Genomic DNA, 112,778 nt, shown 5'->3' with positions numbered 1-112,778 from the left:
CCGCTGACCAGGTCGGGATGGCAGGATGGAATCATGTGCAGGCGGCGTTCCTCCGCCAGCCGGATCGCATGTTCGCGGCTCTCCTGGAACTCGCTGCCATGCTCGACCAGGTTCACGCCCAGGGCCCGCATGGCGGCATTCTTTTCCCGGCTGTTGCCATGCGGGACGACGATGGTGGCCTGCAAGCCCTGGCGGCGCGCCGCGAACCCGACCGACTGCCCATGGTTACCGCGCGTGGCCGAAATCACGCCGCCGATGTTCGGTGCGCGCTGTGCCAGCGCCTCCATGTAAACCAGGCCGCCGCGTACCTTGAAGGCACCGGTCGGCGTGTGGTTTTCATGCTTGACCCAGACTTCGGTTCCCAGCGCCTCGTTCAGCAGCGGCCAGCTGTACTGCGGCGTGGCCGGCATGGTGCGGTAGACGATTTGCGCTGCGGCTTCGAGCTGCTCGCGGGTGGGCAGGGATGGAGTCATGATGGCCTTTCTTGGTTGCATTGGGTTGCTTCGGCTTGAGCGTTGGACTATGCTAATCGACAAAACCAATACAGTACCAGTACACTTTTTTAAATAATCCTGACCACTGTCACGGCAAAATGACCAATACAGCCCGATATGCGAAGACAGCCGCCCTCAGTCTCGCCGCCGCACCGGTCCTCTCCAGGGAAGCCGGCGAATCGCTGGTGGACCAGATCGTCCGCTCCATACAGGCGCGCATCGACGACAAGCTGCTGCGCAGCGGCGCGCGCATGCCTTCGATACGGCAGTTTGCCGAGACCCACCGCGTATCGCGCTTCACGGTAGTGGAAGCCTATGACCGGCTGGTGGCGCAGGGCTTCCTCGAATCGCGGCGCGGCTCCGGCTTCTATGTGCGCGAGCGCTCGCCGATGATGGCTGCCGCAGGCCATGCCCATGCCGAGGAAGCGCCGCCGCAGCGCATCGACGTGGTCTGGCTGGTGCGCAACATGTTCCGCCAGTATCCGGCGCATCGCACGCCGGGCTCCGGCCTGCTGCCGAACGACTGGCTGGACGGCGAACTGATTGCCAACGGCCTGCGCGCGATCAGCCGCCAGAACCAGAGCCAGCTTCTCCAGTATGGCAATCCGCAGGGTTTCCTGCCGCTGCGCCAGCAATTGCAGCTCAAGCTGGCGGAACTGGAAATCGCCGCCACGCCGGACCAGATCGTGACCACCTCCGGCATCACGCAGGCGCTCGATATCGTGGCCCGGCATTTCGCTCGGCCCGGCGACACGATTTTCGTCGACGATCCGGCCTGGTTCCTGATGTTCGGTTCGTTTGCCACACTCGGCGCCAACGTGATCGGCATTCCGCGCCTGCCGGACGGACCTGACATCGCCAAGCTGGCTGAACTGGCGGCGCTGCACAAGCCGAAGTTCTACGTCATCAATTCGGTGCTGCACAATCCGACCTCGACCTCGCTGTCGGCGGCCAAGGCCTTCCAGATCCTAAAAATCGCCGAGCAGCATGATTTCACCATCGTCGAGGATGACATCTATTGCGACCTGCATCCTGGCAGCTCGGTGCAGCCGGCCACCCGCATCGCGTCGCTCGACCAGCTGAACCGCGTCATCTACCTCGGCGGCTTTTCCAAGACTCTGGCCGCCAATCTGCGGGTCGGCTTCATCGCCACCACCGAGGAGATGGCCAAGCGGCTGTCGGACCGCAAGATGCTGTCCACGCTCACCACCTCCGACATCGGTGAGCGCATCGTCTACAAGATCCTGTCCGAGGGCCACTACCGCAAGCATGTGGACCGCCTGCGCGGCAAGCTTGACGGCGTGCGCGACAAGATGGTCAAGCAGCTCGAGCGAGTCGGCCTGACGATCGACATCAGCACCCCGGCCGGCCTGTTCCTGTGGGCCGATACCGGGCGCGACACGAATGTCCTGACCGAGAAGGCGATGTCCGAAGGCATCCTGCTGGCACCGGGCAGCCTGTTTTCTCCGAGCCAGCTGCCTTCGACCCGCATGCGGGTGAATGTGGCTTCGATGGGCGACATGGAAGTGCTGAGGTTTCTGGAGCGGGAATTGGGAAGAGGTTAGGGAAATTTCACCTTGGCTCGGCTCGTTCCGCAGCCAACGCATTTTAGTACGAAGAGAACTCCCCTCTCCCGCAGGCGGGAGAGGGGTGGGGGTGAGGGGAATTGCCAAGACAATCGCACTTGCAACCGCCCTCATCCCCGGCCCTTCTCCCGCCTACGGGAGAAGGGGGTTACCGTAACGCAATTGACGATCTGCAATATCAGCCCTTGAAATCCCGCACCCAGTCCCCATTTCGCAAGAATTGTCAGACCGGCATGCACCTTTACGAAGGACTGCCGTCTGCCCTTTCCACTCCCCACATTGATTCTCGAGGTGAAAATGGCCGTAGCCGAAAAGCAAACCCTGGGTTTTCAGGCAGAAGTCAAGCAACTGCTGCAATTGATGATTCACTCCTTGTACTCCAACAAGGAAATCTTCCTGCGCGAACTGATCTCCAACGCCTCCGACGCGTCCGACAAGCTGCGCTTCGAAGCGATGAACAACAACGCGCTGTTCGAAGACGATCCCGAACTGAAGATCAAGGTCACCTTCGACAAGGCGGCGCGCACCATCACCATTTCCGACAACGGCATCGGCATGAGCCGCGATGACGCCATCGAGCACCTCGGCACCATCGCCAAGTCGGGCACCAAGGAATTCTTTTCCAAGCTCTCCGGCGACCAGCAGAAGGATGCGGCGCTGATCGGCCAGTTCGGCGTGGGCTTCTATTCCGCCTTCATCGTGGCCGACAAGATCACGGTCGACAGCCGCCGCGCCGGCCTGCCTGCGGACCAGGGCGTGCGCTGGGAATCCGGCGGCGAAGGCGACTTCAGCGTCGAGCAGATCGACAAGCCGGCACGCGGCACCGACATCACGCTGCACCTGCGCGAGGGCGAGGATGAATTCCTCTCGCTCTGGAAGCTGAAATCCGTCATCCGCAAGTACTCCGACCACATCTCGCTGCCCATCCTCATGCAGAAGGAGGAATGGGACGAGGAGAAGAAGGAAACCGTGGTGCGCGACGAGTTCGAGACGGTCAACCAGGCCAGTGCGCTCTGGACCCGCAGCAAGTCCGAAGTCACCAAGGAGCAGTACGAAGAGTTCTACAAGCATGTCTCGCATGATTTCGAGGCGCCGCTCGCCTACACCCACAACCGCGTCGAGGGCCGCAGCGAGTACACCCAGCTGCTCTACATTCCGGCGCGCGCGCCCTTCGACCTGTGGGACCGCAACAAGCGCGGCGGCATCAAGCTGTACGTCAAGCGCGTCTTCATCATGGACGACGCCGAGCAACTGATGCCGGTTTACCTGCGCTTCGTCAAGGGCGTGATCGACTCGGCCGACCTGCCGCTGAACGTATCCCGCGAGATCCTGCAGGAATCGCGCGACGTCAAGGTGATCCGCGAAGGCTCGACCAAGCGCGTGCTCGGCTTGCTGGAAGAACTGGCCAATGCCGAGGAGCAGGAACAGAAGGACAAGTACGCCACCTTCTGGACCGAGTTCGGCCAGGTGCTCAAGGAAGGCATCGGCGAAGACCAGGGCAACAAGGAGCGCATCGCCAAGCTGCTGCGCTTTGCGTCCACCCACAACGACAATGATGCGCAGACCGTGTCCTTCGCCGACTATATCGGCCGCATGAAGGAAGGCCAGGAAAAGATCTTCTACGTCACTGCCGACAACTTCGCGGCAGCGAAGAACAGCCCGCACCTGGAGATCTTCCGCAAGAAGGGCGTCGAAGTCCTGCTGCTGACCGACCGCGTCGACGAATGGATGCTGTCCTTCCTGCATGAAGTCGAGGGCAAGGAACTCGCCTCCGTGGCCAAGGGCGACCTCGATCTCGGCAAGCTGGAAGACGAAGCCGAGAAGAAGCAGCACGAGGAAACCGAGACCCAGTACAAGGAACTGGTCGAGAAGATGAAGACCGCCCTGTCGGACAAGGCCAAGGATGTGCGCGTGACCTTCCGCCTGACCGATTCACCGGCCTGCCTGGTGGCGGACGAGAACGAGCTGTCCGGCAACCTGCTGCGCATGCTGAAGGCGGCCGGCCAGAACGCGCCCGAGTCCAAGCCCATCCTGGAAATCAATCCGGACCATGCGCTGGTGCAGCGCCTGAAGTACGAGGAAGCCAAGTTCGACGACTGGTCGCATATCCTGTTCGACCAGGCGACCCTGGCCGAAGGCGGCAACCTGTCCGATCCTGCGGGCTTCGTCAAGCGTCTCAACGAGATGCTGCTGGGCATGGCGGCCAAGTAAGCATGGCGGCTAATCAAGCCGCTGCGCCACGGGGCGGCGCTGATGCTGCCTTGAGCAAGACAAATCGGCAATAAAAATTGAAAGGAGCGGCGCTGACGGCCCGCTCCTTTCGTTTATCCCCGCCGCCTTCAGCCAGCAGTGCCCGGCATGCGCTCCGCAAGTCCTATTGTTTCCATCACCAGCGCCGGGTCCACCACGCCTTCGCGCGAACGGATCACGCCTTTCGAGGTTCCGACCGCCGCCACCCTGCCGCCGGCGGTGAAGGTGTGCGTCATGTAAAAGTATTTCGCATCCCAATGCGTCACCGCCAGTTCCACCTCGAACGGCTCGAACAGCTTCAGGGGCTTCTTGTAGGTCATGGTGTGGTCGGCGATCATCGGCATCCATTTGCGCTTCAGCATCACTTTCGCCAGGCCCGAACGAATGAAAAGGTCCACACGGTTCGGGTCGCAGATGGTGAGATAGCGACCATTGTTCATGTGCAGGTTGATGTCGAGGTCGTTCGGCAGGGTGCGCAGGCAAAGGCGGCTTGAAAATTCCGCGGCATCGATGCGGGGCCTGAACAGCGACGCCAGCAGCACATACAGCATCCGGAACAGCAGATTCATGCGATTCTCCAGTCCGGGGCTTACCTGAGGTTCATGGTGATGGTGGCCGTGAAAACCCGCCTGCCCTCGGTATCGAAGGCATCCACCGGCACCTCGACATTGCCGGCATGGCTCCAGTCGACGCCCGAGCCGTCGGCCACCACCCGCATGTCGGTTTTCGCCTTGGCCAGGTATTGCACGTTCATGCCGACCGGTATCCATTCCCGCCCTTCGGCGATCGACACCGTGGTCATGGTGCCGGCGGCGAGTTCAGCCGCATTGCACAAGGCAATCGCATGCACCGTGCCGATATGGTTGTGCACTTCGCGCCGGTTGGCGAAGCGCACTTCCGCGAACCCGGGGCGCAGCGCGGTGAAATCCGGCGTGATCGTCGAGAAGTATGGCGCCACCTGGGTGACCGCCTTGCTGAATACCTCGTTGCCCATCTGCTGGTACAGGGCCAGGGTTGAATTCATCTGCTGCTCCTTTGCTTGGAATGGGATCGCGACAGGAAATCAGGATTTGCCGCTGCCGCGCAGTCGCGGTATGGTTGGGGTGTGTCGGATTGCCGGAATACCGTTCTAGAATCATATTCTAGAATAATATTCTAGTCAATCCGGAATTTCATTCGTCTCGCAGAACCGGAAATGACCGTCGAAAAGAAAAGCAGAAAGCAGGAAATCCTCGATGCCGCCCTCGCCTGTTTCACCGAGCAAGGCATTGAGGCCACTACCATCGACATGATCCGTGAGCGTTCGGGGGCCAGCATCGGCAGCATGTACCATCACTTCGGCAACAAGGAAAGCATCGCCGCGGCGCTGTATGTGGCGGCGCTGACGGAGCATCATGCCTACCAGCGCGACCTGTTGAACGCTGCGACCACCGCGGAACAAGGCGTCAGGTCCATCGCCCACGCCTATGCCGACTGGGTATCCGCCAATCCGGACAAGGCTCGCTTCGTGCTCTACGGGCGCGGTGTGCTTGCACGCGGCGGCATGGCCGATGAACTGCGCGAGCAGACCCGCTCGCATTTCGAATCGGTAATGGGATGGTTCCAGCCGCACGTCGATGCCGGCCGCATCAGGAAATTGCCGATGGAACTCTACGGCTCGCTGATGACCGGTCCGGCGCACGACTATGCTCGCCTGTGGCTGTCGGGCAGGGCGAAAACCGACATCAAGGCTTATCGGGAGGTGTTCGCGGATGCCGCCTGGGCGGCCATGAAACCGGCATGATCGGTTAGGGCGAGAGTCAGCGACCGACGCGGCTAGCACCGTCCGGCTGGCCGGTCCCGGTTTGCAGCGCCGCCAGCAGTTCGCTGCCGCTGAACCGCCTCCCGTTTCCCTGCTCGGCTTCGCGGATCAGCGCCGCGATGCGGGCATTCAGCGGCGCAGTCCGGCCGTGGGCCTGCGCCAGGTGCGCCACTGCGCCGTTGAGGTAATCGACCTCGGTGCGTCTCCCGGCCTGCAGGTCTTCCCACATCGAGGAGCGTGCCTGCGGATCGATGTCGAGCATGGCGCCCGCCACCCGGAGGAACAGGAAGTCGGGCAGCCGCAGCAGCACGGGCAACAGGCCGGGCGCCACCCGCGCCACCTTTGCCGGCCTGATGCCCGCGGCCTTCAGGACCGCAAGCGCCTCGCCGATCAGCAATGCAAGACAGCGCCGATACGCATGCTGCGACAGTTCCGCCTTCAGTGGCAAGCCGGACAGCGCATTAATTGGATTGTTCAGATTCAGCAGCAGCTTGCCCCACTGTACCGGGGTGAAATCGTCGCGTTCGAGCAGGGGCAGGCCTGCGTTGCGGAATAAATCCAGCCATGGCGCCAGCCTCGGCGAGGCTTCCACCATCAGTTCGCCTTCGGTGCCTCGATGGAAACGATTGCCCGGCATCTGCACGACATTGAACGGCACCATGCCGGCCAGCACACTTCGCCCCGGCAAGGCCGCGCGCAGCACATCGGTATTGCCGACGCCGTTTTGCAGGCTGATCACCAAGGCATCGGAACGGGCATGCGCGCATATCGCCGCTGCGGCGGCGACGGTATCGGCGCTCTTGACGGTGACCAGGATCAGGCTGGCATCCTTCAGCGCATCTGCGCCTTCGCTATAGGGAATGCGGCCTGCATCGACCTCCAGGTCGGCGCCGCGCAGGTCGGTCAGCCGCACGCCTTCGCTGGCGATACGCGCATGCATGCGCGGGCGCCCGATCAGCACCGCATCGGCGCCGGCTGCCAGCAGGGAGACGCCGACATAGACGCCGATCGAGCCGGCGCCGAAGATCGCGATCTTCATCCGCGCAATGATCGCGCTGCGATCAGTATGCAATATGCATGCGGCGGTACAGGATGGCCAGCACGAACAGCGGGCCGATCAGCAGGAAGCGCAAGTCGTCGAAGAAGGATGGCTTCTTGCCCTCGATCTTGTGACCGATGAATTGCCCGATCCAGGAAACCACGAATACCGCCAGCGAGATGCTCAGCACGTGCGCCTGCGGCAGCAGCGACAGCATCCACAGCATGAAGCCGGACATCAACACCATGCCGAGCGCGAACGATACAGACAGGCGGAGATAGTAGATGAGGGAAATGATGGTGATGGCCAGCGCCGCCAGCGGGTGCAGGCTCCAGAGCAGGCCAAGGAAGGAAAAGATGATGGCCGGGATGCAGATCACATGAATCAGTTCGTTGGCGGGATTGCGATGGCTCTCACCGTACTTGTCCAGCAAGGCATCGACCTGCCGCTGCGCAATTGTTTCCATGACGGTCTCCTTGAATAGGTTGGTCAGGCGATTTTTTCAATCGCTCTTTACCATCATCTTAGGATCTCGCTGCGACATCTGCTTGAACGCAATCGTCATCTTTTGCAGTTCCGACGGCATGACGCCGAAGGTACTGCGGAAACTGCGGCTCATGTGCGCCAGGTCGGCGAAGCCGGCCTCATGGGCGGCGGCCGTCACGCTGGCGCCCCGGGCCACGGCCGCCACACCGGACAGCAGGCGCATCCACAGCAGGTAGCGCGACAGCGACATGCCCGTCTGCTGGCGGAACAGGTGGGTAAAGCGGCTCTCGGACAGATGCACTTGCCCGGCAAGGATGGCCCCGCTCGGCTCGCTGCCGGGATGGGCGGCGAGCCATTCCAGCGCGCCGGCGATGCGGGCATCGTAGGCCGGCGGCGAGTAGGCCTGCGGCACCGCGCAATCTAGCCACTGCGCGGCGGCCCGCTCGGCGCCTTCCACATCCAGCAGGCCGCGGCGCGCCGAGTCGAGCGCATGTCGAATCGAAGCGAAATGCGGCAACGCATGATATTGGGCAGGCAGCACGGTGGCTATCGCCTGCTGGCGCAGCGGCATCTCGACGAACAGGTGCGCCAGCATCGCGCCGCCGCAGTCGATCTGGTGCGCGTCATTGGGCGCAAACACCGCGGCTCTGGTTTCCAGCCAAGGCTGATCCGAGCCCCTGCGCGCGCGGAACGGTCCATCGAGCCCCAGGGTCAGCTGCACCGCGAAATGCGCATGCGGCGAGGAATCGATGCCGGGCCCGACGATGAGCGCCCTGCCGTGCCAGAGGAACATGCAGGCGCTGCCGCCGGTTTCAGCGGCCGCCGGCGACATCGATGAACGAGCCTGTGGTGTAGGAAGCCTGATCGGACAGCAGCCACAGGACGGCATTGGCTACTTCGATCGCGTCGCCGCCGCGCTTCATCGGCACGGCTTCCTTGACGCGGTCGACACGGCCCGGCTCGCCGCCGCTGGCATGGATTTCGGTGTAGATGACGCCGGGCCGCACCGCGTTGACACGTATGCCTTCGGCCGCCACTTCCTTGGCCAGGCCGATGGTCATCGCATCGATGGCGGCCTTGGATGCGGCGTAATCGACATACTCGTTCGGCGCGCCCAGCTTGGCGGCGATGGACGACAGGTTGACGATCGAGCCGCCGCGTCCGCCGCGCGCGGTCGACATGCGCCGCACCGCCTCGCGGGCGCACAGAAAGCTGCCGGTGACATTGGTGGCGAAGACGCGGGCCAGCCGACCCGCGTCCATGTCTTCCACGCGCATCTGGTGTTCGAGAATGCCGGCATTGTTGACCAGCGCGTCGATGTCGCCGAGCGACTGGTCGACCGCGCCGAACAGCCGCACGACATCCTCCTGCGACGACACATCGGCCTGCACCGCGATCGCCTCGCCGCCGGCATTGAGGATGGCCTGCACGACTTCATCTGCGGCTGCGCGATTGCCGAGATAGCTGATGCACACCGCATACCCCTGGGTGGCAGCAAGTTGGGCGGTCGCGGCGCCGATGCCGCGGCTGCCGCCGGTGATGAGGATGACCTTTCTGGACATGTTTTTCTCCCGCTGGTGGTCTTTCCGATAACGACATATTAAACCAGCGTCCGGATCGACGCCGCCCCGCCACGGTCCAGAAAGCCAGCGGCTACAATGGAGCATGCCCGTTACCCCGATCCCGCAGAGCGCCCTGCTGGCCGGTTTTCCGCCGGTCCTCGACCAATCCACGCGCATCGTGATTCTCGGCAGCTTTCCCGGCGCCGCCTCGCTGACCGCGCAGCAATACTATGCGCATCCGCGCAACCAGTTCTGGCGCCTGCTTTCGGCGGTGCTGAACGATCCGTTCGCCGGCCTGCCCTACGAACAAAGGCTCAGGCAGCTGCTCGGCCACGGCATCGGCCTGTGGGACGTGATCGCGCTGTGCGAGCGCGAAGGCAGCCTGGATGCCGATATCCGGCAGGCCCAGGCCAATGACTTCGCGGTGCTGCGCCATGAAGCGCCTGCGCTGCGTCGGGTTTGCTTCAATGGCAAGACTTCCGGAAAGTACGCGCCCTACTTCGCCGATGCAGGCTTTGAAACACTGGTGTTGCCTTCGTCTTCCCCGGCCAACGCCCAGCTTTCCTTTGAAGAAAAACTGGCGCAATGGAAGAACATCATTCTGTAGAATGACAGAAACATTTTTTCTCGTCCGTCCTGCCGACGGACGGCAGATTGCCACATCGCCATGCTCATCAAACGCAATTCCATGGAAGCGCAAGCCAACCGCAAGGCCGGCCCAGGCAAGTCGGGCAAGCCAGAGGTGGCCCCCAAGGCGCCGCGCAAGCCCAAGTTCGCTCCTATTACCCTTTCGGAACAGGACGGCGTGGTTTTCTTGCATTTCGGTACCGAATGGATACAAGGGGCGATGCGCAAGCGCAAGCCGGACTGGATCGAACTGGAATACGCGCAGCAGATGATGTCCTGGATGCTGTTCATCGAACAGCCCTCCCACGTCGCCCAGCTCGGCCTCGGCACCGGCGCGCTGACCAAATTCTGCTACCGGCAGTTTCCCGACGCCCGCGTGACGGCGGTCGAACTCAATCCTGCCGTCATCACCGTCTGCCACTCGATGTTCAAGCTGCCGCAGGAAGACGAGCGGCTGTCGATACGCGAGATGGATGCGATGGATTTCGTCACCGACCCGGCCAACCACGGCACGCTCGATGCGCTCCAGGTCGATCTCTACGACGCCACCGTGAAGGGGCCGGTGCTCGACACGCCGGAGTTTTATGAAGCCTGCGCCGCCTGCCTGAAGCCGCACGGCATCATGACCGTCAACCTGTTCGGCGACCATCCCAGCTACAACAAGAATTACAAGGCCATGCGCTATGCCTTCGCCGACACGCTGTGCCTGGCGCCGGTCCATGAAGGCAATGTGGTGGTCGTGGCGTTCAAGACCAGGCCCGAGCTCGACTTCAAGTCCTTGCACGAACGCGCCGCGCAGATCAAGGCCGCCACCAAGCTGCCCACGAAATCCTGGGTCACCGGCATGCAGACCTGGCATCAGCTGCGCCTGGACAAGCTGGAAAAACAAGGAAAGCCATGAACGCGAGACTCGAGCAATCCGGCAGCCCTGCTGCGAAGCCCGCAGCGCGGAGCATCGACCTGCAGCAGATATTCAGCTGGCTGCTCGCCGACGGCATCGTGACCAAGGCTGATGCGAAAGCGCTCTTCCACCAGGCGCAAGCCCTGCTCCGGAATGCCACTGTCACCATGCATCCGCTGACCGCCGTCGCGCAGTGCAAGCTGCAGTCGGCTGCGCCGCCGCACCGGCTGCTGACGCTGGACTGGCTGAGCGAGTGGATGGCCGGCAAGGTGAAGCTGCCGTTCTTCCGCATCGATCCGCTGAAGATCGATTTCACCAAGGTGGCTGATGTGATGTCGGCCACCTACGCGAGCCGCTTCAACATCCTGCCCGTGGAACTGACGCCCACCGACGTGGTGATCGCCACCGCCGAGCCGCTGGCCGTGGAATGGGAAGCCGAGATCGCCAAGATCACCCGGCGCAGCGTGCGACTGGTGGTCGCCAACCCGCTCGACATCGCCCAGTACACCGCGCAGTTCTTCACGCTGGCCAAGTCCATCAAGGGTGCCAACAAGTTCGGTAACCAGGATGTGTCCTTGCGCAGCAATTTCGAGCAGCTGGTCGAACTTGGGAAAACCAACAAGACGCTCGATGCGAATGACCAGCACATCGTCAATATCGTCGACTGGCTGTGGCAGTATGCATTCGAGCAGCGTGCCTCCGACATCCACCTCGAACCGAAGCGCGACCTCGGCGTGATCCGCTTCCGCATCGACGGCGTGCTGCACCAGGTCTACCAGGTACCGATCGCGGTGATGATCGCAATGACCGCGCGCGTCAAGCTGCTTGGCCGCATGGACGTGATCGAGAAGCGCCGGCCGCAGGATGGCCGCATCAAGACGCGGACCGCCGGTGGCCAGGAAATCGAATTGCGGCTGTCCACGCTGCCGACCGCCTTCGGCGAGAAGCTGGTGATGCGCATCTTCGATCCCGATGTGGTGGTCAAGACGCTGCCCGAGCTTGGCTTCCCGCCGGACGATGCCAAGCGCTGGGATGCGCTGACGGCGCGTCCGCATGGCATCATTCTCGTCACCGGCCCCACCGGATCGGGCAAGACCACGACGCTGTACACGACCCTCAAGGCACTGGCCACTTCCGAGGTCAATGTCTGCACCGTCGAAGATCCGATCGAGATGGTGGAAGGCAGCTTCAACCAGATGCAGGTCCAGCACGGCATCGACCTTTCCTTCGCCGACGGCGTGCGCGCGCTGATGCGGCAGGATCCGGACATCATCATGGTGGGCGAGATCCGCGACCTGGAAACGGCCGAGATGGCGATACAGGCGGCGCTGACCGGGCACCTCGTGCTGTCGACCCTGCATACCAATGACGCGCCGTCGGCCGTGATGCGCCTGCTCGAACTTGGCGTGCCCTACTACCTGCTGGAGGCGACCCTGGTGGGCATCATGGCCCAGCGCCTGGTGCGCACGCTTTGCCCGGACTGCAAGAAGCCGGATGGAGAATTGAACGACGATGTCTGGGCCGGCCTGGCGGAAGGATGGACGTTGCCCAAGCCAACGACCGTGTATCGCCCGGTCGGCTGTCCGGAATGCCGGCAAACCGGATACCGCGGACGCACCGGCCTGTACGAACTTCTCACGATCACCCAGCCCTTCTCGAAGCTGATCAGGGAAGAGACCGACATCCATGCGCTGCGCCGGCAGAGCATCAATGACGGCATGATGCCGCTGCGAATCGCCGGCGCGCTGAAGATCAGCGAAGGCGTAACGACTGCGGATGAAGTGCTGAAGGTCACGTCCGCGTTGACCTGAACAGGCTCATGGCATTGCCATGTGCTACGGCATCTTTAGAATCAAGTAAGAACAAAATTAAAACTTGTATTAACGTAGTATGTACTGCGCGGCACAACAACATGCAGTCCGACATTACTTGGCGGCCGATGAATAATTTTTCCACTGCCGGCCTACCAATTTCGGCGAATGTTGCTATAATGCGGGCCTCGTTGGGTCGTTAGCTCAGTTGGTAGAGCAGCGGACTTTTAATCCGTTGGTCGCAGGTTCGAGTCCCGCACGGCCTACCAGAATACGAAGGGTCTAAGTGAAAGCTTAGACCCTTTTCTGTTTGCGCAAGCTATTTGCACGCATTGTTTGCGCGCATTACATGCATCTACCGCTTGCACATCGCTCTCCGGCGAAACCTCACGAATCATCCGCCTCCATCGCGTACATGGCTCCAGGCAAGCTTACGGACCAGCCCGCTCAAAGCCTGTCCGCTTCTTTTCAGAATGTTCGGAAAATTTCAGAAATACCAGGTGTACGCAACAAGCGCGGCGCCGCCGACCGCGGCATGAAGAAGATACAGGAAGACCTGGCGGACACGCGACGATGACGACGCTGCCTTGGCCTCGCTTGCAGACACATTCGTGCCGGCTTCCTCTTCCGGAACATGCTGTTCGACGGGAATGGCCGCTGCCTGAGGCTGAGGCGCGGCGGCGCGTGGTGTAATCGGAACCGCCCTTCTCGGCATTGCCTCGGCCCGCCGCTCTTCCGCCACGGGTGCGGGAGCAGGCCGGTGCCTGGTCGATGTGGAGGCAGCATCCTGGCGTTGCTCGACGCTGATGCGGCCGGTCGTCAGCATCAGATGCAGTTCCTGTATGGTGGGCTTGCGCTGATGGACACGCTCCCACGCGCGAATGAGATTGACATGGCCCTCGCCCATCAGTGCATCGTGCAAGGCGTCGCCCATCTCACGCCCCCTGGCGACGGCCTGCTCGAGCTGCTTGTCGTGCATGCTCTCCGCCATCTCGATCAACAGCCGCATGCGCGCATGATCGCGGCACTCGCGCAAGTCTTCCTCAAGATCGTGAAATTCAATCTGCGCATCAATCTGTACCGGCGGGTCGAAAATGAACTTCGCGTCGAAGCCCCTGAGTTCGAATAGCGCCCGCACCGGAAAATCGAGCTGCAATGCTTCGCTGCTGTCGATCTGGCCGGCGCGCAGGCTTACCGGCTCCAGGAACAGGCGCGACCGGCAATAGCCGCGGAAGAACGAGGCAAACGGCTCAATATCGGCTTTCTTCAGCGAGAGCGGCTTGCTCCAGCTGTCGGCTTCGCTTGTTTCGTCAAGAGGAATCAGTGCGGATCGGATGCGCGGAATGCGCAGGACCTTGTCGATCCAGTAGTAGCGGAGGCGTTCGGCATCGCCGAGGAAGCTCCTCTGCCCGGAGTCGGCCGCAAGTGCCGCTTCGGTATTGTTGGACATACCGTCATTGCGAGACAGGCTTCGTGGCGCAGTACCTGCGCCCGTGCCGGCGAGCTTCTTTCTTTGCTCGACCGCTTCCTGGTGAATGCGATTCTGACGCTCGGTTTCCCAGTGCAGCGGATTGTCGACGACGTCCAAGGCATGCATTTCAGCCTCCGTTCGAGCCGGCGCAGAAACGCAAGGCCGGGAGAGACCATGCACAAGCACGCGTATGCACCGCCGCCTTCTTCCCGCGTATCGCGGAAAGAAGCGGCAACGACATTCGTACGCAGCGCTTGCAGATGGTCACGCCATTTGCCTCGTCAAACCAGGGCTTCCGGCGCCTGCGAAGCCATGATGATGGACGCATGCACGGGAGCGCCTGTCGCGCCGGCCTTGTCGCGCAGCAGCGTGGAGAGGATGGCGGTATCGTTAAAGCGGAAGCGCGAAAGCATGACATTGCAGCTTGCCATCTTCAGCACCTGCGCATTGCTCATGCCTGCGATCAGGTCGGCGATCTCGCCGCTGATGCCAAGCCTGAAAATGGCTTCGGCGCGATCGTCACGAATCATCTGCTGAGCGATCATAAGGTAGCTGAGATTAACATCGCGAATCTCGGACAGGTAATCATTGGCCATGTGAATCGTCCTTATCTTAATAAGCGAAAACTTCTTGCAATACTTCGAGGGTCTTAGCCATGGTGTCATCGCCGATCACACCCAGCTTCCTTATCAACCGCGCCTTTTCCAGCGTACAGATCTGATCAAGCAGGATCATTCCCTGCTTGCCCATGAACATGACGGGAATCCTGAATGGCGCCGGCATATCGTGGGTGCTCATCGGCGCCACGATCAGCGTGCTCAGGTATTCATCCATTTCTTCCGGGGATACGATGACGCACGGCCAGCGCTGCTGCGTCACACTTCCGACCGGCTTTTCGAAATCAACCAGCCAAACATCGGCGCGCTTTACCATGAAAATCCAGCATCTGCGTCATTCGTAATCAGCGGCCAGGCGATTGCCTGCTCCGCCGCGCTCGCCGCGATCTTCTGGCATGCCTCTGCCCATCCCTCGCGCGCTTTTTTCTTCGGCTTGCGAATTACGATCGTATCGTTTTCCACGTCGATATCCACTTCGCCGATATCAAGACCGGTCTGCAACAAGAACGGCTTGGGAATTAATATCCCTTGCGAATTACCCATCTTGCGTATTGCAGTCTTCATAGAAATTCCTTTAACAGAATGTACGAACATAGTACAACAAACTTCCCTTGCGGCAAATGTTTATTTAAACAATGTTCGAACTTTTCATTGGGAAATGCTACTTAGTATTTACCGATGTACATACTATGTACGAACGGCGCAACACTGGAGATGCAAGTCTTAACAAACCGCTTAAACTTCAATGATGAATTAAACAAGGGATTTAATAAGACGGCCCTTGGCGTTACGGAAAACGAGGGCCAGGAGGAGGAACGAGGACGAAGCGCAGGATCACCGCTCCGGTATGGAGCAATGATGTGATTACTTTGTTCCAACTATCAATACTTATAGAAATTATTTGGCTTGGCGTACGAAGGGCAGCCATTCTTGCCCCACATGCCGTTGCACAGTTTCCATTTACACTGTTCACGCCTGAAAATATTCGGTGCCGCTTCACATTGGGCAAGCATGACCTTGTGATTATTCGACGAAGACGGCGCATTCGACGACTGGCCGCCGCCCTGATTTTTCTGGGCGACGCGCGTCGCAGGGCGTTCCTCATTAGCACGGCGCGGCGCGCTGCCCTTCTTCTTAAGCTCATCGTCGGCCTGGCGGCGGATGCGTTCGATTTCCTGATCTTTCGCATTCTTTGCAACGGCTGTGCGTTTGGCAGGCGCGCTCGGGCCGGATGCCCGGGTATTGGCTTCCTTCACCTGCACATCTGCCGCCCCCGATCCTGCCGCTCGACCTGCAGTGGCCGAAGGAGCTGCGGGAGTCACAGCGGCAACAGGCGGAGTCTTCGCCTTCTCGGGTGCCGGAGCGGCAGCCGACGGCTGGTTTGACTGCCCCGCAGCCGCATCGTCTTCCTCGCCGCCGGCACCGGATGAGATCCCCGCTGATGACAATGACGTGGCCGGCGCGGAGGCAATCACCTCCTCGTCTTCCGCAGGCGGCTTGCCGTCATAGGGCAGTTCGCCGGGACGGATGCCCCGCACACCCTGCGTGCCTGAACTGCCAGACGCACCCAGCGAACCATCGCGCCGGATCAATTGTTCGTACGGCGGCAAGTCGGGCTTGGCGGATGCAATGCCGGGTACCGGCGAGTACGCCGCCGACTGCTGGTCGGAAGAATCGGCCCACCACGCGCCGGTCAACCCGGCCGCAGCGCCGAGCGTGAAAATCAGTGCCATATGGATTGCACGAAAACCCTTGCGCCGCCGGCTGACCACGGGCTCGCTGTACGGCGCGTATCGTGCCGCATACTCGCGCTGGAATTCCTCATAAGCCGGATTCGGGGGCAAGGGGCCGGAAGAGTATGCCGAGGCATCGAAGGCCCCGCTGGCGTGGCGCTGTTCCTGGGCGGGATGGGGATGCGACGGACCGCCCTCCTTCGAAGGATAGGCCGCACCGGCATGCGTCGATCCTGCCTGCGGCGCGCCGCGTCCAGGCGCAGAGGGATCCGGTGGGGGCATCGATGAAGAATGGCCGGTCAAGTAACGTGTCCTCCGAAGCAATGCAATAGTCGCCGTTGCAGGCAACGAAGCGGCAAAAACGTTCGCGCTCTTCCTGCTCATCGGGCCGTTGCGGTTCCCGTATGGCATGGAGGCCGCGCGGGGGTCGGTTGTATATGGCGAGGCGTTGCGGACAGCGCGCGAACGCTCGCACCGCACGCAAACCTGGACGGAATTTTCCGTTCCGCAATATGGGCACCGCATGTTAAACCAGCCTGATGAAACGGTTACTTATGTCAGGAAAGACAACGCGGCACTTCAGTGGTTCAACAGGATAGAGGAGAGGTATGAGATTTGCCACATGCCAAAGATGGAATCAATCGCACGCTTGAGTTGGCTCATATGCATCCCTATCCGAAGACACGGCGCCACGGCTGACTTCTATGACTGGCTGTGCGGGCAAGGTGCGGGATGCATCCATGGCGTAGCCATGGATGACGAACATGCGATGGCAGTTTGACCGAAGAGAAAGGAGACGAATCCACTTCGGGACGGCTTGAGCTTGCATCAGAGATTGACTTCGTGCACCACTTTCCAGGTTGCGCCTTCCTTCGTCCAGTACTGGCGCTTGCGCAAGGTGCTTCTGTTTTTTCCCACCAATGTTTCCTGGGTAAACGTACTCACGATCATGTCATCCCGGCCGGGATAGAAGAAGTGCGTCATGTCGCGCAGCGTAAGCTTCAATGCCTTGACCTTGCCGAGCGATTGCTGGTGTTTGCCGAGCCAGGCATCGAGATCCTCGCCGCGATCCGACTTGAACTGGCGGGAATAATTCTGGGCGATGCGCAGCGGGTTCAGGCTTTCGATGTCCTGGCGCCAGCCGTCGAGGATGCGCGCCGCGACGGCACGGTCATTCTCCCATTTGGTCTTGTTGACGAAATCGATGCTCTCGCTGATCACGACCGGCGTCTTGCCGATCTCGACAGAGCTGGACAGCCTGTACAGGTCGGGATTGGTGAGCACGACACAGCCGTCGGAAGATAATGGCGGCCGGCTGAAACTGTCCGACGGCGTGCCGTGCAGCCAGATGCCCGAACCGCTGCGGCCGTTGAGCTTGTCCCACTCATTCGGATAATTGATGGGCAGCGCGCCCGATCCGTAGAAGTCCGGCAGGCGCGTACCTGAGAGACGGCTGGTGATGTAATAGATGCCGACCGGGGTTTTCTGATCGCCCTCCCTGAGCTTGTTCACGCCATACTTGCCCTGGCTGATGTAGTAGTCGGTGACCAGCTTCAGCTGCCCTGCCTGGTGGGCATACACGTAAAGCCGGGAGCGCTTGGCATCGACCAGCAGCACGTGTTTCTGGTCCTCGCGCAGCTGCAGCACCTGTCGCGGGATCAGATCCGGATCGGGACGCTCGCGCAGGGACTTCAGGCGCACCATCGCTTCTTCGCGCAGATTCTTGAGCTTGTCTTCGGGGCCGATCACGGCGCCCAGCGTCGAGACGGGCCGACTGTGCATCAGCAGCAGGTCGCCGCGGATCAGGTGGCCGAGGCGGAAATTGGGATAAGCTTCGACCAGCTGATCCGCCTTTTCCAGCGCCTTGCGCAGATGATTGGCGCCGAGTTCCCTGTAGACCTCGATGAGCAGGGCTTCGGGATCAGGCTTGGAAGCGACTGCCTGCATCGCTTCCCGGATCGCAGGACTCGACGCCGCTGCGGGGCCCGACAAGCCCAGTCCCGCCGCAAGCGAACACGACAGGCCGATGACTAGGCCGCGCCGGACAAGCGGCTTATGTGATTGAAAGCGAAACATCAGCCGCCCGTGACTTCCTGCTTGATCTTCCATTTCCCGGCTTGCTTGGTCAGCACCAGGGTCTTGCGGGTGTTGGCGGTAAGCCGATCCGACAGGTAAACCTGCCGGAACTTGACGGTGGCTGTGCTGCCGTTGACGCTGACCTGCGGCGATTCGATCTTCACATTGATGCGGCCCTTGCCGACGATGCGGTTGCGGCGTTCCTCTTCCCACGCCTTGCGGGCCTGCCCGTTCGGTACCTGGAAATCGCTGCCATAGGCATTCAGATATCCCTTGACGTCCTGCGCGCTCCAGGCCTTTGCCCAGTCCTGGACGGCTTCGATCACCTCGTCGCGCCCGGCGTTGCCTTCCGGCGCCGGCTTGGCCGCCGATTTGGCTTCCTTCGAGGCGTCCTGCTTGTCTTGCTTCTCCGGCTTCACGGGAGCGGGCCTGGCGGGTTCGGGCTTCGCGGCGGCGACCTGGTCCGCAGGCTTGGCTGCCGGGGCGGGAGCCGGGGCCGGGGCCGATGGCGCGGGAGCAGGAACCGCGGCAGGCGCAGGTTTCGGTGCGGAGGCCACGATCTGTTCGTGCGGCTTCGGCGGATTCGACGATGGCTTGACATTTCCGGCGACGCCGTTGACGCTGACCAGCGAACGCATCAGCGTGAGCTTGGACTTCGCCGCGCTGTTGCCGGAGTCCAGTTGCAAGGCCTTGTCATAAGCCTGGCTCGCAAGCTTCGCATGCACATCGCCGAGGTTTTCGTAGGCGGTGGCGTACGTCGGATTGGTGCGTATCGCGGAATCGAGCGCGCCGCGCGCCTTGTCGTACTGGCCGGTCGCCGCATAGAGAACGGCGAGGTTGTTGTACGGTTCGGGAAGGGTCGGATGGTCTTCCGTCAGCTTGGCAAAGACCGCGATCGCTTCGGCGGACTTGTTCTGCTCGGCCAGGATCACGCCCTTCAGGAAGCGCAGTTGCGCATCGCGGGGCGTCCGCGCAAGAGCGGCATCGATCTTGCTCAAGGCCTCGCCGTATTGGCCGGCGCGCATGAACCTGTTGATATCGGCTGCGTCGTCCGCGATGGCGGGGGCGGCGCATAACGCGGTCAGCAGTCCTGACAGAACGATGCTTTTACTGATGGCAGGACGCAAACGGATTTTGGACATGCGACGGGGCGAGAAAATCATGATTCGATGGGTGTTATTTTGAAGCAAAAACCGGGTGCGCGATACAAGAGTTCGCGTATCCGGCCGCATTGCGAATGCCGCTACAACAGCCGGATGGTCAATGAACTGCGGCTTTGCCAGAGAGGCAACGCAGCGTCGGCGCCGGAGCGCCATCCCTGCAGCACCGCAGCAATTCTAACCGCAGTGCCCGCATTACGCCATTTTGCCGGACCTTGCCGCTTGTTCCTGGCAGGGTGAACCCCGCCAGGAAGACGAACTCGGCGCGCTTACCGGCCCGGTTCGCGCTGTTCGAGCTGATAGCTCATGCGCAGGCTTGCGGGGACAAGCATGGCGCCGTGTTCAGCGGAATCGGTGCTCACCGCGACCGGAGCCTGGGTGCCTTCGACGCTGACAGGCGCAGTGCCGCCATCCTGGATGAACCATGCCGAGGCGGCCACGCCGACGGCAAAGGCGACGCCGCTCATAAGCGCAACGACAGGACGGCGGATGAATAATCCTTCCCGGGCCGGAACCGGCGCTTCGGCGAGCACCGCCTCGGCACGCTGCCTCCAGTCGCCCAGCTTGGCGACATCGGCATTCAGGCGCTCGAGCAGCGCTTTCGTGGTCGCGTGCGCGGCTTCGCGCTCCCGGTCGCAGGCGCGGCGCCGCTCTTCCGCCGCGTTCGCGCCGCTTTCGGCTTCCGCCCTGCGGCTGCGGGCAGCGTCCAGCGCACGCTGTTCGGCAGCCGCCTGCAGTTCTTCGGCCGTCAGCGCTTCCGCTTCGGCCTTCATGCGCTGCATGGCAAGTTCCGCCGCTTCGCGTTCCGCGAGCGCGCGCTGTTGCGCATGTTCCAGCGCGATGGCTTCGGACTCCATCTTTTCCCGGATCGCGTCCAGCGCGGCCTGCTCGGCCTTGGCGCGTGCGCTTTCAATGCGCGCCAGTGCGATCGCTTCGCGTGCCTTCGCTTCCGCGGCATCGGCCGCTTCGCTGTTGCGGCGCGCCTGCTCGGCCGACGCTTCAAGAAATTGCTTTTCCGCCGCAAGCCGCGCTTCGATGGCAAGGCGGTCATTGCGCGCGCGCTCTTCGCGCGCACGGGTCACCGTCGCCTGCTCGTCGGCACAGCGCGCAGCGGCCAGGGCATCGGCATGCGCACGGCTTTCGGATTCCATCCTGGCGTCGATCGCGGCCAGCGCCTGCTGCTCGGCGGCAGTGCGTTCCTGTTCCAGCTTGAGTTTGTCCCGCAGCGCCGCCAGCGTCTTTTCCTCGGCCGCGGCACGCTGGCGCGAAGCGCTTGCCAGCGCCACCGCCTCGCGCGCGCGCGCAATGGCAAGCTCGGCGGTTCGGCGCTGCAGTTCGGCCTGTTCAGCCGTTCTGTCGAACAGTTGCTTCTCGGCCGCGCATTTCGCTTCGCCGGCTTCGCGCATTTCGCGCTCGGCGTCGGCGCGCTGCCGCTGGATAAGCACCATGTCATGCTCGGCTGCGGCACGCTGCTGCGCATGCTGCACCGCCGCCTGTTCCGCCGCAACCTTTTCCTGCAGCCCTTCCAGCACGCGGCGCTCAGCGTCGGCGCGTTGCTGTTCGGCCTTGGCGAGGGCAATGGCCTGCTCCGCCCTGGCTCGCGACAATTCGGCGGCACGGCGCTGCGCTTGGGCATGCTCCGCCGCCTTTTCCAGCGAAACCTTTTCCGCCGCAGCCTGCTCCTGCCTCGCCTCGCGAGCGGAACGCTCGGCCGCCTCGCGGTCGGCCAGCATGCTGGCCAGCTCGCGCTCGGAGCGGGCGCGCGCCTCGCTTTCATCCCGCAGTGCCTGCTCCGCCGCCAGCTTTTCGCGGATGGCCGCAAGCGCCGCCTGTTCAGCAGCGATCCGCTGTTTTTCGACCCGGGCCAGCTCCATCGCTTCGCGCACTTTCCCCAGCGCCGCCTGCGCCGCCTTGCGCTCGAGTTCGGCGCGTTCGGCGGCCTGCTGCGCCGCATGCCGTTCGGCGGCGAGCCGGACCTCGACCGCCTGGCGCGCCGAATGTTCGGCCTGCTCGCGCAGGCGCACGGCTGCGGCCCGCTCTTCCTCGGCGCGGGCCCGCATCACGGCTTCCTCGTGCGCCGCGCGTTCTGCGTCCAGGGTATTGCGCACGGCTTCCAGCGCCTGCTGTTCCGCTGCGGCGCGGGCTTGCTCGACACGTGCAAGTTCGCTTGCCTCATGCGCGCGCGCTTCCGCCGCCTCCGCGGCCGCGCGTTCCCGCACGGCTTTCAGGGCCGCCTGTTCAAGCTCGAGCTTTTCCGCGGCGGAACGCGCTTCCAGTGCCTCGCGCGCGTTGCCTTCCTGAAGCTGCCGCTCCTGCAGCAGCAGCGCCTGTTCGCGCTCTGCGCGCAAGCGCGCCTCGGTTTCTTCGCGCAGGGCTTCTTCCGCCCGGCGCCGTTCCTGTTCCGCCTGCAGTGCCTGCTGCTCAAGCTCGACTCGCTTGCGTTCGGCACCTGCTGCCTCGGTCGCCTCCTTGGCCTTGAGCAGCGCTGCCAGCGCCGCCTTGCGCTTGTAATCCACCGCCGCCCTGGCTTGTTCATTGGCATGATGCAGCGCAGTGGCTTCCGCAGCGGCTGCCGCCTGTGCGGCGCGGTCGAGTTCTTCCCTAGCAGTCAATTCGGCGGCGCGCTGCCGTTCGGCCTTGGTCCGCTGCTGTTCCTGAAGCAGCGACGCCTGCTCCGCCGCCAGCCGCAGCTGTGCCGCTTCCAGTGCCTGGCAGGCCGCCGCGGCCTTTTGCCGCTCGACTTCCGCCTTCTGCCGGAGAACCGTGAGCGCCTGCGCTTCATCAAGTGCGCGCCGGCGTTCCAGCTTGGCCATTTCAACCGCCTCGCGCGCTTGCTGCACCGCGGCTGCCGCTGCCTGGCGCTGGGCATCGGCGCTTTCGATTGCCTTGGCGAGAGCCAGCTTGCCAGCGGCAATCTCTTCTTCCCGAGCAGACCGGCAGGCCCGGTCGGTCTGCTCCTGCATGCGCAGCACGCTGGCATGCTGCCTTTCCGCCTCTGCCCGGCCCTGCGCCGCGACCGCGGCATCTTCTTCGGCGCGAATTCTTGCCTGCAGGGCTTCGACTGCCTGCTGTTCGGCCTCGGCGCGGCGGCGTTCGGCCTTCGCATGCTCCGTGGCTTCCTGCGCCTTGCGAGCCGCCATGTCGGCCGCCTGACGCTGCATTTCGGCGTGTTCGGCCGCGCGCACGCAGGCCTGCTGTTCCGCCGCCGCCTTGTCTGCGGCCATCTTCGCCGCTGCGCGTTCCAGTTCAAGCCGGCGCTCGGACAGTGCGCGGGCGCGCTGCTCTTCCTCGCCGCGCGCTTTGGCGGCTTCTTCCATCGCCTGCTCCAGGCGCACCCTTTGATTGGCTTCCTCGGCGGCGCGCGCCTCGGCGTCGGCACGCCGGCGCGCCTGCAGGTCGGCCTGGTGTTCCGCTTCGACGCGGCTCAATGCCAGCTGCTGCAATTCCCGCTCGGCACGGATGCGCGATTCGGTGGCGGCAAGAATGCTCGCTTCGGCGTCGCGCCGTGCCAGCGCAGCCGAGGCGGCGCTGGATTCGGCCTGTTCGCGCCGCATCGCGGCATCGCGCATTTCCGACTCCGCCTGCAGTCGGGCCTGCAGGGCTTCCGCCGCCTTGCGTTCGAATTCGATGCGCGCCTGCGCGGCGGCTTCGTTTTCCCGCTCCACCAGCGTGCGGGCGCGGGCTTCTTCACGTGCCCGCACCTCGGCAGGGGCCCGGCTGAGCGCGGCCTGCAATGCCATCGATTCGGCCAGTTCGCGCTGGCGTGCGGTATCGAGCGCTTCGCTGCGCGCCTGGGCCAGCTGCTCGGCCGCCTGGCGGGCTTCCTTTTCACGGCGTTCCTGCTCCCGTGCGAGCGCGGTGATGCGGGCATCGGCACGCGCACGCGCCTCGGCTTCCTGGCGCGCCGCTTCGGTGGCGGCAATGCGTTGCGCCGCCTGCCAGCGGGCGAGCTCGGTTTCCTGCGCCAGTTCTTCCGCCGCCGCCGCGGTGCGGGCGGCAATCTCGGTCTGGGTGGCGACATGTTCGGCGGCGCGTTCGCGGGCGGCCTGTTCGGCGCGGGCGCGTTCATCGGCAACGCGGGCGGCTTCAGTCTCGGTTTCGGCGCGGGCGCGCAGCTCTTCGGTCTCGCGCTGGATGGCGGCCGCGCGCGCCTCGCCGGCTTCGCGCGCCTGCTGTTCGGCCTCAAGGCGGGCTCGGCTGGCCTGGATGGCTTCCTCCGCCGCCCGCGCATTGCGGTAAGCCTCGGCGGCCGCTGCGGCATCGAGCCGGGCCTTTTCTTCCGCGAGGGCGCGGACACGGGCTTCGGCGCTGGCACGGTTTTCCGCGGCGACGGTGGCGCGCGCCTCGGCTTCGACGCGGGCAATCGCTTCGCGGATCGCTTTCAAATCGATGCCCGCCGCGTCTTTCGCTGCGGACATGCCGGGCGTCGCTGCACCGACTGCCTTGCCTGCTTCAGCCATCTCGGCGGAGTCAGCCCGGTCGGCCTCTTCCAGCCCGGCTCCTGCGGACTCCATCAGCCTGTTGCGCCATGCCTGTTTGTCATCCATTGATCTGCTCCCGCACGATGGGCGATTCCGGCGGGTTGTTGTAGTGTGCTGGCCGGAATTTCATACCATGCATTATCCCCGGGCAGGAAAAAAAGCAGCCGCCGAACAGGCGGCGAAATGACGGCTATTTCCCCAATATGTGGGACGGACAGGAAGCGCAAACCGTATTACATTAGCCGTCTCCGACTGCATGGAAAGTGTATTTCCATGCAACATTTTCGAAGCATCAACACCGCAATCCAGCGGAAAAGGCCAGCGCCCATGCAGACCGATGACAGGAATTCCCCTCCCACCGCCGAAGCCGGCGATCTCACTACCGTGGCGATGGGAAGCCTGCTGGCCGACATGAACCATGACATCCGCACCTCGATGAACGGCATCGTCGGCATGCTGGAACTGCTGCTGGAGACCGATCTCACCGATGCCCAGCATGAATATGCGCGCGTTGCCCAGAACAGTGTCGACACGCTGCTGGAAGTCATTGAACGCATCGTCGACCTGTCGCTGCTCGAATCGAACCAGTTCAGCCTGACGCGCACCCCCTTCGATCTGCTTTCGGTATTGCAGGCCGCCTGCGAAGACAAGCGACCGGCGGCGGCGGAGAAAGGCTTGCGGCTGACGGTGCACTATCCGCAGAGCGCCTTGCTGGTGGGTGATCCTGCGCGCCTGCGCCAGGTCGTCGGCATCCTGGTCAACACCGCCATCCGCGTCGCCGACCACGGCGATATCGCGGTACGCCATGAACTGGACCTGGGCGACAGAGCCGGCAAGCTGCGCATGGCCGTGCATGCCAGCGGCCCGTCCGAGGCCGGGGCACAATTGACGGCGGCGCTCAATCAACCGTTGCGCACCTGCATGGCGGCGCTCAAGATGCATGGCAAGAATGCCGTCGAACTGGCCCTCTGCGTGCGTCTGGCGCGGCTGATGGGCGGCAGCATCAGCGTCGAGAGCGCGCCTCGCCTCGGGGCCAGCTTCCGCCTGCTGCTCGATATTCCGCATGCTGCCGGCGCAATTGCCGGGATGCGCATCCTCCTGCTGGATGAACACGCCGGGCGCTGGGATGCGACGCTGGCGCCGCTGGCCGAAGCCGGCGCGCGGATAGAACATGCCGGCAGCTTCGCGGCCGGCATGCAGGCCCTGAGTCAGGCCGCGGCGCAAGGCGCTCCCTATGCACTGCTGCTGCTTGCACCGGCGGTGCAAGGCATCGATGCCGATACGCTGCGCACCGCGGTGCACGGCGAGCCCGGCTATGCGAGGCTTGGCATCGGCGTGCTCATGAATGCCGATGCCCCGGAGAAGGATCGCATCCGCGCTTCCGGCTTCGGCGCGGTCATCACGGAAGAGACGACGGCCGAGCAACTCATGCATGCAGCGCTCAGGCTCGCCGGCCTGATCACCGAACACGGCGGCGCATTGCAGGCATCGACGGGGACGCCCCCCATGGATTCCGCTTCCGCCGCGACCATGTTCGAAGGACAGCGCGTGCTGGTGGCCGATGACAATCCGGTCAACCAGCAGGTGGCGATCCGCATGCTGGAAAAGATCGGCTGCCGCACCGACGTGGCCCGCAACGGCCAGGAAGCGGTCGACATGCAGCGTGATGGAGCCTACGACCTGATTCTGATGGATTGCGACATGCCGCTGCTCGACGGTTACCAGGCGACCAGCCTGATCCGCCGGCTCGACGGACCGGTCAAGCATGTGCCCGTCATCGCGCTCACTGCCTGCACGACGCAGGACGAGCGCGACAGGTGCGCGGCGGCCGGCATGAACGATTTCCTGTCCAAGCCGATCCGGCCGCAAACGCTGAAAGACATGCTGACGCGCTGGATGCCGCGGGCCGAGGTGGCCGAAACCCACTCTGCCGCAGTGGATGACGAACTGGACATGGTCAGGGAAATGTTCGGCACCGACTTTGCCGAACTCGCGGCGCTTTATCGCAATGACAGCCCGCCGCGCATTGCCGCGATGCGCGCCGCCCATGCTGCCGGCGACCATGCGCTGCTCGCCAAGGTATCGCATGCACTGAGCGGCAGCAGCGCATCGATCGGCGCGACCGCGCTTTCGCTGCTGTGCCGCGAACTGGAGAACGCCGCCAAGGCCGGCGCCCTCGGCGACTTTGCCGCGCGGCTGGGAGGGATAGAAGCGGAGTACCGGCGCGTCAGCGCGAAAATCCAGTCGCTGCTGGGCTGAGTGCCATGCCGGACAACGACATCAAGATCATCATTGCCGACGACGACAGCACGACTTGCAGCGTATTGCGGCTGCTCCTGCGCGAACAGGGTTTCAGCGTGATCGGCGAAGCCCGTGACGGCGAGAAGGCGGTCCATTTCTGCCTTCTGCATCAACCGGATATCGCCTTTCTCGACATCGACATGCCGAAGCTGTCCGGGCACGATGCCGCGAGAAAAATCAAGGAAAGCGCGCCGGATGTGGGCATCATCATGGTCAGCGCCCTGCCCACGCTGGAGAATGTCCAGAAATCGCTGGAAGCCGGGGCGGCGGCTTTCGTCGTCAAGCCGTTCAATGCGACAAAGGTGATGGATGCCATCGGCCAGTGCGTGCGGCGCAAGAAGGATGGAAGACAGAACGAAGACCGCCGAAGCCAGTCGTGATTGAAGCAACGGAGCCTGCGACATGGACAAAAAACCCTTTGATATCGCCGTGGCCGTCAGGCGCATCCGGACCGCCGTCGATCCGTGGCCGAAGGCGGCGCTGTTTCAGCTGGCCGAGGAGGGATACACATCGGCTTTCGAGCAGCTGGTCGCCTGCATCATTTCCATCCGCACCTTCGATGAAGTGACCTTGCCCGTATCGCGCAAGCTCTTCGAGCGCGCCCGTACGCCGGCCGGCATGTGCGAACTGGCGCTTGAGGAACTGGATGCCCTGATCGGCGCAAGCACCTTCCATGAACGCAAGGCAGGCCAGATCCTGGCCATCGCCCGCCGCGTGAGGGATGAGTACGGCGGCACCCTTCCCTGCGACCGGGAAGTGCTGATGTCGTTTGCCGGCGTGGGGCCCAAGTGCGCCAATCTCGTGCTCGGCATCGCTTGCGGAGAACCCTTCATCAGCGTGGACGTGCACGTGCATCGCGTGACCGGGCGCTGGGGTTATGTGAAGGCTTCGTCGCCCGAGAAATCCCTGCTCGCCCTCGAAGCCCAGCTGCCGCGCCGCTACTGGATCGAAATCAACCGCCTGCTCGTGCCGTTCGGCAAACACATCTGCACCGGCAGCCGTCCCCGCTGCTCGACCTGCCCGGTGCTGGACATGTGCAGGCAGGTCGGCGTGGAGGAAAGTCGCTAGAGCGGATTGCGAATGGGTGCACGGTCGCCTCGGCCTGCCTTGGGTGCATGGCAGCGTTGTTCGTCGCTTGTGTGGCCCGCCACACGGCGCTCCTCTCGCCTTGCCCTGCATCCCAAGACAAACCGATTCCTCCCTACACCCATCCGCAATCCGCTCTAGAGCGCGCTCCTTATCACCATCAGGCCCGCGCGCAGCCCCGGCCGCACGTCCGGATTGGGAAAGACCACATACTCCGGTTCGCTTCCGACCCGATAGATGACATCGCCATCCTCGGCAATCAGCTCGCCGGGCTGCATCTCGGTGAAATTGGGCGCCATGCGATCGATGGCCATGCGGAACGCCGGACTCTGCTTGACCAGCTGCTGCTTCACGCGAAATATGGCCGGCGGCGGCGCGGAAGGCGGAGCGCCGGTCGCCAGGAAAGCGTCGAGCATGGCGGATGCGGCGGCGAAGCGCTCGAGGTCGTTGCCGCCGATGCTGCCGACCTGCCCCAGTTCCACCGTTGCTGCCACCGCGCCAAAACGCCCGGCGGTCCAGGCACTGTAGGTGCCGGCGGATGCCGGGTTCAATATCGCCGCCTCCAAGCCGGCTGCGCCGAGACAGCCGAGCAAGGCAAGCTTGCCGGGCTGGGCAATGTCGTCCGGCACAACGGCGAAAGCCGGATAGCGGGATGGTCGGATCGCGGTATGCAGGTCGAGATGCCACTTCTCTCCCGCTGGGCCGCCCTTGAAGAACGCCGCTGTCGCGCGCATGATGTCATCGGCGCGCAGGGCTTCGGCGGTTTGCGCCAGGTCGCCCCGCTGATCGCGGAACATGCGGTTGAGATCGGCATCAATGAAACGCCGGCCGGCGGCGATCGCGGCCGTGTTGCCCACCACTAGCATCAGGTCGAGGTCTGTCGCAAGCGACGACCGCTGCGGCGCCTGCGCCAGACCGTGCAGGATGCGTCCGACGATTTCGACCGGCGTCGTCTCGTCGCCATGAATTCCGACCGACAGCAGCAGCCTCATGCGCTTTGGTTCGGCGGACGGACGGCTCAGGCGCAGCATGCCATGCGCCGGACGCTCGACTGACAAGCCGGCGGAGGTGAAGGCCGCCGCCATGTCCGAGAACTCTCCCGCGGCAAGCGCCTTCACCGCCGCCCCGCCCTGCCTGTCATGCTCTTCGCCAGCTTGATTCGCCTGCTTATCCATGGTGACCCGGTTCATGCGTCAAAACTCATACAGGCCGGGAAGACCGAGGATGCCGGCAAGCTCTTCCAGAGCCGTCTGCACTTCGACCGCCAGCGCGGGATCGGCAAGGTCGGCCGGGCTGAGGCGGTCGCGGTAATGCCTGCCGACCCAGGCCGCCAGGCGGGCATGAAGCGCTTCCGTCATCACCACTCCCTGATGCATTGCCGCCGCCTCCTGGTCCCTCAGCGCCACCCGCAGGCGCAGGCAGGCGGGTCCGCCCCCGTTGCGCATGCTCTGTCGCAGGTCGAAGCTGATCAGTTCGTCGATCGGGCCGCCGCTGGCCGCCAGCCGCTGCAGGTAACGCGCCACGGCGGGATTCTCCTGGCATTCCTGCGGCACCACCAGCGCCATGCGGCCATCGGCCTTGCTCAGCAACTGGCTGTTGAACAGGTAGCTCGATACAGCGTCGGCAACCGGCACGTCGGCCGCGTCGACGCGTACCGCATGCAATTCCGCCCCCAACACTTCCATTGCGCGTTGCAGGCGGTGCAGCGTTCCCTGCTCATCGAGGAATGCGCGCTGGTGATAGAACAGGACATCGGCATTGCCGACCGCGATCACGTCGTTATGGAAGACGCCCTGGTCGATGGTGTCCGGCGCCTGCTGCACGAAGACGGTACGTTCCCCGGCCAGACCGTGCAGACGCGCCACGGCCTGGCTCGCCTCCAGCGTCTGGCGTGCAGGGTAATGCCGCGGCGCGGGCGCATCCGGATCGAACTCGACGCGGCCGTAGACGAACATCTCCACGCCGGGGCTGTCGTGGCTGGCGCACAGGCGGGTATGGTTGGCCGCGCCTTCATCGCCGAAGGCGGGTGTCGAAGGCAGCGCATCATGCACCGCGAAATGCCGCTTGTCGCCGAATATTGCGCGCAGGGTCCTGGCGGTCTGCGCCTGTTCATAGGAACGGTGCAGCTTGTTGTTCAGGTTGGCGACGGTGAAATGCGCGCGGCCGTCCGCGGTGTCGGCGGACGGACTCACGGTGGCGGCATTGGCCGTCCACATCGGAGAGGCGGAATAGGCGCTGGCCAGGATGACCGGAGCTTCCCGGTATGCCCGTGCGATCACCTCGGCATCGCTGCCGGTAAAACCGATGCTCCGCAGCAGCCGGAAATTCGGCCGGGCATGCGGCGGCAGCATCGCCTGCGCGAAGCCGCGCGCCGCCAGCGCACGCATCTTGGCCAACCCCTGCAGCGCCGCCTCCTTCGGATTGGAAGCACTCTTGACATTGCTGAAAGAGGCGACATTGCCGAATGACAGCCCGGCGTAGTTATGCGACGGACCGACCAGCCCGTCGAAATTGAATTCGGATGCTTTGCTCATGGTGATCCTTGCTTGCGCATTGCAGTTGTGCTTGCAGTTGTCCTTGTCCTTGCAGTTGCCCGTGCGGTTGCCCCTCAAAACAGCAGGCCGGGCGAAAGCTGCGCTGGCAATTCAAGCCGGCTGTTTTCGATCGATGCGACCGGATAGGCGCAATAGTCGGCGGCGTAATACGCGCTCGGCCGGTGATTGCCGGAGCTGCCGACGCCGCCGAAGGGCGCGGTGCTGGCGGCCCCGGTGGTCGGACGGTTCCAGTTGACGATGCCGGCTCGCATGCGTGCCTGGAAACGCGGCCACAGCGCCGCGTTTTCGCTGAGCAGCCCGGCGGCGAGGCCGTACTGCGTCGCATTGGCCGTGCATATCGCGTCGTCGAAATCTCGCACCCGGATCACCTGCAGCATGGGTCCGAACCATTCCTCGTCCGGGACGTTCGCGGCAGCGGTCACGTCTACGATGCCGGGGCTGAGAAAGCCGGTTCCCTGCCGCAGCGAGCGCATCGCAAGCAGGCTGGTGCCGCCGCGTGCGATCAGGTCCGACTGCGCCTGCAGCAGGCGTTCGGCGATGCGCGCGGACACCACCGGCCCCATGAAGGGCGCGGGCACCGTATCGTAGCGGCCCACCGCGATCTTGCCGCTCACTTCGACCAGCCGCTCGATCAGGGCCTGGCCGCGCGGCGAATCTTCCACGATCAGGCGACGGGCGCAGGTGCAGCGCTGGCCGGCACTGACGAATGCGGAAAAGACTGCATGATGAACCGCTGCATCGATCTGTTCGACATCCCAGGCGATCAGCGGATTGTTGCCGCCCATCTCCAGCGCCAGCATCTTCCCCGGCTGCCCTGCGTACTGGCGATGCAGCAATGCGCCAGTCTGGTAGCTGCCTGTAAAGAGAATGCCGTCGAGCGCCGCATGCCGTGCAAGCGCCGCGCCGGTCTCGCGGCCGCCGTTGACGAGGTTCAGCACACCTTGGGGCAAGCCTGCCTCGCTCCACAGCTGCACGGTCAGCAAGGCGGTCTGCGGCGCATGCTCGCTGGGCTTAAGCACCACCGTGTTGCCGGCGATCAGCGCAGGCGCGATATGGCCGTTGGGCAGATGGCCGGGGAAATTGTAGGGGCCGAATACGCCGAACACGCCATGCGGCCGGTGCCGCAACACGGCAATGCCGTCGGGTGCCGCGGCGCGGCTCTCGCCGGTGCGCGCGCCGTAGGCCTGTGCCGATATCTCGATCTTGTTCGCCATGCTTGCGACTTCGGTGCGCGCCTCCCAGAGCGGCTTGCCGACTTCGCGGGAGATCAGGAGGGCCAGGGTTTCGGCATGCTGCTGCAGCAGGTCGCGGAAGCGCCGGCATACGGCGATGCGTTCCTCGGGCGGCAGCATCGACCACGGCTCGAAAGCAGCGCGCGCGGCCCCGCAGGCGGCATCGATTTCGCCGGGCGTGGCTTCGGCGCCGGTCCAGATCACCTCTCCGGTGGAGGGATCGGTCACCGTGAACGGCGCCCCGTCTCCGGCAATCCACTGCCCGTTCAGATAATGGCTATGCATGGTTCACCTTCTTGGGATTGAGCGCCATGGTGCGCACGGTATCGCCGTCGCCGACGGCAAGCGCTTCCTTTTGTGGCTCGGACAGGCCGATGCGGCCCTCTTCCGGCTGGATGTCCGCGACGGTCACTCGGAAGCCGGCCATGCGGGTACTCGCCAGCAGGAAGGGCTGTTGAGCCGCGTATGCCGCCCCGGCCTTGGCATCGACGACCGCAAGGCTGCTTTCCCGCAGGGCGCGCAATTCGATGACGCGCGCCTGCAGCACAGGGCCGGCATCGAAGATATCGACATAGCCCTCGTAGTGCATGCCTTCCTGCTCCAGCAGGTGGCGCGCCGGCGCGGTGGCGACGTGCACCCGGCCGATCACCTGCTGCGCTTCCTGCGGCAGGTAAGCGACGTACAGCGGATACTTGGGCATCAGCTCGGCGATGAACGATTTCTGGCCCAGGCTGCTCAGGTCGTCGGCGCGATTGAAATCCATCCGGAAAAAATGCTGGCCGAGACTGTCCCAGAACGGCGAGGTGCCGTCTTCGCGCTGGTAGCCGCGCATTTCCGCGATCAGCTTTTCCGGGAACAGGTGCGGGAACTGCGCGATGAACAGGAAGCGCGACTTCGACAGCAGCTTGCCGTTGCTGCCACTGCGGAAATCCGGATGCAGGAACAGCGAGCACAGTTCAGCGCAGCCGGTGAGGTCGTTCGACAGATACAGCGTATCCATGCGCGAAAAGACCTTGAGTTCGTTGCTGGAGTGGACCAGCGTGCCGATCCTGTAGTTGTAGAATGGCTCGTCGAGGCCGACGGCGCCCTTGATTCCGCAAACGCCGACCAGGCGCCGGGTTTCGGACTCTTCCATCACGAACACGTAATCGCGTTGCGCGGGTTCGATCTGATCAGCGAACGAGGCGCAGGCGATTTCGACCCGCCGGGCCAGCGTCTTGCGGTCCGGCTTGAGCGTGGTCATGCCGGGGCCGACCTGCGCCGCAAGCGCCAGCAGGCCATCCAGATCCTCTTCCCTGATGGTGCGCACGATGAGCATGGCCGGCCTCACAAGCTGACACACAGGATGGAATCGCCGTCGACCACGTCGAGGCGGCGCATGGCGTCGGCCGGCAGCATGACGCTTTCGGTCTCCGGGGGAAGACTGCAGCGGGCCATCACGGCGCGGAAGTGCTCATCGCGCAGTGTCGCCACCAGGCACGTCAGGCGGGCTCCGGCTTCCGGATCCTCGCCAGCGGACGCGCTGCACGCGACGGCGTCGGTGAACGAACGCAGCGCATTCTTGTGCGCCCGCAGCACCGGTGCGCCGTCGAAGATATCGATGTACTTGTCCGACACGAATCCTTCCTCCGACAGGATGCGGAACGGCAGTTCGCCGTCGGGATGCACCTGCTCCATCGCCGCCTGCGCGTCGGCGGGCAGCAGCGGCACGTAGACCGGATAGTGCGGCATCAGTTCGACGATCACGGTGCGGTTGCGCGCGCCTTCGATCATTCGCTCCGCCTCCAGAAAATCCATCCCGAAGAATTTCCGGCCCAAGGCTTCCCAGAACGGCGAGCGGCCATCCCCATCGATGACGCCCGACATGGAGGCGAAGAACCTGTCGCTGAAGCGCTGCGGCGCGGCGGCGGCGAACAGCAGACGCGCGCGCGACAGCAGGGCGGCCTCGGCGCCGGCGTTCCTCCGGTTGCGCAGGTGGAAGCTGGAAAGCTGCGAATGACCCGTGAGGTCCGAGCACAGCGTCAGCGCATGCACGTTGTGGCTGATGTCGAGGTCGCGCGAGACCTGGTTCAGCACATCGTTGCGGAATGCGAAGAAGGTGCCGTTGGCGCCGGCGGTTGCCGATATCAACGCGCTTCCGGCCAAGGAACCGTCCGGCGCTTCGAGCACGAAACAATAGGATTCGTCGGCGGGCAGTTGCGGTTGACGCGCGAACGAGGCGATCGACCGGTCCACCGTCTTTTCTATCGATTTGCGGGTGCGCGGCAGTGTGTGGACGCCGAATGTCGTTATTGCGGCGAGCGTTTCCAGTGCCAGGATATCTGATGTCTCTGCGGGCCTGACGACGAACATGGTGTTCTCCGGGGAGTGCCTTGTGGGACAGTGTAACTGTTCATGGTTGATGCGCGGATGCTGGTGTGGTTCCGTTTATTGCGCGGCGACATGTTGTTGTCTGTTGTTACCCCAATGCGTGGGTATTGTTGTTTTTTTATTGCCCCAAAGCGTAGGTAGTGCAAGCCTCTGCGCCTGCACAGGTGACCTTCGTTCGGAGCGTTGGTTTTTCATAGGTTTCTTTGTGGAGGCTTGCCGGGTCTGGCCCCGGCGGGCCACCTACTTTCTTTGCTTCGCCAAAGAAAGTAGGCAAAGAAAGGCGACCCCGCTACTGCTGCCCCTGCGGAGTTCCCAAAAGAACTGGCTGCAAAGCGGGAAGCGCAGAAACTCGCCTTCGGCTCAGACATCTGCGCTTCTTATCCGCTTTGCAGCCAGTTCTTTTGGCGTCAGCAGAAGGGGCACTAACAGCCTCTTTAAGCAACGCTGGCCAAGTTCGGGCAGCCCTCCCTCAAATCTCGAAACTGATCCCCTGCGCCAGCGGCAGCGCCTGGCTGTAGTTCACCGTGTTTGTCGCGCGGCGCATGTAGGCTTTCCATGCGTCCGAACCCGATTCGCGGCCGCCGCCGGTTTCCTTTTCGCCGCCGAAGGCGCCGCCTATCTCCGCGCCGCTGGGGCCGATGTTGACGTTGGCAATCCCGCAGTCGCTGCCGGAGGCCGACATGAACATTTCCGCTTCGCGGATATCGGTAGTGAATATGCTCGACGACAGTCCCTGCGGGACGGCGTTGTTCCAGGCGATTGCCTGTTCCAGCGACTGGTAGCGCGCAATGTAGAGGATGGGCGCGAAGGTTTCGTGATGCATCACGGCGGTCTGTTCAGGCATTTCGGCCAGCGCCGGCGCCACGTAATGGCCGCCTTTGCAGCCGGCCACCTGCGCGCGGCTGCCGCCATGTACCCTGCCACCTTCGGCACGCGCCTGTTCCAGCGCATCTTGCATCGCTGAATAGGCCGCTTCGTCGATCAGCGGCCCCACCAGCGTGCCCTGCTCCAGCGGATTGCCTACAGGCAGGGTTTCATAGATTTTCTTCAGGCGCGCCAGCAGGCTGTCGGCGACGCTGTCATGCACGAACAGCCTGCGCAGCGTGGTGCAGCGCTGTCCTGCCGTGCCGACCGCGGAAAATACGATGGCGCGCGTAGCAAGTTCCAGGTCGGCGCTGGGCGCGACGATCATGGCGTTGTTGCCGCCGAGTTCGAGCAGCGAACGGGCCATGCGGCGCGCGCAGCGTTCGGCCACCGCACGACCCATGCGGGTGCTGCCGGTGGCACTGACGAGCGGCACGCGCCTGTCGTCGACCAGGGCTTCGCCGGCCTCTCTTCCGCCGATGATCAAGGCCGACAGGCCCGGGGGCGCATCATTGCCGAAACGCGCCGCCGCCCGTTCGAACAGCGCCTGCACCGCGATGGCGGTGAGCGGCGTTTTTTCCGACGGCTTCCACACCACACTGTCGCCGCAGACGAAGGCCAGCGCCGCATTCCATGACCATACCGCGACCGGAAAATTGAATGCCGAAATGACGCCTGTCACGCCCAGCGGATGCCAGGTTTCCATCATCCTGTGGCCGGGGCGCTCGGACGCGATGGTGAGTCCATACAATTGCCTGGACAGGCCGACCGCGAAGTCGCAGATGTCGATCATTTCCTGCACCTCGCCAAGCCCTTCCTGCAGGATCTTGCCGGTTTCCAGGGTCACCAGCCTGCCGAGCGCTTCCTTGTGCATGCGCAGTTCCTCGCCGAACAGCCTGACCAGTTCTCCCCGGCGCGGTGCCGGTAGGTTTCTCCACTGCAGGAACGCGGCATGGGCCTGCCCGATCTTGTCTGTCGTTTCCTGCGCCGTATCGGCCCGCAGGCTGGCCAGGATGCCGCCGTCGATCGGGGATCTGCTGTTCAGGTCGCCGCCCGCGTGGGCTCGCAGATCGACGCCCAGTTGTCCGAGCACATCGCCGATTGCCTTGACTGTCTCCATCGCTGTTCTCCTCATGCCGCGTAGAAGCGGCCGAAACGGTTGTCCAGGAAGTCTTGCAGTCTAGCCTGTTCCTGCCGGATCAGGCCGCGCCTCGGCAGCCTGCCCTGCATCACCAGGTCAAGCATCGTGCAGATGCCTGCCGCGGTGGTGATCTGGATGGCCGACAGCAGATGGCCGTTCACCTGCTGGCTGTAGATCTTCTTCGCATAGGTTTCCTGTTCCAGCCTTCCCTCGCGCATGCCGCACACGCTGGCGAAGACCAGCACCACGTCCTGGCGGGTGATGGGTATCGCGGTCTCCAGCACTTCCTTGAGAATCGGGCGGCGCTCCAGCAGGCCGAGCTGCAGGTCGCGCACCAGCACTTTGACGATATCTCGGTGCCCCGGATAGCGCACCGTCTTGTAGTTCAGGTTCCGCACCCTGCCGGCCAGGCTTTCGCACAGCGTGCCCAGGCCGCCCGAAGTGTTGAAGGCTTCGTAGTCGATGCCGTCGAGCGAAAAATGCTCCACCTCCTCCAGCGGCGAGACTTCGCGCAGGCTACCGTCGACGATGGCTTCGCAGGGATTGCAGTATTCATTGATGAGGCCGTCGGTGCTCCAGGTCAGGTTGTATTTCAGCGCATTGCTTGGAAAGGTTGGCAAGGCACCGACGCGCATGGTGACGTCGCGCAGCGTATCGAAGCGGCCCGCCACGTCGTTGGCGACGATGGAGATGAAGCCGGGCGCCAGGCCGCACTGCGGCACGAATGCGGTGTCTGCATCCTCGGCCAGCTGCTTGACGATGCGCGTGCTTTGCACGTCTTCGGTGAGGTCGAAGTAATGCGCGCCGGCTTTCTTCGCGGCGCCGGCGATGAGCGGCGTCAGGAAGTAGGGCGTGGCCGAAAGCACCACCTCATGGCCGTCGACGAGGCTTGCCACCGCGCTGCCGTCCGCGATATCCGCCTGCACTGCGCTCACGCCGGGAAAGCGCATCGCCTGCACGTGGGCCAGCCGCTGCCGGTCGCGGTCGGCTACGGTGAGCCGGTAGTCGCCGCTGTGGGACAGCAGGTTGAGGATGGCGTCGCCGATCTTGCCGGCGCCGAGGAGGATGACTTTGGTTTTCATGATGTCCTCTCTTTTGTTTCTGGTCTTGTGATGGGTCCTGCAAGGCGCCGTCGGCATGTGCCGAGGGCATGCAAAAAGTGTAAGGCCCTTGACTGTCAGAAAACAGGGAGCAAAGCGTCGTCACAATGTATGATTAGGCGACGTAATGACGAAACAACGAGACATATTGACCAGGCAGGGGATCGGGCGGCTGACATGAAACCGGAACTTGACGACATCGACAACAGGATTCTCGCGCTGCTGATGGACGATGCGCGCATGCCGGTGGCGACCATTGCGAAAAAGGTCGACATCGCGCGCACCACCGCGATCGCCCGCATCGCCGGCCTGGAGAAGCGCGGCGTGATCGCCGGCTATGGCGTGCGGCTGAACCAGGAGCTTTACCAGCCGGCGGTGCGCGCCTATGTCGGCATCGCGGTCGATCCGGGCAAGGCGGCCAACCTGGTGAAGCTGCTGCAGAAGGTGCCGGAAGCGGAAACGCTGTGCGCCGTCAGCGGCCCGGTCGATTACATGCTGACCCTGCGCTGCCAGTCGACCGCCGAACTCGATCGCCTGCTCGACCAGGTCGGCGCCATCGACGGCGTGCGACAGACGTCGACCTCCATCATCCTGACCAAGAGAATTGACAGAAGTCCGGTCTGATCCGGGCGAATTAACCTAAGCTTTGCTACGCGGCATCGCAGGCATACCGCAAGGACAAGCTGCAAGGACAAGCCGCAATCGAGAGAGAATCCCATGCATACCATTCCTGAATCGAAGAAAAATCATCTGTGGCGCAAGGTGGTGTGGTTCACCGACCCGGAAGAGCATCCGCTCGGCCCCTATCATTCCGCGGAAGTGTATTGCAGCGAAGAATCCAACGGCTATGCCGTCTGGTATGTGCGCAAGCTGGCCAGGGAAGACGGACGCGGCGTGCCGGGCGTGGAAAATGCCGACTACCTGCTGAACTACTATGCCAGGACCGCGCGCGACGATGCGATCGAGCGCGCGGTGCTGATTGCCAACAGCGATCCTTCCACGGACAGGATCATCGAGAACCTCGACCGCCTGGCGGCCGCAGGACAGAAGATCTGATCCTTAAGGTTTGATCCTTAAAGCGGCCACAGCGGCGGCTCCTGCATCAGCGCCACCTGCTCGCGCAGTTCCAGCACGCGGTCCTGCCAGTAACGCTGGGTATTGAACCAGGGAAAGGCGGCGGGAAATGCGGGATCATGCCAGCGGCTGGCCAGCCACGCGGAATAATGGATCAGCCGCAGGGTGCGCAGGGCTTCGATCAAATACAGCTCGCGCTCGTTGAATTCGCGGAAATCTTCATAGCCGGCCAGCAGATCCGACAATTGCCGCACCATGTCCTGCCGCTCGCCCGACAGCAGCATCCACAAGTCCTGTATCGCAGGGCCGGTCCGGCTGTCGTCGAAATCGACGAAATGCGGTCCGGCATCCGTCCACAGCACGTTGCCCACGTGGCAATCGCCGTGCAGGCGCAGCGTGGCGACGTCGCCGGCACGCTCGTAGCAGCGCCGCACGCCGTCCAGCGCCTGCTGCGCAACGCTGCGGTAAGCCTCGACGAGATCGGCGGGAATGAAGCCCTGCTCCAGCAGGTAGCGGTACGGCGTTTCGCCGAACGAGTCCAGGTCGAGTACCGGGCGATGAGCATAGGCTTGCGCGGCGCCCACCGCGTGAATCCGGCCGATGAAACGACCCAGCCATTCCAGGGTGCGGCTGTCATCCAGTTCAGGCGCCCGGCCGCCATGCCGGGGGAATACCGCGAAGCGAAAGCCCGCATGTTCCCGCAGCGAGCCCTCGCCAGCCTCGGTACCCTGGGCGCCGAGCCTGAGTGCCGGCACCGCGGGAATCTCCCGCTCGGCCAGCGCCTCGACGAAACGGTGCTCTTCCAGGATCGCCTCGTCGCTCCAGCGGCGCGGTCGATAGAACTTCACGATCAGCGGCGGCCCCTCCTCCATGCCGACCTGGTAGACGCGGTTTTCATAGCTGTTGAGCGCGAGCAGGCGGCCGTCGGAATAGAAACCGCACTCTTCCAGCGCGGCAATCACGATATCGGGAGTCAGGCCGGCGAAGGATTCCGGCTGGAAGGAATGCATGTTCATGAGATGGGAAACCCAATGACGTGCGGCAGGCGTGCGGCAGGATTGCGTGGCACGGCGCGCTGACGCAGGCTGCCAGTATAGCGGCTCATTGCGGCGCTCGATTGCAGCGCCACGGATTACAAGGGTTACACTGTCGGCTTTCGACGTTCAATCAAATCACTTCCATGCATCTCGACGAACCGCTTTCCGACAAGGAATTCCAGGAACTGGACCAGTTCCTCCTCTCCGACCGCTGTGCCGAGGACGGCATGACGATGGACTCTCTCCATGGCTACCTGACCGCGCTGGCCATCGGCCCGGAAGAAGTGCCGATGGCGGAATGGCTGCCCAAGGTGTGGGGCTCGCACGGCGCGAAGGGGCCGGAATTCAAGAACCCGAAGGAAGCCGACCGCATTACCGGCCTGATCGCCCGCTTCATGAATGAAGTGGCGATCACCTTCGAAGTCGCGCCCAAGGAATTCGAACCGCTGTACTGCGAACACGAAGTCGACGGCCGCACCCTGATCGACGGCGAAGCCTGGGCATGGGGTTTCTGGGAAGGCATCGAACTGCGCGCCGAGGCCTGGGAACCGATCTGGTCGTCCGAGGTGGCGGATTTTGCGGAAAAGATTTATCTGCTGGGCGCGGAAGAGATAGAGGAAGAGGAAATGGCGCTGGTCGACGACCCGGTCAAGCGGCACAAGATGGCGATCGAGGTCGAGGCTGCGGTTCCGCATATTCATCGTTACTGGAAGCCGCATCGCAAGTCCGCGGTGCAGCAGGTGCAGCGCGATGCGCCGAAGGTTGGGCGCAACGATCCCTGCCCCTGCGGCAGCGGCAAGAAATACAAGAAGTGCTGCGGCGCTGATCAGGGCGAGTAAGGCACCAGCCACGCATCCGATCCGGCAACACCGCCCTGCACTGCCGTCCTGGATAGCGCAGCGCAGGCAGGAATCTGCGCTGCGTTGCGAGGTATCGGCTTGTCAGCCCAGAAAATGACGGGCGATTGCGCTATAGACCGGAATGCCGATGAGTATATTCAGGGGGAAAGTCACTCCCAGCGACAAGCTGAAATACATCGACGGATTGGCTTCCGGGATGGAGTAGCGCACCACCGCCGGCACGGCTATGTAAGACGCGCTCGCAGCCAGCACCATCAGGAGCGCGGCATTGCCGGCAGCGATGCCGAAGGCGACCGACAGGCCAAGTGCCAGCATGGCATGCGCCAGCGGTGCCAGCACTGCGTAGCAAAGCAGCCAGGGAGACTGCCCGCGCAGCGAACCCAGGTTGCGAGCCGCGAGCAGACCCATGTCGAGCAGGAAGAAGGCCAGCATTCCCTTGAACAGGTCCACCGAGAACGGTGCCATGGCCTGCTTGCCCAGATCGCCGGTTACGAGGCCGACAAGCATCGCGCCGAGCAGCAGCAGCTGGGTACCGTCCGTGAATGATTCATGAAGGATCTTTCCGATTCGCGTCGAGTCGTTCGACGCAATGGGGCTGCCCAGAACGGCTGCACCGCCGGCTGACATGACCGATTGCGCCGCCTGCCGCAGCGAATTTGCGAGAAGAACTGCGATGATGATGGCCGGCGATTCCATCAGGGCCATGGCCGCCGCCATGTGGCCGCCGTAGGCAATCTGCTGTCCGTCTAGATACTGGGTTGCCGTGATGAAGGTGACGGCGCTGACCGAGCCATAGGTCGCCGCCAGCGCGGCCGCATCGAACGGCGGCACGATGCGCCGGAGAAGCTGATAGCCCGCGATAGGGACACATACCGCGAGCAGCACGGCGCACCCCAGGCTGATGGCAACTTCGGCGGTCAGCCCGGATTGCGCAAGCGCGAACCCACCTTTCAGGCCAAGGGCCATCAGCAGGTAAAGGGAGAGGAAACGTGAAATCGGCTGGGGAATTTCGAGATTGGATTTCAGGCAGCCCGCGAGCACGCCCACGACAAAGAAGAGGATGGCCGGATCAAGGAAATTTTGCATGTTCTGCTTGTTATGGGAATAGGAAACGCATGCTAACCTCTCGGCAAGATAAGGAAAAATCGATTCTTCTGATGCATAGCATAGAGATTTGTCTATGAACGCCACCTTTCGCCAGCTTCGGCTGTTTCTGTCATTTGCTGAGCACCTGAGCATCACCGCCGCGGCGCATGCCTGCCACGTCACCCAGCCAACCGTTTCCATGCAGTTGAAGGAACTGGCAGAGAGCATTGGCATGCCGCTTTACGAACAGATCGGAAAGCGGATGTACCTGACCCCGGCCGGCGAGGCGCTGGCCAGGACGGCTCGTGCGATGGTAGATGAATGGAGCGCCTTTGCTCAGCAAATCGACGCTATGAAAGGCATGACGCGCGGCCAGTTGCGGGTGGCGGTGGTAAGCACGGCAAAATATTTCGTGCCTCGGCTGCTGGGCGAGTTCTGCGCCAGCTATCCGGATATCGACATCGCGCTGGAAGTGCTGAACCGGGATGGCGTTGTCGCTCGCCTGCGCGACAACCGCGACGACTTATACATCATGTCGATGCCGCCGGACGATATGGAGCTGGAGCGTCATGCCTTTCTTTCCAACCCGCTGGAACTCATTGCACCGCTGTCGCATCCCCTGGCGCGCAGGAAGACCGTTCCGCTGGCCAGCCTGAAGGAGCTGCGGTTCATCCTGCGCGAGAAGGGCTCCGGAACGCGGCTTGCGTGCGACAACCATTTCAGGCAGCTGCGGTTCCAACCGGACGTGCGGCTGGAACTGGGGAGCAACGAAGCCATTAAACAGGCCGTCGCCGCCGGCATGGGGATGGCGGTAGTCTCGCGGCATGCCCTGGCCGAGCGGCCTGCCGACGAAAAGCTGGCCGTCCTGAATGTGGATGGATTTCCCGTCCAATCCAACTGGTGGACGCTCTATCCCAAGGGCAAGCGGCTCTCGCCCATCGCTGCGGTTTTCCTCGAACATCTGGAACGCGGCGCGCGGGCGTGGGAAAAGCCGAAATGAATCCTCAGCGGTTGTTCCGCCGCAGGGTGCCTGTCCCTTGAAGCTTCCCGGCGCGGCTGCGGGATCCGCCCAGCGGCGTAAATGAAGCCGGCGTGAAAGCCGGCGCGCTGCTTACGCCCCCTTTCGCGCCGACATCAAACGCCGTACTGCGCCTTCGCATTCGGCTTGATGTTGCGGGTCGCCGCATAAATGTCTTCGAGCGGCAGCTTTGGCGAACGGTCGGCCCGCAGCAAGCCGTTCGCTTCCTGGAAGGTGTCGGCGAACTGGGTATAGCAGAAGCCGCTGAACATAGGCGTTTCATTCACCACTTCCAGCAGGCGCCGGTAGCTGTTGTGGAATTCCTGGTCGCTGTCGGCCAGCGAATAGCCCCATACATTCTTGACGCCGGCTTCCGGCACTTTCGCGTAGGTGATGCCGCCGAACTCGGTCAGGATGATCGGCTGTCCGCGATGCGGATAACCGTCCAGGGTGAGGATGCGGCCGCCGGGACGCCGCCGGTCGAACAGTTCCTGCGACGCGGCGCTCGAATAGCGGGCCGCCAGGCGTTCAGGATCGCCGTCGTAGTCATGGATGCCGAGCAGGTCGGTCGCCGACGCTTCCCAGCCGTCGTTGCCGATCACCGGGCGCGTGGAATCCAGGGTCCGCGTCAGGTGATACAGCGCCTCGACCGCATTGCGATGCGCCTGCATCGATGTCAGGTTCGGCACGCCCCAGGATTCGTTGAAGGCCACCCAGACGATGATGCAAGGGTGACTGTAATCGCGCTCGATCACGTCGCTCCATTCCTTGACCATGCGCTGGATCGCCTGCGGGGTGAAGCGGTAGGACGATGGCATTTCTTCCCATACCAGCAGGCCGAGGCGGTCTGCCCAGTACAGGTAGCGCGGGTCTTCGATCTTCTGATGCTTGCGCACGCCGTTGAAGCCCATGGCCTTGGCCAGCTCCACGTCCCTGCGCAGCGCATCGTCGGAGGGCGCCGACAGCAGCGTGTCGGGCCAGTAACCCTGGTCGAGCACCAGCTTCAAATGATAGGGACGGCCGTTCAGCATGAAGCGGTCGCGATTGATGGCCACCGAGCGCAGCGCGGTGTACGACTTGACCTTGTCGAGCACCTTGTCCTTGTGCCACAGGGTGATGTCGACATCGAGCAGTGTCGGATGCTCGGGGCTCCACAGCAGTTCATTGCGGGAATCGTCGATGCCCGGATCCGACAGCGCGATCTTGCGATGCGCTTCGCCGCCGATGATCTTGTAATGGTCGTCGGCCAGCATCTTGTTGCCGTGCCTGATCTTCACTTCCACCGACAGGTCTTCTTCGACGTGGCCGGCCACGAAGGTTTCGCAGCCGATCTCGAAGCCTTCGAAATGCGGCGTCCAGCGCAGCTTGCGAATATAGGTGTGCGGCACCTTTTCCAGCCAAACCGCCTGCCAGATGCCGGTCGTGCGCGGATACCAGATGGAGTGCGGTTCCAGCTGCCAGTCCTGCTTGCCGCGCGGCTTGGACAGATCCTGGGGATCGTCTTCCACGTGCACCGTGACGACATGGCGCGTCTGTTCACCGAGGGCATTGGTGATATCCGCATAGAAAGAGCTGTGCCCGCCTTCATGCTCGGCCACGCGGTGGCCGTTCACCCAGACCGTTGACTGGTAGTCGACCGCGCCGAAATGCAGGAGCACCCTGCCGTCATCCGGCGTGATTTCAAACTCGCGCTGATACCAGCAGCCGCGATGGAAGCCGCGATCGCCCACGCCGCTGGCCTCCGATTCCGGAGGGAAAGGAACCTTGATGTCATGCGTCCATTGAATCGGATCCGACGGGTGCTCGTACTTCCTGTCGTTATCGAATGTAAATTTCCACTGGCCGTTCAGCGATAGCCAGTGCTCGCGCACCAGCTGCGGGCGCGGGTATGCAGTATCAGACATTCTTTTTCCTTTAGTTGGTCGGCGTTACCCCGCTTGGAGTGAATCCGGGCGAGGCTGTTCCCCGGCGCACAGACGGATTGCCGTGCCGACACTGCCCTGCGCACTTGCGCGGCTAGGCGGCTTCCCGGTCGACCGGGCCGTCATTCCATGCGACGGTGTTCTCCTGCATGTAGCGTTCGATTGCGCTGGTGAAGCTGGGCAGGATCAGTCCGCGTTCGCTCGACAGCGCAGTGAGCCCCCGCCCGCTGTCATCGATCTTCACCAGCGACGACGAATCGATACCCGCCTGGCGCGCCGCGCGTTCGGCAAATTCATACCACGACACCACGCCCTGGTTGGCAAGATGCCAGATGCCGCCGGCACGATCGATCAGCAGGTCAATCGTGGCATGGGCCAGATCGGGCACGTAGGTCGGCGAAACATGCAGCGCATCGCTCGCATGCACGGTTCTTCCCGCGCCCAGGTCGCGCAATACCGCATACACGAAGTTGTACTGGTCCCAGGGACCGAAGAATGCGCTGGTGCGCACCACCAGCGCCTCCGGAAAAGCCTGGAGCACCCGTTTCTCGGCTTCGGCCTTGCTGTTGCCGTAGACGCACAGCGGGGACACCGTGTCGCTTTCGACATAGGCGCGGCCGAGGCTGCCGTCGAACACGAGGTCGGATGAAAACGTGACGTAGGGAATGCCAAGGTGGGCGCAGGCGCGCGCCAGCATCTCCGCGCCTTCCGCATTTTCGCGGAAGCAGCGCTCTGCCTCGCGCGCCGCGTCCGCCACCCTGACATAGCCGGCGGCATTGATGACGGCCCAGGGGCGATGGCGGGCCAATGCAGCCTCCACCGAGGCTTGGTCGGCGATATCCATTTCGTCGCGCGTGAGAAGGTCGTGCGCCAGGCCCCGCTGCTCGCAGATGCGGGCCAGTGCCCGGCCGAGCGTGCCCCTGCCGCCGGTGATGACCAGCTTGCGCGGCGATTCGACCAGCGCCGGCATGACGATCGGCGTGCTGGGCGGCGTGAAGAAGCGGTCGGGACGATGCCACCAGCCATGTTCGTCGAGCACCGGATGATCGAAGCGCCCTTCCTTGGCGAGCCCTTCCACCGCCTTTGCCAGCGCGGTCGGCCGGATCGACTTGCCCCGCACGTCGAACACGCCGCTTTCATAGAAACCGTGTTCCTGCGTGAGCAGCGTATTCCAGTCGACGCAGCCGAAGAGCGACCATGCCGTCACCGCGCGAATGTCGACGCCCTCGGCGCGCAGGTTGGACGCGGCCTGCCACATCTGGTTGAGCCAGCGCAGCTGATCGTCGCGGGTGCCGCCGAGATGGGCCTCAGTGATGGCAATCGGCAAACGGTAGCGTTCCCAGACTTCGCGCAGGCGTGCCTCCGGCCCCAGCAGGCCGTGCGCCTGGTGCACGCGCGTCGCATGCACATCCACGTACGGCACCTCGGCGGTGTGGAAGACCGGGGGATAATCTCGCGCCCGATGGTCGAGGAAGCGTTCACTGGTGACGTAGTGATTGATGCCGATGATGTCCGGTACGCAAGGCTCGTCGCTGAAGCGCGCGAGATCCCTTTTGCCGATGCCTGCATCGAGAAAGCGCTGATACCAGGCATGCCCCGGCACGATGCGGCCGCACAGCAGGTCGAACGACAGCCAGCGCCGCTCGTTCTCGAAATCCGCCTGCTGCCGCAGGCGCGGCAGGCTGAAGGTCTTGCCCATGTCTTCGGTCTGCACCAGACTGGCATCGGGAATGACGCGGCGGATGGCCTGCATCGACAGCTTCACGCCAAGGCATTCGAAATACAAGGCCTTGAGCATCATGTCCTGGCTGCGGCCATGCGGATACCAGTGGCCGTACAGCGCCGAGAAGCGCGCTGTCGTAAGTGGTTCGTTGACTGGCGTAAACAGCTTGATCCATGGATAGCGCTGCGCCACGCGTTCGGCATGCACGGCAAGCATCTCGGGAAATTTGGGGTCGAGCAGGCTGGTATAGCGCGGGCCGCTGCCATGGTGAATCAGCCCCGCGATCGGAGCGACACCGAGCTGGCGAAGGCGCTCCAGTCTTTCGTCGTGCCAGGACCATTCGCACTGGTCCGGGTGTTCCGGAGCAATTGTTTCCCACAGCACGGGATACCTCAGCGTCCTTATGCCGAGCCCGGCAATCGCGTCCAGATCGTCGAGACGGCGGGAATGACCGGTTTCCTCGCTCTGGTTGCGGAACCGGTCCTGGATGCGCACCACCGTACATTCGATGCCACCCCAGCATTCCAGCGGCGGCAGGCTTGAAGGGATGGAAGAATCGATGTTCGCGCTGCCCGGACCCTCCGGACTGTTCGTGCTATGGGTGTTGCTCGTAGTAGATGGAGTCATCGCTGGAGATCGTGGAAAGGAAATCGATGAAATGATCCGATCTCAATTGCCGAACGTTGTGATAACGCTCAAGCTCACGACGGGATTGCGCCCGGCGTGCAGGATCGGTCAATAGCGGATGAACAATGGAAACGCGGAAAACGCCGAATCATCCGGCTGATGCGCGCAGATGTAGCATCTTGCCGGCTGACCTACTACCCTGACCGGGCAATCGAAGAAAACGTTCCTTTAATATTCCGACAAGTAGCACCGATCGCCGCATTTCTTGATCGCGGCGTAGCCGTGCGGCCAAAGGTCAGACTGCGGCTGGATGGAAGATATTGCCGCCGGCGGGTTCGTTACGCGCAACAAGCCGGCCTGGCGGCCGGGGAACGGCGGCGGCGTAGGACAAGGATCAGGGACGTGGCGTGACGGATACCCGTACGCGCATGCGCGCACCCGGATCATAGGGCATCACGCTGGTATAGGTGTGGCCGTGGTATTCATAGGTCACCGCGTAACCGCTGGTGCGGGTCTGCCAGTTATCGATGGTGCGGCATTGGCGCACCGGCTGCTGCTCGACGACACCGCCGGCCTGATTGTTTTCGAGCCGGTCGCCGACGATGGCGCCGGCGATCGCGCCGGCCGCAGTCGCAACAGTGCGTCCGCTGCCGCCGCCAACCTGGTTCCCGAGAATGCCGCCGGCCAGCCCGCCGACAATGGACCCGCCGACGCCGCGCTGTGCCTGGCGCTGGGCTTGTACATATTCGGTCCAGCATTCCTGCTGCGGATAATTGACCTGCTCCAGCTGGGGAGCCACGCTGACAACGCGCGCGAAATCATCGAAATCGGCCGCCTGCACCGCCGATGCAGCCATTGCGGCAATGATGGCCAGGGACAGGCGGGTATGCAAACTCCGGGACGGGGTAAATGCGGGCATTTAATTCCTCCAAACAAGACGACGTGAAATGTTACGTCGTTCAACGATTGAAGCAAGTAAATGTTATACAGCGGTATGTATCGTTGTGTATCAAGGGCAACATGCGACGCTCGGCTTTTAACCTCGGATCTGAATCCATTCCTGCTCAAGCGGAAGGATTGCTGAACGCCTCTTCCTCGATCCGGTAGTCATCGGCGCAGGTCTTGCTGCAAAAGCGCCGCACGTTGTCCAGGGGCTGATTGCAATACCAGCATGCGCCCTTGGGCTTGAGGTCGGCCATCGCCGTTCTCCCTGCCATCTCGATCCGGCCGGGCGGTTCGCCCTGCTCGTCACTGTGGTTCGCATCATGCATGATTCCGCCGCCCTTCTTCTTACAACGGTTGCCGTGGTGCCAATCTCAAGCCAGTATAGCCGCATAAGAAAAGCCTGTTGACGCTGCCGGAAAATTTCTTTTGCACATGATTTTTCGTGCGGCAAATGCATCGCCTTCGGCGTTCTGCAAATCGCGAAGAACTTGATGTTGCCCCGGTGAACTTTCCAGGCCGCTGCTGCGTCCAACCGACCTGTTTCATTCAGGGGTCAACCCCATTTTTGACACCCGGGAGGTAATGTGTCAGCCGTACTCGAATCCAACGAAGCATCAACCAAGGACAGCCCGGTGCCAGCCACGGTCCAGGTACTTGAAGGCGACTGGAAGGCTTACCTTTCCTGCATCGGTCAATGCAGGGAGAACAAGAGTCTCATCGTCGAACAGTACGGCAGCATCGCAGCCTACCAGCGTGCCTGCGCTCTTGCCTATCTCGGGCGGCGCGCGCAGCTTCATGGCGGCGTATGCAGCAATCGCCATCCGCATATCATGACGCCCCAGTTCATCTCCGATCTCGCATCAAGCAACCGTAACACGCGCTATGCGCGCTACCCGTGGCTGCGCACGCTGATGAATCTGCTTGCCGAGATCGAGCAGATCCAGGACCAGATTTCCACGACCAACGTCATCACGCTGGTGCCGGCGGCGAAATAGCCTTCGGCGCCGTGTGCCGGCTTGCGGATACGCCGTCGCACCGCCGCGCCACTCGGCACGGCTCATGCCGATGAACGAGATCGCAAATTCAATGCCCAATCCGTTATGAACCCTGAGCAGCGCGCCGACCGATTTCGCAACGAGCTTGCGCATTGAGCGTATTAGGCGCATCTAGGGGTTTGCAACCGTCGGCATTGGATGAATCGACATGGAGCTGCAGGTGGAAAGCACCCCCGGACTGCACGGCGATATCGAGCCGCGTGCCTTCATGCTGGGAGCGTGCAGGATCGAGGTCATTGATATCCTGGACCGCTGGCTCGCCCTCGAGTACAGCTATTTCAAGGTCGCCGCATCGGATGGCGCGACTTACATCCTCCGCTACACCGGCGCGTCGCGCGACTGGCAGATGACGCTCTACAAAGCACCCGACCATCCCTGAAACGCATCGTTTTTCCATTCCCGTGCATGCGGGCGCGTGCATGTCGTGCATTGCCTGCGCGATCTCGATACCGCGCATCGCAACCATTGAGTGCTGTCAAAACATTGCCAAACTGACTCATTACCATCAAGCACATCAATAGTTCGATTCATGCAATTCAAACATCGGAGACAAGCATGCACAAAACCCTGTCGGAACCGCGCGTGGCAGAAGAAGGCATCACCTTTACAGTGGAAGTGGGCTTTACCGACCGTGAATGCCTGGTGTCGAAAAACGCACTTGCGCACCTGCGCCGCCTGAAGGGCGGACAGCAGGATTTCATGGATATCTATCGCACTTTCGAAGATCAGATTCACAGCGTGGCGCGACGCCTGGTCGTGGCCGGCGTCAGTGGTACTCCGCTTGTGCTGGGGGCAGCCTACTTCGTCTGAACGATCACGCGCCTTGCATGCGCCAGCGCAGGACGGCGGCACGGCTGCCTTCCTGCGCATTCATTGCGCATTCTTTGAGAATTGCACTCCTGCCGCGAGCAGGTATCGCTTAAACGTTTCACAAGCAGTCATCACGCATCACCGCAGTCGTTGTTCAATGCAGGTCAATCGCAGAACTCAGAACTCAGCATCTCTGAGAATTATCAAAAAGACATCTGGGCGATTGGTCAGAATAAAACCCAGATTGAACCATACACGGGGATAAATCCACATGAACCAAACTAAAGAAACGAACGCGACAGAGCAGTTCCAATACGACCCGAACAATCTGTTGGAGTCCTTGATCGAGAAGCTGAATCTGAAGAATGATGCTGCTCTTTCACGCGCCCTGGAAGTGGCCCCGCCGCTGATCAGCAAGATCCGTCATCGCCGTCTGCCTGTCGGCGCATCGCTGCTGATCCGCATGCATGAAGTGTCCGACCTGAGCATCAGCGACCTGCGCCAGCTCATGGGCGATCGCCGCAACAAATTCAGGATCAGCGACAAGCAGTTCAAGCCGAAGGCAAACAATACTGCATCCTGAAGCCGGTTTGCCGGACATCTGCGGGACTTACCCACATGCTCTGTGGTCAACCATGTGGATAAGCCTGTGAAAGACTACAGAAGTCATTGATTTGCAACGCAAAAGCATTGCTGCCTCATTAGCGGCACTGCGTGTGGCACCAAGCCCGGACACCTTGCCCCGAAGGCAGGGCGCCACCCTGCACTGCGTTGAGATCGCGGGAAACGGCGACTTTACAAATCGCCCTTGTTTTCGATGGACGAAAAAAAGCCCGCTGGCCTTTCGGTAGCGGGCGAATCCAATTCAAGAAGAGTTGGAGGAGACAGGAGCACTATAGCCAAAGCCGATTTATCAGTCTGCTTTATTTTCCTTATGACTGATATGTCGCCGGCTTATATGACGACCCGCGAACTTATCTCCAGCGACTTCCAGCTTTTTTCGCCTATCTGCTGTTCATTTCTGCCCATCCGCTGCCTGCTTCCAACCACCCTCTGCCGCAATGACTGCATGCCGGCCGTTTCATCGGTCGCTGACTTCGCTCAAATCCGCTAATGCGACGCCGTGTAGGATCTGACTATTCGCACGGAGCTCAACATGTCAATGCCAGACGACCACCAGGCGCCATCCGACCCCGTTCCGGGGGACAGCCCGACGCCGGATCAGAGTCCGACACCGGACCAGAACCCTGTGCCGGATCACAATCCGGTCAGTGCAGTCGGTGCCGCCAGCACCCCAAGCAAGAAAAACGACTGAGCCGGAAACTGCACATGGAACCATGGCGCAGCCACGCGGGCATTGCGCGCCTATGCGCCAGTCCGCCACTTCCGGATGGTTTCCGCACTGCCGGCAAGAGCGCGGTCCTCAAGTCTTGAGACAAAGGGATTGCGTACTCACTCCCCGCTTTCTGCGTGGCCGATGCTTCACGTTCGATGAGTGCACGATGCCGGCACTAGAGCGGATTGCGGGAGGGTGTAGGGAAGAATCGGTTTGTCCTGGGATGCAGGACAAGGCGAGAGGAGCGCCGTGTGGCGGGCCACACAACGGGCCACACAAGCGACGAACACCGCTGCCATGGTGAAGTGGGCCCAAGGCAGGCCGAGGCGACCGTACACCCATTCGCAATCCGCTCTAAGTAGCCCAGACAGTCCAAACCGCAGGTACGCTGCGACTGCCGATGTCGGCTGCCGCGTGATCACATCCCGCATACGAACACTTCACAATAAGTACAGGTAATGAACAATGCTTTTTCAGGCGGACTGGAGGCACTGGCACTCGCGCTGATGCCCTGGTTCCTGCTCGTGACCCAGCTGCCCTGGATCAGCTTGGCCGTGCAGCTCGTGATCCTGCTGATTGCCGTCATACTGGCGCATCATTTCGCGACCCATTTCTTGTTGCGGGTCAGTGTATCCCTGCCCTATTCCCGGCGTCTCGTCCAGTACGGGCATCGCGCGGCGGGCGGCGTGCTTTACCTGCTGCTTGCGCAGGTCCTGCTGCGCAATGCGAGCGACAGCCTGACCGGCATTGCAACAGCCCGTCATGCAGGCGCCCTGGCACTGATCGCATCCGTGACCTGGCTGGGGGTGCGCTGCGTCCGCGCCATTGCCCATGCCATCATCGCGAACAACCCGGCGGATACGCCCAACAATCTACAGGCGCGCCGCATACAGACTCAAACCAGGGTGCTCGCCCGCTCAGTCATGGTGCTGATCGTCCTGATCGGTTCCGGCACGGCGCTCTCCACGCTGCCGCTGCTGCGGCAGATCGGCACCAGCCTGCTTGCGTCCGCCGGCGTGGCGGGCCTGGTGGTTGGTCTGGCCGCGAAACCGGTATTGGGCAATCTGCTGGCGGGCATGCAGATTGCGCTGACACAGCCGATTCGGCTGGAAGATGTCGTCATCGTGCAGAATGAATGGGGCCAGGTCGAGGAAATCACCGGCACCTATGTCGTAGTGCGCATCTGGGACCAGCGGCGCATGATCGTCCCCCTGCAGTGGTTCATCGAGAACCCATTCCAGAACTGGACGAGGAATAACTCCGAGATTCTCGGAACGGTCACCCTCTGGGTCGACTACAGGATACCGGTTGACCTGCTGCGCCGCGAGGCCCAGCGGTTGTGCGAGGCAGCGCCGGAATGGGATGGGCGTCTATGCCAGACCCACGTCGTCGAAGCAGGGGAACGCGCGCTGCAGATACGGATACTCGTCAGCGCGGGCGACGCCGGCAGGGCATGGGACCTTCGCTGCCGCCTGCGCGAAGGCATGGTCGACTATGTACAAAGCCAGCACCCGGAGCATCTCCCGAAATTGCGGGCGGAAGCTGCCATGGACATGACTACAAGCTCCGATCCGACTCGCCCTTCCAGCACGCCGCAGGCTTGAGGTAGCGCAAACGCGACCGGCACTTGTGTTGCTACAGTGCATATCCAACCTGGGAGGAGACACCGTATGACAAATTACTTCGACAATTATCAAACCGCCCTGTCCTTCAACGAATATCTGGTCAAGACTACCGTCGACTACTGGACGGCGGTGACTTTTCCAGCAATCTACTTCGCCAAGTATCTCTAGGAAGAGCTTGGCAAGCCGGGACCTGCATGGCGAAACCGCCAGATGCAGTGGTCCCGAAACCGCAAAGTCGCGCGGCGCCAGGGTTTGAATGCTTTGAACGCGACAAGCAATCCCAAGCCATGACATGACATGACATGTCATGACTTGGGATTGGGTATACGGCAGGCTGGAGGCAATGCATGTGCCTCCAGCCTGCCTTATTTTTTACCAGAGTAAATTTACACAATCAAATCAAAGGGATAATCGTCTTGACCGGTGGTTATCCACAGGATTGACCACAGCGGATGTGGGAAAGTCCAGCTTCGCCAGCGCCCCGACTTTGGACACGATGTTGCAGTCGGCTATTGCCGGATCAGTGCATGCCCGCCACAAACTTGGGCATGCCGGAGAAGCGGGAGCTGTTCGTATTCACCGCTTCTGCACCTCCGCCGAGCGCGGCGTCCGGCGACTCCGCCTTCAGCTGCTTGCGTTCGCCCTCCAATGCCGCCGTCAGCACCATGCGGATCAGCTCGCGGTTGATGCACACCTCTTCCCGCCGCGCATGCCGCGGCAGCAAGCCTGCTTCGGTTGCCTTTTTCATCGCGGCGTCAATCATTTCAGTCGTAACCTTCATCGCGAGCCTCCTGTTTGACTGGCGTAAGCGCAATGCGTGCTGGCGTGTCGGATCAGATCATGTCATCCGGACCGGGAGGGATAGTCTGCACCGGGATTGTGACTCCATGATGAATCATGCTTCACGCCCCTGTCCGGTTTCCAGCAACATGCCGGTCCATGCCGCTTCCTTTTGCAAAAGCCGTGCCGCTTCAAAATGACGCAGTGTCGATACGGCTATTACCAGTCTCGAAGCACGACGCGGGAGGGGCAATTGCGGGAGTATAAACAACGAGCGCAACGCGGCCGGACGAAAACAACGAGCCCCTATCCGGAACGGCTCCGGGTTGGTGTTACCTCAAGCTCCTGGCGTTTTACCGTGCCATCTCCCATATATATGGCTAGGCCTCGTTCGCAGCCGCGTGTCTAATGACGCGACCTTCATCGTATCGAGCCCGATACGGACCAGACCAACAGGGTTGAAAATGTCGCGGATCATATGCAGCGAATGCCGTGCCGCTCTATCCGTGCATGCGGAAGCATGTCACGAGTGCGGCTATCCGGTCATGGCGCGGGGCCAGCCGGCCCTGCCAACCGATAAAGAGACAGATCCTGCTCCGCTGAAGGAGTACAAGCTCATGCAGCTGGCCGGCATCGGCTTGAGCTGCGCCGGGTTTGTCGCCGTGCTTGCCGACTCTCTAGTAATTGCCGGTGTCTCCGTTGCGATAGGTGTTGGTACATACATGACCGGCTTGCTGGGCGCATGGTGGAACTCCGCCGAATAAGCAAGTTATTACTCATTTACAACATCAACCTGCGGATTGCATGCTGCTATCCAACACAATGGTTTGCAGCGGCCCGACATGTCTGGAGCAATGGCCAGCCTTGGTGACAGGTTCCTTCCATCCTATAGAAACAGCCGGCTCACGGTTTCGGCGCCGTTCGTAGTCGCAGCGTGCCAAATCGAAGCAAGCTTGGAGCATCAAGCGTGCGCGCGCCCAACTTGTTCCAGGCATTGTTTTTGCGCTTAAAGATGGGGGATGTGCGGCCTTTGCCGCGATTTCGCCGCACCGTACTGCATGACCGCCGTCAAAAATCTCTGTTCATCCCCTGCTAGGATGAAAGTCGGCATACATTTACCGGAGCAGCAATGCAGATAGAAACAATAGGCAAGTATCAGTTGCACCTGCTGGGGCAGGAAATGCCCGGAGGGCGCGAATGGGATCCGTTCGTGACCATTCTCAAGTTTGACGACGCTGCAGGAGACTTTCGTTGCGTCGTAGAAAAACGCCGTGCGTCGGACACGCCTGCACCGAGCTATGAGGAAGCCATAGAGCTTGCGCGCCGCTTTGGCACGGCGTTGCTGCAGCGGGAAACGCTGTGATATTGCTTGATTTTTCTCGAAGGGAAGACTATTAACGATCAGGCACTCTGAAGTGCAGTGAAGCCACTTGATAAAATGCAATGAAGTGACTTTGCAGTGCAATAACATGGTGGAAATGTCCGGCAAAGCCACCGCCATTGCCATTCGTCCTCCTGTAACTTGTATAACTCTTTTTCGGATTGCCCAGGATGGCACAGATCCATACGCATTATGACAATTTGAAAGTCGCTCGCAATGCGCCTCCCGAGGTGATACGTGCGGCGTATAAGACGCTTTCTCAGAAATACCATCCTGACCGAAACAGCGAGAATCCGGATGCGATCCGTGTCATCCAGATCATCAATTCCGCTTACGCCGTATTGTCGGATCCCGCCAAGCGGAGGGAACATGATGAATGGATCGCCCGGATGGAGGCGCAGGAGCTTTACGGAGGAAGCCGCATTGATAGCGTGGATGTCGCGCTTCGTCATGGCTCGCGCAGGCGTTCGCGCCATCGGCGGCATCGCTCATCATCGCTCGAAGCGTTCCTGGAAAGGCACCGGCATTCCAGTCCCCTGCTGAAAACGCTGCAAAAAGCATGGCTTGCCTTCGACGAGCTTTCACGCAAGTTGTTCAGGAAGACCTGAAAAGCCAGCAAGACTTCATCTCGCTGCCCTGTTGCCGCTCACCCAATGCGGGGCAATGCGTCTTTCCTATCCATTTTCCCCCCTGCTGCATCGGATCCTGTCCACGGACAAAACCAACCATTCCCCGGAAGCCAGCCAGGTAGCCCTCGCTGCCGAGCCTATTCCGAATCGATGCCTCGCTTCGAGCGTTCCACGCGAGCCAGCAGAGCTGCAATCGAAGCGCTATTGACGAGCCGGGCATCCGCTGCATCGAGCTCGCGCCCGTTTTGCATCTCGTGAATCGCAGATAACAGCTCGAGTACCAAGCCATAGTGGCAAGCGGCTTCCACCAGTATCTCAAGTTGTCGGGCAGTATGTTCGGCGGCGGGCATTGCAAACCTCAATCATGGTCGGATTCGACGGTATTGTGCTTCGTATGGAATTTTCCATGGAAGTTCCGACCAATTTACAATGTAGCGCGACGACAAGAACGGCAAAATTACACAAGCGCACAAAATAAAAGCCGGCTTTTGGCCGGCTTGAGATTCCCTTGTGTGGGATTGGGGATGTTCAATACTACACTACGGTTGCGAATGTTCCAAACCTAGTTTCCGGCTACAACGACGACAAGATGATCAACCTCCCTCTTTTCATGCGCATCAGGATGACACCTTCCAGATTTCGCATCCTCGCCGGACTTGCCGCCATCCTGCTGTCGCAATCATCCCCGGCCGCATCTCAACATGGAGCGGGCAGCATCGATGACCTGTATACCCAGGGCCAGCGTGAAATGCCCGCGAGCTGGCGCGGCGTGGGCAAATCCCACGATGCGGCTGTGTTCATGCACAACGACCGGCGCCGCGAAGGCGACGGCCGCATCGCGGCATGGATGCATAGGGAACTGGCGTCTGCGGAATATTTTGAAAAGGAAAAGCCTTACCTGTCCATCCGTGAGCGGGTGCTTGTGGACTGCAAGGCCAGCCGGCTGGGAATCACCGACGTGGCCTATTATGGCGAGAGATTTGCCAGAGGCGCGGTTGTTGGCGGTACGAAGTTCAAGGCTCCTGATATGAGCGATCCCGTACCTGATTCGATCGAGGATCAGGCAGTGCGCATTCTCTGCGCACCCAAGGCACGTCAGGCTCCGTCCCAGCGCCAAAAGGCCGCATCGCCGTAACAGCGCATTGCCATCGAACGCGACACTGCGCTAACCGGATACATTGCCTTAAGTTTGCTCAAGATGCGCTTGCGTGCTGTCGCCAAACTGGAGACTGGCATGCGCAATGCATTCAAGAATTCGAGGAATGAATTATGAACGAGGGTTCGACGGTACTACTTTTCAAGGTGATGTGCGTGATCATGTACATCTACGCGACGGCTACAATCATGTCCTGCTTCCCGAGGCTCGAGCGGCTCGCAGGCAGCAAACTGAAATTGCGGGCCGGCGGATCGCAGGCCGGTCACTCTTCGGACGAATCGACGCCGTCGCATTCGGCATAAGAAAAGCGCGGCGGAAATCGCGGACGTCAGGATGAGTCAGGATGAGAGAAGGCCGGGAAGCCACTTGAACGAGATCGTGCAGGGAAAAACGGGAGAACTGATATTACCCCGGGATGCCTCCTGTTCAGGACGAACAGTTTAAAGCTGACGGGAGGAAGACTCTGGCTCCCCGACCTGGACTCGAACCAGGGACCTGCGGATTAACAGTCCGTCGCTCTACCGACTGAGCTATCAGGGAACAGAGGCCGCATTATATAGACAGCCCAAGCGGAATGTCAAAAATTTGTTCTGGCAGCAATTCCCGCCGATGCACGGCATTCCACAAGCGTTCGCAATGCGGTCGTTCCAGCTACGTCTCTTCTTACCCGCCGCGCATCTCAGCGAAGTTTTTTCACCGCGAGCACCAGTAGCGCAATGGATGCGGATACGCCGAACGCGGTGCGCCGCACGTTCGCCAGATTCAGATAGGAAGCGCGGGACTTCAGACGGATTCGGTTATGCAGCGACTTACCCATGCTGTCTCTCCAATGAGCACACTCGATACGCCTATTATAAAAAGCTCTTGATGACCCGGATGTGACAGTCCACCCGCATTATTGAAGTTGAGCAAACTTCCGATGCTTTTCGTTCACCGCAACAACAGTTTGCCGCCGCAGCCTTCTGCATACCGCAGCTTCAGGCGCTTGCGCCACCACAAGCGCTACTGCCATGCCAGCCCGTACGGACCGGCTCTGGCGTAGCATAGTCGCCACCTAACACGGCAAGCATGACATGCAGATCACCGACCGCAAAGTCCTGTTCATGATCGAGCGACCGGGCACCTTCGCACTCAGAACGCTCAAGGGCTTCCGCGCCAACCAGGGACTGCTGCTGGCCGGCGCAGTGGCCTACTACGCGCTGCTGTCCATCGTGCCGCTGCTGATCATCACGGTGATTGCCCTCTCCCACTTCATCGACCAGGGAGAGCTGCTGCAAACGATAGGCCGTTACCTGGAATGGCTGATTCCGGGACAGTCGAAGGCGGTCATCAACGAGCTTGCCAATTTTCTCGGGCATCGCGATGTCATCAGCTGGCTGCTGGGCGCAACGCTGATCTTCTTCAGCTCGCTGGCATTCACCGTGCTGGAGAATGCGATGTCGGTCATCTTCTTCCACCGCGTTGCGATTCGCCGGCGCCACTTCCTCGTTTCCGCGGTGCTGCCCTACTGCTACATCCTCTTCCTGGGGATTGGCCTGCTGCTCGTGACACTGGTGGCCGGAGGCCTGCAAACCATCGGGCAGGAACACGTCGACCTGTTCGGATATTCGTGGTCCCTGAGCGGCCTCTCCGGCGTGCTGCTCTACCTGCTCGGTTTCGCAGGCGAAGTCCTGCTGCTGACCTCGGTCTACATGGTCATGCCGGTCGGCCGCCTGTCATGGCGGCATGCGCTCCTTGGCGGAGTCACCGCTGCGCTACTGTGGGAACTGACACGCCATATCCTGGTGTGGTACTTCGCCACGCTATCGCAGGTGAACATCGTCTATGGATCGATGACCACGGCCATCATCGTCCTGCTGAGCCTGGAGATTGCCGCGACGCTGCTGCTGTTCGGCGCACAGGTCATCGCGGAGTACGAACGCATCGACGACGCGGAGCCGCAGGAAGATGCGGAATTCCATACCGATGAAGTCCAGGGATAAGTATCAGCATGCAGTCATCGCATTCGACATCACCTAAGTGATAAGCAAGGGGACTAAAACCGGAACGAGATACGGAGAAGGCGGGGTGGAGGGAGAACATGCCTTTCGCTCGATCGAGGAAGGGCATGTTCGACTACCATCATGCATATCGGTTGCATGTACAGCAGATGATTCAATGATACTGCGCCGAAGTACTTGCGCCATGATGGCCGTCAAAGAACGAGTTTCATGCTTGGTACGCTGGCCGACATAACATAAAAAATGTAGTTGGCAGCGCCGGCCCGCCATCACTAAAGAGGACATCGCCATCGCTTCGGAAAAGCAATGGCAATGGCGATGGCGATCAAGCGAAGTCACATCAGATCAGCGCAATGATGCGCTGTGCGTTTCGCGGCCAACTACTGCTTGGCATTCTGCTGGGTGTTTTTCTGGGTGTTTTGTTTGGCGTTCTGGCTGCCGCCTTTCGCGCTGTCGGAGTTACCGGCGCCCGACGCGGCCTGGCCGCCCGCACTGCCGCCAGAGCTTGAAGTCGCGGTCGATGCAGCCGACGAAGTGGACTCATCAACGCAGGAAGTGCTGACACTGGGCGCGCTGTTCTTGGCGAGCGAGGGACCAAGCTGCCGGGCGGTGCCGGTATCGGCATTGCCGTTGCTGCCCGGGCGCATGGTCGACTCCGGACATTTGACCGCGGCGCCGGACGCCGAAGTGCCGGGCGTACGCGCTCCTCCGGTGGAACCCGCGACGCCTGCGGCGGGACTACCCAGCCCCGGTGTCACTTCTCCGGCATTGGGATGACCGGATTGGGGATTGCGCGTGTTCTGGGTGGCATCGGCGTGGACCGCGCCGGCCATGGCGAGCAAGGCGCCAAGCAACATGGATGAGGTCAGTGTTTTCATGATGAAGCTCCATCTTTGGAATTGATTCCGGTGAAACCAGCAAGACGTGTGCCATTTTCCGGCGAGAACGAAAAGGTCTCGTGCCGCTACATCGTGCTCAATACCGTAGAGGCAATATAGCGGTCACTTATCGTTACCACGCTTTCCCATCCAATCCGCCGGCACATCATTGAAGTTACATTGCTCGAAAATGAAATACTTTCAATCGCTTGCATAGAATGTATGACAGGCTCAGTTTCCCGCCGCCCGTGAGCCATACGAAGTTACGAACAAAGGCAGATGCGGCACTTGCTGACATCGATCGATGCAGTCTTGCCAACGCTGGACAAGGCAGAAAAATCACGCCTTGTCGTAAATAAATTGCTAAGCATGGCGAACTAAAACGTGTTTCCAAACCACTCAAGCTCAATATCAAAGAGCATCATCACTGAGATCACTCTTATCCAATATTAACGAACACATGAGAACACGATGTTCACTAAGTTCCCAACTCGAAATCAGCCCGCGCCGCTGCAGCTGCCCGAGAAGCAAGCTAGCTTCGTTAAATCCACAAGCCCTACTACAACTGCAGACGTTTCAGAAAAATCTTCCAGAACCCTGCCGGCCAAGATTGAAAGCGGCGTCAGGAACCTGAAAAACTTTACTCTGCGCTTCAATCACAACCATCCTGCAGCTCCAGCATCCCAACGAATAGCCAAAAAAAATGTTTCCATCAGCAAAATAAGCACACCAATAATTGGAAGCAATACAGCATTCCGGAAAATCGATGAGCCATCTCCAAGCGAACTCAACGACAAGATTGAAAAATTCCGCGACGACAAAAAGAACAATCTCAACAGTGAAACACTGGTTAACTGGGATGCCTACCTTACAGCAACAAAGGGCCGCAGCTTGCACGCCGATATTGCAGTTCTCAAAAACCGGCTGATGGAAATTGATCAGAAAGTGGGCCGAAGCATCAATGAGTTAAGGCTCACCGCGTATTACGATCTTCGCAAGGCAAAAACGCACAACACTCCCACGTACGGGATAAATGCAAAGAACAGTACGAAACGCACTTTCAAGGAGCGCCTTTCGATTGGAGCGCATCGTGCCGAACTGAAAGCGCAGCGCTTGGCCGAGCGTACGAAGACGGTGGAAAAGCAGGAAGCATTGGATGTTAATGATGCATTCGGCCGTTTTGAACAGCGTGTGACGAAAGAATTCGAGCCAGGTCGCCTGAAAGACATGCGCGATGCTTGCGTGGATCTGCTCCGAAAGCATTTCGCTGGACAAATCCCTACCGGACTGGTTTACCAATTGATACATGAAATAAGTCCGGACGCGGTGGAGCGATATTTGAAGGATTACTCTACGTTTCCTAAAGACTCTCCATTGCTCACGTCTATGGCTGCTGCCGTCAATTCCGATGATGTACGTGAGCTTTTGGGACGTGTCCCTGGAAGATGATCAGAGGCTGACCGTATCCGGGTGCTCAGTGAAGAACTGGCAGTATGAATAAGGCAATAAAAAAGCCCTTGGGATCAAGGGCTTTTTTCGTTCTTGGCGGAGAGGGGGGGATTCGAACCCCCGATAGGCTATTAACCTATACACGCTTTCCAGGCGTGCGACTTAAACCACTCATCCACCTCTCCTGGATTCGGTTTTCGCCTTTGCGAAGCCGCAGATTATAGCAAAGGTTTGGAAATTTGCCGTAATTTTTTCTAGGGCAACAAACACCTGCGGCTTGCACAAATAAAAATGCCGGCGAAGCTTGTGGCCCCGCCGGCGAGTCTCCAGGGATATGTTGGGTACAACGGTTTTATTTTCCCTTTTTACTGCGCTTGTTTTAATTGATCGAGGATGGCCGGATTCTCCAGCGTGGAGACGTCCTGGGTGATCTGCTCGCCCTTGGCCAGCACGCGCAGCAGGCGCCGCATGATCTTGCCCGAGCGCGTTTTCGGCAGGTTGTCGCCGAAACGGATTTCCTTGGGCTTGGCAATCGGTCCGATCTCCTTGCCGACCCAGTCGCGCAACTCCTTGGCGATCTGCTTGGCTTCGTCGCCGGTCGGGCGCGAGCGCTTCAGCACTACGAATGCGCAGATCGATTCGCCGGTGGTCTCGTCCGGCTTACCCACCACCGCAGCTTCGGCGACCAGCGGATTGGCTACCAGCGCCGATTCGATTTCCATCGTGCCCATGCGGTGGCCCGATACATTGAGCACGTCGTCGATGCGGCCGGTGATGGTGAAGTAGCCGGTGGTTTCGTTGCGCACCGCACCGTCGCCCGCCAGGTAGATCTTGCCGCCCAGTTCTTCCGGGAAGTAGCTTTTCTTGAACCGCTCCGGATCATTCCAGATGGTGCGGATCATCGACGGCCACGGACGCTTGACCACCAGGATGCCGCCCTGCCCGTTCGGCAGGTCGTTGCCGGTCTCGTCCACCACGGCCGTCATGATGCCCGGCAACGGCAGCGTGCAGGAACCCGGCACCATGGGCGTTGCGCCAGGCAGCGGCGTGATCATGTGGCCGCCGGTCTCGGTCTGCCAGAAGGTATCGACGACCGGGCACTTCTCGTTGCCGATATTGCGGTAGTACCACATCCAGGCTTCCGGGTTGATCGGCTCGCCGACCGAGCCGAGCAGGCGCAGCGACGACAGGTCGTACTGTTTCGGATGTACCGCGGCGTCGGCATCGGCAGCCTTGATCAGCGAACGGATGGCGGTGGGCGCAGTATAGAAAATGGTGGCCTTGTGGCGCGCGATCATGTCCCAGAAACGGCCGGCATTGGGATAGGTGGGCACGCCCTCGAACACGATCTGCGTGGCGCCGACAGCCAGCGGGCCGTAGGCAATGTAGGTATGGCCGGTAACCCAGCCAATGTCGGCGGTGCACCAGAAGACATCCTCGGGCTTGATGTCGAAGGTCCACTTCATGGTGAGCATGGCCCACAGCAGGTAGCCGCCGGAAGCATGCTGCACGCCCTTGGGCTTGCCGGTGGAACCGGAGGTGTACAGGATGAACAGCGGGTGCTCGGCATCGACCCATTCCGGCTCGCAGGTGCTGGCCTGATTGGCGACGACATCCTTCATCCAGCGGTCGCGCCCCTCGACGAAGTTGATATTGGCGCCGGTGCGCTGGTAGATCACGACATTCTTCAGGTGCTCGCAGCCGCCCATGGCGATGGCTTCGTCGACGATGGCTTTCAGGGGCAGCTGCTTGCCGCCGCGCACCTGCTCATCGGCAGTGATGACGGCGACCGCGCCGGCGTCGATGATGCGTTCCTGCAGCGACTTGGCCGAGAAGCCGCCGAACACCACCGAGTGGGTCGCGCCGATGCGGGCGCAGGCCTGCATGGCAGCGATGCCTTCGACCGACATTGGCATATAAATGACGACGCGGTCGCCGCGCTTGATGCCGAGCGATTTCAAGCCATTGGCAAACTGACAAACCTTGTCATGCAATTCCTGGTAGGTAACCCTGGTGCTCTTGCCGTCATCTGATTCGAAAATGACAGCGGTCTTGCCGGCATTCCCGTTCTGCAGATTGCGGTCGAGGCAGTTGTAGGAAACATTGAGCTGGCCGTCCTCGAACCACTTGTAGAAAGGCGCATTCGATTCGTTCAGCGTCTTGGTAAACGGCTTTTTCCACTGGATGTTTTCATTGGCCAATGTCGCCCAGAAACCTTCGTAATCCTGCTCCGCCTTCGCGCACATGGCCTGGTACGCCTCCATGCCGGAAATGGTGGCATTGCCAACGAATTCGGCCGGCGGATTGAATATGCGGTTTTCCTGCTTGAGCGTTTCTATGTCTGCCATGTCTCTCTCCTGCGGGGATGTTTGTTTGCCATGAAGGTAAGCTTATTCTCTTACTAAAGCCTTACATGAAAGCTGCGAAGCCGCCCCGAATGCGGCCGGGATGTCCGGCGTCCCGGCCGAAAGTTGCCGTTTTTATTACGGTTTATAGCGCTTCCCCATGCTTGTCCCTTGAGAATTCTCAGCCTTGCCGAACCGGCCGGCAGGTTCGGGCGCGCGTAGCGCATATCATGGCGCGCCGCGGCGCAACCGTACGCCGAAACGCCAATCAGGATTTGCTGGCGAGTGTAAAATGATGCGGTTTTTTTGGCCTCGTCTCCCTCTACATGAATCCACTCGATCACGATACTTCCAAAGCCACTCGACCGATCCGTCCGCTGCCGAACCTCATCTTCATGAGCCGGTGGCTGCAGCTGCCGCTGTACCTCGGCCTGATCCTGGCGCAAGGCGTGTATGTCTATCATTTCTGGGTCGAGCTGGTCGACCTGATCGGTGCTGCGCTCGGAAACCAGGCGGCGCTCGATCATATCCTGCAGGCGGTCGCCATCAAGGGAGCGGAGCAGCCCACCAGGCTCAATGAAACCACGATCATGCTGGTGGTGCTCGGCCTCATCGACGTGGTCATGATTTCCAATTTGCTCATCATGGTCATCGTCGGCGGCTACGAGACCTTCGTCTCGCGCATGAACCTGCAAAGCCACCCCGACCAGCCGGAATGGCTGTCGCATGTGAATGCCTCGGTGCTGAAGGTGAAGCTGGCGACCGCGATCATCGGCATTTCGTCGATCCACCTGCTCAAGACCTTCATCAACGCCGGCGCCTACGATGCCAAGACCCTGATGGCGCAGACCGGGATCCATCTCGCCTTCCTGCTGTCGGCGATGGCGATCGCCTACTGCGACAAGATCATGGCCGGCACTACGGCCAACCATTTCAAGCAATCCCACTGAACCAAGCTCACTCTCGCTCACATACCATCATGACAATCATCAAGCAAGAAGACCTGATCGAATCGGTTGCCGCCGCGCTGCAGTACATCAGCTACTATCATCCGGTCGATTACATCCAGCACCTGGCGCGCGCTTATGAAAGCGAGCAGAGCCCGGCCGCGAAGGATGCCATCGCCCAGATCCTGACCAATTCGCGCATGTGCGCGGAAGGCCGCCGTCCGCTGTGCCAGGACACCGGCATCGTCAACGTCTTCCTGAAAATCGGCATGGAAGTGCGCTTTGAAGGCTTCAAGGGCTCGATCACCGACGCCGTCAACGAAGGCGTGCGCCGCGGCTACAACCATCCCGACAACGTGCTGCGCGCATCGGTGGTGGCCGATCCGCAGTTCGACCGCAAGAACACCAAGGACAATACGCCGGCCGTGGTCCACATGGAACTGGTGCCGGGCAACACCGTCGATGTGCAGGTCGCGGCCAAGGGCGGCGGCTCGGAAAACAAGTCCAAGTTCGTCATGCTCAATCCGTCCGACTCCATCGTCGACTGGGTGCTGAAGACCGTGCCGACCATGGGCGCGGGCTGGTGTCCGCCGGGCATGCTCGGCATCGGCATCGGCGGCACCGCCGAACGCGCGATGCTGATGGCCAAGCAGGTGCTGATGGAAGACATCGACATGTATGAGCTGAAGAAGCGCGGTCCGCAGAACAAGACCGAGGAACTGCGCATCGAACTGTGCGACAAGATCAATGCGCTGGGTATCGGCGCGCAGGGCCTGGGCGGCCTGACAACGGTGCTGGACGTGAAGATCATGATGCACCCGACCCACGCGGCGTCCAAGCCGGTGGCCATGATCCCGAACTGCGCGGCGACCCGCCATGCGCATTTCGTGCTCGACGGTTCCGGCCCGGCCTACATCGAACCGCCGTCATTGTCCGAATGGCCGAACGTGCAGTGGACACCCGACACCGAGAAGTCGAAGGTGGTCAATCTCGACACCCTGACCAAGGAAGAAGTCGCCTCCTGGAAGCCGGGCCAGACGCTGCTGCTGAACGGCAAGATGCTGACCGGCCGCGATGCCGCGCACAAGCGCATCCAGGACATGCTGGCCAAGGGCGAGAAACTGCCGGTGGATTTCACCAACCGCGTGATCTACTACGTCGGTCCGGTCGACCCGGTGCGCGATGAAGTCGTCGGCCCGGCGGGCCCGACCACCGCCACCCGCATGGACAAGTTCACCGACATGATGCTGGAGCAGACCGGCCTGATCTCGATGATCGGCAAGGCCGAGCGCGGCCCGGTCGCGATCGAGTCGATCAAGAAGCACCAGTCGGCCTACCTGATGGCTGTGGGCGGTTCCGCCTACCTGGTGTCGAAGGCGATCAAGGGCGCCAAGGTGGTGGGCTTCGAAGACCTCGGCATGGAAGCGATCTACGAGTTCGAAGTCAAGGACATGCCGGTAACGGTCGCTGTCGATTCCAATGGCGTTTCGGTGCACAACACCGGCCCGAAGGAATGGCAGGAGCGCATCGCGACCGGCTCGCTGTCGAAGATTCCCGTGACCGTGGCTTAATCGGACCGGTGCGGCAAACGTGACCGTCACTACGCAAGCGACGATATCGATGGGGGCGGATGCTCCCATCGGCGTCTTTGATTCGGGCATCGGCGGCCTGTCGGTGCTGAAGTATATCCATGCCTGCCTGCCGAACGAGCAGTTGCTCTACTTCGCCGATTCCGGCTTCGCGCCCTATGGCGGGCGGCCGGAATCAGAGATCGTCGCACGCTCTTTGGCCATCGCGGAATTCCTGCTGCAATACAATGCCAAGGCGCTTGTCGTCGCCTGCAATACCGCCACCGCGGCGGCAATCAAGGCGATCCGCGAGCGCTACCCCACCCTGCCCGTCGTCGGCGTCGAACCGGGCCTCAAGCCGGCCGCTGCACTGACCAAAACCGGCACCGTCGGTGTCATGGCCACCAAGGGCACCCTGTCCAGCGACAAGTTTCATCAACTGCGCGAACAGATCTCCGCAGTCACCAACGTCGTCTTCCTGCCCCAGCCTTGCATCGGCCTGGCGGACCAGGTGGAAAAAGGCGAACTGCATTCGGCGGCCACCGCCACCCTGGTACGCGGCTATGTCGAACCCCTGATTGAACAGGGCGCCGACACGCTGGTATTGGGCTGCACCCATTACCCGTTCGTGCTGCCGCTGATAGAAGAGATTCTTGCGCATGTCACGACGCGGCCTATTGCCGTGGTCGATACCGGCGAGCCGGTAGCCAGACAGCTGGTGCGCCTGCTCAGCGAACGCGCCTTGCTACGCCAGGACGGCCCCGGCACGCTGAGCGGATTCACCACTGGCAGCAAGTCCAGCCTGGAAAGCGCATTCGACAAGCTGCTCGGCATACGTCCGCCGGTCATGCAGATTGCGGCATCTTCCTGATCTGCGCACGGCAGACTTCGGGCTTTGATAAAAAAGGAAAGTATTTTGATGGGGGGGGTGGTTGGTATGCCGCCCCGTTCTTGATCGGCTCTGACGGCATACCTGGCTGCCGTCGCAAGTTCTTGCAGGCACGGCAGATATGGCAATCATAGTGCATGCCGATGACGCCGCCATGACATACAGCAATATGTCTTCAAAGATACTTTCTTTTCGAAGTCCGCTCCCGGCACAGCGCACGCCTGCAATACTTACCCACATTTTCTGTTAGCAAGCCTGTGGACAAGCCCTGCGTTTCCTTCCAAGCCATTGATTTGCAAGAGTATATGCACCGTGTGCGAAATTGAGGCGCCTATCGTTACAAAACAGCTCTTGCCCATTTATACTGTAATTTTGTACAGTACGAGAATAGCTTAGATAAGGCGTTCCTTTTACTGACTTCAACCCCTAGAAGGATGCGTGGCTGAGCCATGGCAGGGCCGATGCCATGCATACCGGCATGGCTGCAATTCGCTTGGATACCTATGAGAACAGATTCGGCACTCTCCCGCCTGAAAGATGGAGAGCTTTGCATTGTCACCACCAAAGACGGCGAGCAGGAAGCGCGATGGAGCGTTTCAGGCTGGTGCTTCTTCATTCTCCATCGCGGCACGCCGACCATCTGCGCCGCAGACGAGATCGAGGAATGGCGGCCGGCTTCGATGGATGTGACGCGGCGTCTTTGATGTGCCTTCTCCCACTGCATCGCATTCCGTTCGCCTGCCTGTCAAGGCTACAGTTTGATTCCTCCTGCCCGGCTTCACACTGCGCTATTTGCCCCTTCAACTTGAGCATCCGTTGCTTTGTTCTGGAGTGATATGCATTGCATGTCGAAATGCATTTTCAATTCAGCATCTTTAGGCGCGGCTACAACAAGTCAACATAATTTTAAGTATCAGTTTTTTATTTATTCCTAAGCTGGCGATAAGGTCAAGTTAAGATGCGGCCACTCTGAATCAGAGACTTGGCTTAATCATTCATACAGACGTAATGAAAAACAAATTCCTTCTTATCGCTTTGCTTGCAACGCTGTCTGCATGCGGCGGAGGCAGCGACGGCGGCACGACCGCCACCGCCGCTTCGCAGCCCGCACCACCCCAGTCTGCACCGGCCGTGATCACGCATGGAGACATGACCAAATACGCCGGCACATGGTCTTCGACCTGCATGACCGAAGGCCAGCAGACAGTACGGATGTCCTTGGTACTGACAGCCGATCAGAAGTCAGCAACCGGCCGCATGGTCGCCGACGCCTACAATCAGGCAAACTGCGGCGGCCCGTCGGCACAGCTCAGCTTGCCCTTCAACGCAAGCTTCGTGGAAATGTCTGGCTCTGCTGAAAAACTGAACGTGTCCGATGGTTTCGAAACAACCACCATGATTGCCAGTTTCTCGGCGGATGGACGCACACTGACTCTTGTCGATGGCGAGGATACCTTCACGTTCGCAAAGTAATAATAGCTGCGCGGCTTTTCTGTCCGGCCCCCTCATCTTATGGCGAAGGATCTCGGTCCAGCCGAGACCTCGCTCGATGCCTTCGGGTCGGCTCATGCTGGAATTTTCAGTGAAGGATTCGACCTGAACTTGCTCTCGATGGTGCTTTAATCCGCCTCTTCATGAGCATGATGATGTTTGTGATTGGCGAGCAAGCAGCGACTCGTTCACCGGAAAAGTAAAAGCCCAGTCCGAGAACTGGGCTAAGTCTTTGAATTCTTTGGGGTGGCCGACGGGACTCGAACCCGCGACAACAGGAATCACAATCCTGGACTCTACCAACTGAGCTACGGCCACCAATGAACTGCTTGCGAGAAGTGATATCAAGCAAGCCCATGATTATACAAACTTCACGTCAAACTGGCAAATCGAAATACTCTTCCTGGCGAGAAAACCTTGGGCTGGGGCTTAATCGCCGTCATGACGACCGCTGAAACGCACGAACTGTGTCCAGTTCAACATCTCTAAGCCTTCAATACCTGTCCCTACGGAGATGTCATGAAATCCCTGTTTATCGGAGCCGCACTGGCCGTTGCGCTGGCCGGTTGCGCATCGGCTCCCAACAACGATGCGCCGCCGCAAGGCGCCAATAGCGTGTACAACGACCCAACTTATCCCGGCTCCGGAGTGCACATCGGCATCGGTGCCGGCAGCTGGGGCGGACGGCGCGGAGGTGGAGTCGGCATCGGTCTTGGCTTCTGAGGTGCCAATGAACATCCGATATCGATACCTGCCCCTGCTGCTTGCCGTCGCTCTCGGTGGCTGCATGATCTCGCGCGACGGCGCGCAACTGAGCCAGCCGCCGGCCGCAATCCAGGGCTCCAATGACGTGCAAGGCAATCCGCTCTCCGTGCCCGGCGCGGGCATGGGTGTGGGCGCCGGCAATCCGGCCGCGCCTGGTCCAAGCGGACTGGGCGGAGCGCCTGCCCGCTGAACAGTTTGTATTCCGCCTTGTCGCTGCCGTGAATGCTTTTTGACGGCGGCGGCTCTCCTTTCCTGATTCTCCGTTCCACACCCTCCATCCCGCAAAATATTGCCCGCCGCTCTTCAATTCGCGCGCGATTGGCCGTAAACAATACATTCATGCGTCCGCGAGCCGCGCTTGGTCAGGTATCGGCGCCGCCGGATGGCTATGGTGAATAATATATTTCTCAATAACAACTTTATGGTCGAAACGGGGTACTATTGCCGTTCAACGACTGCAAGACTTTGCGATTTCGATACGAATGACCACCACGCATGCGCCCCTTTTCACGATAGAACTCCTGGCAGATCGGCGCCGCAATCTTGCCGGCCTGATCGTGCATGCCGGCGCGGACGGCGGCGCGCAGCCGGAAAGATTGCCGGCGCACGAGGATTTGTCCGAAGTGGCAGCGAGGATTTCCTGTTTCTTCATTCCAGGCACGACGCTGCAGGATGACCTGCTCGCCGCCGGCCTTGCACCGCTCGATCAGGGCGCTGTCCACCATAGCGATCAGCTTGCTCCATTGACGCCCCATCCCCAGGCCCGCTACCTTTCAGGCAACTGGTATCTCGCGCCGCCGGCCAAACCCACAGGCGCACAGGCCGCGTCACGCGCGCTTGCGCTGCAACTGGTGCAGCTGGTGACGGCCGATGCCGATACCCATGAAATCGAAGCGGTGCTGCGGCGCGATCCCGCGCTCTCCTACCACCTGCTGCGCCTGGTGAATTCGCTCGGCATGGGCATGAGCCGGCAGATCACCAGCTTCGCGCAGGCGATTCTGATCCTCGGCCGCGCGCAGCTGCGCCGCTGGCTCAACCTGATGCTGTTTTCCTCGCGCTCGAACGACGAGCGGTCGGCGATGCTGCTGGCGCGCGTGGCAGTGCGCGCGCGCGCCATGGAATTGACCGCCAAGGCGGCCGGCATGGACAAGTCGGCGCAGGAGCTGGCATTCATGACCGGAATGTTTTCGCTGCTTGGCATCCTGTTCGGCATGCCGCTGGCCGAGGTGCTCAAGCCCTTGAAAGTGAGCGCCGAGCTGCTCAATGCGGTGCTGGAATACGAAGGCGACCTGGGACAGCTGCTGCGCCTGGTCGAATGCATCGAGCGCAAGGAAACGTCGACCGCCGCCGCCTTGCTTGCGCAGCTGCATGTGCCGGCCGACGAATACAACCGGCTGCTGATCGAGGCGCACCGCTGGATGCTCGACGTGATCCAGGAAAGCCGCGGAGGCGGCCATGCCTGACAGCGCGCTGGATCTCTGCATCGCACTGTGCCGCAATGCGCGCGACCTCGACGGCGCCGCGCAGCTGCAGGCATTGACCGAGCTGGAGGCACTGCTGCGCACCGAAAAGGACAGACTCCGCATGCCGGCGGCCCGGGCTGGGGAAACGCCGCCACCTGCTACTGCTCCGGTTCCTGTTCCCGGCGAGACCGCCGATGATGAACCCTGCATCGAGATGGACCTGGCCGGCTACGTCACGACATGGAACGCGGGCGCCGAACAATTGTTCGGGTACACCCGCGAGGAAGCGGTCGGCCAGCATGTGCTGTTCCTGTATGCTGACGACGACAATGAAATCGCCGAGCTGTTTCTGGAACATGGCACTTCGCTGATGGAAGTCAGGCGCCGCAAGAAGTCGGGCGAGATTTTCTGGGCCAGCCTGGCGCTGTCGATGCGCCATGATGACGCCGGCAATCCCGAGGGCATGGTAGCGAAGATGTCGGAAATCAAGGAGCGGCTGTCTCCGGAAGACAAGCTGCGCCTGCATGCCCGCATCATCGAGGATAGCGACCAGGGCATCCTGATCACCGATGCCATGGAGCGCATCGTATCGGTCAATACGGCATTCACCCGCATCACCGGCTATTCCGCCGCCGAAGCCATTGGCAAGACGCCGGACCTGCTGCGCTCGGGGCGGCACAATGCCGACTTCCGCGCCGAGGTGCGCGCCGCCATGCTCGGCTCCGGTCCATGGCAGGGCGAGATTTTCGGCAAGCGCAAGAACGGCGAGATATTTCCCCAGTCGGTATCGATCAGCGTGGTGCGCGACGAAGGCGGCAACATCACGCACGCCTTCTCCATCTTTTCCGACATCAGCATTTTCAAGGAGGCCGAAGCGCGCATCCAGCGCATGGCGAACTACGACAGCTTGACCGGGCTGCCGAACCGCACCCTGCTCAATCAGCTGGTCGCCCAGGCACTGACGGCCGCGCGCCGCAGCAACAGGCACGGCGCCCTGATGGTGATCGACCTCGACCGCTTCACTTCCGTCTATGACACGCTAGGCTACGAAGCCGGCGACGAATTGCTGCGCCAGATTTCGCGCCGTTTCCGCAGCGCGCTGCGCGACGAGGATGTGCTGGCCCGCATCGACGGCGGCAAGTTCGCGGTGGCGCTGCTCGACATCCAGAAACGCGAGCACGCCGGCATCGTCGCCAGGAAGCTGCGCGCGGCGCTGGACGCGCCGTTCGCCATCGATTCGCATGAAATCCGCGTCAATGCCCATATCGGCATTTCCGTGTTCCCGGAAGACGCCCTCGACAACGGCTCGCTGCTGCGCTTCGCCGATGCGGCAATGACCAAGGCACGCCAGACCGGCGACGCCTCCTACGTGTTCTACAGTTCGGAAATGAACGAGCGCGCGAAGGAGCATTTGCGCATCGAGACCGAACTGCGGCGCGCGCTGGGCAGCGGCCAGATGCTGCTCTACTACCAGCCGAAAGTCAGCCTGCGCAGCGGCCGCATCGTCGGCGCCGAAGCGCTGCTGCGATGGCGGCATCCCGAGCGCGGCATGGTGCCGCCGGGACTATTCATTCCTGTTGCCGAAGAAACCGGCCTCATCCTCGAGATCGGGGGCTGGGTGCTGGAGGAAGCCTGCCGCCAGATCAGCGAATGGAAACAACGGGGTTTCAATGCGCCGCCGATCGCGGTAAACCTGTCATCGCGCCAGTTCGACCGCGGGCTGCCGGAGCGGGTACAGGAAGTGCTGGAGCGCTACGATGTCACGCCGGACCGCATCAAGCTCGAGATCACCGAAACCCTGCTCGTGCGTGGACCGGAACAGGTCATTCCCATCATGAACGAACTGGCGGCGATGGGCCTGGCGCTGGCGCTCGATGACTTCGGCACCGGCTATTCCAGCCTTGCCTACCTGAAAAAATTCCCGATCAGCACGCTCAAGATCGACCGTTCCTTCGTTATCGGCCTGCCGCGCGAGGAAAACGATTGCGCCATCGCGCAAGCCATCGTCACCATGGGCCAGCAGCTGCGCCAGGAAATCGTCGCCGAAGGCGTGGAAACGCAGGAGCAGATGCGCTTCCTGCGCAATCTGGGCTGCGATCAGCTGCAGGGTTATCTGTTCAGCCCACCCATCTCGAACGAAGCTTTCGAGCAGATGGTACGCGACGGCAAGCGTCTGTCGCTCGCCTGAATTGCCTCAAGCCCCTGTATTTCCCGGCTTTTCCCCGGTGCAGCAGCGCACGCTTCGTTCCCTATGCACGGGCCGCGGGCACTTATCATTTCCTCCATAGTCAGAAAGGAATAACCGCAGGTTCCTGCCCCGAGCCTGCGCATTTCCCATACAGACATGCAGGAGAAAGACCATGGCAAATACTCTGGTGCGCGTCTTCGACCGCCTCGCCGATGCCGAACAGGCGCGGGAACAATTGCTTCGCAACGGCTTTCCGGATTCCAGCATCAACATGACTTCCACCTGGGACGAGGCCGGCCCGGTGCAGGGCAATTTCGTGGTCGACCGCAAGGAAGACACCAATCCGGACTCGCAAAGTTTCCTCGACCGGCTGCATGAAGGCGATAACGACGACGGCACCGACATCAGCCGCCGCCCGGACACCAGCGCGCCGCAGATGGCGGTACAGCGCGGCACCATCGTGATGACGGTCGCCGCCGAAAACGAGGAACTGCAATCGCGGGCCTCCAGCATTCTTGGAGACGCCGGCGCGACCGACGTCGATGAACTGGTTCGGCGGCGTCATCGGGAAAACTGACCCCGCCAGACAGGCTGATCCCTCAGTCCGCTATCGCCGGTCCGGTCCCGCCTTCGCGGCATGTCACCAGCCGGTGGTCTTGGACCATTGCACCAGCGGCCGGTCCATGCTTTCGAACACCTGGTATTCGGGATAGGGAGCGACTGTCATGCAGGCATGGTTGGGCAGGATGCGCAGCCTCGAGCCGACGGGGAAACGGTCGAAGTCGATCGTTCCCGCGCTGCACCTGACGAAGCCATGCTCCTGGTGCGCATCGGCGACATGCATGCCGTCAAGCAGCCTGCCTTCAAGATCGCAGACCAGGCCGTAACCCACATGCTGGCGGAATTCGCCGGCGCTCGTATCCTTTGACAAGGCCAGCGCGCCGGCATCGATGAGCAGGTGCCCCGCAGCGCGATGCTGGCCGATGACGGTCGCCACCACGCTGACCGCGATATCGTCGGGACTGCATACGCCAAGCGCCGCCTGCGCCAGGTCGAAGAAGACATACACGCCGGGCCGGATCTCGGTCACGCCGTCAAGCGCGATGCCGGTCAGCGCGGTGGGTGTCGAACCGATGCTCACCGTCGGGCAGGCATGGCCCGCTTCCCGCAGCCTCCCTGCGGCCAATACCGCCGCGTCGCGCTCAGCGACGGCGATGGCCTCGCGTGCCCCGGCATCGGCCGCATGGTAGGAATGGCCGGCATGGGTCAGCACCCCGTCCAGCACGAGACCCGGCACGCCGGCAATGCGGCGTGCGATATCGAGCAGCTCCACGCCCTCCGCAGCAACGCCCGCGCGATGGCCGCCGCAGTCGATTTCGATCAGCACCGGCACCCTGCCCTTGAATCCGCTTTCGCGCGCAGCCAGTTCATCGACCATGCCAGCCGAGTCGAGCACGATGCGGATGACGGCGCCTTGTTCGATGAAGCCTTCGATGACCGGCATCTTGCCCGGCGTGATACCCACGGCGTAGGTCATGTCGCGGATGCCGTGCTCGAAGAAATAGCGCAGCTCGGCCAGCGTCGATACCGTGATGCCGCCGAACTGCCCGCTGGTGGCGAGTGCCGCCACCTCGGCCGACTTGGCGGTTTTCAGGTGCGGACGCAGTTTCACGCCGGCGCCGGCTGCGCGGGCGGCCATGCGGCGGCAGTTTGCGATCAGTTTCTGCCTGTCGAGGATGACCGACGGCGTCGGCACGGTGGAAACGGAAAATGCTTCTTGCTTCATGACTGTCCCGGCTTGTACATGACTGCATGTTGGAATGATGAAAGCCGTTTCATCGCTGACTGCATCGGCCCGGCTCGGCGGAGCATGTAACGGCATCAAAAAGCACGGCGATCGTCGTGCCGCTTCGCGTCGATGCTACCATGCATGGCCGGCACCTGCGCCGGCCGTCGGCCATTCCCCAACTTGCATGAATATCAAGAACGCCCTTTCGAATCGCAGCATCGGCGCCTACCTGGCGCTGGTGTTTTCGATAATGACCATTGTGCTGACCGTCATCCTGGTCCAGGTGATCGGCATCGCGGCCACCCGGCAGCTCAAGAACAACATCGGCAACGGCCTGGCCGAACTGGCACTGCAGACCTCCGACAAGCTGGACCGGGGCATGCACGAGCGCTACCGGGAAGTCAGGCTGATGTCCATGCGCAAGGATCTCACCTCGAGGGAGGTGAGCGTCGACGACAAGCGCCGCGTCCTCGACGAGCGCCAGCAGACTTACGGATTCTATGCGTGGATAGGCCTGACCGATCCGGAGGGCAAAGTGCTCGCCTCGACGCAGAAGATGCTCGAGGGCGCCAACGTGGCGCAGCGCCCCTGGTTCAGGAATGCGCTGGCGGGCAATCATCTCGGCGACGTCCACGAAGCGGTGCTGCTGGCCAAGCTGCTGCCCAACCCCACCAGCGAGCCGAAGCGCTTCGTCGACGTGGCATTCCCCTACCGCGACAGTCAGGGCACGCTGCTCGGCGTGCTCGGCGTCCACCTGTCGTGGCAATGGGCGCGCGATGTCGAACGTTCCATCATCGATCCGATCGCCGTGCGGCGGCGTGTCGAGTCCATGATCCTCGACCGCGCCGGCACGGTCCTGCTCGGGCCGCCGGGCATGCAGGGGAAGACGCTGGACATCAAGCGCTACCAGCTTGCCGACGGCAGGCCGAATGCCTTCCATATCGAAGCGTCGGACGACGGCCGCCAATACCTTGTCGGCCACAGCGCCAGCAGGGGTTACGCGGACTATCCCGGCCTGGGCTGGACCGTCGTGGTACGACAGGACGCCGAGGAAGCCTACGCCCCGGCGAAGCGCCTGCAGCAGCAGGTCCTCTGGAGCGGCATCGGCCTGGCAGTGCTGTTTTCGGTGCTCGGATGGCTGGTGGCGCGCCGCATCGCGCAGCCGCTGGGGGAACTCGCGGCTTCCGCCCAGCAGGTGCAGACGCGGCAAGCCGACGGCATCGCGCGCATCGACACCGATTATCTGGAAGTGCGCCGCCTGTCGGGCTCACTCAATGCGCTGGTGGCCGATCTGCTGCAGAAGGAATCGGCGCTGCGCGACCTGAACCAGACGCTGGAGCGGCGCGTCGAGCAGCGTACGCAGGAACTGGCGCAGGCGCTTGCCGACGTGCGCAATAGCGAGAAGCGCATCAAGACCATCATCGAAACGGCGCAGGACGCCTTCATCGGTGTCGACCTGCATGGCAAGGTGACCGACTGGAACAGCCGCGCGGAGCAAATGTTCGGCTGGAACGCGGACGAAGCGATCGGCCGCAGCCTGCAGGAACTCATCATTCCCCAGCGCTTTCACGACCGTTACGCAGCAGCGCTCGCCGATTTCCACCGCACCGGCGCCCTGGATTATCTGAACCAGCGTCTCGAACGCATCGTGGTCAATCGCGCCGGCCATGAATTTCCGGTGGAAGCCACCATCGGGCTCGCGGGGACGGCGGATACCTATTTCTTCAGCGCCTTCCTGCATGACATTTCCGAGCGCAAGAAGGTCGAGCGCATGAAGAGCGAATTCGTGTCCACCGTCTCGCATGAGCTGCGCACGCCGCTCACCTCCATACGCGCATCGCTGTCGATGCTGGTGGACGACATGGATGGCATGGGAGCGGACCTGCCGCCGGATGTCAGGGGATTGCTCAATATCTCATACCAGAGCTGCGAAAGGCTGGTGCGGCTTGTCAACGATGTGCTCGACGTGCAGCAGATCGAATCGGGCAACATGGCATATCAGATGCGGGACCAGCCATTGCTGCCCCTGATTCGGGAATCGATGGACGCCATGGATTCCTACGCGCGGCAGTACCGGGTCAGGCTCGACCTGCAGACCGACGGCAGCGAACCGCAACTGCCGTTCGACCACGACCGCATGATCCAGGTGCTGCACAACCTGCTGTCGAATGCGATCAAGTTCTCGCCTCCTGAATCGACGGTCACGCTGAGCATGGAACGGCGCGACCGCCATGTAAGGATATCGGTGAGCGACCATGGCAGCGGCATTCCGCAGCAGTTCCGTGATCGCATCTTTCAGAAATTTGCGCAGGCCGATGCCACGGACTCACGCCGCAAGGGCGGCACCGGTCTCGGCCTGAGCATCTGCAAGAGCATCGTCGAGGAGCACGGCGGCGAGATCTCCTTTGAAAGCGAGCCCGGCGAAGGCACGGCGTTTCACGTGGACCTGCCGCTGAAGATGTGAAAGCATGCATACCGCGTTCTCATGCGGATTCATGCGGATTCATTTCAATTCATGCAGCGCCATTCCGCCGAAGCCCGGCCATGCGGAAAAACCTGCTTCCAGCGCGGGCAATAAAGACAGCATGCGCGCCGGATTGCCGTGAAAGCTCGTAGCGGAGCCGTCGAGCAGCCGTTCCGATGCGAAGCGGAAAGCTTGCGCGCCGGGCGGCGCATCGTGCATACGCTTCAGCAGAACCAGCACCGGCATCTTGTCCAGCCTGACAACCCAGAGTTCGCCGCCGGCAGCCTTCACATAGCGCCGCTGCCATTCGGCATCCACTGGACCGGCCTCCAGGGCGATGCGCACGCGCTTGCCGTGCATTGCCGCCCAGTCCAGGAATGGCGCGCCGAAGCGCAGGATCTGCCCAGGATCGGTGCGGTAATCCATCACGGTCAGCCCGTAGGCATGCTTCGCCAGCGACTTCAGCAGGTCAGCCTTGTCCGACCACCAGAACGGCACCACGAATTCCAGCGGCAAGCCCGCAGCCGCCCGGTGTAGCGCCTCGACCAGCGCGGCATATTGCCTGTCCAGCGCCGGCGCGGACAATTCGTAGCCGGCCACCAGGTAATGCTCGATATCGAACTGCAGGCCGCGCAGGCGCGCTTGCGGTGCGACCGAACGGTTGTAGGCTGCATAGGCGCGCACGCGCTGCACGGTGGCGGCATGCTCGCGTGGAAGCACCATGTACGGGTCGCCATCGACGCTCCACACGTCGATGCCGCGCCGCGTTGCCTCGCCGATGAAGGCGGCCAGCTGCGCGGCCTCGGCCACCCTGAATTCCCCCTTGTCTTCCGTTAGCGGCACCGCAACGAACATCGTGCGAATGCCATGGCGCTCGGCATGCGCGAACGCCTGCGCGGGTTCGCGCCAGTCGTCGGCGCGCCAGATCCAGGTCGCCCTGCCCGGCACCTGGGCGCCAGGCAATGCCCGCGGCAGCAGGCGCATGTCGTCGATCGCCAGCTCCGACGCTTCCAGCGGGCAGGCGATCGAAAAGCTTTTCCAGCGCATGCGGTCGAAGCCGGCGCGCGGCAACTCCAGCCGCTGTCCGCGCGCCGCGGCGGCCGCATCGAGGTAGCCAAGCCGCACGGCGCTTCCGCTGGCCGCGCCTGCGGCATCCTGCACCTGCACTTCATGGCGTCCGTTGCCGGACGCGGTCAACCGCAGGTCGGCAGATGCCTGCGTCATGATCCATGGCGCGCTCAGGATGACTCCGGCCGGACGGCGGCCAGGCGCGCATTGCATGCGCAGCTTTCCGTCCGACAGCTGGACGCGGACCCGTTCCTCGACGCCGAAGCCGCGCGCCGACAGCCCGGCCAGCAGGTTTTCATCAAGGGGAATGGGAGTGATCGCATCCTGGCGCGGCGGCGCGGCGGCAGTGCCTGACACGCTGCCGATCGAAAAATCGCCATCCTTTTTCGGACCATGCAGCAGGAGCGCGTCGCCGAGCGCGGCAGCTGCGGTAGGGGAAATCGGATGGAGCGCCGCGACCTCGTCCGGCGAGACCGGCAATGCGACGCCGCGGCAGCCGGGCGGCGTCGCATTGCTCACCGCGAGCCGCAGGCGGCTGCCGTCGGCCTGGGTGACGACTCTGGATAGTGCGCCTTGTTCCTTACCCGGTTCCGGCTGCGCCGCGGGGCAGGAGTACAAGATGGCCGAACCGGCGGCGTGGGATGAAGCCATGATGAGCAATGCGCCTGCAATGACCGACAAAATCCGGAAAACCAGAGCGAGCGGCACTGCCGCATGCCGCCCTACTTCCTCTGCCAGCTTCCCTTGCGCGTCATCACGCCCCAGCTTGCCTCGCTCTGTGTCGCCCAGCGCCATAGTCCCACCAGGCGCCAGTAGCTGTTGAGCTGGCGGTAACCGAAGTTTTCGATGATCACGATCAGGCCAAGCCATGCGAGGTGTCGTCCTTTCGGATAAATTTGAAACGACATTTCTTCCAGCAGCAACCCGGACGCCGACAGCATGATGCCCAGGCCGATGGCGACGAACAGGAAGATCCCTGCAGCGCCCCATGAAATCCAGTCGAACGCGAATGCGACCGCCATGAACGCATAGCCGCCGAGTTCGATCAGCGGTCCCAGCCATTCGAACATCACCATGAATGGAAACGCCAGCCAGCCGGGCACGCCGCCGTTGCGGCTGAACATCAGCCCCCAGTTGGATGAAAGGCTTTCCGACAGGCCGCGCTGCCAGCGTATGCGCTGGTTGCGCAGCGTCTGCCGGTCTTCCGGCGCTTCGGTCCAGCATACCGGCTCGGGCACGAATTCGATCCGGTACGGCTGCCGCCGCTCGCGCAGCACCCGGTGCATGCGCACCACCAGTTCCATGTCCTCGCCAATGGTCTTGGGGCGGTAGCCGCCGGCCAGGATCACGGCTTCCTTGCGGAACACGCCGAAGGCGCCGGAAATGATCAGCATGCCGTTGATCGCCGACCAACCCAGCCTGCCGAACAGGAATGCCCGCAGATACTCGACCACCTGGAACAGCGCCCAGATATTGCGCGGCAGGCCGACGCTGGTCAGGAAGCCGCCGCGCACATCGCAGCCGTTGGCGACCCGTACCGTGCCGCCGGTTGCCACCACGGTCGGGTCGTGCAGGAAAGGCTTGACCACCTTCTGCAGGCTGTCGCGCTGCAGGATGGAATCGGCATCGACGCCGCAGAACAGCGGATAGCGCGACGCATTGATGCCGGCATTGAGCGAATCGGCCTTGCCGCCGTTCATCTTGTCGATCACGCGCAAGTTTGGATAGCGTGTCGAGCGGAAGATTCCGTTGATCGGCTTGGTTTCGATCTGCACCCGGTAGGCTTCGGGAAAAGGCAGCAGGCCGAATTCATCCTTCAGGACCTGCAGCGTATTATCCTTGGAGCCATCGTTGATGACGATGATTTCCAGCTCGGAATACTGTAGTTGCAGCATGGAACGGACCGAGGCGGCGATGGTGGCTTCCTCGTTGTAGGCCGGCACCAGCAGGCTGATCGGCGGCTCCAGTCCGGAATAGGCTTGCGGCAGGTCGTCCAGTATCTTTTCCTCGCTGCGGCGGCGCAGGGAAAAGATAGCCAGCAGGTTGAGCACCAGGTAGCCGCCGTTGAGCAGGATGAAATAGCAGATGACGAACCAGGTGAAGAATTCGATGATGAGTGCCGCAATGCTCATGCCATTTCCCTTTCCGCCATGACCTGGGTCAGCATGTCGGCCGCATAGCGGTCGGTCGCTTCGGCACGCAGGCGATCGAGGCCGTCGCGGCCGAGGAAAGGCAGCTCCGCGAGCGCCTGCGCGGCGCGATAGCGCACCCACCACTCGGCATCGTTGAGCAGCTGCACCAGCAGCGCCACATCCTCGCGGCCGCCGATGCGGCCCAGGGCCTTGGCCACCTGCACACGAACGCGCCAGTCGGGATGGGCGGCGTGCATGCGCACTTCCCCGCCCACGGCGGGATTGGAGACGATGCGCAGGGCGGCAGCAAGTACCGGGACGGCTTCATGCCGCAGCAGGCCTGCCTGCATGGCCGGCGGCAGATTCGCGCGCAGGGCCTCGGCGAGCTGCAGCGCGCGCGGCAGGCGGTCATCCGGAAGTGCGGGAATGATGCGCTCAAGCGCGTCGGCGCAGTCTTCGCGCGCTTCCTGCAGAATGTTGACCACCTGGGACAGCGCCCAGTCGCCGCGCTGGATAAAGGAAGGCATCATGGTGTCGGCGGCGGCCTTGGGGTTGATTTGCACCAGCGCCCAGAACGCGTGCAGCGAGGCCGTGCTATCGGTGGAGGCAGCCTGCCGCTCGAGGGCGTCCCAGGCGTTGCTGTCCCGCATGTGGCCCAGCACGATAATCGCCAGCAACTTGGCGGCACGGCGCCGGCCGACCAGCAGGTCGCGCGCCAGGGCATCGCATTGCAGCCGAAGCGCGACTTCATTGAGCGCCGCGCTTGCCGATCCGCGCAGCGACTGGTGCAGGTGCACCCAGAATTTGAGGAACACCAGGCGCTCGCCCCGGCGCAGGCGCGGCAGCGTGTCGGGGATTTCGCCGATGACGGCGGCATTGAGGATGGGCCGCCACTTGGCCAGCGCGGCCTGCTCGCGGCGCTGCCTGCGGCGCAGCGCCATGCGAAGGTTCACGATCTCGCCCGCCAGCAGCAGCGTCACGACCAGCGCGCCGAAGCCGGTCCAGAATGCGGCTGCCAGCAGCGGATCAGAAAGTGTGCTGGACACCGATGCTGATTCCGTTGCGGACGTAGAATTCGCCCTGCCGTGACGAGCCGACACCATAGTTGATCGCCCAGTCGCGGCTGAGCCAGTGGCGGCCCACCAGCGTCGCCGAACGCAGGCTGGTGAGCGCCACCCTGCCGCCGATGCTGGCGGCCTCCTTGCCTCCGGCGACAATGATGCCGACCGAGTTGCGGTCGCCGTAATAATAGCTGCCGCGCAGCTCGCCGCTGTGCGCGGTGGTGTGGAAGGCGCGCGCCGGACGCCAGCCGACCGACCAGCTGAAACTGGAAAAATAATGCTCCAGCATCAGGAGCGACTGGTTGACCCGGACATCGTCGTAGCGTGTGGTCTTTGCGCCCGCATGGATCAGCCAGGCCGGCGCGAATTCATATTGCAGCGTCGTGCCGAAGGCATTGCGCGCCAGTACCCGGTGGCTCGGACTTGCATTGGCCTCGATGCCTGCGGTCAGCTGGCGGGACAGCGGCGCCACGTAGGCGGCCGAAATCTGGCTGTCGCTCAGGTTGAAGCGCTCGGTCCGGGTGACGGCAATATCGACCAGCCTGCGCGGTGCGATTTCATGGCTCATCCGGATCGCGCTTTCCTCCCAGTTCGGCGAGCCGTTATTGAGATGCTCATGGCCGACGAACAGGCCCACGGTGCTGGCGGCGTAGGCAGCGTTGGCGCCCAGCGCGGCGGCGGACAGCATGCATGCCGCCGTGTATCTTGCAGGTTTGTTCATGCCTTGGCCTTCAGGAAGCGGCGAATGCGGGCCAGCAGTTCATTCGGCTGGAAGGGCTTGACGACGTAGTCGTTGGCGCCGGCGTCGAGCGCCCGCACGATGTCCTGCTCCATGGTCTTTGCGGTCAGCATGACGATGGGCACCGTGTCCCAGCCATCCCTGGCGCGTATGATTTTCACCAGTTCGAAGCCGTCGATATACGGCAGCATGACATCCAGCAGGATCATGCGGGGCACTTCGGCGGCGGCTTCGATGCCGTCGCGCGCGGCGAGGCCCTCATTGAACAGGCTCACGCGGTAACCCTGGCGTTCCAGCAGAAATTTGAGTACCTGGCCGATGTGCTCGTCATCTTCGACGACCAGAATGGAATTGGAATCTGTAATCATAGAGCTGAGACGGGATGAACGACCGCTATCTTAACCAATATGGCCATGCCGCGTGGTACGGGCCATCTCTTCCGCCGCAGGCATGTGGACTTAAACCGACAGGCATGGCGCAATCGTCATTTTCACTGCCGTTTCAGTTGCCAATCCGCTCGTATCGCCGGCTTGGCTAGCCGGTTCCTCGCCTACGGCTTCGGTTCCTTTCATTTCCCTCACTTCTTTTCTTCCTCGGCTTCTTCCTTTTCCTCATCGAGCGCCAGGTCGAATCCCGATGCTTCGCCGGGCTGGCCGCGACTGCCGCGCAGCTTGATCTGCAGCCGCAACTCATTGGCGGAGTCGGCGTTGCGGATTGCCTCGTCATAGCCGATGTGGCCGGCATTGTAGAGATCGAACAAGGCCTGGTCGAAAGTGCGCATGCCGAGTTCGCGCGACTTGGACATGGTTTCCTTGATGCCCTGGAACTGGCCTTTCAGGATCTGTTCGGCGATAGTGGGCGTGTTGAGCAGGATCTCGATGGCGGCCCGCCGGCCCTTGCCGTCCTCGGTGCGCACCAGGCGCTGCGAGATGATGGCGCGCAGGTTGGACGACAGGTCGCCCAGCAGCTGGTTGCGCCGCTCTTCCGGGAAGAAGTTGATGATGCGGTCGATGGTCTGGTTCGCATTGTTCGCATGCAGCGTGCCGAGGCAGAGATGGCCGGTCTCGGCGAAGGCGATCGCATGCTCCATGGTCTCGGTATCGCGGATCTCGCCGATCAGGATCACGTCCGGCGCCTGGCGCAGCGTGTTCTTCAGCGCGTGGTGCCAGGACAGCGTGTCGACGCCGACTTCGCGATGCGTGATGAGGCAGGACTTGTTCTTGTGAACATACTCGACCGGGTCCTCGACGGTAATGATATGGCCCGACGAGCTCGCATTGCGATGATCGATCATCGCCGCCAGCGTGGTCGACTTGCCCGAGCCGGTGCCGCCCACCACCAGCACCAGGCCGCGCTTGGTCATGATCACGTCCTTGAGCACTTCGGGCAGCTGCAGCTTCTCGAAGTTGGGGATCTCGGCCGCGATGGTGCGGATCACCATGCCGACCTGCTGCTGCTGAACGAAGACATTGACGCGGAAGCGGCAGACGTTCGGCAGCGAGATGGCGAAATTGCATTCGAACTCGGTCTCGAACTCCTGTTTCTGCTTGTCGTTCATCAGCGACAGCGCCAGCTTGCGGGTGATCTCGCCGGTCAGCTTCTGCTGGCTCAGCGGTTTCATCGCCCCTTGGTGCTTCATGCTCGGCGGGAAGTCGGAGGAGATGAACAAGTCCGATCCGCCCTGCTGGTGCATGACCTTGAGCAGCTGATGCATGTAGCCGCGCGCTTCCTCGTTTCCGAAGTTCGACATGGAAAGCTTCCTTTGCTGATTCGATTCCGATCCGGGCCGGTGCAGAGACACGGATACGCTGGAATTATGTTTCCTTAAGGCAATTGCAGCAAGGGATTTGTCTTTGCTGTTTATTCTGGGGAAGCTTTGCGTACCACAAGCTTGCAATAATTACATTCATTTGTACAAATTCGAACAGGCTGCTCTTTCCGTATGGCATGGATCATGTATGCTTTTCCACACAAATTCTTTTGCTTTCATGCACTTGGAGGCATCAGCTTTATCGGCGGCATGATGGCACAGCGTTTGCTGAAAGACCTTGCATTGATTACCGATTCAACCGGCACTTCGGCAAGGAGCATTTCATGGACAGCAATTCGACATCCGGCAACGGCGGCAGCAACGGCAACGGCCTTGCCGCAAGTACGTCCCAGGACCAGGCGGACGACAGCGTCCGCCATGTCACCGGCATCGGCGGCTCCCGAAGCGGCATCGTGAGCTCGGTCAACCTGAAAGGAAACTGGAGCGGCTCGCAGCCTTCGGCTGCTACCCTGCGTACCGAACTCTCCAGCCTGAAAAGTGATCTCGATGCGCTGGTCAATCGTTCGGCCAGCCTGTCGGACGAGGAACTGGTGCAAGCGCACGCGCAGCTGATGACCAAGTTCAGCACCATGCGTTACGCGGCCCGGGGTATCGCCACGGAAGCCGGCCGGCAGATCAATCGCGGCGTGGAGACCACGACCACCTATGTAAAGGACAAGCCGGTGCAGTCGATGGCGGTGGCGGTCGGCGCCGGCCTTCTGCTCAGCCTGCTGTTCAAGCGCCGCTGATTGTCTTGCCTCAAGGCTTAAGGTTGGAAATTTGACCGTGAACAATTAATAGAACGCATGCCTGCCTGAACATCTCTCACTCATGCAGGCACATGAAGCCACATGAAGGCATGCAAGCGATTGCAGGACCACAGTACCAACCCGTACGAATGTCATGTCCCATTGATGGTAAAGATTCAGCCTTGATGGAACAGGATATTGTCAGTCGGTGTTGCAAGGATGAATGCTTTTGTTACGGATGGGCATGATCGTTGCAACGTTTTGAAAACCTGTTTTACCCGTTAACCTGAAAGGAAATAAATCATGAAAAAAATCATCTCCGTGCTGAGCGTCTTGATCGTTACCGTTGGTTTGACAGCTTGCAATACCATGTCCGGCTTTGGACGCGATGTTGAAAGGGGCGGCGAAAAAATCCAGGGTTCTGCCGAGCGCAACAAGTAATCCGCTCTTCCTGAGTAACACCTCAGGCAATGCAAAAGGCAGGCGTGGCCACTTTGGCCAAGCCTGCCTTTTGCGCTTGGAACGCGTATTTCATCGCCCCGCCCTTATCACCCTTATCGCCCTGGTATCTCGCCCTCAACGCATCCCGCTGCCCGTGCTGCCTCCGGCTCCGCCTCCTGACGCGCGGCCGGACGGATTTTCCGCGACCTGCTGCGGCCATGTCAGCACCGCGGTGGCGAGATGCTGCCCGGTCTTGCGCCCGGCGTTCACTTTCACACTGCGCCGGATCACGTGACCGCCGGCATCGGCGCGAATGCGGTAATTGCCCGCGCGCGGCAAGTCCACCAGCAGCAGCGGCGAATCGCAGCGCGTACGCAGCAGCATCTTGCCCTTGCCATCGGCGATATCGACATTGACATCGGCAAGGTACGCGCCATTGCGCGCGGCAAATGTCAGCATCAGGTCATAGGAGGAAGCCTCCGACTTCATGTAGGCGGCCTCTTCGTCGCCGATGCCTCCGCACAGGTAGGTAATGTCATTACGCATCACGGGCCTGAGCCGTTCGGCCGGCGATGAGGGCACCTGTTCGGCTTCGATATCCAGTCCGGCTTCGGAGCGCATCGTATTGACCCCGCCGGAAGACAGCTCGGTGCTGGGCGGCGGCAAGGCCGGCGCAGTAAGGCGGGAAGGAGGGCCATTCGCCGCTTCGGTTGCGGGCAGGGACGCCTGAGCCGCAGCGGCGAGCGGAAAACTTGCAGTCAGCACGGCATGGCATACGGTCAAACGCAGGAGGTGGTTCATGGCAAAGTCTCCATAAGGAAGCGGTGCGGCGCAACCTCCCTGCCATGCAGAATTCATGCCTTTTTCGCCTGATGCGTGCGGACGCGCCCGGCATCCCGGCGAAGCGAAACTTTTGAAGGGCCGATGCGTCACTTCAGCATGACGGCTGCTCCGAACGGCCCGTCAACAACTGCTCGAACAGCTGCCTGGTGACTGGCATCGAACATGCTATCTCCTGCGGTCAGCCATTGGCGAGAAACAAGGCGAAACGATGCATGCAGACACCAACCAGGATGTGCAGGGCCGCGCTTCCGATGCAGCCGACCTGCTGCAGTTGCCCGTTCGCATCCTTCCTCAGCCGGACGAGACCACCTGCGGTCCTACCTGCCTGCATGCCGTCTACCGCTACTGGGGCGACGACGAACCGCTGACGGACGTGATCAAGCGCACCGGCCGACTGGAACACGGCGGCACCTTCGCGGTGTTTCTCGCCTGCGATGCGCTGCGCAAGGGTTACCGGGCCACGATCTATACCTATAACCTGAACGTATTCGACCCGGTCTGGTTCACCGAACCCGGCATCGATATCGCACAGCGGCTGCAGCGCCAGCGCGAGCACAAGATGGATTACCGGCTGCAGCATGCGACCAACGGCTATCTCGAATTCCTCAAGCTCGGCGGGCGCCTGCGCCTGGTCGACCTGTCGCGCTACCTGATCCGCGCCATCCTGCGCCGCAGGATGCCGATCATCACCGGCCTCAGCTCTACCTTCCTGTACCGCGCCGCGCGCGAATACGGCCCCGACGACACCCCCGACGACGTGCGCGGCCTGCCGTCCGGGCATTTCGTGATCATCGGCGGCTACGACCGCGAGCGCCGCAAGGTGTTCGTGGTGGACCCGTACCAGCAGAATCCCTACGACAGCGCGCAAGCCTACTGGCTGAGCGTGGACCGGGTCGTCAATGCCATCCTGCTCGGCATCGTCACGCATGACGCCAACCTGCTGATCATTCATCCGCGGTGCGTGCCGCGACAGGAAGAGCCATGAACATTTTCTTTGTCGTCAGTCAGCCCCAGGATTGGCCGAACGACATCCCGGGCGTCACTGTCGTCCCCGCCCAGACCTATCTTCTCGATCCCGCCTACGGCGATCTGCATTCCGCCAAAGTTTTCAATCTCTGCCGCTCCTACCGATATCAAAGCGAAGGCTACTATGTATCGCTGCTGGCGGAAGCGCGCGGCCATCCGCCGCTTCCCGATGTGGAGGCAATGAAAGACCTGCAGTCCGAAACGCTGGTGCAGGAGATCAGCGAGCGGCTGGGCAACCTGATCGACTGCTCGTTCGCCCGCACCGCCGGTGACGTGGTCGATCTCGACATTTATTTCGGCCAGGATGCGGACGGCGGCCATCCGCACCTCGGCGAACAGCTGTTCAGGCTGCTGCGCACTCCCGTGCTGCATGCGCGCTTCGAACGCCTGGGCGATGCCTGGCGCCTGTGCAGCGTGGCCGGCGGCAGCATTCGCGACATACCGGCGCATCACCGCGAGCTGGCGGCGCAGGCGGCAATCAATCATCTGAAGGAGCACAAGCTGCGCACCGACACCGCCGCGCGCAAGCCCGCGCTTGCCATCCTGCACGATCCGCTGCGCGCGGAAGCGCCCTCCAACGCAGAGGCGATGCGCAAGTTCGGCGAGGCCGCCGAACTGCTGGGCATGGAGGCGCAGATGCTGACGCCGGAGGACATGCGCCGCATTCCGGATTTCGACGCCCTCTTCATCCGCGACACCACCAATGTCGACCATTACACCTACCGCGTCTCGCGTCAGGCCGCGGCGGCCGGACTGGTAGTGATCGACGATCCGGACTCCATCCTGCGCTGCACCAACAAGATTTACCTGAATGAATTGCTGACGCGCCATCACATCGCCACACCCGAGCACATGGTGGTTCACCGGGGCAATGTGGGCCAGATCGTGGCCACGCTCGGCCTGCCCTGCATCCTCAAGCAGCCGGACGGCGCCTTCTCGCTGGGCGTGGTGAAGGTCGAATCGGAGCACGAACTGCAGGACAGGGTCGGTGAACTGCTGCTGCAGTCGGAGCTGGTACTCGCGCAGGAGTATCTGCCCACCGAGTTCGACTGGCGCATCGGCGTGCTCGATGGCCGCCCGCTGTTCGTCTGCAAGTACTACATGGCGCCCGGCCACTGGCAGATCATCAAGCATGAACATGAATGCCATCGCACCAGCGAAGGCCGCACCGAGGCGCTGTCGGTCGGCGAAGCGCCGGACGACGTGGTGAAGATCGCGGTGCAGGCGGCCAGCCTGATCGGCGACGGCTTCTACGGCGTCGATCTCAAGCAGGTCGGCAACCAGGTCTACGTCATCGAGATCAACGACAACCCGAATGTCGATGCCGGCAACGAGGATGCGGTGCTGGGCGATGCGCTGTACCGCGAGATCATGGGCGTCTTTCGCAAGCGCATCGAGGCCCGGAAGGGAAGCCCGAACTCATGAACAGTGACGCGACTTTGCCGCTGCATGCCTTCGCCGGCTACGGCATCGAACTCGAATACATGATCGTCGAGCGCGACAGCCTGTCGGTGCTGCCGATCGCCGACCGCCTGCTGCGCAATGCCAATAATGCCGATAATACCGATAGCGGCTACGAGGTCGAACGCGGCGCGATGGGCTGGTCCAATGAACTGGTGCTGCATGTGGTCGAAGTCAAGAACCGGCAACCGGCGGAGTCGCTGGGCCTGCTGCGCGAAGCCTTCCAAGGCGAGGTCATGGAAATCAACCGCAGGCTGGAATCCCTGGGGGCGCGGCTGATGCCGGGCGCGATGCACCCGTGGATGAATCCGCTGGCGGAAACCCGGCTCTGGCCGCATGACAACGAGGCGATCTACCGCATCTATGACCGCATCTTCGACAGCCGCAGCCACGGCTGGGCCAATCTGCAGAGCATGCACATCAACCTGCCGTTCGCCGATGACGAGGAGTTCGCCCGCCTGCACGCGGCGATACGGCTGGTACTGCCGATCCTGCCGGCGCTCGCGGCAAGTTCTCCGCTCGCCGATGGCCGCATCACCGGCTTCGCCGATTTCCGTATGCATGCGTATGCCGGCAACGCCGACGGCATACCGTCGATTGCCGGCATGATCGTGCCGGAAACCGTGAGCAGCCGCGCCGACTACGAGCAGCGCATACTCGCGCCGATGTACCGCGACATCGCGCCGCATGATCCGGAGGGCGTGCTGCGGCACGAATGGCTCAACTCCCGCGGCGCCATCGCCCGCTTCGATCGCAACGCTATCGAGATCAGGGTGATCGATACCCAGGAATGCCCGCATGCCGACCTGGCGGTCGCCGCGGCCACGGTCGATGCGGTGCGCCGGCTCTACGAGGCGCCGACCCTGGCCGAGCAGCAGGACCTTCCCACCACGATGCTGGCCGACGTGCTGCGAAGCTGCATGCGCGATGCCGAGCAGGCGGTCATCGCGCATCCCGCTTATCTGGCACTGATGGGTTACCCGGGCCGCGAATGCAGCGCCGGAGAGCTGTGGCAACACCTGATCGGCCGCATGATGGACGGCGAAGCCGCCGATCCGCCGGAACGCGACCATTGGGCGCAATGGAGCGGCCCGCTGCAAACCATCCTGCGGCACGGTCCGCTGGCGCGTCGCATCCTGCGCGACCTGGGCCACGATCAGCAGGCGCGCATGGGCAAGGTGTACGCGAAGCTCTGTGACTGCCTGCAGGAGGGCAGCATGTTCCTGCCGGACGCAACGATTGCCGCCTCGCCTTGAAATCTCCGGACGCCATCGTCATCACCTGCGAGCACGGCGGCAACCGCATTCCGCCGCGCTACCGGGAATTGTTCCGCGGTCATGAAGCGCTGCTGCGCACGCATCGCGGCTATGACGCGGGAGCGCTGCGCATGGCGCGGGACATGGCTGAAGCGCTGGCAAGTGCGTTGGAAAGCCCACTGGCGATGATGGCGGTGTCCACGATCAGCCGGCTGCTGGTCGATCTCAATCGCTCCCCCGGCCATCCCGGCCTGTACTCCGATGCGACGCGAGCGGCATCGGCGGCAATACGCGAAGAGATCTTCCGCCGACACTACCTGCCCTACCGCGGCAAGGTCGAGCATTGCATCGCCGGGGCCATTGCCGGCGGCGCCCGGGTCATTCATCTTTCCTGCCACAGTTTCACGCCGGAACTGGACGGCGACGTGCGCAATGCCGACATCGGCCTGCTCTACGATCCTGCCCGCGAGGCCGAAAGCGAGCTATGCCGGCGCTGGCGGGTCGCGCTGCAGGTTCATGCTTCCGGCTTGCGCACGCGGATGAACTATCCCTACAGCGGTAATGCGGACGGATTCACGACGCACCTGCGCCGGCGCTTTTCAGGCGACGCCTATCTCGGCATCGAACTCGAAATCAACCAGAAGCATGTTCTTGCGCACGGCCGCCACTGGCAGCAAGTCCGGCGGGGCGTGGTGCAAGCCTTTCAGCATGCATTGCTGGAGGAAAAAGAACCGCGCCCTGTTGCTGGCGCCCAGGGCATGCGGAAGCGACCCGCGCCGGATGCGCATTGACGATCCGGCAGAACTCCGCCCGGGCCCCGGAGTCAATGCATTTACCTGCCTGAGTTTTCAGACATTGCATCAAGGCATATCATGCGTCCCGCGCTTTTCCCCGCTTCCGCCGTGGCTGTCCTGATTCTGGGCGCAGCCGCTGCCTCAGCCTCAGCTTCAGCGTTTGCCCAGCCGGTCAGTCCCATGTCGGCCGCGGCCGTACCGCCCGCCGCACTCGAGCAAGCGGTCGAGACGTTCCTGCAGCAATTCATTTCCCCGGATAAAAGTCCGGAAGCGCAGGCACAATTCTTTGCCGACGGCGTGGACTATTACGAGTTCGGGCCAACCACACGGAACGAGATCGTGCGCGACGTGCGCCATTACAGCCGGCGCTGGCCGATGCGCAATTACCGCCTGGCGCGCATCGACTACATTACCCCCGATCCGGCGTCGGACAGCGTCTTCGTCAGCTACGTGCTGGAATACGAAGTCAGCAGTTCGCAGCGGCATGCGCGCGGGCAAGCCAATTACGGCGCGGTGATCGCCAACCTCCATTCCGAGCCGAAGATCGAGTGGATACGCGAAAGAGTGGTGGGCAAGCGTCAGGCGGCGGAATGATGCGGAAATCATCCGTATCCGCAAAAGAAAAGGGAGGCTGAGCCTCCCTTTTCCGCTTTCACGCCGCTTTGGCGCGGAGCAACGCGGCCCGGCATCATTCCGGATAGGAGGTCGCGGTGCCGAAATAAAACCACTCGCCGCCGGTTGCCGCGCCTTCCTTCGGCAGCACGATGAAACCGTCTTCCGGCGCCGCCAGCGTTCCGCCGCCGGCGAGGCTGGCGATGGTTTCGCCCTTCATCACCGCATCGAAATGCCGCCACGGCCGGCTGAACGCGGCGCCTTCATCGCGGTAGTACACGCTCTTCATGCGCACGCAGCGCAACTGCCCGGCTTCGGCGGGCTGGTCCAGCGATGCGGCCGCGGAGCATTGCGGATCGAGCATGTCGAGGTGCCTCAGCGCCATCAGGATGGCGCGGTAGCCGATCTCGGCGGCATCGGCATTGAGGTGCTGCCCGCACTCCAGCGTGACCGCCATCGCGCCGCGCGTGCGCGCATATTCCGTGGTGCCTTGCGATTCCTTGCTGTCGCCGCCGCTGCCGTACGCCTCCGCCCAGCCATAGACGAAATCGGTCACGCCAAGCGACTTGGCATAGGCCAGTTCGCGCGGATTCTTGCCGCTCAGGAAAATGAACGGTCCGCCCGGCGAGGCGAAGGAATGCAGGTCCAGCAGCACATCGGTGCGGTCCAGCAGGCCGCAGACGATGGGATCGAGATGGTCTTCGTAATGCCGCTTTTCGTCCTTCGGGTAAAGCTGGCGGTTCAGGTTGCGCTCGACGAAGCGTACGTTCTGCGCATAGGCCTTCGGGTTCACCACCGGCATCATCTGCAGCGTGCCGCGCCGCAGCACCGCTTCGCCGCCGTCCAGCGCCGCGATCAGTCGCTTGATGGCTTCCGGGCCGCAGCGCTCGTTGCCGTGCACGGCACCCAGTATCGTCAGTGCCGGGCCGGTTTCCAGCGCTTGATAGACAACGGTCTTGACAGTCATGTTGGTCCTTTTCCTTACTTTTCCGTACTTTTTCGTACTTTTCCGATTCGAATGTCCTGGTGCGCCGGTCGGCATCGAAGTCCGGCCGGCATCGCGAGCGACATTGTCGCATTCCTTGCGCATGGCATGGGCGCAATACCGCACCGGGCTGAGTCGGGCGGCATCAGGCTACAATTCCGCATACCCACCACGGAAGGAGACGCGCACCATGACATACCAGGGATTCTGCCATTGCGGCCGCAGCAGGTAAGCCATGCTGACCCTCTACCACTGCGTCAGCGCGCGTTCCTTCCGTGCGCTCTGGATGCTGGAAGAACTGCAGCTGCCCTACATCCTGAAGATGCTGCCCTTTCCGCCCCGCGTCGCCGCGCGCGACTACCTTGCCGTCAATCCGCTCGGCACGGTGCCGGCGCTGCTCGACGGCGCGCTGCGGATGACCGAATCGGCGGCGATCTGCCAGTATCTCGCGGCGCGCGCCGCTCCCGGGACGCTGGACGTGGCCGCCGGCGAACCGGCCTACGGCGAGTATCTCAACTGGCTGCATTTTGGCGAAGCCAGCCTGACCTTCCCCCAGACCCTGGTGCTGCGCTATGGCCGTTTCGAACCGGAGGCGCGCCGCCAGCCCCAGGTGGCGGAAGACTATCGGCGCTGGTTCCTGGCGCGCCTGCGCGGCGTCGATGCCGTGGTGGCGCGCCAGGAAACCCTCTGCGCGCAGCGTTTCACCGCGGCCGACGTGTCGGTCGGCTATGCGCTGATGCTGGCCGAATTGATCGGACTCGAACCGGAATTCAGCGATCCGGTTCGGGCCTACTGGCAGCGCCTGCAGCAGCGGGAAGCTTACCTGCGGGCGCTGGCCGCGCAGGAAAAATCGGCGATCGAGCAAGGCGTCTCGCCGCTGCCGGCCACCGTGACCGGCGTACCTGCGTGAACAGCGGCATGAACGACAAGATGAGCGGCGGCGAAACCCGGCCGGCCTTTCTCGTGCGCATCGAGCCGGCAGGATGGGAATATGCCGCCGGCGGCGAACAGTCGCTGATGGCTGCGGCGCGCGCCGCGAAGATCGAGCTGCCGGCGTCCTGCCGCAACGGCACCTGCCGCACCTGCCTGTGCAGGATGACCAGCGGACGGATCCGCTACAGCATCGACTGGCCCGGCGTGAGCCGCGAGGAAAAGGCCGAGGGCTATATCCTTCCTTGCGTGGCGCACGCGGAGTGCGACGTGGTGCTGGAAGTGCCGCGCGCCCGGAAGATGCCGGGATAAAAAAAGCCCCTCCCCGGAGACCGGGAAGGGGCAACGCCACTACTCGCAAACACCATCAAGAAACCAGACCCCGTCTTCCATCCACCCCGTCCGCAGCGCGGTGCGCGTTGTAAAAGCTGCGCGGCACGGTACGATTTACAAATCATGCCGCGCATGACAGTCAAGCCAGCACAAAGCGCGTGTGCTGCAGGAACCACCCCCGGGCCAAACGGGCGACGACTTCAAGGCTTCCGGGCTCTTCGAATGCATGAGTCGCGCCAGGTACGACTTCGAAGCGTTTCTTGCAGCGCAGCGCCGCAAATGCGCCCCGGGTGGCACCGACGCTGCCGTCATCCAGGCCACCGGCGATCAGCAAGGTAGGAGCGGTGATATTCGCCAATCCTGGCTCGGGCAGTTGCAGCCTTGCACTGCGCAGCACCATTGCCGAGATGTCGCCGGTCCCCGCGGAGGCCAGCCGCAGCGCTGCCGCGGCGAGATGGCCGGAAGCGAGCAGCGCCAGCGGCAAGTCATCGGTAGCGGCATTGCGCCTGAGCCAGTCGAACGACGCCTGCAGCCGGCGCACCGGCGGGAACGCGGGATTTTCCGCCCGGCCATGGCGGCAGTCGTCAAGACCTGCGGCATCCAGCCACAAGGTCGCAAGGCGAGCCATGTGAAGCACGCCGCCTACATAATCGGATGGCGGCTTGATGCGGCTCGCGGTGCTGCCATTGATGCACACCACCACGCCGATCGCACCCTCCGGCTGGCACAGCATTCCGCTGATTGCGACATCGTCGCAGGGGATGGAAACATGGCTTCTGTTGATGGGAAACATCATTGACTTTCTTCGGCAGGCCGGCGGCCTGCGCGCTGTATGGATAGACGGGAAATGGGTATGCGACGGACAGCCGCTGCGTGTTGCGGCCGGCAAGCGGGATTCGGAAGCAGATGCGGCTCTGTGAACGTCGCCGGAGGCGTGCCGTCGCTGCGGCACCGTGGAAAAGCAACTGTTGAAACCGACTCATCGATGCGCGCAGCGGGCGTGCGGCGGCGCGATGAGAAACACATCCGGGAAACATGGCGTCTGCGGGAGGAAGTATCGCGTCAGGGTCGGCTATCGCAAGGTCTGTGCCAAAGCTGAAATTGCTTTTGGCTGCCGGCACCGGCGACACAGGATGCTTCGCCACAAGCGCACTCCCGTCGAGGGGGTTTCACCAGCCAGGGCCAAGCTTTATTGATTCGGCCCGAAAGATGGTTCATTTTTCGGGTCGCTGATCTCACCCTCTCCCTCTGGGAGAAGGCCGGGGTGAGGGAATCCGGCCCAGCATATTTTCGGGCCGGATCTATATAGGTACTGTGTCAGTTCGAATTAAGGAAAAGCACGCACTGCCATGACTATTCGCACCGTTAACTAATAAGAATGAACAACGGCGGAACATAAGCAGCCCCGACAATCTTAATTGACAATTGCACAGGAACTACTTTCCTGGCTTCTCCACTCATGAAAGTGCGGCATTAATTGTTAATACTGCATGATTTCAATTAAATAATTGAGCGACTTAAGGAGCAACCAAAAATGAGAGTTGGCAGCGATACACCAGTAAATCCCACAGGTTTTGCCGCGACGAACGTAAATCTCGGCACGAATGACAATCCAGAAAGTCTCAAAAAGACTTTGCAGGACCCCAATGCCTCCATGCCGGATACGATGGCAGCGCTTGCGAAGCTGTATCAGATGGACGGCATGAAAGTGGCAAATGGGACCGCTTCGGATGAAGAAAAGGATCGGCACAAGCTGAACGACGCACTAAGGTCAGGACGTCTTTCCGATTCGGAGCGTGACCAGTTTGCTTCTCAGCTTGGCATGAGCGCGGATCGCATGGTGGAGGTCCAGAAGCAGTTCGGGTATAAGATGGGCGAAAATGGGTCCGGAATTTAATTTCAATTAAATTAAAAATGCATTGCCCTGGCGGAAAGCCGGCTTTTCAAGTTACATACCTGTCATGGCAATGTTCTCTGATTGCCCTGAGGCGCCAAGACACCCCTCTCCAGCCTGCAGGAGAGGGGCTGTTCTTTGCATAAGACTTTGGCACTCGCTTGATCCAGCCGGACCCTGGAGCGGCTTGCGAATGGGTGGTCGGTCGCCTCGGCCTGCCTTGGGCCCACTTCACCATGGCAGCGTTGCTCGTCGCTTGTGTGGCCCGTTATGTGGCCCGCCACATGGCGCTCCTCTCGCCTTGTCCTGCATCCCAGGACAAACCGATTCTTTCCTACACCCACCCGCAATCCGCTCTAAACGCTCCGGAAGCAAGCTTGATCAGCCTCCCGCCTCAAGTATTCAAGTCCTCAGCGCCCTTCTCGGCTTTTGACGAGCCGGCAGATGAAACTGCGCGGTGACGATGGGCCCGGACTGTACCTGCTGCGCCTGCACCTTCGGCCGCGGCGGTGAATTCGGCAGGTCCGGGCTGCCCGGTCCCTTGCTGCAAGCGAGACTCGCCAGTCCCAGCACGGCGAGGAGGACAGGAGTTTTCCAGGCCGCCCAGACCGATGCGGGCCGGCTTCCAGATCTGCGTGTGCCGTTCATGCATTACCTCTTCTTGATGGGTTCCATGCTGCGGCACGCCGTCTACATCTTCGACATGCCGCTCTGCTCGAAGCCATGGTGCCGCAGGCTGCCCGCGAAACCGTCGGGAATGGTCACCTCGTCGTCCCGCTCGCCCGCGCGCAACTGGCGGAAATAATCGATCGTGCGCGACAGCCCTTCGTCGAGCTCGACCGTTGGTTCCCACCCCAGCACGGTGCGTGCCAGCGTGATATCGGGACGGCGGCGCGTCGGATCGTCGCTCGGCAGCGGCCGGAACACGATGCTCGAACGGGAGCCTGAGAGCGCGATGATGCGTTCGGCCAGTTGCAGCATCGTGTATTCGCCGGGGTTGCCCAGGTTCACTGGTCCGCAGAAGCCGTCGGCGCTCCGCATCAGGAGGTCGAAGCCCCGGATCAGGTCGTCGACATAGCAGAACGAACGTGTCTGCGAGCCGTCGCCGTAGATGGTCAGCGGTTCGTCGTTGAGCGCCTGCATGATGAAGTTCGACACCACCCGGCCATCATTGGGATGCATGCGCGGGCCGTAGGTGTTGAAGATGCGCGCGATCTTGACGTTGAGCTTATGTTGGCGGCGGTAATCCATGAACAGGGTTTCGGCGCACCGCTTGCCTTCGTCGTAGCAGGAGCGGATGCCGATCGGGTTGACATGGCCCCAGTAATGCTCGCTCTGCGGATGCATTTGCGGGTCGCCGTAGACTTCGCTGGTCGAGGCCTGCAGGATCCTGGCCTTGACCCGCTTGGCCAGGCCCAGCATATTGATGGCGCCGTGCACGCTGGTCTTGGTGGTCTGCACGGGGTCGTTCTGGTAATGCACCGGCGAGGCCGGGCAAGCCAGGTTGTATATTTCATCGACTTCGACGTAAAGCGGAAAGGTGACGTCGTGCCGCATCAGTTCGAAGCGCGGATGCCGCAGCAGGCGGGCGATGTTGCGCTTGGTGCCGGTATAGAAATTGTCCACGCACAACACATCATGCCCCTGGGCGAGCAGATATTCGCACAAATGGGAGCCGAGGAAGCCGGCGCCGCCGGTGACGAGAATGCGCTTGGAATCGGCTTCTTTCATGGATGCATCTCCGTGGTGACATTGATTGTTTGCGTGCCGCCTTCGCCGTCAAGAAGGTGGACGGCCAGTTCCGCCACGGCATCGGCGCCAACCTCGTACGCGCACAGGTGGCCGATTGGGCAGACCTGATGCATGCAGGGGCGGCAGGCGACATCGGCATGAATCACCCGGTGCCGCGCGCTGTCGAGCGGCGCCCAGCGGCCGGGATCGGAACCGCAGGACACGATCACGCTCGGCGTGGCGACGGCGGCGGCCACGTGCGAAATGCCGGTATCGTTGGACACCACCAGCCTGGCCTGCGCCAGCAGCGCCGCGAGGCCGCCGAGATCGGTCCGGCCGCAAAGGTTCAACGCCGGCATGCGCATCGCCCCGTGCACCGCCTGCACCACCTCGGCTTCGTCGGGCGATCCGGTCAGCACGATCTTCATGCCGGACGCCGCCAGGCGGTCGGCCACTTCGGCGAAGCGCTGCGGCAGCCAGCGCCGGGTGAGCATGCGCGCGCCGGGGTGGATGCAGACATAGCTGCCAGGCGCCGGCAGGTCGGCATGGCTGCGCCGCAGGGATGCATGGTCGTCATCGGTGAGCGGGAATTCCAGATGCTCGCCCTGCGCCGGCGCGCCGAGATGGTCCATCAGCCGCAGGTAGCGCAGCACTTCATGCTCGCGTTCATCCCAATGAATGAACGCGGCCGGCTCCGGACAATACTGGCCCGGCGCGTGGAAGCCGGCATTGCGCTTCGCGCCCAGCAGCACGGTCAGTGGATTGCTGACCGCGCCGCTGCCATGCAGCTGTACCGCGAGGTCGAAGCGGCGGCCCTGGGCCTCGGCGAGAAAGCCCGGCATTTCGTGCAGGCGTGCCGGCTGCTCCGGAAAGCCGGGGCAGCCGGGAAACACCAGCAGCTCGTCGAGATAGCGGTGATACCGCCTGACGAAGCTGCTTGCCCAGGACAGGCCGATCAGCGTGATATGCGCCTGCGGCGCGGCCGCGCGCAATGCGCGCAGGGCCGGCACCACGCACAGCATGTCGCCCAGCTGCAGCGCGCGGAACACCGCGATGCGCTGCACGCCCGTGAACAAATCATCCTTGACCACTCTGTTCAAATTCTGCATCCGCCCTTCCCTTGTCATGGCTTCTGTACGATGAAGGAGCCGATCGCCAGCGCATCGAGCGGCGTCGTGCAGAACGACTCGACCGCATCGCGCGGATTGCAGACCACCGGTTCGCCGCGGGTATTGAACGAGGTATTGATCAGTACCGGCACGCCGGAGCGCTCGGCGAAGGCCTTGAGCAGGTCGTAGTAGGCGGCATTCTGCGAACGGTTGATGGTCTGGATGCGGGCGGTGCCGTCGACATGGCGCACCGCCGGAATCTTGTCTTCGCAATCCTTGCGCACGTCATAGACGAACACCATGAAGGGCGAGATATTGCCGTCGACGAACCAGTTGGCAGCCTCTTCCTCCAGCACCACCGGCGCCACCGGGCGGAAGTCTTCCCGGTCCTTGATGGTGTTGAGCCGCTGCTGCATGGATGGATCCAGCGGCGAGGCCAGGATGGAGCGCGCGCCCAGCGCGCGCGGCCCGAACTCCATGCGGCCCTGGAACCAGCCGATCACCTTGTTCTGCATCAGCAGCTCGGCGACTTCCGCGGAAAGATCATCGGCGCGGCGGTAGCTTAGCTTGGCCTGCTTCAGGAATTCCTCGATCTCGTCATCGCCGTAGGCCGGCCCGAGGAAGGCATGGTTCATCTGCCAGCTGCGCTTGGACATGCCGCGCTGCTGGCCGTCGATCCACATGGCCGCGCCGAGCGAAGTGCCGGAGTCGCCGGAAGCCGGCTGCACCCAGACCTTCTTGAACGGGCCGCGGTCGCGCACGCGGGCATTCATCACGCAGTTGAGCGCCACGCCGCCGGCCATGGCCAGGTTCTCCGCGCCGGTCTGTTCGTGCAGCCAGTGCACCATTTTCAGTACGGTTTCCTCGAGCACGATCTGCAGCGACGATGCGATATTCATGTGATGCTGGGTGAACTCGGAGCCGCGTTCGCGCGACGGGCCGAACAGCTCGGCCCACTTGGCGGGGCGCACTTCATAGTCGCCGTCGCCGCGGTATTGCAGGATCTCGTGGAATTGTGCGGCGAATACCGGCTTGCCATAGGATGCCAGCGCCATCACCTTGTACTCGTCGGATGAATGCAGGAAGCCGAGATAGTCGGTCACCATTTCATACAGCAGTCCCAGCGAGTGCGGCAGGTTCACCTGCTTCAGGCGGCGATAGCGGCGGTCCTGGTAATGGCCGTAGCTGGTGGTGGCATTCTCGCCGCGGCCGTCCATGGTCAGCACCGCGCATTCCTCGAAAGGAGCGGCAAGGAATGCGCTGGCCTCGTGCGCGAGATGGTGCTCGACGAAGTGCCATTTGAATGGCCCGTCATGCTGCACGCCCTGGAAACGCTTGCGGATATGATGGGGCGCGCCGCTGGCCAGTTGGCGCGGCGCGTTCACGATGGAGGAAAGAAACAGCGGGTCCCACGGCGACATCCAGTCCGATGTCTTGTGCGCCGATGGCTCCAGCGGCAGTGTGATGGTCTCGTCGCCCTTGCGCTCGCCAAGCAGCAGCCAGGGGTTATAGGAATAGGCGACATGATCGACATCGCTCAGCTGGATGCCGGCCTCTTTCAGGCAATAGTCGATCGCGTGGAAGGGCAGCTGCCAGGTGGAAAACGGCACTGGCCGTTTTCCATGCTTGATGCGGGTAAAGCGTTCTTCTTCGGCTGCCGCGAGGACTTCGCCGTCGCGCACGAGGGTCGCAGAACAATCATGATAGGCAGCATTGATTCCAAGCGTATACACATTTCCCTCCAAAAAATAAAGCGCCGTGGCAGCGCTCTTTAAAGCGCTACTGGCGGCGTGCTATAGGTCTTGCATTGAAATGCGCCAAGCAAACGACATACCGGGCGCCGGCTGTTTCCTCGTGAACCAGGCCGCCGCGGCCGGCTTGCACGTTCGTCAATGCATGCGGTACTAATCCGTTTTGAAAAGCCGGGAGTGCAGCAACTACAAGGCCTTGTAAATTGTCTCGTCGAGCTGCGGAGTTTTTACCTGCTCGGCGCCGCGCGTGCGCCGGTGCCTGATGCGGCATTTTGTTGCCGCTGGGCGTGCCGCTTGTTGCCGAGATAGATGAACTCGCCCACCACTGCCGTCAGGAACATGAAAAAGTTCGTGAACACGAACACCCAGTTGTCCACCATGTAGCTGTAGATGGTGAAGCCGAAGGATGCGGTGAGCTGGCCGATGAACAGCCATTTCGAAACGCCATCGATACGCTTGGTGCGCCATTGGGTATAGACCTGGCGCGAGATCGTGGATACGAGGATCAGCGAGCTGAGCCAGCCGACGATATCGGCATTCATTGTTTCTCCTTTGAAGTGATGCCGCCCCGCGCATCGCGGCCGGTATCGATGACGATTGGATGCATGTGGATGGGTGGACTGTGCGCCGCCGGGCTTGTTCCTCTCGACCCCGGCAACTCCTCCCTCATTCAGGCGCCTGGATATCGAGGCGTCGGCATTCGGCGGCGCCGCGGCGCACCGGCACCCTGACCTCGAGCAGCCCGTCGCGCATGGAAGCCGTCGCCGCCTCCGGATCGGCGCCCAGCGGAAGATCGACCACCCGATAGAAATGGCCGTAGGACCGCTCGGAGCGCCTTGCCTCGCCAGGATGATTCGGCTGCTGCGGCCGGCGGTCGCCCTCGATCATCAGGCGGTCGGCGCGGATATCGATCTGCACATCCTCGCGCCGCACACCCGCCAGTTCGGCCTGCACCACGATGCCATCGTCGCTGCGGGTCACTTCCACCAAAGGACTCCACGCGCCGCCGTTGCGGTAGGCCTCATTCGCCGAACTCGCCGAACTAGAAGGACTCGCCGCACGATGCGCGTCGAGCCGGGCCCCGGCCATTACCCCATCCATGATCTTCTCCACTCCCTGCGACATACGCCGCATGATCTGCAGGGGGCTTTCCCATGCCGGGAGGAAGGGCGGCAGCCACGGCGGCCGCATGTCCAGCAACGGACCCGGTCCCGTATCCTCCGCCTTGCGCGGGCGGCGATAGGCCACACCGGCAGCGTCGGACGGCGCTGGCGTCATGTCCGATCCTCCATCCATCCCGCGCTGCGGCTCAGGTTGTGCCGGATGCGGCCCCGAAGCCTGCGATTCCACGCATTTCTTGAATCGCGCCAGGTCGTGCCCGGCGCGGCGCGCCATCATCTCGTCGTAGGCGACGCCATCCGCCGCATCGCAATCCATGATCAGCCGCAGTCTCGTATGCTCCTCGATTGCCAATTGCCCGTCATGGAACCCACCGCGCTGTCCAAGACCCCCGGGGGGTTCGACCTTTTCAAGCTCGATGCGGCCTTCAAGCCGCGCCTCCCCTGGCTTGCGCCACGCAATGGCCCGCCCCGGAACTTGTTGCGTGATCTCGATATCCCATTCAAGATTTTGATCGCCCGCGTGCGCTTGCCAGCGCAGGTGCCTGCCATCAATCCTCCGGACTGCGCGCACGCTTTCCATGAACCTCGGATATTCCTCGAAACGCAGCAGCTGGTCATAAACGACATGTACGGGCGCATTGATTTCCACTGCATGTTCCATTCTTGCCATCACGAATCTCCGGTTGCGCCATCGAGCTAAGCTTAAGGCGGACTTTCTTGAATGCATGCATACCCTGCAACATCCATACCATTTGACTGGCACCAATCTGCGCCGTGAACGATCAAAGAACGAGCCTTTGGAAGGTGGACGCCTACGGAGCATTTTTTCAAAGGAATTTTGTAAGCCTTACAGCACATTGAATCCGCAGGCGGACGAGGCGGCACGCCGCCGGAAAGCCTGCGCCGGTACCAAGGAGAAAAGATAAATATGTCGGAAGCAGAACCGGAAAAGCTGGGTGCCATGAATGTCATGCGCGACCTGTGGCGCGTGGTTTCCGCCTTCAAGGGCCGCATTGCAGTGGCGGTTTTCTTCCTGGTGCTGGCCAAGCTTGCCGTGGTGTCGGTGCCGCTGGCGCTCAAGCGCATCGTCGACGACATGTCGAGCCCGGAATCCTTTGTCGCGCTGCCGATCGCCCTGCTGATCGGCTATGCGCTGCTGCGCTTCGCCAGCACGCTGTTCAACGAACTGCGCGACCTGGCCTTTTCGCGCGTGACCCAGCACACGGTGGCGACCTATGCGCAGAAGACCTTCACCCACCTGCATGCGCTCAGTTCGCGCTTCCACGCCAAGCGGCGCATCGGCGGCCTGCTGCCCGACATCGACCGCGGCACCAACGGCATTGCCTTCCTGCTGGGCGTGGGGCTCTTCACGCTGATTCCCACGCTGCTGGAAATCGGCATGGTGGTGGGCATCATGACGGCGCGCTACAGCGACTGGTTCACCGTGATACTGGCAATGACTTTCCTGGTGTACTGCGGCTTCACCGTGGTATTCACCCAGCGGCGCGCCATCGTGCAGCGCCGCGTCAACCGGCTCGACTCGAACGCCAAGAGCCTGCTGGCCGACAGCCTGATCAACTACGACGCGGTGAAATACTTCACCAACGAGCGCGGCGAGTCGGCACGCTTCCAGCACATCATGGACAACTGGGCCGAGGCGGTGGTGGCCAACCAGCGCGCCCTGTTCATCCTGCATGTCGGGCAGAGCTCGATCATTGCCATGGGCGTGGCCTCGGTCATGCTGCTGGCCGGCCAGTTCGTGCTGACGCGCACCATGACCGTCGGCGATCTCATTCTCATCAATGCCTATGTGATCCAGGTGTGCCTCCCGCTCAATGCGCTGGGCTTCGTGTACCGCGAAGCAAGGGATGCGCTGGTCAATGCGGAAAAACTGTTCCAGTTGCTGCGCGAGAAGCCGGAAATCGCCGAGGCGCCCGGCCTGCCCGCGCTGAAGGTGCCGCGCGGCGAAGTGGTGTTCGACAATGTCATTTTCGCCTACGAGCCGGCGCGTCCCATCCTACATGGCGTGAGTTTCCGCATCCCGCCCGGCGGCACGGTCGCGGTGGTCGGCGGCAGCGGCTCGGGCAAGTCGACGCTGGCGCGTCTGCTGCTGCGCTTCTATGAAGTCGGCGGCGGCAGCGTGAGTATCGATGGCCAGGACATCCGCAGCGTCAGCAGCCACAGCCTGCGCGAAGCGATCGGCGTGGTGCCGCAGGAGGCGCTGCTGTTCAATGACACCATCGCCTTCAATATCGGCTATGGCCGCAGCGGCGCCGGCATGGATGAGATCATCGCCGCCGCCAAGGCGGCGCATATCCACGACCTGATCGATTCCCTGCCGCTCAAGTACGACACCCCGGTGGGCGAGCGCGGCGTGATGCTGTCCGGCGGCGAGAAGCAGCGTATTGCGCTGGCGCGCGCGATCCTCAAGAATCCGCCGCTGCTGATCTTCGACGAGGCCACCTCGGCACTCGACACCGCGTCCGAACAGGCGATCCAGAAGGAGCTCGACCAGCTGTCGGCAAACCGTACCACGCTGGTGATCGCGCACCGCCTGTCGACCGTGGTCGATGCCACGGAAATCCTGGTGATGGAACGCGGGCGCATCATCGAGCGCGGCACGCATGCGCGCCTGCTGGACCAGAACGGGGCCTATGCGCGCTTGTGGCAGCTGCAGCAGCGCGCCGATGACAGCGAGCAGCTCGTGCGCGAAATGCAGTCGTCGATGCAGGGCTGATGACCGGTTCGGACATGCGGGACTGCAACAAATGCTCGCGTGCCCCTACTCCTGATCTTCCCGCTGGAAACCCCGTTGAGCCTCCTCAATGCAACGTAATGGAACGGGAATTGCATGTTGGCCAAGTTACCCAAAGAGCCGTGAGCTGAAGAATAACAATTCAACGCGCATGCCATGCCGTTGCGCAAGCCCCATGTGCACCGTGACACCGTGTTCACCATGTGCTTCATGTACACCATGCGCCGCATGTGCCGCGACTGAATAGCAGGATCAGGACATCGTCGATGACTAAAATAATTGCATTCAACCGCAACCGCAGGATCATTACCGCCGACAACGAGCACGATGCGCGTACGAGCAGCGTGAAACTGCGCCGGCAGAGCGGCGCACCGGTGGTGTCGGTGATCGGCACGGGCGGGCGCACCCAGGCGCCCGCCGTGGAAGTCGCGGTTTCCATTGTCGTCCCTTCCAAGGGACGCCCGCAATTGCTCAACCGCTGCCTTGCCAGCCTGGTGATGCAGCAGTTCGACACGGCGCGCTTCGAAATCATCGTGGTCGATGACGGACCGAGCGACGACACCCGCGACGTGGTGGCAAGCTGGGCTGCGCAGGCTGCCGAGAACGGCTTGCAGGTGACCTACATTCCCTCGATGGGACCGCACGGACCTGCGGCGGCGCGCAACCATGGATGGCGAGCGGCGCGCGGCGCCATCATCGCCTTCACCGACGACGACACGGTCGCCCGGCCAGACTGGCTCAAGAACGGCGTGATGGCATTCTCCGCCGGCGCGCATGCGGTATGCGGCAGCGTTGTCATGCCGCTAGACGGCACGCCGACCGATTACGAAAAGGATGCGAAGAACCTGGAAACGGCGGAATTCGTGACCGCCAACTGTTTCTGCCTGAAGAAGGTGCTGGAAGACCTCGGCGGCTTCGACGAACGCTTCCGCTTCGCCTGGCGCGAGGATTCCGACCTGCACTTCCGGCTCATCGATTACGGCGCCAACATCGTGCGCGAGCCGAAGGCGGTGATGATGCATCCGATCCGCCCGGCGCAATGGGGTGTGAGCCTGCAGCAGGTGAAGAAGGTGCAGTTCGATGCGCTGCTGTACAAGAAGCATCCGTCGCTGTACCGCCGGCGCATCCGTGCCAAGCCGCGCTGGGACTTTTACCTGACGGTGGGCGCGCTGCTGACGACCCTGAGTTCGCTCGCCGCCGGCGCCTTCGGCACTGCCATTCTGTCCGGTGCCGTCTGGACCTTCATGACCGGGCGCTTCTGCCTGCAACGCCTGAGCAAGACTTCCAAGGCGCCCGGCCATGTGCTTGAAATGCTGGTGACTTCGGCGCTGATTCCGCCGCTGGCCGTCTACTGGCGCGCGGTCGGGGCATTCAAGTTCCGCGTCGGTTTTCTGTAGGGAACTGAAATATTCTGCGTGACGGAAGCGGCATGGCTCCATGCCGCTTCCGTCACGCGCCGAGTCAGCGCAGGCCATTCTCCGGCATCACCGGCGGCAGCTGGCAGCTTGCAGCTTGCAGGAATTCCTGTCATCTTCACCGCCGCGCATGGGCAATCCCGCCGTGCCGGCTTTTCCGTGACGCACAACATCCGACCATGCAGCGAAGACTGAAAATCCTTACCTGGCATACCCATGGCAGCTATCTCTATTACCTGACACAGGCGCCGCACGATTTCTACGTCATGTCCAAGCCCGACCGCCCGCCAGGCTACGGCGGTCGCTGCGGTCATATTCCCTGGGGCGACAACGTGATCGACATGCCGGTCGAGGAAGTGAAGGACCGCGAGTTCGACCTGATCCTGTTCCAGGACGACGACCAGTACCTGAAGGACCAGCACCGGTACCTCAGCGAAGCGCAGCGGCGGCTGCCGAAGATCTATATCGAGCATGACACGCCGCGCGAACATCCGACCGACATGGCGCATCCGGTCGACGATCCTTCGGTACTACTGGTGCATGTCACGCATTTCAACCGCCTGATGTGGAACAACGGCCGCACGCCGACCCGCGTGGTCGAGCATGGCGTGCTGGTGCCGCAGGGCGTGTCGTATCGCGGCGATGTGGCGCGCGGACTGGTGGTGATCAACAATATCGCCACCCGCGGCAGGCGCCTCGGCCATGATGTCTTCCTGCAGGCCCGCGCCAGGATACCGCTCGACCTGGTCGGCATGGGCGCGCTGGAAGCCGGCGGCATCGGGGAAATCGAGCATGCGCAGCTGCCGGCCTTCAGCGCGCAGTACCGCTTCTTCTTCAATCCCATCCGCTATACCAGCCTCGGCCTGGCGGTCATCGAAGCGATGATGATAGGCATGCCCATCGTCGGCCTGGCCACCACCGAGATGGCCACCGTCATCGATAACGGCGTCTCGGGCTATGTCGATACCAATGTCGATGCGCTGATCGAGCGCATGCAGGACATGATCGACGATCCTCAACTGGCGCGCCGCCTCGGTGACGGCGCGCGCCGGTATGCCAGCGAGCGCTTCCACATCGACCGCTTCGTGGATGACTGGAACCGGGCTTTCCATTTCGTCACAAACTGAAAGGACCACATGACTGCCAATGCAAGCTATTTCATCGATCGCGCCGCCGCGGAAAAGGCGGTGAAGCTGAGCCTGCCGATGATCACCGAAGCCATGAAGCAGAAGGAAGTCGGCGAAAGCGGCTTCCTGTATATCGTGGTGATGGACCCGCTGCGCACCCCGGCCAACTCTTCATTCGAGGAAGCGGTGCTGTATGAGCACGCGGTCGGCGACCGCGAGAAATGGGATGCCGACTATGCCGGCTTTGCCCGCGCCAAGGCTGCGATTGCATGGCGCACCGGCATGGATGGCCACATGGTGCAGGAACTGCGTCCCCACCTGCTGGCGGCAAAGGATACGGTGCTATGGGGCAGCGTGGTGGTCGACGGCATCACGGTCGGCGTCAGCGGCGCCAATGCCTGGTACGACGAAGCCTTCGCCGGAACGGTCGCGATGTGCCTGCGCGCGCTCGCCAAGGCGGGCATCACCGAAGCACGGAGCAAGGGTCTGTTCCTTCAACCGAAATAGCAGCTCCGCCGGAAGGTCCCATGTCCGCGCCGGCCGCCGGGGGCGGACCGCTCAACCGAGCGTATAGAACACCAGCCTGGACTGGCCGGCATCGAAATACAGCGCATGCCATGGCAATGCCACGACCGCGCTGTTTCTCCTTTTGGCCAGCATCACGTAGCGCAGCTGGTGCGTGACGGCATCGATCATCAGGCGATCCACGATACCGATGCGCTGGCCGCTGGCGGTTACCACCGGGCAGCCGTGCAGCAGGTCGGCGGTGCTCGACTCGTGCGCGCCGAGCGGCACGAAGCGCGCCGGTCCGCTGCGCGGTCGGGGATGTCTGGGACGTCTTCCTACAGTGATTTGCATGATGGCTCCTGCTTTCCCGCTGTTTCAGTTTTGCATGTCGGCTGCTTCATCTCCGCGCGAGTGAGGCTGCGGCTCCAGGGCGCGTTCCGCACCGACGGCTTTCCGCCTTTGCATATACCCTTCTTTCATCTTCATCTTTCATTTGCGCTGGGGCGCCGGCCCCTCGGTCCAGCTCTCCCGGCGAGAACCCACCACGCCCAGCGCGCCGCCGCCGATGCCGATGGCCAGCGCCAGCGCCACCGCGAGGAAGACCACCCACGCGGCCGTGCCGGCGTTCTGCATCACGTTCTCGGCCCTTGCCTTGCCCTGCGGAGAAGCGGCGCCGGACGAGCCGGACAGGATCAGGGCCTGGTCGACGATGGTTTCGGCGCGCATCTGCTCCACGCCCAGCGTGCTGATCACCAGCTGCACCGCCTGGTCGCGCTGGCCGGCCTTCAGCAATTGCTGCAGCTGGCGCATCGCCTGCGGATCGATGCGTCCGCCTTGCGCCCGCATCAGCGACGACAGCGGTGATTCGCCCGCCGCCACGCTGGCCTGAGCAAGCTGGCTCATGTTGTTGAACACCCCGCTCACCAGCGCGCCGCCGACTGACGTCGCCAGGACGGCAAACATGATGGTGGTAACCGCCCAGGAAACCGCCCCGTGCAGCACGCCGTCCGCGCGGCGCTTCAGGCCCGACATGCGGGCCGCGACATAGCCGCCGAAGAAGGCGGCGACCAGCATGCTGAAACCGGTCCAGAGCAGTGGCCCCATGCTCAGCGTTTCCCCCTCGCTCGGCTGTATCGACGAAAAGCCGACGGCAATGCCAAGCAGGGTCAATGCCAGCTGGATGGAGATGCCGACGGCCACCCCGGCGAAGACCGCGCCCCAGCGGATGGCCGGCAACACAGGCCGCCGCACGTTGTATTCGCCAACCTCCACCCGGTGAACAGTTTCACCTCGCGCGGCAGGGTTTTCATTGATTGCCATGTTCTTATTTCCTTATGGACTGATAAAACGGGACTCGCTCCGCCGTGCATGCTCCCCGCACATCCCGTTTCACTTTCAGGCAAAGGCAACATCCATGCCAAAACTTCCGGGCATGCGCAACGGCCCGGAGCCGCATGACAAGTGCAGCCATGAAATGCATACGGGCGAGCGCTTCGCGGGCGCGGCGAGGAACACGTCAGGCTGGAGACGGTACTTCCTCGACGGTATCGATCGCGGCCTTCATGCGGCGCAGAAATTCGCGGCGTATCCGCCATTGCTTCGCCGGCCGCACCTTGATCCGGCATCGAACGGCGACGGCCGCATCCTCCACTTTCTCGACGCCGGCAATGTCGATGTCATCGAGAATCATCGGGCTGAGCACGGGGTCGGCACGCATGGCTCCGCTGACCTTGTGCATCAGTTCGAATACCCGCTCCACGTCATCCTGGCGCTTGATGTTCATGTCGATGACCGCGTAGGCAAAACCGCGGCTGCGGTTGGTCACCACGGTGATCATGCTGTTGGGAATGAAATGCACGGCGCCGTCGTAGTCGCGCATGCGGATATGGCGCAGCGTGACGCGCTCGACAACTCCGCCCTTTCCCGCGGCTTCGATCACGTCGCCTTCGCTGACCTGATCTTCGATGAGAAGGAACAGGCCGGTAAAAAAGTCCTTCACCAGGCTCTGCGCGCCGAAGCCGACGGCAATGCCGGCGACGCCGGCCGTAGCCAGGATGGGCGTCACCGAGATGCCGATCAGCCCCAGCGTCAGCATGATGGACACGCCGACGATGACAATGGTGGACGTGTAGCGGAACACGCTCATCAGCGTTTCCACACGGCGCGCATCGTCCGGCCCGGCGCGGACGAGCAGCCTCGAGTTGAGCAGCTTGAGCACGCGGCGGATCAGGCGCAGCGCCAGCCAGGCGAGGAACCATATCAGCAGCATGTTGAACCAGGGCCGCACTACATCGACCCACTGTCTCATGACGTCGGGTTCCATTGCCATCGGATGTTTGCTTGGTTTGAGTTGAGGGAATGAAGGCCATGCGCCGCCATGGCGGCGGCATCAGGCCGATGTTCACATGGATTGCGGAAGCGCTGGATGACGTGCTTCAAGGAAGGTGTGCGTCGGAAGGTGTGCGTCGGAAGGTGTGCGTCGGAAGGTGTGCGTCGGAAGGTATGCGCTGGGCACACCCTCCCTGAAACACTACTGCATGGGAAACACTATACCGCCGCCGGGCGGGATCTTAGCGGAACCGCTCGACGATCACTCCGTTTTCAAGGCGCACGCGCTCGCCGACCTGAACTCCCGGCTGCACGTCCTGCACCAGCGTCTGCACGGAACCATTGTCCATGCGCACCGCCACGCGATAGGTGTCGCCGGTGCCGCCGCCGCTCGAGTTGCGGGTCATTGCGCGTCCGGCCAGCGCGCCGCCGGCAGCACCCGCGACAGTGGCGGCCGTGCGGCCGCTGCCGCTGCCCACCTGGTTGCCAAGAACGCCGCCCACGACCGCGCCGGCCACCGTGCCCACGCCGGGGCTCATGCCGCCGGACGCTGCCTGGCCCGGCACGACGTCGATCGCCTGCACCACGCCATAGCCTGTGGTGCTGCTAGTGGTCGAGGTGACCGGAATGGAACTCGATGTCGTCGTGATGGGATAGGAACTGGTCGATGCGGTGTTCGGGCTGCTGCCGCAGGCCGCGAGCATGAGGGCCGCAAAGCCTGCGGCGACGGGTTTGGCAAACTTGATCTTGTTGTTCAACATGATTGATCTCCTATTCTGTTTATGCTGTTTCCGGGAGAGCCGTTCCGCACATTGCATCATTCCCGATGGAATAGATACGCCGTCGTAGAGCTGGCCACTGCCCGAAAAATATGCAGTTCTTATGCCAGATCGCAAACAGACGCTCAGCTCGCGCCCCAAAACCGGAAACGCGGCCAGCGCGCGGCCGGTCTATGTTCTATGTTTTTACATACCACCCCTCGCAGTTTTTACACGCACCCGCATTTTTTACTTGAAACATTTTGCGATCACGCGGCGACGGTCCGGACAATGATTGGGCCTCGAAGGCATGAGCACATTGAGGCAGTGCAATGGTGAGCTGGGTACATCCTTTGCTTTAAATGCAATGCAGCCAAACAATAATTTCACACCATCAAGACTATGCGAAAAATTGCCCTTATCAGCGAGCACGCTTCCCCCTTGGCCCATCTCGGCGGCATCGACAGCGGAGGACAGAACGTCTATGTCGGCCAGCTGGCCAGGCAGCTTGCCAGGCTGGGCTATCTCGTCGACATCTTCACCCGCCGCGATAGCGAGACCCAGGACCAGGTGGTCGACTGGCAGCCCGGCATCCGCGTCATCAACGTGCCCGCCGGACCGGCCTATTACATACCCAAGGAGCAGATGCTGCAGTACATGGAGCAGTTCGGCCGCTTCATGATCCGCTTCGCGCGCCGCGAGAAGGCGCCTTACGATCTGCTGCACGCCAACTTCTTCATGTCGGGCATGGTGGCGCAGCAGGTGCGCAAGTCGCTCGGCATTCCCTTCGTGATGACCTTCCATGCGCTGGGCCGCGTGCGCCGCCTCAGCCAGAAGGAAGCCGATGCCTTTCCGGATGTGCGCTTCGCAATCGAGGAACGGCTGATGCAGGAAGCAGACCGCATCATCGCGGAGTGCCCGCAGGACCAGCGCGACATGGAGCTGCTGTACGGCGCGCCCGGCGACCGCATCGATGTCGTGCCGTGCGGATTCGATCCCGAAGAGTTCTGGCCGGTCACGCTGGATGCGCGCCGCCAGCTGGCGCTCGACCAGGATGAATTCGTCGTTCTACAGCTTGGCCGCATGGTGCCGCGCAAGGGTGTCGACAATGTCATCCGCGCCACCGCCATCCTGCGCCATCAATACCAGGTGCCGGTGCGGCTGCTGGTAGTGGGCGGCAACGCGGAGCAGCCCGATCCCGCGGCCACGCCGGAACTCGGCCGCCTGATGGCGCTGACGCACGAACTCGGCATCGAACAGTGCGTGACCTTCACCGGCCAGCGCCAGCGCGCGCAGCTGCGTTATTTTTACAGCGCCGCGAATGTCTTCGTCACCACGCCCTGGTACGAGCCTTTCGGCATCACGCCGGTGGAAGCGATGGCGTGCGGCACGCCTGTGGTGGGCACCGCGGTGGGCGGCATCAAGACCACCGTGGTCGACGGCGAGACCGGCTATCTGGTCGAGCCCAACAATCCCGAACAGCTGGCCGAGCGGCTTGCCTGGCTGCATCGCCATCCGCACATTGCCCAGCGCATGGGCTGGGCCGGAATGCGCCGCGCCTACCAGCACTTCACATGGCGCAATGTCGCATCCAGTGTCGCGGCCGTTTACGAAAGCGTGCTGGAACCGGCAACCGCCTATTCGATGCGGCCGCGCGTCGCGGCTGCGGGCGAGCTGAGCCTGCGCGGCTAGTCGGCCCGTGCCACAGCAACGCGGCAATCATTGAAGCAGGCACCCTCATTCATTCAGAGAGAGCAGGAGAACCGGTGGCATCGCACCGCGATGCCGTTTGCATCAACAACCATCGAGCCTGGACGGCGTAGTCTCGACGACAGGTTCAACTTGACGGAGTAGGAATTGAGCGACGTAAAAGTATCCAGCTATGTAGCAGACCCGGCCGAAGCACAGCAGCTTGCCGGCAAGATCGTTCTCGTGACCGGCGGCGCCAGCGGCCTCGGCGCTGCGCTATGCCATGTGCTCAGCTCGTCGGGTGCGACCGTGGTGGTCGGCGACCTCAACCTCGACAAGGCACAGACGGTGGCCTCGCTGCTGGAAGAGGCCGGCGCCAAGGCGCATGCAATCGGCTTCAATGTCGGCGATCCGGTGGCGGCCGAACGCGCGATCGAAGAATCCGTCAGCCGCTTCGGCCGCCTCGACGTGCTGATTAACAATGCCGGCACCGACGTCACGCTTCCCATCGAGGAACTGTCCTTTAACGATTGGGACCGCGTCATGCGCACCAACCTGTACGGCCCCTTCCTGCTGTCGAAATACGCGGCCCGCCACATGAAGGACGGCGGCCAGATCGTCAATATCGCCTCCACCGCCGCCAAGCGCGCCTGGCCGAACGCATCGGCCTACCACGCCAGCAAGTGGGGCCTGCTCGGCCTGTCGCATGCGCTGCATGCCGAACTGCGTCCGCGGAAGATCAAGGTCACCGCGGTGTTGGCCGGCGGCATGCGAACACCGTTTCTGCTCGACCGTTTCCCCGACATCGATATCAACACGCTGCAGGATCCGGTGAACGTGGCCAAGGCGGTCAAGGGCGTGCTGCTGCTGCCCGAGCAGACGGTGATACCGGAAGTCATGGTCCTGCCGATGCAGGAGTCATCCTGGCCGTAAGCGGCGGAGGCCGGGCGGCGGCGATTCGTCGCCCGCCCCCGACAGCTTCTGATCTCACCCGCCAGCAACGAACCACGAATGAGACCGGCGACGGCCGGCGCCGCACCCCATGACAAACAGCAAGCGTGCCATATTTCTCGACAAGGACGGCACCCTCGTCGAAGACGTTCCCTACAACGTCAATCCGGAGCTGATCGAACTCACCTGGCATGCCGGCCAGGCGCTGCAGATACTGCAGGAGCTCGGCTTTGCGCTGATCGTCGTCACCAACCAGGCCGGCGTGGCCAGGGGGCTGTTCACCGAGGCGGCGCTGGGACCCGTGAATCAGCGCCTGTCCGACCTGCTCGCCCAATACGGTGTCCGCCTCGACGGCTTCTACTACTGCCCGCATCATCCCGAAGGGGTGGTCGGACGCTATGCGGTGCCTTGTACTTGCCGCAAGCCCATGCCCGGCATGCTGCTGCGCGCGGCCAGCGAGTTGGATGTCGACCTGTCGCGTTCGTGGATGATCGGCGACATCCTGCATGACGTCGAAGCCGGCCGCCGCGCCGGATGCCAGACCGTGCTGATCGACAACGGCAACGAGACCGAATGGAAATTGTCGCCGCAGCGCACACCGCACCACAGCGCGCCTGATCTCTATACCGCGGCCACCATGATCGCCGCCATCGAGCGGGAGGGCGTTGCCGGCGGCGAAGCCGCAACCCAGTGATATCGAAGCCGCGACCCAGTGATATCGAAGCCGCAACCCAATAATTGAAAGCCGGGCGTCAGTCGCCAGTCTTTAGGCCTGCCGGCAAGTCAAGCGAACAGAACAGCATGAAACAATGGAACGACGTGCGGCGGATTCTCTGCATCCGCCTCGATTACATGGGCGACGTGCTGATGAGCACGCCGGCCATCCGGGCATTGAAGCAATCCCATCCGGGCAGCAGCATCAGCCTTCTCACCTCCAGCAGCGGCGCCATCGCCGCCAGGCATGTGCCCGAGATCGACGAGGTGATCGAGTATGCGGCGCCCTGGATGAAAAGCAGCATCGCGCATTCGCCGGCGGACGATATGGCCATGATCGCGCGGCTGGCGCAAGGCGGCTACGATGCCGCCGTGATCTTCACCGTCTACAGCCAGAATCCCCTTCCGGCCGCGATGATGTGCTATCTCGCCGGCATACCGCTGCGCCTTGCACACTGCCGGGAAAATCCCTACCAGATGCTGTCGCACTGGGTGCGCGATCCCGAACCCGACGAAACCGTAAGGCATGAAGTGCGGCGTCAGCTCGACCTGGTGGCAAGCATCGGCGCGGCCACCGACGACGAAAGAATGTCGTTCGCAATACCGCCCCAGGACATGGAAGCCGCACGCAACCTTCTCGGCGC

108 protein-coding genes, 4 tRNA genes and 1 pseudogene (2 of these 113 cut by a window edge) are annotated in these 112,778 nt (G+C 62.2%); 57 read left to right on the top strand and 56 right to left on the bottom strand.

The genetic code is table 11. The features are described 5' to 3' along the window. Positions 1-473 carry the 5' end (the start) of a threonine dehydratase gene (locus tag RY831_RS10905; RefSeq protein WP_326506361.1) on the bottom strand. Its footprint begins 517 nt before the window's first position, so only the first 473 of its 990 coding nucleotides appear in the window; the start codon lies at positions 471-473; its stop codon lies beyond the left edge, outside the window. 119 nt (positions 474-592) lie between these two features. Here RY831_RS10905 and RY831_RS10900 point away from each other — a divergent pair, with 119 nt between their 5' ends. Beyond that, positions 593-2,059, top strand: coding sequence for an aminotransferase-like domain-containing protein (locus RY831_RS10900; protein ID WP_326506360.1), 1,467 nt, complete (start codon positions 593-595; stop codon positions 2,057-2,059). A gap of 318 nt (positions 2,060-2,377) precedes the next feature. After that, positions 2,378-4,291, top strand: coding sequence for a molecular chaperone HtpG (gene htpG, locus RY831_RS10895; RefSeq protein WP_326506359.1), 1,914 nt, complete (start codon positions 2,378-2,380; stop codon positions 4,289-4,291). Positions 4,292-4,419: 128 nt separating this feature from the next. On the opposite strand, the gene RY831_RS10890 is transcribed toward htpG, so the two are convergent. Beyond that, complete coding sequence (locus RY831_RS10890) at positions 4,420-4,899, bottom strand: thioesterase family protein (RefSeq protein ID WP_326506358.1); 480 nt, start codon at positions 4,897-4,899, stop codon at positions 4,420-4,422. 20 nt (positions 4,900-4,919) lie between these two features. Beyond that, positions 4,920-5,354, bottom strand: a complete 435-nt coding sequence (locus RY831_RS10885; protein WP_326506357.1) for a hotdog fold domain-containing protein — start codon at positions 5,352-5,354, stop codon at positions 4,920-4,922. Positions 5,355-5,525: 171 nt separating this feature from the next. On the opposite strand from RY831_RS10885, the gene RY831_RS10880 reads away from it, so the two are divergent. Next, positions 5,526-6,113, top strand: a complete 588-nt coding sequence (locus RY831_RS10880; RefSeq protein WP_326506356.1) for a TetR/AcrR family transcriptional regulator — start codon at positions 5,526-5,528, stop codon at positions 6,111-6,113. 16 nt (positions 6,114-6,129) lie between these two features. Here the strand turns inward: RY831_RS10880 and RY831_RS10875 are convergent, their stop codons facing one another. From RY831_RS10875 to RY831_RS10860, 4 genes are read right to left on the bottom strand one after another with little or no spacing between them, the layout of a single operon-like run. Then, positions 6,130-7,170 (bottom strand): 2-dehydropantoate 2-reductase, encoded by a 1,041-nt coding sequence (locus RY831_RS10875; protein ID WP_326506434.1) that lies wholly within the window; start codon positions 7,168-7,170, stop codon positions 6,130-6,132. Positions 7,171-7,192: 22 nt separating this feature from the next. Then, positions 7,193-7,636, bottom strand: a complete 444-nt coding sequence (locus tag RY831_RS10870) for an Mpo1 family 2-hydroxy fatty acid dioxygenase (RefSeq protein WP_326506355.1) — start codon at positions 7,634-7,636, stop codon at positions 7,193-7,195. Positions 7,637-7,672: 36 nt separating this feature from the next. Beyond that, positions 7,673-8,449, bottom strand: a complete 777-nt coding sequence (locus tag RY831_RS10865) for a helix-turn-helix transcriptional regulator (RefSeq protein ID WP_326506354.1) — start codon at positions 8,447-8,449, stop codon at positions 7,673-7,675. A gap of 19 nt (positions 8,450-8,468) precedes the next feature. Further along, positions 8,469-9,218: an SDR family oxidoreductase gene (locus RY831_RS10860; RefSeq protein ID WP_326506353.1), complete on the bottom strand. Its 750-nt coding sequence runs from the start codon at positions 9,216-9,218 to the stop codon at positions 8,469-8,471. A 133-nt stretch (positions 9,219-9,351) separates the two neighbouring features. On the opposite strand from RY831_RS10860, the gene RY831_RS10855 reads away from it, so the two are divergent. The 4 genes from RY831_RS10855 to RY831_RS10840 all read left to right on the top strand — a co-directional run bounded on the left by RY831_RS10855 (position 9,352) and on the right by RY831_RS10840 (position 12,826). Continuing rightward, positions 9,352-9,825, top strand: coding sequence for a DNA-deoxyinosine glycosylase (locus RY831_RS10855; protein ID WP_326506433.1), 474 nt, complete (start codon positions 9,352-9,354; stop codon positions 9,823-9,825). 60 nt (positions 9,826-9,885) lie between these two features. After that, on the top strand, positions 9,886-10,746 hold the full coding sequence (locus RY831_RS10850; protein ID WP_326506352.1) for a spermine/spermidine synthase domain-containing protein: 861 nt from the start codon (positions 9,886-9,888) through the stop codon (positions 10,744-10,746). Then, the gene (gene tfpB, locus RY831_RS10845; protein ID WP_326506351.1) at positions 10,743-12,557 is read left to right on the top strand and encodes a type IV pilus assembly ATPase TfpB; all 1,815 of its coding nucleotides are present in this window, start codon (positions 10,743-10,745) and stop codon (positions 12,555-12,557) included. Before RY831_RS10850 ends, tfpB begins: the two co-directional genes overlap by 4 nt. A 193-nt stretch (positions 12,558-12,750) precedes the next feature. Continuing rightward, positions 12,751-12,826 (top strand) — tRNA-Lys (locus RY831_RS10840). A 218-nt stretch (positions 12,827-13,044) separates the two neighbouring features. Here the strand turns inward: RY831_RS10840 and RY831_RS10835 are convergent. From RY831_RS10835 to RY831_RS10800, 8 genes are all read right to left on the bottom strand, one after another. After that, positions 13,045-14,154, bottom strand: a complete 1,110-nt coding sequence (locus RY831_RS10835) for a hypothetical protein (RefSeq protein WP_326506350.1) — start codon at positions 14,152-14,154, stop codon at positions 13,045-13,047. A 155-nt stretch (positions 14,155-14,309) separates the two neighbouring features. Next, the gene (flhD, locus tag RY831_RS10830) at positions 14,310-14,624 is read right to left on the bottom strand and encodes a flagellar transcriptional regulator FlhD (RefSeq protein ID WP_326506349.1); all 315 of its coding nucleotides are present in this window, start codon (positions 14,622-14,624) and stop codon (positions 14,310-14,312) included. Between the two features lie 16 nt (positions 14,625-14,640). Beyond that, positions 14,641-14,961 carry a type II toxin-antitoxin system PemK/MazF family toxin gene (locus tag RY831_RS10825; protein WP_326506348.1) on the bottom strand — a complete coding sequence of 107 codons (321 nt, stop codon included), beginning with the start codon at positions 14,959-14,961 and terminating at the stop codon, positions 14,641-14,643. Then, positions 14,955-15,209 (bottom strand): AbrB/MazE/SpoVT family DNA-binding domain-containing protein, encoded by a 255-nt coding sequence (locus RY831_RS10820; protein WP_326506347.1) that lies wholly within the window; start codon positions 15,207-15,209, stop codon positions 14,955-14,957. Before RY831_RS10820 ends, RY831_RS10825 begins: the two co-directional genes overlap by 7 nt. Positions 15,210-15,526: 317 nt before the next feature. Next, positions 15,527-16,681, bottom strand: coding sequence for a hypothetical protein (locus RY831_RS10815; RefSeq protein WP_326506346.1), 1,155 nt, complete (start codon positions 16,679-16,681; stop codon positions 15,527-15,529). Positions 16,682-17,206: 525 nt separating this feature from the next. Further along, positions 17,207-18,487 (bottom strand): L,D-transpeptidase family protein, encoded by a 1,281-nt coding sequence (locus RY831_RS10810; protein ID WP_437126253.1) that lies wholly within the window; start codon positions 18,485-18,487, stop codon positions 17,207-17,209. Beyond that, positions 18,454-19,596, bottom strand: a complete 1,143-nt coding sequence (locus RY831_RS10805; protein ID WP_326506345.1) for a nuclear transport factor 2 family protein — start codon at positions 19,594-19,596, stop codon at positions 18,454-18,456. The genes RY831_RS10810 and RY831_RS10805 overlap by 34 nt, the downstream gene beginning before the upstream one ends. Before the next feature lie 287 nt (positions 19,597-19,883). Continuing rightward, positions 19,884-24,161, bottom strand: a complete 4,278-nt coding sequence (locus RY831_RS10800; RefSeq protein WP_326506344.1) for a hypothetical protein — start codon at positions 24,159-24,161, stop codon at positions 19,884-19,886. Positions 24,162-24,422: 261 nt separating this feature from the next. Between RY831_RS10800 and RY831_RS10795 the strand changes: the two genes are divergently transcribed. The 3 genes from RY831_RS10795 to RY831_RS10785 are packed head-to-tail and all read left to right on the top strand — an operon-like array spanning position 24,423 to position 27,464. Then, positions 24,423-26,354 carry a response regulator gene (locus RY831_RS10795; protein ID WP_326506343.1) on the top strand — a complete coding sequence of 644 codons (1,932 nt, stop codon included), beginning with the start codon at positions 24,423-24,425 and terminating at the stop codon, positions 26,352-26,354. A gap of 5 nt (positions 26,355-26,359) precedes the next feature. After that, complete coding sequence (locus tag RY831_RS10790) at positions 26,360-26,776, top strand: response regulator transcription factor (RefSeq protein ID WP_326506342.1); 417 nt, start codon at positions 26,360-26,362, stop codon at positions 26,774-26,776. Positions 26,777-26,798: 22 nt separating this feature from the next. Next, a complete protein-coding gene (locus RY831_RS10785; RefSeq protein WP_326506341.1) occupies positions 26,799-27,464 on the top strand; it encodes an endonuclease III domain-containing protein in 666 nt (221 codons plus the stop codon). Between the two features lie 155 nt (positions 27,465-27,619). Here RY831_RS10785 and RY831_RS10780 read toward each other — a convergent pair whose 3' ends face one another. The 7 genes from RY831_RS10780 to RY831_RS10750 all read right to left on the bottom strand — a co-directional run bounded on the left by RY831_RS10780 (position 27,620) and on the right by RY831_RS10750 (position 36,783). After that, positions 27,620-28,672 (bottom strand): succinylglutamate desuccinylase, encoded by a 1,053-nt coding sequence (locus tag RY831_RS10780; RefSeq protein WP_326506340.1) that lies wholly within the window; start codon positions 28,670-28,672, stop codon positions 27,620-27,622. Between the two features lie 3 nt (positions 28,673-28,675). Further along, the gene (gene astB / locus RY831_RS10775; RefSeq protein ID WP_326506339.1) at positions 28,676-30,016 is read right to left on the bottom strand and encodes an N-succinylarginine dihydrolase; all 1,341 of its coding nucleotides are present in this window, start codon (positions 30,014-30,016) and stop codon (positions 28,676-28,678) included. A gap of 74 nt (positions 30,017-30,090) precedes the next feature. Next, the gene (gene astD / locus RY831_RS10770) at positions 30,091-31,554 is read right to left on the bottom strand and encodes a succinylglutamate-semialdehyde dehydrogenase (RefSeq protein ID WP_326506338.1); all 1,464 of its coding nucleotides are present in this window, start codon (positions 31,552-31,554) and stop codon (positions 30,091-30,093) included. After that, positions 31,547-32,587, bottom strand: a complete 1,041-nt coding sequence (astA, locus tag RY831_RS10765; protein ID WP_326506337.1) for an arginine N-succinyltransferase — start codon at positions 32,585-32,587, stop codon at positions 31,547-31,549. Before astA ends, astD begins: the two co-directional genes overlap by 8 nt. 8 nt (positions 32,588-32,595) lie before the next feature. Beyond that, entirely contained in the window at positions 32,596-33,621 is a 1,026-nt protein-coding gene (locus tag RY831_RS10760; protein WP_326506336.1) for an arginine N-succinyltransferase, read from the bottom strand. Between the two features lie 487 nt (positions 33,622-34,108). Beyond that, entirely contained in the window at positions 34,109-35,623 is a 1,515-nt protein-coding gene (gene amaB, locus RY831_RS10755; RefSeq protein WP_326506335.1) for an L-piperidine-6-carboxylate dehydrogenase, read from the bottom strand. 11 nt (positions 35,624-35,634) lie between these two features. Beyond that, the gene (locus RY831_RS10750) at positions 35,635-36,783 is read right to left on the bottom strand and encodes a saccharopine dehydrogenase family protein (RefSeq protein ID WP_326506334.1); all 1,149 of its coding nucleotides are present in this window, start codon (positions 36,781-36,783) and stop codon (positions 35,635-35,637) included. A 138-nt stretch (positions 36,784-36,921) separates the two neighbouring features. Here RY831_RS10750 and RY831_RS10745 point away from each other — a divergent pair, with 138 nt between their 5' ends. Next, the gene (locus RY831_RS10745; protein WP_326506333.1) at positions 36,922-37,368 is read left to right on the top strand and encodes an Lrp/AsnC family transcriptional regulator; all 447 of its coding nucleotides are present in this window, start codon (positions 36,922-36,924) and stop codon (positions 37,366-37,368) included. 93 nt (positions 37,369-37,461) lie between these two features. Next, complete coding sequence (locus RY831_RS10740; protein WP_326506332.1) at positions 37,462-37,800, top strand: hypothetical protein; 339 nt, start codon at positions 37,462-37,464, stop codon at positions 37,798-37,800. A 17-nt stretch (positions 37,801-37,817) separates the two neighbouring features. Here the strand turns inward: RY831_RS10740 and RY831_RS10735 are convergent, their stop codons facing one another. Continuing rightward, positions 37,818-38,834 carry a serine/threonine protein kinase gene (locus RY831_RS10735; RefSeq protein ID WP_437126251.1) on the bottom strand — a complete coding sequence of 339 codons (1,017 nt, stop codon included), beginning with the start codon at positions 38,832-38,834 and terminating at the stop codon, positions 37,818-37,820. Positions 38,835-38,998: 164 nt separating this feature from the next. On the opposite strand from RY831_RS10735, the gene RY831_RS10730 reads away from it, so the two are divergent. Then, the gene (locus RY831_RS10730; protein WP_326506331.1) at positions 38,999-39,694 is read left to right on the top strand and encodes a UPF0149 family protein; all 696 of its coding nucleotides are present in this window, start codon (positions 38,999-39,001) and stop codon (positions 39,692-39,694) included. Between the two features lie 102 nt (positions 39,695-39,796). Here RY831_RS10730 and RY831_RS10725 read toward each other — a convergent pair whose 3' ends face one another. Continuing rightward, entirely contained in the window at positions 39,797-40,801 is a 1,005-nt protein-coding gene (locus RY831_RS10725; protein ID WP_326506330.1) for a sodium-dependent bicarbonate transport family permease, read from the bottom strand. 94 nt (positions 40,802-40,895) lie between these two features. On the opposite strand from RY831_RS10725, the gene RY831_RS10720 reads away from it, so the two are divergent. Continuing rightward, the gene (locus tag RY831_RS10720) at positions 40,896-41,801 is read left to right on the top strand and encodes a LysR family transcriptional regulator (RefSeq protein ID WP_326506329.1); all 906 of its coding nucleotides are present in this window, start codon (positions 40,896-40,898) and stop codon (positions 41,799-41,801) included. A 134-nt stretch (positions 41,802-41,935) separates the two neighbouring features. Here RY831_RS10720 and RY831_RS10715 read toward each other — a convergent pair whose 3' ends face one another. From RY831_RS10715 to RY831_RS10700, 4 genes are all read right to left on the bottom strand, one after another. Further along, a complete protein-coding gene (locus RY831_RS10715) occupies positions 41,936-43,723 on the bottom strand; it encodes a glycoside hydrolase family 2 protein (protein WP_326506328.1) in 1,788 nt (595 codons plus the stop codon). A 112-nt stretch (positions 43,724-43,835) separates the two neighbouring features. Next, positions 43,836-46,091 (bottom strand): family 1 glycosylhydrolase, encoded by a 2,256-nt coding sequence (locus RY831_RS10710; RefSeq protein WP_326506327.1) that lies wholly within the window; start codon positions 46,089-46,091, stop codon positions 43,836-43,838. 394 nt (positions 46,092-46,485) lie between these two features. Further along, the gene (locus RY831_RS10705; protein WP_326506326.1) at positions 46,486-47,010 is read right to left on the bottom strand and encodes a glycine zipper 2TM domain-containing protein; all 525 of its coding nucleotides are present in this window, start codon (positions 47,008-47,010) and stop codon (positions 46,486-46,488) included. A gap of 145 nt (positions 47,011-47,155) precedes the next feature. Then, positions 47,156-47,362 carry a hypothetical protein gene (locus RY831_RS10700; protein WP_326506325.1) on the bottom strand — a complete coding sequence of 69 codons (207 nt, stop codon included), beginning with the start codon at positions 47,360-47,362 and terminating at the stop codon, positions 47,156-47,158. Between the two features lie 258 nt (positions 47,363-47,620). Here RY831_RS10700 and RY831_RS10695 point away from each other — a divergent pair, with 258 nt between their 5' ends. From RY831_RS10695 to RY831_RS10665, 7 genes are all read left to right on the top strand, one after another. After that, on the top strand, positions 47,621-48,031 hold the full coding sequence (locus tag RY831_RS10695; protein WP_326506324.1) for a hypothetical protein: 411 nt from the start codon (positions 47,621-47,623) through the stop codon (positions 48,029-48,031). A 220-nt stretch (positions 48,032-48,251) separates the two neighbouring features. Next, on the top strand, positions 48,252-48,470 hold the full coding sequence (locus RY831_RS10690) for a hypothetical protein (protein ID WP_326506323.1): 219 nt from the start codon (positions 48,252-48,254) through the stop codon (positions 48,468-48,470). 176 nt (positions 48,471-48,646) lie between these two features. Beyond that, positions 48,647-48,901 (top strand): hypothetical protein, encoded by a 255-nt coding sequence (locus RY831_RS10685; protein WP_326506322.1) that lies wholly within the window; start codon positions 48,647-48,649, stop codon positions 48,899-48,901. A 271-nt stretch (positions 48,902-49,172) separates the two neighbouring features. Continuing rightward, a complete protein-coding gene (locus tag RY831_RS10680) occupies positions 49,173-49,484 on the top strand; it encodes a hypothetical protein (RefSeq protein ID WP_326506321.1) in 312 nt (103 codons plus the stop codon). A gap of 573 nt (positions 49,485-50,057) precedes the next feature. Beyond that, entirely contained in the window at positions 50,058-50,216 is a 159-nt protein-coding gene (locus RY831_RS10675) for a hypothetical protein (RefSeq protein WP_326506320.1), read from the top strand. A gap of 479 nt (positions 50,217-50,695) precedes the next feature. After that, positions 50,696-51,841, top strand: a complete 1,146-nt coding sequence (locus tag RY831_RS10670) for a mechanosensitive ion channel family protein (RefSeq protein WP_326506319.1) — start codon at positions 50,696-50,698, stop codon at positions 51,839-51,841. A gap of 66 nt (positions 51,842-51,907) precedes the next feature. After that, on the top strand, positions 51,908-52,030 hold the full coding sequence (locus tag RY831_RS10665; protein WP_326506318.1) for a hypothetical protein: 123 nt from the start codon (positions 51,908-51,910) through the stop codon (positions 52,028-52,030). Between the two features lie 352 nt (positions 52,031-52,382). Here the strand turns inward: RY831_RS10665 and RY831_RS10660 are convergent, their stop codons facing one another. Beyond that, the gene (locus tag RY831_RS10660) at positions 52,383-52,643 is read right to left on the bottom strand and encodes a hypothetical protein (RefSeq protein ID WP_326506317.1); all 261 of its coding nucleotides are present in this window, start codon (positions 52,641-52,643) and stop codon (positions 52,383-52,385) included. A gap of 463 nt (positions 52,644-53,106) precedes the next feature. Between RY831_RS10660 and RY831_RS10655 the strand changes: the two genes are divergently transcribed. From RY831_RS10655 to RY831_RS10645, 3 genes and pseudogenes are all read left to right on the top strand, one after another. Next, complete coding sequence (locus tag RY831_RS10655) at positions 53,107-53,406, top strand: hypothetical protein (protein ID WP_326506316.1); 300 nt, start codon at positions 53,107-53,109, stop codon at positions 53,404-53,406. 365 nt (positions 53,407-53,771) lie between these two features. After that, entirely contained in the window at positions 53,772-54,005 is a 234-nt protein-coding gene (locus RY831_RS10650; protein ID WP_326506315.1) for a hypothetical protein, read from the top strand. Between the two features lie 188 nt (positions 54,006-54,193). Continuing rightward, positions 54,194-54,419: pseudogene (locus RY831_RS10645) on the top strand (J domain-containing protein); the annotation flags it as partial. Positions 54,420-54,789: 370 nt separating this feature from the next. Here the strand turns inward: RY831_RS10645 and RY831_RS10640 are convergent. Beyond that, entirely contained in the window at positions 54,790-55,002 is a 213-nt protein-coding gene (locus RY831_RS10640) for a hypothetical protein (protein ID WP_326506314.1), read from the bottom strand. 272 nt (positions 55,003-55,274) lie between these two features. Between RY831_RS10640 and RY831_RS10635 the strand changes: the two genes are divergently transcribed. Next, positions 55,275-55,787: a surface-adhesin E family protein gene (locus RY831_RS10635; protein ID WP_326506313.1), complete on the top strand. Its 513-nt coding sequence runs from the start codon at positions 55,275-55,277 to the stop codon at positions 55,785-55,787. Positions 55,788-55,921: 134 nt separating this feature from the next. Next, positions 55,922-56,110 (top strand): hypothetical protein, encoded by a 189-nt coding sequence (locus RY831_RS10630; RefSeq protein WP_326506312.1) that lies wholly within the window; start codon positions 55,922-55,924, stop codon positions 56,108-56,110. A 162-nt stretch (positions 56,111-56,272) separates the two neighbouring features. Here the strand turns inward: RY831_RS10630 and RY831_RS10625 are convergent. Both RY831_RS10625 and RY831_RS10620 read right to left on the bottom strand, forming a co-directional pair. Next, a tRNA-Asn gene (locus RY831_RS10625) sits at positions 56,273-56,348 on the bottom strand. A 139-nt stretch (positions 56,349-56,487) separates the two neighbouring features. Next, positions 56,488-56,625 carry a hypothetical protein gene (locus tag RY831_RS10620; protein ID WP_326506311.1) on the bottom strand — a complete coding sequence of 46 codons (138 nt, stop codon included), beginning with the start codon at positions 56,623-56,625 and terminating at the stop codon, positions 56,488-56,490. Positions 56,626-56,881: 256 nt separating this feature from the next. Between RY831_RS10620 and RY831_RS10615 the strand changes: the two genes are divergently transcribed. After that, positions 56,882-57,790 (top strand): YihY/virulence factor BrkB family protein, encoded by a 909-nt coding sequence (locus RY831_RS10615; RefSeq protein WP_326506310.1) that lies wholly within the window; start codon positions 56,882-56,884, stop codon positions 57,788-57,790. 398 nt (positions 57,791-58,188) lie between these two features. Here RY831_RS10615 and RY831_RS10610 read toward each other — a convergent pair whose 3' ends face one another. After that, a complete protein-coding gene (locus RY831_RS10610) occupies positions 58,189-58,686 on the bottom strand; it encodes a hypothetical protein (protein ID WP_326506309.1) in 498 nt (165 codons plus the stop codon). A gap of 471 nt (positions 58,687-59,157) precedes the next feature. Here RY831_RS10610 and RY831_RS10605 point away from each other — a divergent pair, with 471 nt between their 5' ends. Next, positions 59,158-60,135 (top strand): hypothetical protein, encoded by a 978-nt coding sequence (locus RY831_RS10605; protein WP_326506308.1) that lies wholly within the window; start codon positions 59,158-59,160, stop codon positions 60,133-60,135. A gap of 94 nt (positions 60,136-60,229) precedes the next feature. Here the strand turns inward: RY831_RS10605 and RY831_RS10600 are convergent. Beyond that, positions 60,230-60,320 (bottom strand) — tRNA-Ser (locus tag RY831_RS10600). Positions 60,321-60,500: 180 nt separating this feature from the next. Further along, positions 60,501-62,483, bottom strand: coding sequence for an acetate--CoA ligase (gene acs, locus RY831_RS10595; protein ID WP_326506307.1), 1,983 nt, complete (start codon positions 62,481-62,483; stop codon positions 60,501-60,503). 323 nt (positions 62,484-62,806) lie between these two features. Here acs and RY831_RS10590 point away from each other — a divergent pair, with 323 nt between their 5' ends. From RY831_RS10590 to RY831_RS10570, 5 genes are all read left to right on the top strand, one after another. Next, positions 62,807-63,430: a TIGR00645 family protein gene (locus RY831_RS10590; protein WP_326506306.1), complete on the top strand. Its 624-nt coding sequence runs from the start codon at positions 62,807-62,809 to the stop codon at positions 63,428-63,430. Positions 63,431-63,459: 29 nt separating this feature from the next. Then, entirely contained in the window at positions 63,460-64,998 is a 1,539-nt protein-coding gene (locus RY831_RS10585) for a fumarate hydratase (protein ID WP_326506305.1), read from the top strand. Between the two features lie 49 nt (positions 64,999-65,047). Beyond that, entirely contained in the window at positions 65,048-65,866 is an 819-nt protein-coding gene (gene murI / locus RY831_RS10580; protein ID WP_326506430.1) for a glutamate racemase, read from the top strand. A 521-nt stretch (positions 65,867-66,387) separates the two neighbouring features. After that, positions 66,388-66,588: a hypothetical protein gene (locus tag RY831_RS10575; protein WP_326506304.1), complete on the top strand. Its 201-nt coding sequence runs from the start codon at positions 66,388-66,390 to the stop codon at positions 66,586-66,588. A 445-nt stretch (positions 66,589-67,033) separates the two neighbouring features. Beyond that, a complete protein-coding gene (locus RY831_RS10570) occupies positions 67,034-67,357 on the top strand; it encodes a hypothetical protein (RefSeq protein ID WP_326506303.1) in 324 nt (107 codons plus the stop codon). A gap of 260 nt (positions 67,358-67,617) precedes the next feature. Here RY831_RS10570 and RY831_RS10565 read toward each other — a convergent pair. Next, positions 67,618-67,693, bottom strand: a tRNA-His gene (locus RY831_RS10565). A 201-nt stretch (positions 67,694-67,894) separates the two neighbouring features. Here RY831_RS10565 and RY831_RS10560 point away from each other — a divergent pair. The 5 genes from RY831_RS10560 (at position 67,895) to RY831_RS10540 (ending at position 72,368) form a co-directional block, all read left to right on the top strand. Further along, positions 67,895-68,098: a hypothetical protein gene (locus RY831_RS10560; RefSeq protein WP_326506302.1), complete on the top strand. Its 204-nt coding sequence runs from the start codon at positions 67,895-67,897 to the stop codon at positions 68,096-68,098. A gap of 7 nt (positions 68,099-68,105) precedes the next feature. Continuing rightward, positions 68,106-68,330: a hypothetical protein gene (locus RY831_RS10555; RefSeq protein ID WP_326506301.1), complete on the top strand. Its 225-nt coding sequence runs from the start codon at positions 68,106-68,108 to the stop codon at positions 68,328-68,330. 292 nt (positions 68,331-68,622) lie between these two features. After that, on the top strand, positions 68,623-69,603 hold the full coding sequence (locus RY831_RS10550) for an EAL and HDOD domain-containing protein (RefSeq protein WP_326506300.1): 981 nt from the start codon (positions 68,623-68,625) through the stop codon (positions 69,601-69,603). After that, positions 69,596-71,791: a sensor domain-containing protein gene (locus tag RY831_RS10545; protein WP_326506299.1), complete on the top strand. Its 2,196-nt coding sequence runs from the start codon at positions 69,596-69,598 to the stop codon at positions 71,789-71,791. The genes RY831_RS10550 and RY831_RS10545 overlap by 8 nt, the downstream gene beginning before the upstream one ends. Positions 71,792-71,963: 172 nt before the next feature. Next, the gene (locus RY831_RS10540) at positions 71,964-72,368 is read left to right on the top strand and encodes a hypothetical protein (protein ID WP_326506298.1); all 405 of its coding nucleotides are present in this window, start codon (positions 71,964-71,966) and stop codon (positions 72,366-72,368) included. A gap of 63 nt (positions 72,369-72,431) precedes the next feature. Here the strand turns inward: RY831_RS10540 and RY831_RS10535 are convergent, their stop codons facing one another. Continuing rightward, positions 72,432-73,577 carry an alanine racemase gene (locus tag RY831_RS10535; protein ID WP_326506297.1) on the bottom strand — a complete coding sequence of 382 codons (1,146 nt, stop codon included), beginning with the start codon at positions 73,575-73,577 and terminating at the stop codon, positions 72,432-72,434. Positions 73,578-73,764: 187 nt separating this feature from the next. On the opposite strand from RY831_RS10535, the gene RY831_RS10530 reads away from it, so the two are divergent. Then, positions 73,765-76,044 carry a sensor histidine kinase gene (locus RY831_RS10530; protein ID WP_326506296.1) on the top strand — a complete coding sequence of 760 codons (2,280 nt, stop codon included), beginning with the start codon at positions 73,765-73,767 and terminating at the stop codon, positions 76,042-76,044. 39 nt (positions 76,045-76,083) lie between these two features. On the opposite strand, the gene RY831_RS10525 is transcribed toward RY831_RS10530, so the two are convergent. The 6 genes from RY831_RS10525 to RY831_RS10500 all read right to left on the bottom strand — a co-directional run bounded on the left by RY831_RS10525 (position 76,084) and on the right by RY831_RS10500 (position 82,794). Further along, a complete protein-coding gene (locus tag RY831_RS10525) occupies positions 76,084-77,907 on the bottom strand; it encodes a hypothetical protein (protein WP_326506295.1) in 1,824 nt (607 codons plus the stop codon). Continuing rightward, positions 77,835-79,244 (bottom strand): glycosyltransferase family 2 protein, encoded by a 1,410-nt coding sequence (locus RY831_RS10520; RefSeq protein ID WP_326506294.1) that lies wholly within the window; start codon positions 79,242-79,244, stop codon positions 77,835-77,837. The genes RY831_RS10525 and RY831_RS10520 overlap by 73 nt, the downstream gene beginning before the upstream one ends. Then, the gene (locus tag RY831_RS10515; RefSeq protein WP_326506293.1) at positions 79,241-80,290 is read right to left on the bottom strand and encodes a HEAT repeat domain-containing protein; all 1,050 of its coding nucleotides are present in this window, start codon (positions 80,288-80,290) and stop codon (positions 79,241-79,243) included. The genes RY831_RS10520 and RY831_RS10515 overlap by 4 nt, the downstream gene beginning before the upstream one ends. Continuing rightward, positions 80,271-81,026 carry a YaiO family outer membrane beta-barrel protein gene (locus tag RY831_RS10510; RefSeq protein WP_326506292.1) on the bottom strand — a complete coding sequence of 252 codons (756 nt, stop codon included), beginning with the start codon at positions 81,024-81,026 and terminating at the stop codon, positions 80,271-80,273. The genes RY831_RS10515 and RY831_RS10510 overlap by 20 nt, the downstream gene beginning before the upstream one ends. Beyond that, positions 81,023-81,412, bottom strand: coding sequence for a response regulator transcription factor (locus tag RY831_RS10505; RefSeq protein WP_326506291.1), 390 nt, complete (start codon positions 81,410-81,412; stop codon positions 81,023-81,025). The genes RY831_RS10510 and RY831_RS10505 overlap by 4 nt, the downstream gene beginning before the upstream one ends. 209 nt (positions 81,413-81,621) lie before the next feature. Further along, positions 81,622-82,794 carry a PilT/PilU family type 4a pilus ATPase gene (locus tag RY831_RS10500; protein ID WP_326506290.1) on the bottom strand — a complete coding sequence of 391 codons (1,173 nt, stop codon included), beginning with the start codon at positions 82,792-82,794 and terminating at the stop codon, positions 81,622-81,624. 344 nt (positions 82,795-83,138) lie between these two features. Between RY831_RS10500 and RY831_RS10495 the strand changes: the two genes are divergently transcribed. Further along, on the top strand, positions 83,139-83,603 hold the full coding sequence (locus RY831_RS10495; RefSeq protein WP_326506289.1) for an ElaB/YgaM/YqjD family protein: 465 nt from the start codon (positions 83,139-83,141) through the stop codon (positions 83,601-83,603). Positions 83,604-83,906: 303 nt separating this feature from the next. After that, a complete protein-coding gene (locus tag RY831_RS10490; RefSeq protein WP_194720992.1) occupies positions 83,907-84,044 on the top strand; it encodes an entericidin A/B family lipoprotein in 138 nt (45 codons plus the stop codon). A gap of 135 nt (positions 84,045-84,179) precedes the next feature. Here the strand turns inward: RY831_RS10490 and RY831_RS10485 are convergent, their stop codons facing one another. Then, the gene (locus tag RY831_RS10485; RefSeq protein WP_326506288.1) at positions 84,180-84,845 is read right to left on the bottom strand and encodes a hypothetical protein; all 666 of its coding nucleotides are present in this window, start codon (positions 84,843-84,845) and stop codon (positions 84,180-84,182) included. Positions 84,846-85,095: 250 nt separating this feature from the next. Here RY831_RS10485 and RY831_RS10480 point away from each other — a divergent pair, with 250 nt between their 5' ends. The 5 genes from RY831_RS10480 to RY831_RS10460 all read left to right on the top strand — a co-directional run bounded on the left by RY831_RS10480 (position 85,096) and on the right by RY831_RS10460 (position 90,018). Continuing rightward, positions 85,096-85,872, top strand: coding sequence for a hypothetical protein (locus tag RY831_RS10480; protein ID WP_326506287.1), 777 nt, complete (start codon positions 85,096-85,098; stop codon positions 85,870-85,872). Beyond that, a complete protein-coding gene (locus RY831_RS10475; protein ID WP_326506286.1) occupies positions 85,869-87,338 on the top strand; it encodes a RimK family ATP-grasp domain-containing protein in 1,470 nt (489 codons plus the stop codon). Before RY831_RS10480 ends, RY831_RS10475 begins: the two co-directional genes overlap by 4 nt. Continuing rightward, complete coding sequence (locus tag RY831_RS10470) at positions 87,335-88,630, top strand: carboxylate-amine ligase (RefSeq protein WP_326506285.1); 1,296 nt, start codon at positions 87,335-87,337, stop codon at positions 88,628-88,630. Before RY831_RS10475 ends, RY831_RS10470 begins: the two co-directional genes overlap by 4 nt. Then, the gene (locus RY831_RS10465) at positions 88,627-89,421 is read left to right on the top strand and encodes an N-formylglutamate amidohydrolase (protein ID WP_326506284.1); all 795 of its coding nucleotides are present in this window, start codon (positions 88,627-88,629) and stop codon (positions 89,419-89,421) included. Before RY831_RS10470 ends, RY831_RS10465 begins: the two co-directional genes overlap by 4 nt. Before the next feature lie 81 nt (positions 89,422-89,502). Continuing rightward, the gene (locus tag RY831_RS10460; RefSeq protein WP_326506283.1) at positions 89,503-90,018 is read left to right on the top strand and encodes a hypothetical protein; all 516 of its coding nucleotides are present in this window, start codon (positions 89,503-89,505) and stop codon (positions 90,016-90,018) included. 94 nt (positions 90,019-90,112) lie between these two features. Here the strand turns inward: RY831_RS10460 and RY831_RS10455 are convergent, their stop codons facing one another. Then, positions 90,113-91,003, bottom strand: a complete 891-nt coding sequence (locus RY831_RS10455) for a M14 family metallopeptidase (protein ID WP_326506282.1) — start codon at positions 91,001-91,003, stop codon at positions 90,113-90,115. A 253-nt stretch (positions 91,004-91,256) separates the two neighbouring features. On the opposite strand from RY831_RS10455, the gene RY831_RS10450 reads away from it, so the two are divergent. Together RY831_RS10450 and RY831_RS10445 are read left to right on the top strand one after the other, a co-directional pair. Further along, positions 91,257-91,931, top strand: a complete 675-nt coding sequence (locus RY831_RS10450; protein WP_326506281.1) for a glutathione S-transferase family protein — start codon at positions 91,257-91,259, stop codon at positions 91,929-91,931. Positions 91,932-91,939: 8 nt separating this feature from the next. After that, positions 91,940-92,263 (top strand): 2Fe-2S iron-sulfur cluster-binding protein, encoded by a 324-nt coding sequence (locus tag RY831_RS10445; RefSeq protein ID WP_326506280.1) that lies wholly within the window; start codon positions 91,940-91,942, stop codon positions 92,261-92,263. A 160-nt stretch (positions 92,264-92,423) separates the two neighbouring features. Here RY831_RS10445 and RY831_RS10440 read toward each other — a convergent pair whose 3' ends face one another. Then, positions 92,424-93,080, bottom strand: a complete 657-nt coding sequence (locus RY831_RS10440; protein WP_326506279.1) for a dienelactone hydrolase family protein — start codon at positions 93,078-93,080, stop codon at positions 92,424-92,426. A 738-nt stretch (positions 93,081-93,818) separates the two neighbouring features. On the opposite strand from RY831_RS10440, the gene RY831_RS10435 reads away from it, so the two are divergent. Then, positions 93,819-94,181 (top strand): hypothetical protein, encoded by a 363-nt coding sequence (locus RY831_RS10435; protein WP_326506278.1) that lies wholly within the window; start codon positions 93,819-93,821, stop codon positions 94,179-94,181. A 399-nt stretch (positions 94,182-94,580) separates the two neighbouring features. Here RY831_RS10435 and RY831_RS10430 read toward each other — a convergent pair whose 3' ends face one another. From RY831_RS10430 to RY831_RS10405, 6 genes are all read right to left on the bottom strand, one after another. Further along, positions 94,581-94,826 (bottom strand): hypothetical protein, encoded by a 246-nt coding sequence (locus RY831_RS10430; RefSeq protein WP_326506277.1) that lies wholly within the window; start codon positions 94,824-94,826, stop codon positions 94,581-94,583. A gap of 42 nt (positions 94,827-94,868) precedes the next feature. Then, positions 94,869-95,909: a UDP-glucuronic acid decarboxylase family protein gene (locus RY831_RS10425; protein WP_326506276.1), complete on the bottom strand. Its 1,041-nt coding sequence runs from the start codon at positions 95,907-95,909 to the stop codon at positions 94,869-94,871. Beyond that, positions 95,906-97,018: a glycosyltransferase family 9 protein gene (locus tag RY831_RS10420; protein WP_326506275.1), complete on the bottom strand. Its 1,113-nt coding sequence runs from the start codon at positions 97,016-97,018 to the stop codon at positions 95,906-95,908. Before RY831_RS10420 ends, RY831_RS10425 begins: the two co-directional genes overlap by 4 nt. Positions 97,019-97,032: 14 nt before the next feature. Further along, on the bottom strand, positions 97,033-98,763 hold the full coding sequence (locus RY831_RS10415) for a carbamoyltransferase family protein (RefSeq protein WP_326506274.1): 1,731 nt from the start codon (positions 98,761-98,763) through the stop codon (positions 97,033-97,035). A 233-nt stretch (positions 98,764-98,996) separates the two neighbouring features. Next, complete coding sequence (locus RY831_RS10410; RefSeq protein WP_326506273.1) at positions 98,997-99,311, bottom strand: hypothetical protein; 315 nt, start codon at positions 99,309-99,311, stop codon at positions 98,997-98,999. 124 nt (positions 99,312-99,435) lie between these two features. Then, on the bottom strand, positions 99,436-100,560 hold the full coding sequence (locus tag RY831_RS10405; protein WP_326506272.1) for an Hsp20 family protein: 1,125 nt from the start codon (positions 100,558-100,560) through the stop codon (positions 99,436-99,438). Positions 100,561-100,818: 258 nt separating this feature from the next. Between RY831_RS10405 and RY831_RS10400 the strand changes: the two genes are divergently transcribed. From RY831_RS10400 to RY831_RS10385, 4 genes are all read left to right on the top strand, one after another. Then, on the top strand, positions 100,819-102,627 hold the full coding sequence (locus RY831_RS10400; protein ID WP_326506271.1) for an ABCB family ABC transporter ATP-binding protein/permease: 1,809 nt from the start codon (positions 100,819-100,821) through the stop codon (positions 102,625-102,627). Between the two features lie 284 nt (positions 102,628-102,911). Then, positions 102,912-104,042, top strand: a complete 1,131-nt coding sequence (locus tag RY831_RS10395) for a glycosyltransferase family 2 protein (protein WP_326506270.1) — start codon at positions 102,912-102,914, stop codon at positions 104,040-104,042. 197 nt (positions 104,043-104,239) lie between these two features. Then, positions 104,240-105,187 carry a glycosyltransferase family 4 protein gene (locus tag RY831_RS10390; protein ID WP_326506269.1) on the top strand — a complete coding sequence of 316 codons (948 nt, stop codon included), beginning with the start codon at positions 104,240-104,242 and terminating at the stop codon, positions 105,185-105,187. A gap of 9 nt (positions 105,188-105,196) precedes the next feature. Further along, positions 105,197-105,694, top strand: a complete 498-nt coding sequence (locus tag RY831_RS10385) for a hypothetical protein (protein WP_326506268.1) — start codon at positions 105,197-105,199, stop codon at positions 105,692-105,694. A 51-nt stretch (positions 105,695-105,745) separates the two neighbouring features. Here RY831_RS10385 and RY831_RS10380 read toward each other — a convergent pair whose 3' ends face one another. The 4 genes from RY831_RS10380 to RY831_RS10365 form a co-directional block, all read right to left on the bottom strand. Beyond that, the gene (locus RY831_RS10380; RefSeq protein WP_326506267.1) at positions 105,746-106,045 is read right to left on the bottom strand and encodes a PRC-barrel domain-containing protein; all 300 of its coding nucleotides are present in this window, start codon (positions 106,043-106,045) and stop codon (positions 105,746-105,748) included. Between the two features lie 138 nt (positions 106,046-106,183). Further along, entirely contained in the window at positions 106,184-107,014 is an 831-nt protein-coding gene (locus tag RY831_RS10375) for a hypothetical protein (protein ID WP_326506266.1), read from the bottom strand. Between the two features lie 196 nt (positions 107,015-107,210). Further along, on the bottom strand, positions 107,211-108,023 hold the full coding sequence (locus RY831_RS10370; RefSeq protein WP_326506265.1) for a mechanosensitive ion channel family protein: 813 nt from the start codon (positions 108,021-108,023) through the stop codon (positions 107,211-107,213). A 241-nt stretch (positions 108,024-108,264) separates the two neighbouring features. Then, entirely contained in the window at positions 108,265-108,783 is a 519-nt protein-coding gene (locus RY831_RS10365) for a glycine zipper 2TM domain-containing protein (protein WP_326506264.1), read from the bottom strand. Positions 108,784-109,182: 399 nt separating this feature from the next. On the opposite strand from RY831_RS10365, the gene RY831_RS10360 reads away from it, so the two are divergent. The 4 genes from RY831_RS10360 to waaF form a co-directional block, all read left to right on the top strand. Continuing rightward, positions 109,183-110,472 carry a glycosyltransferase family 4 protein gene (locus tag RY831_RS10360; RefSeq protein WP_326506263.1) on the top strand — a complete coding sequence of 430 codons (1,290 nt, stop codon included), beginning with the start codon at positions 109,183-109,185 and terminating at the stop codon, positions 110,470-110,472. A 165-nt stretch (positions 110,473-110,637) separates the two neighbouring features. After that, the gene (locus RY831_RS10355; RefSeq protein ID WP_326506262.1) at positions 110,638-111,402 is read left to right on the top strand and encodes an SDR family oxidoreductase; all 765 of its coding nucleotides are present in this window, start codon (positions 110,638-110,640) and stop codon (positions 111,400-111,402) included. A gap of 109 nt (positions 111,403-111,511) precedes the next feature. After that, complete coding sequence (locus RY831_RS10350) at positions 111,512-112,114, top strand: D-glycero-alpha-D-manno-heptose-1,7-bisphosphate 7-phosphatase (protein WP_326506261.1); 603 nt, start codon at positions 111,512-111,514, stop codon at positions 112,112-112,114. Positions 112,115-112,221: 107 nt separating this feature from the next. Then, on the top strand, positions 112,222-112,778 hold the 5' portion of the coding sequence (waaF, locus tag RY831_RS10345) for a lipopolysaccharide heptosyltransferase II (protein WP_326506260.1). Its footprint extends 553 nt past the window's final position; 557 of the gene's 1,110 nt are visible here — the first part of the coding sequence; it begins with the start codon at positions 112,222-112,224; its stop codon lies off the right edge, out of view.

The sequence above is a fragment of the Noviherbaspirillum album genome (assembly GCF_035916955.1).
GTDB lineage: Bacteria > Pseudomonadota > Gammaproteobacteria > Burkholderiales > Burkholderiaceae_D > Noviherbaspirillum > Noviherbaspirillum album.
This window is presented reverse-complemented; position numbering and strand designations above follow the sequence as displayed.

Bases quoted from the DNA above. Each gene is read 5' to 3' on its own strand.
- amaB (WP_326506335.1), bottom strand. From the start codon at position 35,623: ATGGAGACAGTCAAGGCAATCGGCGATGTGCTCGGACAACTGGGCGTC.
- RY831_RS10640 (WP_326506314.1), bottom strand. From the start codon at position 55,002: ATGCCCGCCGCCGAACATACTGCCCGACAACTTGAGATACTGGTGGAA.
- RY831_RS10635 (WP_326506313.1), top strand. From the start codon at position 55,275: ATGACACCTTCCAGATTTCGCATCCTCGCCGGACTTGCCGCCATCCTG.
- RY831_RS10385 (WP_326506268.1), top strand. From the start codon at position 105,197: ATGACTGCCAATGCAAGCTATTTCATCGATCGCGCCGCCGCGGAAAAG.
- RY831_RS10495 (WP_326506289.1), top strand. From the start codon at position 83,139: ATGGACAGCAATTCGACATCCGGCAACGGCGGCAGCAACGGCAACGGC.
- RY831_RS10380 (WP_326506267.1), bottom strand. From the start codon at position 106,045: ATGCAAATCACTGTAGGAAGACGTCCCAGACATCCCCGACCGCGCAGC.
- RY831_RS10875 (WP_326506434.1), bottom strand. From the start codon at position 7,170: ATGAAGATCGCGATCTTCGGCGCCGGCTCGATCGGCGTCTATGTCGGC.
- RY831_RS10710 (WP_326506327.1), bottom strand. From the start codon at position 46,091: ATGACTCCATCTACTACGAGCAACACCCATAGCACGAACAGTCCGGAG.
- RY831_RS10610 (WP_326506309.1), bottom strand. From the start codon at position 58,686: ATGAAAACACTGACCTCATCCATGTTGCTTGGCGCCTTGCTCGCCATG.
- RY831_RS10510 (WP_326506292.1), bottom strand. From the start codon at position 81,026: ATGAACAAACCTGCAAGATACACGGCGGCATGCATGCTGTCCGCCGCC.
- RY831_RS10475 (WP_326506286.1), top strand. From the start codon at position 85,869: ATGAACATTTTCTTTGTCGTCAGTCAGCCCCAGGATTGGCCGAACGAC.
- RY831_RS10850 (WP_326506352.1), top strand. From the start codon at position 9,886: ATGCTCATCAAACGCAATTCCATGGAAGCGCAAGCCAACCGCAAGGCC.
- RY831_RS10590 (WP_326506306.1), top strand. From the start codon at position 62,807: ATGAATCCACTCGATCACGATACTTCCAAAGCCACTCGACCGATCCGT.
- RY831_RS10500 (WP_326506290.1), bottom strand. From the start codon at position 82,794: ATGTCGAACTTCGGAAACGAGGAAGCGCGCGGCTACATGCATCAGCTG.
- RY831_RS10370 (WP_326506265.1), bottom strand. From the start codon at position 108,023: ATGGCAATGGAACCCGACGTCATGAGACAGTGGGTCGATGTAGTGCGG.
- RY831_RS10900 (WP_326506360.1), top strand. From the start codon at position 593: ATGACCAATACAGCCCGATATGCGAAGACAGCCGCCCTCAGTCTCGCC.
- RY831_RS10585 (WP_326506305.1), top strand. From the start codon at position 63,460: ATGACAATCATCAAGCAAGAAGACCTGATCGAATCGGTTGCCGCCGCG.
- RY831_RS10555 (WP_326506301.1), top strand. From the start codon at position 68,106: ATGAACATCCGATATCGATACCTGCCCCTGCTGCTTGCCGTCGCTCTC.
- RY831_RS10570 (WP_326506303.1), top strand. From the start codon at position 67,034: ATGACCAAATACGCCGGCACATGGTCTTCGACCTGCATGACCGAAGGC.
- RY831_RS10880 (WP_326506356.1), top strand. From the start codon at position 5,526: ATGACCGTCGAAAAGAAAAGCAGAAAGCAGGAAATCCTCGATGCCGCC.
- RY831_RS10450 (WP_326506281.1), top strand. From the start codon at position 91,257: ATGCTGACCCTCTACCACTGCGTCAGCGCGCGTTCCTTCCGTGCGCTC.
- RY831_RS10820 (WP_326506347.1), bottom strand. From the start codon at position 15,209: ATGAAGACTGCAATACGCAAGATGGGTAATTCGCAAGGGATATTAATT.
- RY831_RS10400 (WP_326506271.1), top strand. From the start codon at position 100,819: ATGTCGGAAGCAGAACCGGAAAAGCTGGGTGCCATGAATGTCATGCGC.
- RY831_RS10410 (WP_326506273.1), bottom strand. From the start codon at position 99,311: ATGAATGCCGATATCGTCGGCTGGCTCAGCTCGCTGATCCTCGTATCC.
- RY831_RS10670 (WP_326506319.1), top strand. From the start codon at position 50,696: ATGAACAATGCTTTTTCAGGCGGACTGGAGGCACTGGCACTCGCGCTG.
- RY831_RS10365 (WP_326506264.1), bottom strand. From the start codon at position 108,783: ATGTTGAACAACAAGATCAAGTTTGCCAAACCCGTCGCCGCAGGCTTT.
- RY831_RS10720 (WP_326506329.1), top strand. From the start codon at position 40,896: ATGAACGCCACCTTTCGCCAGCTTCGGCTGTTTCTGTCATTTGCTGAG.
- RY831_RS10360 (WP_326506263.1), top strand. From the start codon at position 109,183: ATGCGAAAAATTGCCCTTATCAGCGAGCACGCTTCCCCCTTGGCCCAT.
- astB (WP_326506339.1), bottom strand. From the start codon at position 30,016: ATGAGCAAAGCATCCGAATTCAATTTCGACGGGCTGGTCGGTCCGTCG.
- RY831_RS10405 (WP_326506272.1), bottom strand. From the start codon at position 100,560: ATGGCAAGAATGGAACATGCAGTGGAAATCAATGCGCCCGTACATGTC.
- RY831_RS10485 (WP_326506288.1), bottom strand. From the start codon at position 84,845: ATGAACCACCTCCTGCGTTTGACCGTATGCCATGCCGTGCTGACTGCA.
- RY831_RS10575 (WP_326506304.1), top strand. From the start codon at position 66,388: ATGAGAACAGATTCGGCACTCTCCCGCCTGAAAGATGGAGAGCTTTGC.
- RY831_RS10870 (WP_326506355.1), bottom strand. From the start codon at position 7,636: ATGGAAACAATTGCGCAGCGGCAGGTCGATGCCTTGCTGGACAAGTAC.
- RY831_RS10605 (WP_326506308.1), top strand. From the start codon at position 59,158: ATGTTCACTAAGTTCCCAACTCGAAATCAGCCCGCGCCGCTGCAGCTG.
- flhD (WP_326506349.1), bottom strand. From the start codon at position 14,624: ATGGCCAATGATTACCTGTCCGAGATTCGCGATGTTAATCTCAGCTAC.
- RY831_RS10780 (WP_326506340.1), bottom strand. From the start codon at position 28,672: ATGAACCGGGTCACCATGGATAAGCAGGCGAATCAAGCTGGCGAAGAG.
- RY831_RS10730 (WP_326506331.1), top strand. From the start codon at position 38,999: ATGCATCTCGACGAACCGCTTTCCGACAAGGAATTCCAGGAACTGGAC.
- murI (WP_326506430.1), top strand. From the start codon at position 65,048: ATGGGGGCGGATGCTCCCATCGGCGTCTTTGATTCGGGCATCGGCGGC.
- RY831_RS10420 (WP_326506275.1), bottom strand. From the start codon at position 97,018: ATGCAGAATTTGAACAGAGTGGTCAAGGATGATTTGTTCACGGGCGTG.
- RY831_RS10725 (WP_326506330.1), bottom strand. From the start codon at position 40,801: ATGCAAAATTTCCTTGATCCGGCCATCCTCTTCTTTGTCGTGGGCGTG.
- RY831_RS10560 (WP_326506302.1), top strand. From the start codon at position 67,895: ATGAAATCCCTGTTTATCGGAGCCGCACTGGCCGTTGCGCTGGCCGGT.
- RY831_RS10545 (WP_326506299.1), top strand. From the start codon at position 69,596: ATGCCTGACAGCGCGCTGGATCTCTGCATCGCACTGTGCCGCAATGCG.
- htpG (WP_326506359.1), top strand. From the start codon at position 2,378: ATGGCCGTAGCCGAAAAGCAAACCCTGGGTTTTCAGGCAGAAGTCAAG.
- RY831_RS10715 (WP_326506328.1), bottom strand. From the start codon at position 43,723: ATGTCTGATACTGCATACCCGCGCCCGCAGCTGGTGCGCGAGCACTGG.
- RY831_RS10630 (WP_326506312.1), top strand. From the start codon at position 55,922: ATGAACGAGGGTTCGACGGTACTACTTTTCAAGGTGATGTGCGTGATC.
- RY831_RS10395 (WP_326506270.1), top strand. From the start codon at position 102,912: ATGACTAAAATAATTGCATTCAACCGCAACCGCAGGATCATTACCGCC.
- RY831_RS10890 (WP_326506358.1), bottom strand. From the start codon at position 4,899: ATGAATCTGCTGTTCCGGATGCTGTATGTGCTGCTGGCGTCGCTGTTC.
- RY831_RS10650 (WP_326506315.1), top strand. From the start codon at position 53,772: ATGCAGATAGAAACAATAGGCAAGTATCAGTTGCACCTGCTGGGGCAG.
- RY831_RS10700 (WP_326506325.1), bottom strand. From the start codon at position 47,362: ATGCATGATGCGAACCACAGTGACGAGCAGGGCGAACCGCCCGGCCGG.
- RY831_RS10525 (WP_326506295.1), bottom strand. From the start codon at position 77,907: ATGGCGCTGGGCGACACAGAGCGAGGCAAGCTGGGGCGTGATGACGCG.
- RY831_RS10885 (WP_326506357.1), bottom strand. From the start codon at position 5,354: ATGAATTCAACCCTGGCCCTGTACCAGCAGATGGGCAACGAGGTATTC.
- RY831_RS10520 (WP_326506294.1), bottom strand. From the start codon at position 79,244: ATGAGCATTGCGGCACTCATCATCGAATTCTTCACCTGGTTCGTCATC.
- RY831_RS10460 (WP_326506283.1), top strand. From the start codon at position 89,503: ATGCGTCCCGCGCTTTTCCCCGCTTCCGCCGTGGCTGTCCTGATTCTG.
- RY831_RS10785 (WP_326506341.1), top strand. From the start codon at position 26,799: ATGGACAAAAAACCCTTTGATATCGCCGTGGCCGTCAGGCGCATCCGG.
- RY831_RS10750 (WP_326506334.1), bottom strand. From the start codon at position 36,783: ATGCCGACGGCGCCTTGCAGGACCCATCACAAGACCAGAAACAAAAGA.
- astA (WP_326506337.1), bottom strand. From the start codon at position 32,587: ATGCTCATCGTGCGCACCATCAGGGAAGAGGATCTGGATGGCCTGCTG.
- RY831_RS10665 (WP_326506318.1), top strand. From the start codon at position 51,908: ATGACAAATTACTTCGACAATTATCAAACCGCCCTGTCCTTCAACGAA.
- tfpB (WP_326506351.1), top strand. From the start codon at position 10,743: ATGAACGCGAGACTCGAGCAATCCGGCAGCCCTGCTGCGAAGCCCGCA.
- RY831_RS10350 (WP_326506261.1), top strand. From the start codon at position 111,512: ATGACAAACAGCAAGCGTGCCATATTTCTCGACAAGGACGGCACCCTC.
- RY831_RS10455 (WP_326506282.1), bottom strand. From the start codon at position 91,003: ATGACTGTCAAGACCGTTGTCTATCAAGCGCTGGAAACCGGCCCGGCA.
- RY831_RS10810 (WP_437126253.1), bottom strand. From the start codon at position 18,487: ATGGAAGATCAAGCAGGAAGTCACGGGCGGCTGATGTTTCGCTTTCAA.
- acs (WP_326506307.1), bottom strand. From the start codon at position 62,483: ATGGCAGACATAGAAACGCTCAAGCAGGAAAACCGCATATTCAATCCG.
- RY831_RS10530 (WP_326506296.1), top strand. From the start codon at position 73,765: ATGAATATCAAGAACGCCCTTTCGAATCGCAGCATCGGCGCCTACCTG.
- RY831_RS10430 (WP_326506277.1), bottom strand. From the start codon at position 94,826: ATGAACGGCACACGCAGATCTGGAAGCCGGCCCGCATCGGTCTGGGCG.
- RY831_RS10760 (WP_326506336.1), bottom strand. From the start codon at position 33,621: ATGTTCGTCGTCAGGCCCGCAGAGACATCAGATATCCTGGCACTGGAA.
- RY831_RS10470 (WP_326506285.1), top strand. From the start codon at position 87,335: ATGAACAGTGACGCGACTTTGCCGCTGCATGCCTTCGCCGGCTACGGC.
- RY831_RS10860 (WP_326506353.1), bottom strand. From the start codon at position 9,218: ATGTCCAGAAAGGTCATCCTCATCACCGGCGGCAGCCGCGGCATCGGC.
- RY831_RS10835 (WP_326506350.1), bottom strand. From the start codon at position 14,154: ATGCATGCCTTGGACGTCGTCGACAATCCGCTGCACTGGGAAACCGAG.
- astD (WP_326506338.1), bottom strand. From the start codon at position 31,554: ATGCATAGCCATTATCTGAACGGGCAGTGGATTGCCGGAGACGGGGCG.
- RY831_RS10535 (WP_326506297.1), bottom strand. From the start codon at position 73,577: ATGAAGCAAGAAGCATTTTCCGTTTCCACCGTGCCGACGCCGTCGGTC.
- RY831_RS10735 (WP_437126251.1), bottom strand. From the start codon at position 38,834: ATGAACATGCATTCCTTCCAGCCGGAATCCTTCGCCGGCCTGACTCCC.
- RY831_RS10675 (WP_326506320.1), top strand. From the start codon at position 50,058: ATGTCAATGCCAGACGACCACCAGGCGCCATCCGACCCCGTTCCGGGG.
- RY831_RS10655 (WP_326506316.1), top strand. From the start codon at position 53,107: ATGTCGCGGATCATATGCAGCGAATGCCGTGCCGCTCTATCCGTGCAT.
- RY831_RS10375 (WP_326506266.1), bottom strand. From the start codon at position 107,014: ATGGCAATCAATGAAAACCCTGCCGCGCGAGGTGAAACTGTTCACCGG.
- RY831_RS10435 (WP_326506278.1), top strand. From the start codon at position 93,819: ATGAGAGTTGGCAGCGATACACCAGTAAATCCCACAGGTTTTGCCGCG.
- RY831_RS10800 (WP_326506344.1), bottom strand. From the start codon at position 24,161: ATGGATGACAAACAGGCATGGCGCAACAGGCTGATGGAGTCCGCAGGA.
- RY831_RS10440 (WP_326506279.1), bottom strand. From the start codon at position 93,080: ATGATGTTTCCCATCAACAGAAGCCATGTTTCCATCCCCTGCGACGAT.
- RY831_RS10790 (WP_326506342.1), top strand. From the start codon at position 26,360: ATGCCGGACAACGACATCAAGATCATCATTGCCGACGACGACAGCACG.
- RY831_RS10445 (WP_326506280.1), top strand. From the start codon at position 91,940: ATGAACGACAAGATGAGCGGCGGCGAAACCCGGCCGGCCTTTCTCGTG.
- RY831_RS10480 (WP_326506287.1), top strand. From the start codon at position 85,096: ATGCATGCAGACACCAACCAGGATGTGCAGGGCCGCGCTTCCGATGCA.
- RY831_RS10825 (WP_326506348.1), bottom strand. From the start codon at position 14,961: ATGGTAAAGCGCGCCGATGTTTGGCTGGTTGATTTCGAAAAGCCGGTC.
- RY831_RS10795 (WP_326506343.1), top strand. From the start codon at position 24,423: ATGCAGACCGATGACAGGAATTCCCCTCCCACCGCCGAAGCCGGCGAT.
- RY831_RS10615 (WP_326506310.1), top strand. From the start codon at position 56,882: ATGCAGATCACCGACCGCAAAGTCCTGTTCATGATCGAGCGACCGGGC.
- RY831_RS10660 (WP_326506317.1), bottom strand. From the start codon at position 52,643: ATGAAGGTTACGACTGAAATGATTGACGCCGCGATGAAAAAGGCAACC.
- RY831_RS10390 (WP_326506269.1), top strand. From the start codon at position 104,240: ATGCAGCGAAGACTGAAAATCCTTACCTGGCATACCCATGGCAGCTAT.
- RY831_RS10620 (WP_326506311.1), bottom strand. From the start codon at position 56,625: ATGGGTAAGTCGCTGCATAACCGAATCCGTCTGAAGTCCCGCGCTTCC.
- RY831_RS10550 (WP_326506300.1), top strand. From the start codon at position 68,623: ATGACCACCACGCATGCGCCCCTTTTCACGATAGAACTCCTGGCAGAT.
- RY831_RS10505 (WP_326506291.1), bottom strand. From the start codon at position 81,412: ATGATTACAGATTCCAATTCCATTCTGGTCGTCGAAGATGACGAGCAC.
- RY831_RS10805 (WP_326506345.1), bottom strand. From the start codon at position 19,596: ATGTCCAAAATCCGTTTGCGTCCTGCCATCAGTAAAAGCATCGTTCTG.
- RY831_RS10740 (WP_326506332.1), top strand. From the start codon at position 37,462: ATGCATACCATTCCTGAATCGAAGAAAAATCATCTGTGGCGCAAGGTG.
- RY831_RS10745 (WP_326506333.1), top strand. From the start codon at position 36,922: ATGAAACCGGAACTTGACGACATCGACAACAGGATTCTCGCGCTGCTG.
- RY831_RS10425 (WP_326506276.1), bottom strand. From the start codon at position 95,909: ATGAAAGAAGCCGATTCCAAGCGCATTCTCGTCACCGGCGGCGCCGGC.
- RY831_RS10865 (WP_326506354.1), bottom strand. From the start codon at position 8,449: ATGTTCCTCTGGCACGGCAGGGCGCTCATCGTCGGGCCCGGCATCGAT.
- RY831_RS10680 (WP_326506321.1), top strand. From the start codon at position 49,173: ATGAACCAAACTAAAGAAACGAACGCGACAGAGCAGTTCCAATACGAC.
- RY831_RS10685 (WP_326506322.1), top strand. From the start codon at position 48,647: ATGCACAAAACCCTGTCGGAACCGCGCGTGGCAGAAGAAGGCATCACC.
- RY831_RS10490 (WP_194720992.1), top strand. From the start codon at position 83,907: ATGAAAAAAATCATCTCCGTGCTGAGCGTCTTGATCGTTACCGTTGGT.
- RY831_RS10540 (WP_326506298.1), top strand. From the start codon at position 71,964: ATGGCAAATACTCTGGTGCGCGTCTTCGACCGCCTCGCCGATGCCGAA.
- RY831_RS10705 (WP_326506326.1), bottom strand. From the start codon at position 47,010: ATGCCCGCATTTACCCCGTCCCGGAGTTTGCATACCCGCCTGTCCCTG.